This is a genomic window from Halorubrum rubrum (assembly GCF_024494685.1).
Classification (GTDB): domain Archaea; phylum Halobacteriota; class Halobacteria; order Halobacteriales; family Haloferacaceae; genus Halorubrum; species Halorubrum rubrum.
Genome location: NZ_JANHDM010000010.1, coordinates 55332 through 142357 on the forward strand (window position 1 = coordinate 55332; position 87026 = coordinate 142357).

Annotated in this window: 88 protein-coding genes and 1 pseudogene (1 of these 89 only partly in view); 49 read left to right on the top strand and 40 right to left on the bottom strand. The window is 70.5% G+C overall.

Annotated elements, in window-relative coordinates; genetic code table 11:
• Window positions 1–860 carry the start of a V-type ATP synthase subunit I gene (locus NO889_RS11700; RefSeq protein ID WP_256412511.1) on the bottom strand. 1396 nt of this gene lie to the left of the window's left edge, so the window shows 860 of its 2256 coding nt (coding positions 1–860); the start codon lies at window positions 858–860; the stop codon falls past the left edge of the window.
• Window positions 861–881: 21 nt separating this feature from the next.
• Window positions 882–1223, bottom strand: coding sequence for an ATP synthase archaeal subunit H (ahaH, locus tag NO889_RS11705; RefSeq protein ID WP_256412429.1), 342 nt, complete (start codon window positions 1221–1223; stop codon window positions 882–884).
• 148 nt (window positions 1224–1371) lie between these two features.
• Between ahaH and NO889_RS11710 the strand changes: the two genes are divergently transcribed.
• Window positions 1372–2859, top strand: a complete 1488-nt coding sequence (locus NO889_RS11710) for a nucleotide-binding protein (protein WP_256412430.1) — start codon at window positions 1372–1374, stop codon at window positions 2857–2859.
• A 24-nt stretch (window positions 2860–2883) separates the two neighbouring features.
• Here NO889_RS11710 and NO889_RS11715 read toward each other — a convergent pair whose 3' ends face one another.
• Window positions 2884–3855: a transcriptional regulator gene (locus NO889_RS11715; RefSeq protein WP_256412431.1), complete on the bottom strand. Its 972-nt coding sequence runs from the start codon at window positions 3853–3855 to the stop codon at window positions 2884–2886.
• A 227-nt stretch (window positions 3856–4082) separates the two neighbouring features.
• On the opposite strand from NO889_RS11715, the gene NO889_RS11720 reads away from it, so the two are divergent.
• Together NO889_RS11720 and NO889_RS11725 are read left to right on the top strand one after the other, a co-directional pair.
• Window positions 4083–5462 (top strand): tRNA(Ile)(2)-agmatinylcytidine synthase, encoded by a 1380-nt coding sequence (locus NO889_RS11720; RefSeq protein ID WP_256412432.1) that lies wholly within the window; start codon window positions 4083–4085, stop codon window positions 5460–5462.
• Between the two features lie 107 nt (window positions 5463–5569).
• Window positions 5570–5920, top strand: coding sequence for a VOC family protein (locus NO889_RS11725; RefSeq protein WP_256412433.1), 351 nt, complete (start codon window positions 5570–5572; stop codon window positions 5918–5920).
• A 21-nt stretch (window positions 5921–5941) separates the two neighbouring features.
• Here the strand turns inward: NO889_RS11725 and NO889_RS11730 are convergent, their stop codons facing one another.
• Both NO889_RS11730 and NO889_RS11735 read right to left on the bottom strand, forming a co-directional pair.
• Window positions 5942–6169, bottom strand: a complete 228-nt coding sequence (locus NO889_RS11730) for a DUF7543 family protein (RefSeq protein WP_256412434.1) — start codon at window positions 6167–6169, stop codon at window positions 5942–5944.
• Window positions 6170–6217: 48 nt separating this feature from the next.
• The gene (locus NO889_RS11735) at window positions 6218–6415 is read right to left on the bottom strand and encodes a hypothetical protein (RefSeq protein WP_256412435.1); all 198 of its coding nucleotides are present in this window, start codon (window positions 6413–6415) and stop codon (window positions 6218–6220) included.
• A 97-nt stretch (window positions 6416–6512) separates the two neighbouring features.
• Here NO889_RS11735 and NO889_RS11740 point away from each other — a divergent pair, with 97 nt between their 5' ends.
• The 3 genes from NO889_RS11740 to NO889_RS11750 all read left to right on the top strand — a co-directional run bounded on the left by NO889_RS11740 (window position 6513) and on the right by NO889_RS11750 (window position 8538).
• Window positions 6513–7622, top strand: coding sequence for a M24 family metallopeptidase (locus NO889_RS11740; protein ID WP_256412436.1), 1110 nt, complete (start codon window positions 6513–6515; stop codon window positions 7620–7622).
• An 85-nt stretch (window positions 7623–7707) separates the two neighbouring features.
• The gene (locus tag NO889_RS11745) at window positions 7708–8010 is read left to right on the top strand and encodes a DUF5789 family protein (RefSeq protein ID WP_256412437.1); all 303 of its coding nucleotides are present in this window, start codon (window positions 7708–7710) and stop codon (window positions 8008–8010) included.
• 81 nt (window positions 8011–8091) lie between these two features.
• Complete coding sequence (locus NO889_RS11750) at window positions 8092–8538, top strand: DUF302 domain-containing protein (RefSeq protein WP_256412438.1); 447 nt, start codon at window positions 8092–8094, stop codon at window positions 8536–8538.
• A 13-nt stretch (window positions 8539–8551) separates the two neighbouring features.
• Here the strand turns inward: NO889_RS11750 and NO889_RS11755 are convergent, their stop codons facing one another.
• The 3 genes from NO889_RS11755 to NO889_RS11765 form a co-directional block, all read right to left on the bottom strand.
• Window positions 8552–8764 carry a preprotein translocase subunit TatA gene (locus tag NO889_RS11755; RefSeq protein WP_256412439.1) on the bottom strand — a complete coding sequence of 71 codons (213 nt, stop codon included), beginning with the start codon at window positions 8762–8764 and terminating at the stop codon, window positions 8552–8554.
• 83 nt (window positions 8765–8847) lie between these two features.
• The gene (gene nreA, locus NO889_RS11760) at window positions 8848–10146 is read right to left on the bottom strand and encodes a DNA repair protein NreA (RefSeq protein WP_256412440.1); all 1299 of its coding nucleotides are present in this window, start codon (window positions 10144–10146) and stop codon (window positions 8848–8850) included.
• 331 nt (window positions 10147–10477) lie between these two features.
• The gene (locus NO889_RS11765; protein ID WP_256412441.1) at window positions 10478–11479 is read right to left on the bottom strand and encodes a transcription initiation factor IIB; all 1002 of its coding nucleotides are present in this window, start codon (window positions 11477–11479) and stop codon (window positions 10478–10480) included.
• Between the two features lie 202 nt (window positions 11480–11681).
• Between NO889_RS11765 and rnhA the strand changes: the two genes are divergently transcribed.
• Window positions 11682–12278 carry a ribonuclease HI gene (gene rnhA, locus NO889_RS11770; protein ID WP_256412442.1) on the top strand — a complete coding sequence of 199 codons (597 nt, stop codon included), beginning with the start codon at window positions 11682–11684 and terminating at the stop codon, window positions 12276–12278.
• Window positions 12265–12948, top strand: coding sequence for a DUF7108 domain-containing protein (locus NO889_RS11775; protein ID WP_256412443.1), 684 nt, complete (start codon window positions 12265–12267; stop codon window positions 12946–12948). Before rnhA ends, NO889_RS11775 begins: the two co-directional genes overlap by 14 nt.
• Window positions 12949–13031: 83 nt before the next feature.
• Here NO889_RS11775 and NO889_RS11780 read toward each other — a convergent pair whose 3' ends face one another.
• Window positions 13032–13385, bottom strand: a complete 354-nt coding sequence (locus tag NO889_RS11780; protein ID WP_256412444.1) for a PadR family transcriptional regulator — start codon at window positions 13383–13385, stop codon at window positions 13032–13034.
• 465 nt (window positions 13386–13850) lie between these two features.
• Between NO889_RS11780 and NO889_RS11785 the strand changes: the two genes are divergently transcribed.
• Together NO889_RS11785 and NO889_RS11790 are read left to right on the top strand one after the other, a co-directional pair.
• A complete protein-coding gene (locus NO889_RS11785; protein ID WP_256412445.1) occupies window positions 13851–14387 on the top strand; it encodes an inorganic diphosphatase in 537 nt (178 codons plus the stop codon).
• Between the two features lie 164 nt (window positions 14388–14551).
• Entirely contained in the window at window positions 14552–14677 is a 126-nt protein-coding gene (locus NO889_RS11790) for a hypothetical protein (protein ID WP_256412446.1), read from the top strand.
• A 37-nt stretch (window positions 14678–14714) separates the two neighbouring features.
• Here NO889_RS11790 and NO889_RS11795 read toward each other — a convergent pair whose 3' ends face one another.
• Window positions 14715–15527, bottom strand: a complete 813-nt coding sequence (locus NO889_RS11795; protein ID WP_256412447.1) for a helix-turn-helix transcriptional regulator — start codon at window positions 15525–15527, stop codon at window positions 14715–14717.
• A 222-nt stretch (window positions 15528–15749) separates the two neighbouring features.
• Between NO889_RS11795 and NO889_RS11800 the strand changes: the two genes are divergently transcribed.
• Window positions 15750–15881 carry a DUF7503 family protein gene (locus NO889_RS11800; RefSeq protein ID WP_256412448.1) on the top strand — a complete coding sequence of 44 codons (132 nt, stop codon included), beginning with the start codon at window positions 15750–15752 and terminating at the stop codon, window positions 15879–15881.
• 13 nt (window positions 15882–15894) lie between these two features.
• Here NO889_RS11800 and NO889_RS11805 read toward each other — a convergent pair whose 3' ends face one another.
• The gene (locus NO889_RS11805; RefSeq protein WP_256412449.1) at window positions 15895–18045 is read right to left on the bottom strand and encodes a caspase family protein; all 2151 of its coding nucleotides are present in this window, start codon (window positions 18043–18045) and stop codon (window positions 15895–15897) included.
• A gap of 200 nt (window positions 18046–18245) precedes the next feature.
• Here NO889_RS11805 and NO889_RS11810 point away from each other — a divergent pair, with 200 nt between their 5' ends.
• The 3 genes from NO889_RS11810 (at window position 18246) to NO889_RS11820 (ending at window position 21371) form a co-directional block, all read left to right on the top strand.
• On the top strand, window positions 18246–19202 hold the full coding sequence (locus NO889_RS11810; RefSeq protein WP_256412450.1) for a succinylglutamate desuccinylase/aspartoacylase family protein: 957 nt from the start codon (window positions 18246–18248) through the stop codon (window positions 19200–19202).
• Entirely contained in the window at window positions 19202–20407 is a 1206-nt protein-coding gene (locus tag NO889_RS11815) for a pyridoxal-phosphate dependent enzyme (protein ID WP_256412451.1), read from the top strand. The genes NO889_RS11810 and NO889_RS11815 overlap by 1 nt, the downstream gene beginning before the upstream one ends.
• Window positions 20408–20468: 61 nt before the next feature.
• Window positions 20469–21371, top strand: a complete 903-nt coding sequence (locus NO889_RS11820; protein WP_256412452.1) for a ketopantoate reductase family protein — start codon at window positions 20469–20471, stop codon at window positions 21369–21371.
• Between the two features lie 36 nt (window positions 21372–21407).
• Here the strand turns inward: NO889_RS11820 and NO889_RS11825 are convergent, their stop codons facing one another.
• Window positions 21408–21629 carry a DUF7556 family protein gene (locus tag NO889_RS11825; RefSeq protein ID WP_066412146.1) on the bottom strand — a complete coding sequence of 74 codons (222 nt, stop codon included), beginning with the start codon at window positions 21627–21629 and terminating at the stop codon, window positions 21408–21410.
• Between the two features lie 297 nt (window positions 21630–21926).
• On the opposite strand from NO889_RS11825, the gene NO889_RS11830 reads away from it, so the two are divergent.
• The 4 genes from NO889_RS11830 (at window position 21927) to NO889_RS11845 (ending at window position 26745) form a co-directional block, all read left to right on the top strand.
• On the top strand, window positions 21927–22775 hold the full coding sequence (locus tag NO889_RS11830; protein WP_256412453.1) for a CBS domain-containing protein: 849 nt from the start codon (window positions 21927–21929) through the stop codon (window positions 22773–22775).
• Window positions 22775–24595: a glycine--tRNA ligase gene (glyS, locus tag NO889_RS11835; RefSeq protein WP_256412454.1), complete on the top strand. Its 1821-nt coding sequence runs from the start codon at window positions 22775–22777 to the stop codon at window positions 24593–24595. Before NO889_RS11830 ends, glyS begins: the two co-directional genes overlap by 1 nt.
• Before the next feature lie 2 nt (window positions 24596–24597).
• Window positions 24598–25230 (top strand): dolichol kinase, encoded by a 633-nt coding sequence (locus NO889_RS11840; protein ID WP_256412455.1) that lies wholly within the window; start codon window positions 24598–24600, stop codon window positions 25228–25230.
• 96 nt (window positions 25231–25326) lie between these two features.
• Window positions 25327–26745: an amidohydrolase gene (locus tag NO889_RS11845; protein WP_256412456.1), complete on the top strand. Its 1419-nt coding sequence runs from the start codon at window positions 25327–25329 to the stop codon at window positions 26743–26745.
• Between the two features lie 35 nt (window positions 26746–26780).
• On the opposite strand, the gene NO889_RS11850 is transcribed toward NO889_RS11845, so the two are convergent.
• Both NO889_RS11850 and NO889_RS11855 read right to left on the bottom strand, forming a co-directional pair.
• On the bottom strand, window positions 26781–28022 hold the full coding sequence (locus NO889_RS11850; RefSeq protein WP_256412457.1) for a cation:proton antiporter: 1242 nt from the start codon (window positions 28020–28022) through the stop codon (window positions 26781–26783).
• A 67-nt stretch (window positions 28023–28089) separates the two neighbouring features.
• On the bottom strand, window positions 28090–28569 hold the full coding sequence (locus tag NO889_RS11855; protein ID WP_256412458.1) for a cation:proton antiporter regulatory subunit: 480 nt from the start codon (window positions 28567–28569) through the stop codon (window positions 28090–28092).
• A gap of 154 nt (window positions 28570–28723) precedes the next feature.
• On the opposite strand from NO889_RS11855, the gene NO889_RS11860 reads away from it, so the two are divergent.
• Together NO889_RS11860 and NO889_RS11865 are read left to right on the top strand one after the other, a co-directional pair.
• A complete protein-coding gene (locus tag NO889_RS11860) occupies window positions 28724–29020 on the top strand; it encodes a DUF7562 family protein (RefSeq protein ID WP_066412172.1) in 297 nt (98 codons plus the stop codon).
• A 125-nt stretch (window positions 29021–29145) separates the two neighbouring features.
• Window positions 29146–30447, top strand: coding sequence for an RNB domain-containing ribonuclease (locus NO889_RS11865; RefSeq protein ID WP_256412459.1), 1302 nt, complete (start codon window positions 29146–29148; stop codon window positions 30445–30447).
• Window positions 30448–30962: 515 nt separating this feature from the next.
• On the opposite strand, the gene NO889_RS11870 is transcribed toward NO889_RS11865, so the two are convergent.
• Entirely contained in the window at window positions 30963–32129 is a 1167-nt protein-coding gene (locus NO889_RS11870) for a sensor histidine kinase (RefSeq protein ID WP_256412460.1), read from the bottom strand.
• Between the two features lie 125 nt (window positions 32130–32254).
• Between NO889_RS11870 and NO889_RS11875 the strand changes: the two genes are divergently transcribed.
• Complete coding sequence (locus NO889_RS11875) at window positions 32255–34582, top strand: hypothetical protein (RefSeq protein ID WP_256412461.1); 2328 nt, start codon at window positions 32255–32257, stop codon at window positions 34580–34582.
• A gap of 88 nt (window positions 34583–34670) precedes the next feature.
• On the opposite strand, the gene glmS is transcribed toward NO889_RS11875, so the two are convergent.
• The gene (glmS, locus tag NO889_RS11880) at window positions 34671–36491 is read right to left on the bottom strand and encodes a glutamine--fructose-6-phosphate transaminase (isomerizing) (protein WP_256412462.1); all 1821 of its coding nucleotides are present in this window, start codon (window positions 36489–36491) and stop codon (window positions 34671–34673) included.
• 1 nt (window position 36492) lies between these two features.
• The gene (locus NO889_RS11885; protein ID WP_256412463.1) at window positions 36493–37671 is read right to left on the bottom strand and encodes a sugar phosphate nucleotidyltransferase; all 1179 of its coding nucleotides are present in this window, start codon (window positions 37669–37671) and stop codon (window positions 36493–36495) included.
• A 106-nt stretch (window positions 37672–37777) separates the two neighbouring features.
• On the opposite strand from NO889_RS11885, the gene folP reads away from it, so the two are divergent.
• The 3 genes from folP (at window position 37778) to NO889_RS11900 (ending at window position 43219) form a co-directional block, all read left to right on the top strand.
• Entirely contained in the window at window positions 37778–40387 is a 2610-nt protein-coding gene (gene folP, locus NO889_RS11890) for a dihydropteroate synthase (RefSeq protein ID WP_256412464.1), read from the top strand.
• 100 nt (window positions 40388–40487) lie between these two features.
• A complete protein-coding gene (locus NO889_RS11895) occupies window positions 40488–42047 on the top strand; it encodes a DHH family phosphoesterase (protein ID WP_256412465.1) in 1560 nt (519 codons plus the stop codon).
• Window positions 42048–42148: 101 nt separating this feature from the next.
• Window positions 42149–43219, top strand: coding sequence for an NAD(P)/FAD-dependent oxidoreductase (locus NO889_RS11900; protein ID WP_256412466.1), 1071 nt, complete (start codon window positions 42149–42151; stop codon window positions 43217–43219).
• 55 nt (window positions 43220–43274) lie between these two features.
• Here the strand turns inward: NO889_RS11900 and ilvA are convergent, their stop codons facing one another.
• On the bottom strand, window positions 43275–44486 hold the full coding sequence (gene ilvA, locus NO889_RS11905) for a threonine ammonia-lyase (RefSeq protein ID WP_256412467.1): 1212 nt from the start codon (window positions 44484–44486) through the stop codon (window positions 43275–43277).
• Between the two features lie 236 nt (window positions 44487–44722).
• Complete coding sequence (locus NO889_RS11910; RefSeq protein ID WP_256412468.1) at window positions 44723–45130, bottom strand: gamma-glutamylcyclotransferase family protein; 408 nt, start codon at window positions 45128–45130, stop codon at window positions 44723–44725.
• Window positions 45131–45306: 176 nt separating this feature from the next.
• Here NO889_RS11910 and NO889_RS11915 point away from each other — a divergent pair, with 176 nt between their 5' ends.
• Both NO889_RS11915 and NO889_RS11920 read left to right on the top strand, forming a co-directional pair.
• Window positions 45307–46446, top strand: a complete 1140-nt coding sequence (locus NO889_RS11915; RefSeq protein WP_256412469.1) for an ATP-binding protein — start codon at window positions 45307–45309, stop codon at window positions 46444–46446.
• Between the two features lie 120 nt (window positions 46447–46566).
• Complete coding sequence (locus NO889_RS11920) at window positions 46567–47973, top strand: MATE family efflux transporter (RefSeq protein ID WP_256412470.1); 1407 nt, start codon at window positions 46567–46569, stop codon at window positions 47971–47973.
• Between the two features lie 97 nt (window positions 47974–48070).
• Here the strand turns inward: NO889_RS11920 and NO889_RS11925 are convergent, their stop codons facing one another.
• Complete coding sequence (locus tag NO889_RS11925) at window positions 48071–48220, bottom strand: 50S ribosomal protein L40e (protein ID WP_066412216.1); 150 nt, start codon at window positions 48218–48220, stop codon at window positions 48071–48073.
• Between the two features lie 77 nt (window positions 48221–48297).
• Complete coding sequence (gene trxA / locus NO889_RS11930; protein WP_256412471.1) at window positions 48298–48567, bottom strand: thioredoxin; 270 nt, start codon at window positions 48565–48567, stop codon at window positions 48298–48300.
• 179 nt (window positions 48568–48746) lie between these two features.
• Between trxA and NO889_RS11935 the strand changes: the two genes are divergently transcribed.
• The 6 genes from NO889_RS11935 (at window position 48747) to hisE (ending at window position 51941) form a co-directional block, all read left to right on the top strand.
• Window positions 48747–48911 carry a preprotein translocase subunit Sec61beta gene (locus NO889_RS11935; protein WP_256412472.1) on the top strand — a complete coding sequence of 55 codons (165 nt, stop codon included), beginning with the start codon at window positions 48747–48749 and terminating at the stop codon, window positions 48909–48911.
• A gap of 86 nt (window positions 48912–48997) precedes the next feature.
• Window positions 48998–49681, top strand: a complete 684-nt coding sequence (locus NO889_RS11940; protein ID WP_256412473.1) for an SCO family protein — start codon at window positions 48998–49000, stop codon at window positions 49679–49681.
• A gap of 1 nt (window position 49682) precedes the next feature.
• The gene (locus NO889_RS11945; protein WP_256412474.1) at window positions 49683–50225 is read left to right on the top strand and encodes a TlpA family protein disulfide reductase; all 543 of its coding nucleotides are present in this window, start codon (window positions 49683–49685) and stop codon (window positions 50223–50225) included.
• Window positions 50226–50261: 36 nt separating this feature from the next.
• Window positions 50262–50927 (top strand): cytochrome c biogenesis protein CcdA, encoded by a 666-nt coding sequence (locus NO889_RS11950; protein WP_256412475.1) that lies wholly within the window; start codon window positions 50262–50264, stop codon window positions 50925–50927.
• Window positions 50928–51009: 82 nt separating this feature from the next.
• Window positions 51010–51603, top strand: a complete 594-nt coding sequence (pdxT, locus tag NO889_RS11955; protein ID WP_256412476.1) for a pyridoxal 5'-phosphate synthase glutaminase subunit PdxT — start codon at window positions 51010–51012, stop codon at window positions 51601–51603.
• Complete coding sequence (hisE, locus tag NO889_RS11960) at window positions 51600–51941, top strand: phosphoribosyl-ATP diphosphatase (protein ID WP_321169286.1); 342 nt, start codon at window positions 51600–51602, stop codon at window positions 51939–51941. Before pdxT ends, hisE begins: the two co-directional genes overlap by 4 nt.
• 497 nt (window positions 51942–52438) lie before the next feature.
• Here the strand turns inward: hisE and hisH are convergent, their stop codons facing one another.
• From hisH to NO889_RS11990, 6 genes are all read right to left on the bottom strand, one after another.
• Window positions 52439–53152: an imidazole glycerol phosphate synthase subunit HisH gene (hisH, locus tag NO889_RS11965; protein ID WP_256412477.1), complete on the bottom strand. Its 714-nt coding sequence runs from the start codon at window positions 53150–53152 to the stop codon at window positions 52439–52441.
• A gap of 100 nt (window positions 53153–53252) precedes the next feature.
• A complete protein-coding gene (phnE, locus tag NO889_RS11970) occupies window positions 53253–54221 on the bottom strand; it encodes a phosphonate ABC transporter, permease protein PhnE (RefSeq protein ID WP_256412478.1) in 969 nt (322 codons plus the stop codon).
• A complete protein-coding gene (locus NO889_RS11975; protein ID WP_256412479.1) occupies window positions 54218–55048 on the bottom strand; it encodes a phosphonate ABC transporter ATP-binding protein in 831 nt (276 codons plus the stop codon). Before NO889_RS11975 ends, phnE begins: the two co-directional genes overlap by 4 nt.
• A gap of 24 nt (window positions 55049–55072) precedes the next feature.
• The gene (locus NO889_RS11980) at window positions 55073–56137 is read right to left on the bottom strand and encodes a PhnD/SsuA/transferrin family substrate-binding protein (protein ID WP_256412480.1); all 1065 of its coding nucleotides are present in this window, start codon (window positions 56135–56137) and stop codon (window positions 55073–55075) included.
• Between the two features lie 223 nt (window positions 56138–56360).
• Window positions 56361–57008 carry a uracil-DNA glycosylase gene (locus NO889_RS11985; RefSeq protein WP_256412481.1) on the bottom strand — a complete coding sequence of 216 codons (648 nt, stop codon included), beginning with the start codon at window positions 57006–57008 and terminating at the stop codon, window positions 56361–56363.
• Between the two features lie 79 nt (window positions 57009–57087).
• Window positions 57088–58695: a glycerate kinase type-2 family protein gene (locus NO889_RS11990; protein ID WP_256412482.1), complete on the bottom strand. Its 1608-nt coding sequence runs from the start codon at window positions 58693–58695 to the stop codon at window positions 57088–57090.
• Window positions 58696–58877: 182 nt separating this feature from the next.
• Between NO889_RS11990 and NO889_RS11995 the strand changes: the two genes are divergently transcribed.
• Entirely contained in the window at window positions 58878–60485 is a 1608-nt protein-coding gene (locus NO889_RS11995) for a molybdopterin-dependent oxidoreductase (RefSeq protein ID WP_256412483.1), read from the top strand.
• Here the strand turns inward: NO889_RS11995 and NO889_RS12000 are convergent.
• Both NO889_RS12000 and NO889_RS12005 read right to left on the bottom strand, forming a co-directional pair.
• Window positions 60474–61061, bottom strand: coding sequence for an endonuclease dU (locus NO889_RS12000; RefSeq protein WP_256412484.1), 588 nt, complete (start codon window positions 61059–61061; stop codon window positions 60474–60476). The genes NO889_RS11995 and NO889_RS12000 overlap by 12 nt on opposite strands.
• A 25-nt stretch (window positions 61062–61086) precedes the next feature.
• A complete protein-coding gene (locus NO889_RS12005) occupies window positions 61087–61269 on the bottom strand; it encodes a DUF5786 family protein (RefSeq protein WP_066411739.1) in 183 nt (60 codons plus the stop codon).
• A gap of 130 nt (window positions 61270–61399) precedes the next feature.
• On the opposite strand from NO889_RS12005, the gene NO889_RS12010 reads away from it, so the two are divergent.
• From NO889_RS12010 to NO889_RS12040, 7 genes are all read left to right on the top strand, one after another.
• The gene (locus NO889_RS12010; protein WP_256412485.1) at window positions 61400–62026 is read left to right on the top strand and encodes an MBL fold metallo-hydrolase; all 627 of its coding nucleotides are present in this window, start codon (window positions 61400–61402) and stop codon (window positions 62024–62026) included.
• A 90-nt stretch (window positions 62027–62116) separates the two neighbouring features.
• A complete protein-coding gene (locus NO889_RS12015; RefSeq protein ID WP_256412486.1) occupies window positions 62117–63628 on the top strand; it encodes a stage II sporulation protein M in 1512 nt (503 codons plus the stop codon).
• A gap of 117 nt (window positions 63629–63745) precedes the next feature.
• Window positions 63746–64216, top strand: a complete 471-nt coding sequence (locus NO889_RS12020; protein WP_256412487.1) for an Hsp20/alpha crystallin family protein — start codon at window positions 63746–63748, stop codon at window positions 64214–64216.
• A gap of 110 nt (window positions 64217–64326) precedes the next feature.
• On the top strand, window positions 64327–64752 hold the full coding sequence (locus NO889_RS12025) for an Hsp20/alpha crystallin family protein (protein ID WP_256412488.1): 426 nt from the start codon (window positions 64327–64329) through the stop codon (window positions 64750–64752).
• A gap of 558 nt (window positions 64753–65310) precedes the next feature.
• Window positions 65311–65997, top strand: coding sequence for a TVP38/TMEM64 family protein (locus NO889_RS12030; protein WP_256412489.1), 687 nt, complete (start codon window positions 65311–65313; stop codon window positions 65995–65997).
• A gap of 51 nt (window positions 65998–66048) precedes the next feature.
• Entirely contained in the window at window positions 66049–66648 is a 600-nt protein-coding gene (locus NO889_RS12035; protein ID WP_256412490.1) for a helix-turn-helix domain-containing protein, read from the top strand.
• 63 nt (window positions 66649–66711) lie between these two features.
• Window positions 66712–67992 carry an HD domain-containing protein gene (locus NO889_RS12040; protein WP_256412491.1) on the top strand — a complete coding sequence of 427 codons (1281 nt, stop codon included), beginning with the start codon at window positions 66712–66714 and terminating at the stop codon, window positions 67990–67992.
• 30 nt (window positions 67993–68022) lie between these two features.
• On the opposite strand, the gene NO889_RS12045 is transcribed toward NO889_RS12040, so the two are convergent.
• Window positions 68023–68424 (bottom strand): universal stress protein, encoded by a 402-nt coding sequence (locus NO889_RS12045; protein ID WP_256412492.1) that lies wholly within the window; start codon window positions 68422–68424, stop codon window positions 68023–68025.
• Window positions 68425–68539: 115 nt separating this feature from the next.
• On the opposite strand from NO889_RS12045, the gene NO889_RS12050 reads away from it, so the two are divergent.
• The 3 genes from NO889_RS12050 (at window position 68540) to NO889_RS12060 (ending at window position 71704) form a co-directional block, all read left to right on the top strand.
• Window positions 68540–69817 carry an HD domain-containing protein gene (locus NO889_RS12050; RefSeq protein ID WP_256412493.1) on the top strand — a complete coding sequence of 426 codons (1278 nt, stop codon included), beginning with the start codon at window positions 68540–68542 and terminating at the stop codon, window positions 69815–69817.
• A gap of 84 nt (window positions 69818–69901) precedes the next feature.
• On the top strand, window positions 69902–70960 hold the full coding sequence (locus NO889_RS12055) for an amidohydrolase family protein (RefSeq protein ID WP_256412494.1): 1059 nt from the start codon (window positions 69902–69904) through the stop codon (window positions 70958–70960).
• Between the two features lie 84 nt (window positions 70961–71044).
• Complete coding sequence (locus NO889_RS12060; protein WP_256412495.1) at window positions 71045–71704, top strand: thymidine kinase; 660 nt, start codon at window positions 71045–71047, stop codon at window positions 71702–71704.
• A 39-nt stretch (window positions 71705–71743) separates the two neighbouring features.
• Here NO889_RS12060 and NO889_RS12065 read toward each other — a convergent pair whose 3' ends face one another.
• The 4 genes from NO889_RS12065 to NO889_RS12080 are packed head-to-tail and all read right to left on the bottom strand — an operon-like array spanning window position 71744 to window position 76581.
• On the bottom strand, window positions 71744–74683 hold the full coding sequence (locus NO889_RS12065) for an RtcB family protein (protein WP_256412496.1): 2940 nt from the start codon (window positions 74681–74683) through the stop codon (window positions 71744–71746).
• Between the two features lie 57 nt (window positions 74684–74740).
• Complete coding sequence (locus tag NO889_RS12070) at window positions 74741–75262, bottom strand: hypothetical protein (protein WP_256412497.1); 522 nt, start codon at window positions 75260–75262, stop codon at window positions 74741–74743.
• A 60-nt stretch (window positions 75263–75322) separates the two neighbouring features.
• Window positions 75323–75775, bottom strand: coding sequence for an archease (locus NO889_RS12075; protein ID WP_256412498.1), 453 nt, complete (start codon window positions 75773–75775; stop codon window positions 75323–75325).
• Window positions 75772–76581, bottom strand: a complete 810-nt coding sequence (locus tag NO889_RS12080) for a DUF502 domain-containing protein (RefSeq protein WP_256412499.1) — start codon at window positions 76579–76581, stop codon at window positions 75772–75774. The genes NO889_RS12075 and NO889_RS12080 overlap by 4 nt, the downstream gene beginning before the upstream one ends.
• Window positions 76582–76701: 120 nt before the next feature.
• Here NO889_RS12080 and NO889_RS12085 point away from each other — a divergent pair, with 120 nt between their 5' ends.
• Together NO889_RS12085 and hmgA are read left to right on the top strand one after the other, a co-directional pair.
• Window positions 76702–77175, top strand: coding sequence for a GNAT family N-acetyltransferase (locus NO889_RS12085; protein ID WP_256412500.1), 474 nt, complete (start codon window positions 76702–76704; stop codon window positions 77173–77175).
• Between the two features lie 71 nt (window positions 77176–77246).
• The gene (hmgA, locus tag NO889_RS12090) at window positions 77247–78467 is read left to right on the top strand and encodes a hydroxymethylglutaryl-CoA reductase (NADPH) (protein ID WP_256412501.1); all 1221 of its coding nucleotides are present in this window, start codon (window positions 77247–77249) and stop codon (window positions 78465–78467) included.
• A gap of 30 nt (window positions 78468–78497) precedes the next feature.
• Here hmgA and NO889_RS12095 read toward each other — a convergent pair whose 3' ends face one another.
• A complete protein-coding gene (locus NO889_RS12095; protein WP_256412502.1) occupies window positions 78498–79301 on the bottom strand; it encodes an inositol monophosphatase family protein in 804 nt (267 codons plus the stop codon).
• Between the two features lie 125 nt (window positions 79302–79426).
• On the opposite strand from NO889_RS12095, the gene NO889_RS12100 reads away from it, so the two are divergent.
• Window positions 79427–79684: a hypothetical protein gene (locus tag NO889_RS12100; RefSeq protein WP_256412503.1), complete on the top strand. Its 258-nt coding sequence runs from the start codon at window positions 79427–79429 to the stop codon at window positions 79682–79684.
• A 115-nt stretch (window positions 79685–79799) separates the two neighbouring features.
• Here NO889_RS12100 and NO889_RS12105 read toward each other — a convergent pair whose 3' ends face one another.
• The 3 genes from NO889_RS12105 to NO889_RS12115 form a co-directional block, all read right to left on the bottom strand.
• The gene (locus NO889_RS12105; RefSeq protein ID WP_256412504.1) at window positions 79800–81536 is read right to left on the bottom strand and encodes a hypothetical protein; all 1737 of its coding nucleotides are present in this window, start codon (window positions 81534–81536) and stop codon (window positions 79800–79802) included.
• Between the two features lie 280 nt (window positions 81537–81816).
• On the bottom strand, window positions 81817–82467 hold the full coding sequence (locus NO889_RS12110) for a hypothetical protein (protein WP_256412505.1): 651 nt from the start codon (window positions 82465–82467) through the stop codon (window positions 81817–81819).
• A 24-nt stretch (window positions 82468–82491) separates the two neighbouring features.
• Window positions 82492–83217 carry a hypothetical protein gene (locus NO889_RS12115; protein ID WP_256412506.1) on the bottom strand — a complete coding sequence of 242 codons (726 nt, stop codon included), beginning with the start codon at window positions 83215–83217 and terminating at the stop codon, window positions 82492–82494.
• Between the two features lie 452 nt (window positions 83218–83669).
• Here NO889_RS12115 and NO889_RS12120 point away from each other — a divergent pair, with 452 nt between their 5' ends.
• Window positions 83670–84254, top strand: coding sequence for a helix-turn-helix domain-containing protein (locus NO889_RS12120; RefSeq protein ID WP_256412507.1), 585 nt, complete (start codon window positions 83670–83672; stop codon window positions 84252–84254).
• Between the two features lie 12 nt (window positions 84255–84266).
• Complete coding sequence (locus NO889_RS12125; protein WP_256412508.1) at window positions 84267–84731, top strand: hypothetical protein; 465 nt, start codon at window positions 84267–84269, stop codon at window positions 84729–84731.
• A 146-nt stretch (window positions 84732–84877) separates the two neighbouring features.
• Here NO889_RS12125 and NO889_RS12130 read toward each other — a convergent pair whose 3' ends face one another.
• Window positions 84878–86128 carry an MBL fold metallo-hydrolase gene (locus tag NO889_RS12130; protein ID WP_256412509.1) on the bottom strand — a complete coding sequence of 417 codons (1251 nt, stop codon included), beginning with the start codon at window positions 86126–86128 and terminating at the stop codon, window positions 84878–84880.
• A gap of 23 nt (window positions 86129–86151) precedes the next feature.
• Window positions 86152–86802, bottom strand: a complete 651-nt coding sequence (locus NO889_RS12135) for a DUF998 domain-containing protein (protein WP_256412510.1) — start codon at window positions 86800–86802, stop codon at window positions 86152–86154.
• Between the two features lie 92 nt (window positions 86803–86894).
• Here NO889_RS12135 and NO889_RS12140 point away from each other — a divergent pair.
• A pseudogene (locus tag NO889_RS12140) lies at window positions 86895–87026 on the top strand (IS6 family transposase); the annotation flags it as partial.

Below are 87026 nucleotides of genomic sequence, written 5' to 3' on the forward strand. Positions count from 1 at the left end.
ATGACCGCCTCGAAGTCGGCGACCGTCGCGGTCGGGATCCACCCCTCCGCGATGAACGCGTTCTCGGTGGTCGCAAACGAGAGGGGCGCCTGCTTCTTTTGTGCCTCGATGGTGAGCTGCTCTTCGGCGCGCAGGAGGAACCCCGCGGCATCCGTTTTCACGTCCTCGAGCTCGGCGTCGACCGCCTCGAGCTCCTCCTCGAGGTCCGCCTTCTCGCCCTCGAGCTCGGCGACGTACTCGGCCGGGCTCGCGCTCGCGTCGGGCACCTCGAGGAACGCGATGTCGACGCCGACGAGCGCGTCCTGGAGGACGCCCTCCTCGGCTCCGTCGGCGGGCGCGGCGAACGCCGCAACGACGTTCCCGCCGGAGAAGACCTCGAAGGCGTCGACGCCGTCGGCCGCCCCGAGCGCCTCCTCGACCGCGCCGGGTTTCGCCTCGCCGACGACGACCTCGAGCGAGTCGTACCCGCCGAGGAGGTCGAGCTCGATGCCGAGCTCGGCGAACGGCTCCATCCGGTCGATCTCCTCCTGACGGTCGCGGATCTCCGCGCGGAGGTCGTCGCGCTGGTCGTTGAGCTCGTTGACGCGCTCACGGATCTCCTCGAGTTCGGCCGTGAGGGCGTCGTCGTCGAGCTTCCCCGGCCCGTCGGCGTCCTCGGCGGTGACGTCGAGGATGCTCTCGAGCGAGCGGACCGTGACGAGCCGCTCGTTGACGTCCTCGGCCCCCTCGAGGGAGGTGCCGGGTTCGAAGCCCTCGTAGCGGTCGTCGTAGTCGCTGACGTGGAGGGAGTGGTGGTCGTACGCCGCCTCGATCACGTCGTCGATGACGCGCTTCGAGCCCGTCACCGACACCTTGCTCATCTGCTCCGGTCTAAGCGCCATTCATTCCCCCGTCGTCCGGCCCTTGACCGCCTCCTCGAACCGATCGACCGCGTAGTCGACGGCGTCGTCGACCCGCTCGCGGGCGGTCGATTCGAGCGCTTCGCGGTCCGCGCGCCCCTCGGCGAGGATATCCTCGCGGCGTTCCTCGAGCTCCTCGTGGGCGGACTCCAGCCGGGCCTCGGCCTCGGCCGTCGCCTCCTCCTCGGCCTCGGCGCGGATCTCGTCCGCGCGCGATCTGGCCTCGGCGAGGCGCTCGTCGGCGTCCGATTCCGCCTCCGCGATGATCTCGTCCGCCTCCGTTTCAGCCTCCTTGATCCGGTCGAGCACCTCTGGTCTCGCCATTCTACTGATCGCGTGAACGTCCACGAGCGACGTATAAGGTGTTTGCGGAACCGCTCGGCGAGCCGGCGGAGAACGGCGAGCGCGGTGGAACGCGAGATCCGCCGGCTCGCCGCCTACATTTAAGTAGGAGTCGCCGGACCCTGACGGTATGGCAACGGTGTATGCGGTCGCGTCGGCGAAGGGTGGCGTCGGGAAGACCACCACGACCGCGGCGATAGCGACGATCCTGGCGGAGGCCGGGGCCGACGTCGTCGCGATCGACGCCGACGTGGGCATGGCGAACCTCGCCGACGCGCTGGGGATGGTCCCCGGCGAGACGACGGTCCACGACGTGCTCGCCGGGCGCGCGGACCCGACCGAGGCCGTCCACGACGGGCCCGCCGGACTGCGCGTCGTGCCGGGCGACCCCGACCTCGACGCGTACGCGGCCGCCGACCCGACCGAACTCGGCGGGGTGATCGAGGCGTTCGCGGACGCCGACTGGGTGTTCCTCGATTCGGGCGCGGGGCTCTCACACGACTCGACGCTGCCGATCGGGCTGGCCGACGAGACGCTTCTCGTCTCCACGCCCGACCGGAGCGCGCTCGGCGACACGGAGAAGACACGACAGCTCGCCGAGCGCATCGGCGGCCGCGTCGCGGGCGCGGCGATCACCCGCGTCGGCGGCGACGAGGACGAGTCGACGCGTCGGAGCGATCCCGACGGAGCGGCCGACGCGGGGGACCCGACGGTCGACATCGTCGAGGAGATCCTCGCGACGGAGGTGCTCGCGCGGGTCCCCGAGGATCCGACGGTCGCCCGAGCGAGCTCGGCCGGAGAGCCGCTCACGACCTTCGATCCGGATGCCCCGGCGAGCCGTGCGTACCGCGAACTGGCCCGGACGCTGACCGACGTCGACGTCGAGGAGCCGGAGCCGATGGCGGCGGACCCGGTGGCTGATACGGACGAGGACGACGCGGCCGACGAGGACGCCGAGATCGACGAGCGCCTCGAGGACGACGTGGGCGACGAGGTCGTGAACCCCGCGGACGAGGACGACGCGGCCGACGACGCCGTCGCGGGGGCGGAAGACGCGCTCATCGCTGACGCCGAAGATGCGGACGACGGGGACGACGGCGTCACCGACGCGGACGCGACCATCGCTGACACCGAGGACGCGGACGACGGGGACGACGGCGTCACCGACGCGGACGCGACCATCGCTGACACCGAGGACGCGGACGACGACGAGGCGGCCGGCGTCGACGAGCCGACGGAGGATTCCGGGGACGCGAACGGCCCGGATCTCATCGAGGAGGCCGAGCCGTCGCCGGGGGGATCGGCGGAGACGAACGTCGACGACGACTCCGAGCGGTCCCAGACGGACGCTGACCCCGCCGCCGGCGACCACGACGTGGACGACGAGGACGCCGAAGACGACCTCGCGGGAAGCGTCCCGTTCCGCGACGACGACACCGGGACGATGGAGACCGCGCTCACCGGCGCGGACGACCCGGATCGAGACGCGAACGACGACGATACGGGGGATGACGATCGAGGGAAGGACGATCGAGCGGAGAACGGTCCGGAGGGGGACGACGAGGGCGACGGGAAGGACGGCGACGGCGGGTTCTTCAGCCGGTTGCTCGGCCGGTGAGCCGACCGGAACCGTGGTTTCGAACTACGCTTCCGAGGGCGCTTCCGCGCGGTCGCGGATCAGTTCGCGGATCGCCTCGGGATCGTCGACATCGGCGAGCTCCGCACAGGAGACGATGGCGGTGCCGTCGACGGATTCTCGGTTCTCCTCTTCCTCCGTGAAGTACACCGACCGGGTGTGAGCCACCTCGCCGATGGAGGACATGATCCGCGCGCGCTTCTTCGCGGCCGGCGTGAACGCCGAGTGGCCGGTGAGCAGCCGCGTCACGGGGTCGTCCTCGTCCTCCGAGACGGCCTTGAACGGCGCGCGCGCGGTCGGGTGGACGGTGAAGCCCGCGCTGGTGAGCACGTGGACGACGTGTTCGTCGTCCGGGTCGGCGTCCGGCGCGGAGGGGGTCGGGTCCGCGTCGCGGACGTCGTCGGCGCCCTCCAGTACGTCCACGGGGCTGGAGAACGGCTCGTCGAACAGCTCCTCGAGCTGGACTGCGACCTCGATCGAGGCGTTCATCCCGTCCTCGTACTTCGAGACGGTCCGCCGGGAGACGCCGAGCTCGGTCGCGAGCCGGCCGAGCGACCAGCCGCGCTCCTCGCGCTCGTCGGCCAACAGATCGCCGTCGAGGCTGACGTAGAGCCCGCCGGGAGCCGCGTAGATGAGCGGCGGCATCCCCTCGATGAACAGCTCGTAGGCGGTGTCCGGGTTGATCACCGGAACGCCGTGTCTGAAGTAGACGACGCCGGGCTTCAGCTCCTCGTCGCGGGTCCGGATCCCGATCACCATCGGCGTCGCCTCCAGGTACTCGCCGAGCCGTCGCATCTCCGCGCCGGTCGCCGCGTCGAGCGCGTCCACGTTGCCGAGGATCTTGAGGAGCAACAGGTCCTCGTCGCGCCGGGTGGCCACGTCGAAGCTCTTGGGCCGGACCGCACACCGATCGCTGACGAGGAACCCCGCGTCCTCCAGCATCGCGGTGACGTTCTCGATCAGCGCAGTCCGGGACATACCCGAGATAAGCGTCTCGGGGCATATATACGTTGTGTCGGCGGGATCCGGCGATACCCCCGCCACCTTGCGTTTTTCGCGGATCGATCGGACGACACGATTATATAGGTGGTCTCGACGCGTCGGACGGCGCTGGCGGGCGACCGTCTCGGGACGCCGGGCGGTCGAAATCGGCTCGACCGTCGAAGGGTCGAAACCGCCTTGTCCGCCGGCGCGAAACCTCGGCCATGCCGATCGTCGCCGTCGACGACACCGACTCGCGGGACCGCGGCATGTGTACGACGTACGTCGGGGTCCGACTCGGAGAGCGGCTCGAGGCGGCCGGGGGGCGGGTGTCACGGCGGCTGCTCGTGCGACTGAATCCGGCGGTGAAACACAAGACGCGCGGAAACGCCGCGGTCGCCCTCCACGTCGAGGGCGTCGACGTCGACGAGTCGTTCCGGCTCGCCGGAGAGACCGTTCGGGAGTTCGCGGCCGCCGAGGACCCGCGGACCTCGCCGGGCGTCGTGGTCGCCGACGCTGCCGTCACGGCCGCCGCCGACACGGGGCTCGTCGACGGCGTGGACGACCTCGCGGAGCGGATCCCCGACGACGTCGGGTCGTTCGCCCGCCGGGCGCTTCGCGAGCACCTGGAACTCGACGAGGCCGTCGCGCTCGCGGACCGACACGGGTTCCGCCACGCCGGGTTCGGCACCGGCGGCGCGGGGGGAGACGAGACGCCGGGTCGCGGGCGGATCGGCGCGCTCGCCGCGGTCGGCGCGCCCGCTTCCCACGACGAGTGGACGTTCGAGCGGATCTCCTACCGCGACCTCGACCGGTGCGGAACGCCCCGTGGGGTCGACGCCGAGAGCGTCTTCGCCGCCGCCGACGAGGAATACCCGACCGTGTGGGACACCGTGGACCGCGGCACCGGCGAGGTCGTCTGCGTCCCGAACGCGCCGGGGCCGATCCTCCACGGCATCCGCGGGGACGACCCGGACGCGTGCCGGCGGGTCGCCGACGCGATCGCGAGCGAGCCGGTCGAGCGCGCCGCGACGTTCCTGACGAACCAGGGCACCGACGCCCACCTCGCGGACGGAACCCTCGACGACCTCCGCGACGCCGCGGGCTATCGCGTGACGGGCGTCGTCGCGGACGATCCGGAGACGAAACGCGGGGGACGCGTCCACGTCGCGGTCGCCGCGGCCCCCGATGCCAGCCCGAAACTGCGAGCGGTCGCGTTCGCGCCGACCGGGAGGTTTCGCGACCGCGTGCGCGCGCTCCGTCCGGGCGATCGCGTGACGCTGTGTGGCGAACACGAGATCCGCGAGGGCGAACCGGGGCCGAAAGGGACCCTGAAACTCGAGAAGTTCGCGGTCCGCGACCTCGTGCGCACGGAGCGGACCACCCCGACCTGTCCGGAGTGCGGGCGGCGGATGTCGTCGGCGGGGCGGGACCAGGGCTACCGTTGTCGCGACTGCGACACCGCCGCGCCCGGAACGGTCGAGGCGGCGGTCGATCGAGACCTCGAGCCGGGGTGGTACGAGGTCCCGCCGAGCGCCCGCAGACACGTGGCGAAGCCGCTCGTTCGCGGCGGGTTCGACGCGCCGGTCCACCCGGAGCGGTAGGGCGGTCGCGACCGGCGGTCCCGTCCCATCGACGGTCCCCGCCCCGCCGCCGCTCGGTCGCGTTAATCGGGAGAGGAGTTAAGTCGCGCCGCCACGCCCGCCTCGATATGTCCGGGATCGTCTTCTACGCGACGGAGAACCGCGACGCGGTCGTCGAGTTCTACCGCGAACGGCTGGAGATGGAGACCTGGCTTGAACAGCCGGACTGTACGATACTCCGCCACGAGAACCTCCTCGTCGGCTTCTGCGACCGGGATCGGACCGACGACTGCGGGATCGTGACGGTCGTGTATCCGGATCGCGCGGGAGTCGACGAGGCCCACGACCGCCTCGGTGACGCCGCGGAGGAGGAGCCACACGAGAACGAGACGTACGACATCTACCAGTTCTTCGCCGCCGACCCCGACGGCCGGACCGTCGAGTGTCAGGCGTTCCTCGACGACGTGGAGCTGCCCTGAATGGCTGGAGACCCCGGAGACTCAGTCGAGGTCGTGTTCCTCGCGCCACGCGGCGGCCCGCTCCTCGGCCGCGTCGCGCTCGTCGAAGACGATCCGATCGTACGCGCGGTCGTCGACCGCCTGCTCCATCACGTCGAGGCGCACGACGAACCGGCCGTCGCCGCGCTCGCGGAGCCGGACCGTGGCGTACCCGTCCGAGCGTTCCCACTCCGTGACCGTCGCGTCCTCCCGCCCGAGAGACCAGCCCATGCGGGAGAGTAGGATCGAGCGTCGGGTAAAACGCGGCGGTTCCGCTCTTCAGGCGTCGATCCCGTGCTCGCGGGCGGTCTCTCCCGTCTCGGGTCCGGCCGTGTACGAACACTCGGGACACACCGCGTAGCCGAGGGCGTCGTACGGCACCGACGTCGACGGCACGGTGGTCGCACAGTCGGGACAGCGGAACGTCGAGGGGTCGGTCTCGCCGAAGTCGAACGGCGTGGAGTGATCGGTCGCCATGATCGACCACACGGCGGATACCCCGATAGTTACGACCCGCTTGATGCGGCGGTAATCACACCCTGATTTATATACCCATCCCGGCCGGAGCGCCCGTATGACCGACGACGCGTACGCAACCCGCCGCGAGCGGGCGGGAGCACGGCTCCGGGCGATCGGGGCCGACGCGCTGATCTGTTTCCCGAGCCGGAACCTCCAGTACCTCACCGGGTTCGCCGCGGAGCCGGCCGAGCGACACTTCCTGCTCGTCGTCCCCGCCGAGGGAGAGCCGGGCCTGCTCGTCCCGGCGCTGTACGGGACCCAGGTTCGCGAGGAGACGGGCGTCCCCGACGTGCGGACCTGGGCGGACGGGGACGACCCACGGGTCGCGATCCGGGAGCTCCTCGAGGCGCGCGGTCTCCGCGGAGGGCGGCTCCTCGTCGACGACACGATGTGGGCGCGGTTCACCCAGGACCTCCGGGCGGTCGCGCCGGACGCGGAGTGGGGGCTCGCGAGCGAGGCGCTCGCCGCCCTCCGGGTCCGCAAGGACGAGACGGAGCTCGCCGCGTTGCGGGCGGCGGCCGCGGCCGCGGACGCGACCGTCGAGGACCTCCGGGAACTCGGAGCCGACGCGGTCGGGACGACCGAGCGCGACCTCGCCGGATGGATCGCCGACCGGCTGGCCGCCCACGGCGGCGAGGGGACCTCCTTCGAGACCATCGTGGGCGCGGGCGAGAACGGCGCGAAGCCGCACCACGGCCACGGCGACCGCGAGATCCGCGCCGGCGACCCGGTCGTCCTCGACTTCGGGACGCGGGTCGACGGCTACCCGTCGGACCAGACGCGAACGCTCGTGTTCGACGGCGATCCGCCGACGGAGTACGAGGCGGTCCACGAGGTCGTGAGAGAGGCGCAGGCGGCCGCGGTCGACGCCGTCGAGCCGGGCGCGACCGCGGCGGCGGTCGACCGGGCCGCCCGAGACGCGATCGAGGGGGCGGGGTACGGCGACGCGTTCGTCCACCGGACCGGCCACGGGGTCGGGCTCGACGTCCACGAGGAGCCGTATATCGTGGCGGGCAACGACCGGGAGTTGGAGCCGGGGATGGTCTTCTCCGTCGAGCCGGGGATCTACCTCGAGGGGCGGTTCGGCTGTCGGATCGAGGACCTCGTCGTCGTCACGGACGACGGCGCGGAGCGGTTGAACGTGACCGACCGTGGGTGGCGGTGAGAAACGGGTGGGCGCGGCGAAAGCGGTCGTACCGAAGACGGTTCGTACCGAAACCGTTACCACCGACCGAGCGGAACCGCGACGCATGAGCGACACCGACGAGGAGGACACGGAGGCCGAAGAGGACGCCGAGCCCGCCGTCGAACTCGGCGACGGTCCCGACGTCGCGGGCGAGCCGATCGCCCGCGTCGCCTCCCGGCTCACGTGGCCCGCGACCCGAAGCGACGTGCGCGCCCAGGAGGGCGACGCCACCGTCCGAACCCCCGAGGGGGCGGCGAGCCTGGACGAGGTCCTCGAGGAGTCGGCGGTCCCCCTCTACGAGAGCCGGGGCGAGTTCGTCGGGGCGGTCGAGGACGTGGTCGGGAGCGGCCCGGTCGCAACCGAGTGACCGCTCTCACGAAACGCCTCGCCGCGCCGAGATTGACCGACACGCAACACCCTTTTGTCCGTACCGGACGCACCGCTTCCCATGACGCTCCCGTTCGATCCGGACGACCTGGACGGCGACGACTTCGGCGAGAAGCGTGCGACCCTCGAGATGGACCACGAGGCCGCGATCGAGCGCGTCCGCGAGGTGTGTGCGGACGCGGGGTTCGGCTTCCCCGTCGAGTTCTCCGCCTCGGAGATGCTGAACGAGAAGGTCGACGCCGACCGCGACCCGTACTACGTCCTCGGCGCGTGTAACCCCGCCGTGGCCGACCGCGCGCTCGACGCCACCGACGGCCGGATCGGCTCGCTGTTCCCGTGTAACATGGTCATCGAGCAGGTCGAACCGGGCACGCAGGTCGTCCATCACGTCTCGATCATGAAGATCGCGCGGCTGCTCGGCCTCCCGAGCGATGACGCGGAGATGGACGCGATAATCGAGGACACCGGCGAGATGGTCGGCGAGGTCTTCGAGCGGCTCGAGGAGTAACCGACCCCGAGACTCACTCCTCGTCGTCGAGGCGGTCGCGGAGCCGTTCGACCTCCGCCTCCAGCTCCGCGATCCGTTCGTCGCGGTCCGAGCGGCCGCGGAACAGCAGAACCGCCGCAGCCGCGACGGCCACGACGGGAACGCCCAGAAGCAGCAACACCAGCAGAATGATCAGGAGCTCCGGGCCGCCAGGGACGCCGAACTGCGCGAGGAGGGCTGTGAGCATGTCGACATCCTCGCCCGGACGGAGCAAAAACCCTCGGGACGGCGTTCGGTCGCCCGTCCGGGGTCGTCATCCGTTTCGGGCCGTCAGCCGTCGCGACCGGCGAAGTCGGCGAGGTTCGCCTGGAGCCCCGCCGCCATCGTCGACTTCCGGCGGAGGCGGCCGAGCGAGATCGGGAGGTGGTCGGCGACGCCCCGGACCGCCTCGCCGAACGTCTCGGCGGTCCCGCGTTCGCCCTCGAAGGCGTTCCGGACGGCCTCGCGCACCTGCCAGACGCCGACGGGGCCCCAGTAGTCGTCGGAGACGTGCCGGCAGACGAGGACCTTCGCCTGTCGCCCGCGCTCGTTGAGGTGTTCTAAGACGCCGAGGCGGGCGGCGTAGTACGCGCCCGCGGTCTCCTCGACGTAGCCCGTCCGCCCCTCGCGGCCCTCGCTCGCGGCCGCGAGGTAGATCCCGGCGTCGGGGTCGGGGTTCCAGATCGAGCCGGGGGCTTTCAGCTCGACGAGCTCGTACTCCCAGTTGCCGGGGACGAGGACGACCCAGAAGGCGTTGCCGAGGTACTCGTTGCGGTGGACCTCGATCCGGTCGATCGAGGGAGCGTCGCGGATCGACCCGCGGAGGAACTTCCCGACCGTGTCGTCGACGGCGGTGATCGACCAGCGCGTCGGCACGAGCCGGCGGTTCCGCCCGCGCCCGAGCGCGCCCGCGGAGAGGATCGTGTTGATCTCGTACACGTCGAACCCGCGGCGGTAGAGGTACGTCATCGCGCCCTCCGCGCGCCAGTCGTCGTCCTCCAGCGTCTTCTTCACCGGCCGCGGGACGTGCGGGTTCTCGTCGAGCGCCGCCTCCCGCGCCGCCGCCCGCGGGCCGGTGGGCGTCTTCACGTCCTCGAGACCCACCTCGAAGTCGAGGTCGGGGGTGCCGTCGAGGCCGATCTCGACGTCGACCGGGCGGTCCGCGATCGCGACCTCGCGTTGGACGCCGAGCCAGCCGTCCCACGCGTCGTGGACGGTGTCGTTCCCACCCGTTCCCGCGTCGGTCACGTCGACGCCGCGGTTGGCGTTGAGCAGGCTGGTCCGACGCTCGAAGACGTCCGCGATCGAGACGCCCTCGTCGTACCACGCGCCGGAGGTCCGGAAGCTGTCGGCACGCTCCTCGCGGCCGACCGGCGAGAGCAGCCCGGTCGAGACGTTGGGGTAGTCGGAGCGGCCGACGAAGATCGACGGGGAGACGCTGCCGACGACGGCGTCGTCGGACACCTCCGCGTCGAACCGCCGCTCGAAGGAGTCGAGGTGGTCGATGATCCCGTAGTCCTTCTCGCGGGCGAGCCGCCGGCGCTCGGCGCGCTCGTTCGCCTCGAACTCGAGGTACTCGTCGAGCCGCATTCGTCCGCCGTTGGGCGCGGGCGGGCTTCAACGTTGCTTCGCTCACGCTCACTGAGTCACGATTCGCGAGGATCCGCAGTCGGCGCGCCTGCGAGCGCCCGGCAGGGCGCGAGCAGACCGCGAGGGAGCCCGCGGCCGCCGGCGGCGGCCGCGGCGAGGCTGGGGAGGCGTGAGGTGCGGGGCTGTGCGGGACTGGGGCTTTGGCGGCGTTCATCGCGGAAGCAACGATCGATAGCCGATCGGCTGGGGCTTTGGAGACGGTCACCGCGCCGACAACGACCGAAAACCGATCGACCGGGGAGTGGAAAGTTCTCACCGCATCGACAACGACCTACGCGTGGATCCCCATCGCTTCGATCTGCTCCTGATAGCGGTTTCGGATGGTGACCTCGGTGACCTGGGCGACGTCGGCGACCTCGCGCTGGGTCTTCTTCTCGTTACACAGAAGCGAGGCGGCGTAGATGGCGGCGGCGGCGTAGCCGGTCGGCGATTTCCCCGAGAGCAGCCCCTGCTCGGCGGTGGTCTCGATGATCTCGTTGGCCTTCGACTGGACCTCCTCGCTGAGCCCCAGCTCCGAGGAGAAGCGCGGGACGTACTTCTGGGGATCGACGGGGCGCATCTCCAACCCGAGCTCCTGAGAGATGTAGCGGTAGGTCCGGCCGATCTCCTTGCGGTCGACCCGCGAGACGTCGGAGATCTCCTCGAGCGAGCGAGGGATCCCCTCCTTGCGGCAGGCGGCGTAGAGCGCGGCGGTGGAGACGCCCTCGATCGACCGCCCGCGGATGAGGTCCTCGTTGAGCGCGCGGCGGTAGATGACGGAGGCCACCTCGCGCACCGATCGGGGCACGCCGAGCGCCGAGGCCATGCGGTCGATCTCCGAGAGCGCGAACTGGAGGTTCCGCTCGCCCGCGTCCTTCGTCCGGATCCGCTCTTGCCACTTCCGTAGCCGATGCATCTGCGAGCGCTTCTTCGAGGAGATGGAGCGCCCGTACGCGTCCTTGTCCTTCCAGTCGATCGTCGTCGTCAATCCCTTGTCGTGCATCGTCTTCGTCGTCGGCGCGCCGACGCGGGACTTCGACTGCCGCTCGGAGTGGTTGAACGCCCGCCACTCCGGACCGGGGTCGATCTGCTCCTCCTCGATGATGATCCCGGTCTCCTCGTGTATCAGTTCGCCGTCGGCCGTCCGGGTCAGCTCCGCCGGGTCGAGGTCGTCGGGGTCCAGCTCGGCGGGATCCACCTCCTCGACGTCCACCTCGTCGGTCTCGGATCCCTCCGCGCCCTCGTCCCGCACGCGCTGCCGGTCGTGATCCCGTTGCCGGGTGGGCCGTGTCATCGCATTTATATACTACGCCGACCGACTGACTTAAAAGTTCGTGAGCGATCGGATCCGGGGGACGGCGCGGCGATGACGTGACGGCGCCACGGCGACGCCATCGTGGCCACACGAGACGGCATCGTGGCGGTGCGGCGACGGCACGCCGCCGGGGACCCGTGGACGGACAACGCTTTGGGCCGCCGGCACCGACCCCCGAGGAATGCCGACGATCGAGTGTGACCCGGCCGACGCGCGGGCCCGCCTGGAGGACGCCGGCGTCCGGGTCGCGGACGGGAACACCGCCCACGAGCGGTGGCGCGCGGAGCGGGACGGAGCGGTCGCCGTCGCCTACGACGACAAGGTGGTCGTCCAGGGGAACGACCCTGCTCGATTGACGAACCTCCTCTCGGCGGGCGGCGGGCGCGCGCACGTCTACTTCGACGGCGCGTCCAGGGGGAATCCCGGTCCCGGCGCGGTCGGCTGGTGTCTCGTCACTGCCGACGGCGTCGTCGCCGAGGGGAGCGAGCGGATCGGTCGCGTCACCAACAACCAGGCGGAGTACGCCGCGCTGATCCGCGCGCTGGAGGCGGCCGACGAGTATGGCTTCGACGAGATCGACGTCCGGGGCGACTCCGAGCTGATCGTGAGACAGGTTCGCGGCGAGTGGAACGCGAACGATCCGGAACTGCGCGAGCGGCGGGTCCGGGCCCGCGAGCTGTTGGACCGGTTCGATCGGTGGTCGCTCGCGCACGTTCCGCGGGAGATAAACGCGCGCGCCGACGATCTGGCGAACGAGGCACTCGATGACGCGAACTGACGACGAGCCACCGGAGTGGGCGAGAGAACGGGCGCGGGAGCTGATGGCGGCCGAAGACGACGCGGACGGAGCCGATCCGGACGACGACCGGACCGACCGGGACGACGGAGCAGAACGGGTTCCGGACGTCCCGGCGGAGGTCGTCGAGGAGGCCGAACGCCTCACGCGGCTCGCGCGGGAGGCGATCGACCCCGCGGCCGCGGAGGGGTACCGCGACCGTCGGGACGAGCTGGTGACCGAGCACGAGTACACCCCGCGGCTCCGCGAGGAGGACGACACGCTCGTGTTGTACCCCGAGGAGTGGATGGAGTCGGGGACGGTCCGATTGGATCGGATCGAGGACACCGACCGGGCGGTGGAGGTGTCGCTCTCGGGTCCCGGCGACGCGGATCGCTACCGCGAGGTCGCCGCCTACAACGACGCGGTCGTCGAGGCCGTCGCCGAGCGAGCGAACGACGTCCACGCCGAGACCGCCGAGTCGTTCGCGGCGTTCATGAGCAACCACTACGTGCGCGGGGTCGACGACGCGACCCCGGAGATGCGCGCGGAGTTCCGCGAGGAGTTCTTCCCGCGGAACGGCTGGCCGACCGACGAACAGCGGGCGGCTCTCGAGGAGTCACTCGAGACCATCGACCGCGTCGCCGCCGAACTCGACGAGCCGGAACGGTAGCGGCGTCGCGCTCGGCGCATGAGCCGCGCGACCGAGGCCGCGGCTCGCCGGATCGAATCAGTTCGACCTCTCGGGGAGGGGGCCTACTCCTCGATGAGCGCCCGTACCTCTGCCGCGCGGGCCTCGTCGGTGACGAAGCGGTCGAGAACCCACTCGAGCTGACCAAGAACGACGTCGTGCCCGGCGTCGGTGAGCGCGTACTGGTTCGTGCGCTTGTCGAGCTCGCTCTTCTCGATGAAGCCGTCCTCGACGAGATCGTCGAGGTTCGGGTAGAGCCGACCGTGGTTCACTTCCGAACCGTAGTACGCCTCGAGCTCACGTTTGACGGCGAGCCCGTACATCGGCTCCTCGGCGAGGATCGTCAGGATGTTCTGTTGGAACGCGGTCAGGTCGTGTGCGGTCGTCGATGCTCCAGAAACCGATCGTGCCTCTGACATGCCGGATAGGAAGGTTCCCTAACTTATAACCTTTCTCAACGTTCATCGGATTTAGGACCTCTCAACGGCATCGATCCCGACGAACGGGCGTTTCGGGCGATCGATCCGACATTTCTGGGCGATGACCCGATGAGGAGCGAGAAACGATCCGTCGGGCTCAGCGGCGTATACATCTACTGTAGACAACGAAACCGGTTATACGGTGACGGATCCACGATCGACGATCGTCCCGGACGGGTCCGGATCGGCCCTGATCGCCCCGAGTCATCCTGAGAGAATATCTGACGCCTCCCGAGCGAATATGACTGGCGTCCCAGGTCGGTTCCCTCGGTACACCCGTGGACGGGAACGCCGGCTTCGCTGACGCGGTCGGTACTCGTCCGGTGACGCTCATCGAGGCGGACGTGTGGTCGGCTTGGACCGTCCCGAAAGGATTTTCCACGCGTTCGTCGCAGTGTTCGACACATGGTAAACCTCTGGGAGGACCTCGAGACGGGACCGGACGCCCCCGACGAGATCTACGCGATCGTGGAGTGCCTCAAGGGCGAGCGCAACAAGTACGAGTACGACAAGGACGTTCCGGGCGTCGTCTTGGATCGGGTGCTCCACTCGAACGTCCACTACCCGTACGACTACGGCTTCATCCCGCAGTCGTACTACGACGACGAGGACCCCTTCGACGTGATGGTGCTCGTCGAGGACCAAACGTTCCCCGGCTGCGTGATCGAGGCCCGTCCCGTCGCGTTGATGAAGATGGACGACGACGGCGAGCAGGACGACAAGGTGATCGCGGTGCCGACCAAGGACCCGAGATTCGACCACGTTCAGGACCTCGAGGACATCCCTCAACAGATCCGCGACGAGATAGACGAGTTCTTCTCGACGTACAAGAACCTGGAGGAAGGAAAGGAGGTCGAGACGCTGGGGTGGGAGGACAGCTCGGCGGCGAAAGACGCCATCGAGCACGCTCAAGACCTCTACGACGAGGAGTTTGCGGCCTGACGGCTCGAGATCCGAATCTCGGGGACGGAGCGTCCGGAACGGGCCCTGGACGCCGACCCGAACCCCGACGGCGTGATAACCGGTGGGTATGGTGCCCCGCTCTCCGATGTGTTATGCGCATGGGTAATTTTTAGGGAAACGAGCCGGTAGTATCGGGTAGAACCATGACGGCCACCCCCTCGTCGTTCGGCATCGATCATCCGACGGTCGTGCCGGTCAACTTCGATCCGGAGCGGCGCGACGAGACGGACGATCGCGAGTCGAGCGCCACCGGCGAGACCGATCGCTGATACCCTCCGGCGAACGGGCCAGGGAGACTGTCTTCGATCACTCCCGAGTCGCTGACGACTCCTGAACCACCGCAGAGAGCGGAACGGCTTGCTCCGTGAGCGTTTCGAATCGCTCGTCGACCCACTGGACGACCGTCTCGTCCGTGGATTCGAACACGCAGCGCGGGTTGTTGTGCTCGTCGTAGGCGACCACGCAGGCGACGTCGTCGTATCGGAAGAGCCCGTACTCGATGGGGTCGGAAGAGACGGACACCGTCGTGTTCCCGTCGGACAGGGCTCGATCGGTCGCGGGTCCGAACTCCGCGAGCGACGTCTCCAACACCTCCCGATCGATGATCAACTCGATCTCCGCGCCCGCGTCGAGCGCGGCCCCGGCCGCCTCGTTGTACTGGCTCGTGACGATCGGCGAAACGGCCCTAACGTCGGATCCGCGCCACGTCCGGATCAGTTCCACGACCCGGTCGAGCGCGGCAAGCGGGTCGCGGTCGGTCGCCGCGGTGAGATCGCCCGTTTCGAGCCCGGCGGCGGGGAAGTCCGCGCCCGCTCGCTCCAGATCGGCCGCGAATCGCCCGTACCGGTCGGCGCGGTCGATCTCGGAGAGCAGGTCCTCGTAGGCGCCGTGGACGCGCTCGCCCGTCGGCGTCACGTGGTAGGCACCGTCGCGTTTGACGACCCACCGCCGCTCGCGGAATCCCGCCAGGATGCGCTGGACGGTGGTCCTGGTCGCGTCGACCGCGTCGGTCAGGGCGGCCGGACGCCGCGGTTTCCGGTCGAGCGCCCGGAGGATCGCGATCCGTACCGTCGATCCGGCGAGGTACTGCGCGTCATCGTGCCCGCTATCGGACGCCATCGTCTTCGTGGACGTATGGCCACCCGCGTCATAACCGTGTCGTCGGGACGGACCCGTCGCCGTCGCGATCCGAACCGCGACTCCGGCGGGAAGGCCTCGGGCGGCCGGGGCTCCGCAGGAGCGGTCCGACCTATTTGTTTCAACTAATATTCAATTCAAACATCCGGAACGTACCACTTCGCATAAGACTAGAACTTAATCTCACGCGCATTCTGGTGTAATATGCCCGAAAGTGTTGCGGCATACCTGGCAGAGCACCCGAAGATGACCGGCGTCCTGTTCACCGCCATGCTGCTGTTGACGCAGGCGGCCCCCGCAGCGGCGAACGTGGCACAGGCCAACCCCGGCCCGTAAGCGGAGAGACGGCTCAAAGCGGAAGCAGTTCGTCGCTCCAGTGGAGTTCACCGTCGTAGAACACGGGGACCGTTTCGAGCTGAAGCAGACTGGTTAGTTGCTCGGAGTCGATCCCCTCTATTCTCGCGTCGGTCGGAACGGCATAGTTATCCGAAACGTCCTCGATCGTCGGGCTGTACATCGTACCCACCCCGTACGGCCCGTTCGGGTACGCCGACATCGTGAAGTCCAACGCGGAGCCGTTCGACTCGATGTCGATGACGGCCGCGATCCCGCTCCGGCTCTGGCAGATCGTGGTCGCGCCGTCGCCGACGACGATGTACTGGTGGCCGGTGAGCAGCTCCCGTTTCGCGACGTGGAGGGCGGTCCGGAGGTTGAATCCGCTGTTCATCAGCCGGGCGACGATCCGGCCGAGCTTCGTCGCCGGGGAGTTCGCGACGTCGCTGAGCGTGACGATCCCGCCGCGGCTCCCGCGGTGGATCAGCGCCTCACCCTGCTCGTATGACTGACAGGCGTTGAGGAGGAACGCGCTGACGCTGACTCGGAGGTCCTCCTGGGTGAGATCCAGGTAGTCGTCGGTACACTGCATCCCTCGGTCGTCGACGTGGCCGATGTAGTGGAGGAAGTCCACGTCCGAGGCGAGCGCCTCCCGCATCTCCGCGCGGGAGAGGTCGTGGCGCACCTCGATGTCGAACTGGACCATGTCGCGGAGCCCGTAGAGGTCCGAGACCTTCCCCTCCTCGCGCATCTGCTCGTCGTTACAGACGACGAGCACCGAGATGCGCGACTGCTCGACGCTCCCCGTCTCCAGCCGCCGGCGGTAGGCGTCGAGCGTCGCCTTGTTGGCGTCGAGGGGGACCCCGTCGCCGACCCAGGCGTGCTCGACCGTCTCGACCGGCTCGGGCCGAACGAAGTCGGCGGACCCGAGCGCGGCTCCGGGCTCGCTCGGGGCGTCCGTTCCGCGGGGGTCCGCGCCGCGAGGATCGGAGACGCCTGGGGCGTCCGCGGTTCCGGCGGCCGCCCCGTCGACGCCCGTCCCGCCGCGGACGAGCGTCCCCGGCTCCGGCTCCGGCGCGCGGAGGAACCCGATCCCGCCGCCGGGGCCGGTGTCGGCCGGCGTGGCCGTCTCCGGCGACCGGACGATCGAGAGCTCCCCGGCCACGAAGGGGAGCGACTCGACGTTTCCCGGATCCGGCCGTACGTCGGTGGTGAGCGTCCACTGCGGAAGCTCCGGTTCGACCCGTTCGAACGGCACCTCGAGGTACGTCCCGAGCCGCTCGGCGAGCGGGGCCTGATAGAGCGCGGCCCAGTCGAGGTCGGCCGCCGTCGTCTCCCGCTCGTACAGGTCGACCGGGTAGAACCCCTCCGTCCGGGCGATACAGTCGAAGTGGAACGACTGCCGGAGCGCCTCCGCGGCCCGCCGTTCCACGTCCGGCTCGAGCGAGTGCTCCCAGCCGTCCCCCTCGATCCGCGCGGCGGAACCCGGAACGACCTCGGCCGCGAAGTAGTACGCGAGCGGGACGACGGGGTAGAGCGCCCGGTAGGTCGGCGGGACAACGATCCGCACGCCGCTTCCGGGACGGTCGATCCGGTCGGGAACGCGGAGCTCCTCGCCCGGTTCGATGAGGGGCGGGTGCCCGCGAAGCGTCGGAAACGAGCGCTCCGGGCTCGTCGTCTGGAGCGCCGACCCCAGAAGCGAGACCGCTCGCATCAGCGACTCGGGTTCCGTCGGCGTCGTGATCGTTCCCGCCGGGCGCTGGTGGAGCGACCGGAACCCGAGCGTCACGTCCGTCGACCCCTGGAGGTCGATCCGAGTGGTTCGATCCGTCGTCGTGACCGTGAAGCCGGACTCGAAGTACAGATACAGCTTCGTCGGTGCGGGGTTGACCCCGAGGTGGTACTCCTCGGCCGGCATCTCGAGGTCGTCCCCGCGGGCGAGAAGGGTCCCGTCGCTGGATCGAGTCTCGACCACCGCGATCCGCGGGACCTCGATCGAGCCGGTCTCGACGGTCACGCTCGCGTCGACCGGGAAGTAGTGGTTCTCGACCGCGGAGGGGCGTGGATCGACCTGCCGATCGGTGTAGAGTTCGAACTGGGTGTTCTCGATGTGGTCCGTGACCGTGAGACCGGGCGCGTCACACAGCGGGTCGATGTCGATGCTCATGCGGGGGAAACCGCGGTCGGCCGTCGAGACGGCGCTGGCTACGGGCCGTTCGACGGAAGCGAGTGTAAACCTTGTGTCGCATCGTCCGACGGGTTCGACCGCGCGATGTCCCGTCGAATTCCCTGCCGTCGACCGCTTCCGGCGGGCGGAAACCGCCGCCGACCGAACGGATAAAGGGGTCGCCGACCCACGTCCGCGTAATGATCACGCTGGGTACGGCGCGAGCGTCCCCTGGCGAGACGGACACCGGCCGTCTCGAGGTGGGCGAGACGCGGGACGGGAGCCCGGTCCGGCTTCCCGTCGCCGTCATCAACGGATCGGCGGAGGGGAAGACCCTCTACGTACAGGCGGTGAGCGACGGCGACGAACTCAACGGATTGGGGGTGGTGAACCGCTTCGTTCCCCGCGTCGATCCGGCGGAGCTGTCGGGCGCGATCCTCGTCGTCGGGGTCGTCAACTACTTCGCGTTCCAGGTGGCCGAACACCGGAACCCGATCGACGATCGGAAGATGAACCGCGGTTATCCCGGCGACGCGGACGGCACGACGAGCGAGCGGATCGCCCACGCCACCTTCGAGGAGGCGCAACGCGCCGACCTGATCGTCGACCTCCACCAGGGGTCGACGAGCCGCATGATAAACGAGACGCGGGTCCGGTGCGGGATCAGACACCACCTCCACGGGGACTGTCTCGAGCTCGCGAAGGTGTTCGGCTGTGGGCACGTCCTCGACATCAAGGGCCCCGACGGCCAGCTCGCGCGCGCCGGCCCCGACCAGGGGATCCCGACGATAGACCCCGAACTCGGCGGCTGCGTCGGGTGGGACGAGGAGTCGATCCGGTACGGCGTCGACGGCGTGTTCAACGTGCTCCGGCACTACGGCTTCCTCGACGGGGACGTCGAGATCGAACCGCAGGTCAGAGCCAGGGGATTCGACCAGTACGGCTCGCCGGCCGGCGGGCTCGTCCGGTTCGAGGCCGAACTCGGCGATCGGGTGTCGGCGGGCGAGGCGCTCTTCGAGGTGACCGACACGTTCGGCGAGCGGAAGGGGCGCGTGACCGCCGACGCGGACGGCGTGTTCTGGCGGACCCGGCGGCTCCCGCAGGTCGCCGCCGGCGAGTACGTCTGTTCGGTCGGCACCAACGTCGACCGGTACTGATGGCGGGTCCGAACACATCGGCCGACGGCCCACGACGGCTCGCGTGTCCCGACTGCGGGGCGACGTTCGCCGATCGCTGGCGCTGTACCTGTGGGAACCCCCTCGAGTTCGCGGCGCCGCCGGTTCCGGACCGCGGCCTTCCGGTTCCGGAACGGATGCCGCCGGATCCCGACGCGTTCGACGCGCGGTCCGGTCTGTGGGCCTTCGATGCGTTCCTCGCGGTCGGCAGCGATCCGGCCGACCGCGTGACTCTCGGAGAGGGATCGACGCCGCTCGTCGACGCGGACGGGGCGGCGGGCGACGCGTCCGACGACCCCTGGAACGCCGAGTTCAAACTCGAGTACGTCTTCCCGACGGGATCGTTCAAGGACCGCGGCGCGACGACGACGCTCACGCGCGCCCGCGAACTCGACGTCGACCGCGTCGTCGAGGACTCCTCGGGCAACGCCGGGGCCGCGATCGCGACGTACGCCGCTCGCGCGGGGATCGACGCCGAGGTGTACGTCCCCGCCGACGTGAAGGAGGCGAAGCTCCGGGCGATCCGCCGGGCCGGCGCGACGCCGGTCCGGGTGGAGGGGTCGCGGGCGGACGTGACGGACGCGTGCGTCGCGGCCGTCGAGGGCGGGGGCGACCCCGACGGCTCCGGAACCGACCCCGCCTGGTACGCGAGCCATGCCTGGAACCCCGCCTTCTTCGAGGGGACCGCCACCGTCGCCTACGAGATCGCCCGCCAGCGCGACTGGGACGCCCCCGACGCGGTCGTGACCCCGCTCGGCCACGGCACCCTCTTTCTCGGCGCGTACCGCGGATTCAGCCGGCTCCTGGAGGCCGGGTGGATAGACGAGATGCCGCGGCTCTACGGCGCGCAGGCGGCGGGGACCGCGCCGATCGTCCGGGAGCTTCACGGCCCCGGAGCGGCCGATCCCGACGGGAAACGCAACGAGGCCGCGGACGGGATCCGGATCGCGGAGCCGGTTCGGCGCGAGGAGATCCTCGAGGCGATCCGGGAGACCGGCGGCGACGCGGTCGCGGTCACCGGGGCGGCCGGCGAGCGAGAGCTCGACCGGCTCCACGCCGCCGGCTTCTACACCGAGCCGACGTGCGCGGTCGCGCCGGCCGCCCTTCGCGACCTCCGCGCCCGCGGGGCCGTCGACGACGACGAGGACGTCGTCGTCCCCCTGACCGGGAGCGGGCTGAAGGGCTGACCCGGAGCGGGACGCTCACGCCACCGACACCCCTTTTCGCCGGCGGGCCGTTCGGTCGCGCATGGAGGTCCTCGTCCACGGCGCTGGCGCGCTGGGCAGCCTCGTCGGCGGGCTGTTGGCGCCCGCGCACGACGTGACGCTCGTCGGGCGGAACCCGCACATGCGGCGGGTCCGAGAGGAGGGGCTACGGATCGAGGGCGCGGTCGAGGCGCGCGTCCGGCCGCGAGCGGTGACCGACGGCCGGCACCGTTCGGCGGACCTCGCGCTCGTGACGACGAAGGCGTACGACACCGACGCGGCGGCGCGGGCGCTCGCGACCGGCGAGTACGGCGCGGTCTGTTCGCTCCAGAACGGGCTCACGGAGGAGCGACTCGTCGCGGCGCTCGAGCCACCCGTCCTCGCGGGAACGGCGAGCTACGGCGCGCGCCTCCTCGGCCCCGGCCGCGTGCGGTGTACCGGCGTCGGCAAGGTCGCCGTCGGGGCGCTCGCCGGAGGAGAGAGCCCGCTCGCCGACCGGGTCGCGCGGGCGTTCGACGACGCCGGGATCGAGGTGGGCGCCGCCGCGGACATGCCCCGGCGGCGGTACGAGAAGCTCGCGGTCAACGCCGGTATCAACGGCCCCTCGGCGCTCGCACGGGTCACGAACGGCGAGGTGCTCGAGGGACCCGCGCGGGGGATCGCCCGCGAGGCGGCGCGCGAGGTCGGCCGAGTCGCGGCGGCTGCGGGAGCGGATCTGACGCCAGACGAGGCGAGCGACGCGCTCGAGCGCGTCGCCCGCGACACGGCCCCGAACCGCTCGTCGATGTGCGAGGACGTCGCGGCCGGCCGGCGGACCGAGGTCGAGGCGATCTACGGGGCCGTCCTCGAGCGCGCCGACGAGCGGGGCGTCGCGGTTCCGACGTGCCGGACGCTCGGGTCGGTTATTCGGGCGTGGGAGGCGGGGCGGGAGCTCCGCGAGAAGTGAACGGACGAGCCGTCGGAAGGGAGCGCGTCGTCGCCGTCAGCACCACTCCTCGAGGACGGTCGCGTTCTGCTCGTCGACGGAGAGCCACGCGTTCTCGCGGGAGACGTCGGCGATCACGAGTTCCGGTCGCGACGACGAGGAATCGATCGACGCCATCACGTCGGTCGAGGAGGGGGCCGTCGCCTCCGCGTCCGTCGGCAGCGCGGTCCGCCGACGGTCGGGGTCCGGGTCGTCCCAGGGAGTGGAACTCCGTGACATGATTGTGATTAGTTCACAGACAGTTAAAAGGGTTGCGAACCGGCAGGTGAGATTCGCCGGAAAACGCGAGGATTCGTGCCGGGATCGACGACGCAGTCGACCGATCGCCGTCGATCCGTCGGGGCGGGCGGGCGAGAGGGGGGACGGGCGTGGTATGACGTGGCGTGACGCGGATCGCCGGCGGGGCTCGGCGGCCGCCGAACGGCGACGTCCCGGCGGGAGGCGGTGCGTCGCCGTCGATCCGGGCTGCGGCCGCCCTTCGGGGGATACAAGAGGAGCGACGCTGAAAGACGGGGCATGAACGTAGCAGACGCCATGACGCCGCGGGCGGACCTCGTCGTCGTCGAGATCCCCGGCAGCCGGAACGACGTGTTGGAGTACCTCCAGGAGTACGGTTTCTCCTCGGTCCCCGTCGTCAAGGACGTCGACGGCGAGGAGGTGTACCGCGGGCTCGTCTCCCGCGACGACCTCATCGACCAGCCGGACGAGGACCAGCTCGCGCTGTTGATGCGCGAGGTGCCGGCGACGAGCGCGGAGGCGACGATCGAGGCGGCGGCCGAGACGATGGTCGCCGAGCGCTCCCGCCGGCTGCCGGTCGTCGACGGCGACGAGCTGGTCGGGATACTGACCGTCACCGACGTGGTACGGGCGATCGCCCGCGGCGAGGTCGAGGGCGACCGCGCGGTCCGCGAGCTCGCCACCCGCGAGGTCAACGCCACCCACGTGGAGACGCCGCTGCCGGTCGCGGAACGCGAGATCGGCCTCGCGGGCGTCCCGTACGCGGTCGTCCTCGACGACGACGCGGAGATGGCGGGGATCCTCACCGAGGTCGACGTGCTCGAGGTTGCGCGCGTCGTCGAGGGCGAGGCGAGCACGGGCGACTCGATCGCCGAGCAGGACTCCGAGTGGTCCTGGGAGGGGATCAAGGCGACCGGCGCGCGCTACCTCCCGACCCGGAACGTCGAGATCCCGGCGGGCGCGACGCGGCACTTCATGACGAACGAGGTCGTCACCGTCAGCGGCACGCGGACCGCGAGGGAGGTCGCGAAGGAGCTGATCTCCAACGACGTCGAGCAGGTCCCGCTCGTCAACGGGACGGAGCTGTCCGGCGTCGTCCGGGACATCGACCTGTTGGAGGGTATCTGATGGCCGGCGCGGACCTCGTCGAGCTCGCGAAGCGTCGCGGGTTCTTTTTCGGCGCGAACGGCGCGTACGGCGGCACCGCGGGATTCTACACGTTCGGCCCGCAGGGCGCGGCGCTCAAACGCAACCTCGAGGACGCCTGGCGCGACCGGTTCACGCTCCGGGAGGGGAACCGCGAGATCGAGGCTCCGACCGTGATGCCCGAGGCGGTCTTCGAGGCGTCGGGCCACCTCGAGGGGTTCGACGACATGCTCGTCGAGTGCGGCGAGTGCGGCGAGTCCCACCGCGCGGACCACCTCGTCGAGGACGCGACCGATATCGAGGACGCCGAGGCCCTGTCGGGCGAGGAGGTGGAGGGTCTGATCCGCGATCACGACGTCGCCTGCCCCTCCTGTGGCTCGCCGCTCGCGGGGCGCGACGTCGAGGACTTCAACCTCATGTTCGCGACCGCGATCGGGCCGGGCGACGGCCAGCCCGGCTACCTCCGCCCGGAGACCGCCCAGGGGATCTTCGTCGAGTTCCCCCGGCTGAAGGAGTACGCCCGCGGCAGCCTCCCCTTCGGGATCACCCAGATCGGCCCCGCCTACCGCAACGAGATCTCGCCTCGGGGCGGCCTCCTGCGTCTGCGGGAGTTCACGCAGGCGGAGCTGGAGCAGTTCATCGATCCCGAGGCGGACGAGCCCCCCCTCGAACGGGTCGCGGACGTCGAGGTTCGGCTGTACCCCGCCGCGGAACAGGAGACGGCCGACGACGACTACCTCGACACCACGGTCGGCGAGGCCGTTTCGGAGGGAACCATCGGATCGCCGTGGGTCGGCTACTATCTCGGGGTCGCCCAGGAGTGGTACGAGCGGGTCGGCGTCGACATGGACCGGTTCCGCTTCCGGCAACACCTCGCGGGCGAGCGCGCCCACTACGCCGCCGACTGCTGGGACGCTGAGAGCGAGGTCGACGGCGACTGGATCGAGATCGCCGGCTTCGCCTACCGCGGCGACTACGACCTCTCGAAACACGACGAGTACGGCGACGACTCCTTCACCGTCTTCAAACGCTACGACGAGCCGAGAACGGTCGAGCGCGCGACCGTCGACCCCGACATGTCGGTGCTGGGTCCCGAGTTCGGCGGCGACGCCGCCGCGGTCGCGGAGGCGCTCGAGACGCTCGCCGGCCGCGATCCCGACGCCTTCGGGGGCGACACCGTGACCGTCGAGATCGGCGACGGTGGCGAGGACGGTAGCGGCGGCGGGACCCGCGAGGTCGAGGTCGACGCGGACGTGGCGAACTTCTCGGTCGAGGAGGTCACCGAGAACGGCGAACACGTCACGCCGCACGTCGTCGAGCCCTCCTTCGGCGTCGGTCGGACGGTCCAGACGCTTCTAGCGCACGCCTACGAGACCGACGAGGTCGACGGCGAGGAGCGGACGTACCTCTCTCTGGTCCCCGAGATCGCCCCGCGGGACGCCGCCGTCTTCCCGCTCGTGACGAACGACGACCGGCTCACCGCCCTCGCCGACCGCGTCGCCGCCGACCTCCGTGCGGCGGGGCTCGCGGTCGCGTACGACGACTCCGGCTCGATCGGACGGCGATACCGCCGACAGGACGAGGTCGGTACCCCGTTCTGTGTCACCGTCGACCGCGACGGCGTCGAGGGTGACGGTCCGGAGACCGTTACGGTCCGCGAGCGCGACTCGGCGGCCCAGATCCGGGTTCCGGTCGGGGATCTGGCCGACGAGCTGGCGGCGCTCCGGTCCGGCGGGGCGTTCGCGGATCTCCTCGACCGGTACGAGGCCGTCGAGACGGCCGTCGAGACGACAGAGAACTGACCGTGACGCTCCCGGCGGCGGCGTGGCGCGATCGCGTGGAGTTCGAGCGGCGGCTGGTCCACGCGAGCGGCACCCTCTACCCCGTCCCCTACCTGCTCGGGTGGATCTCGTGGACGGAGACCGCCGCGCTGCTCGTCGCCAGCGTCGTCGTCGTCGCGATCCTGGAGTTCCTCCGGATCGTCGTCGGACTCGACCACGCGGTGTACCGCGCGTTGACCCGCGAGTACGAGGCGGAGGCGGTCGGCGGCTACGCGCTCTACCAGGTCAGCACCGCCGCGGTCGCGCTCGTCGCGACCACGCCGGTCGCGACGCCGACGCTCGCGGTTCCGACGATGTGGATGCTCTCCGTCGGCGACCCGATAAGCGGCGCGCTCGGCGAGAACGGCCCGCGGGAGCCGAAGCGTCCCCTCGTGTGGGCCGTGATGTTCGCCGTCTGTCTCGCGGTGACGCTCCCGTTCACGGTGCCCGCGTTCGGCCCGACGGTCGGGGTCGCCGTCGCCGTCGCGGGCGCGGTGCCCGCCACGGTCGCCGACGGCATCCCGCCGATCGTCTACGGGGTCGTCCTCGACGACAACCTCACGATCCCGCCCGCCGCGCTCGCCGGGATGGCGGTCGCCGCGGCGGTACTGGGCTGATCGGGGTCGGTCCGCTCCGACGGCTCGCTTCGTCCTTCCCCTCCCGTGTACGGGGGTAGATTCAATGACTCCGCCCGTGTTGGGCGAGTCACCACGATGACCGCGAAGACGGTGTACGAGACGGTCGAATCGGAGCGGGAGCTGCTGTACGACCTCGCCGAGCGGCTCTGGGAGACCCCCGAGCTGGGCCTCCACGAACACGAGTCGGCGGAGGCGCTCGCGACGACGCTGCGCGAGGAGGGGTTCGACGTGGAGACGGGTATCGCCGGGATGCCGACCGCGTTCGTCGCGACCTACGGCGAGGGCGACCCGACGATCGGAATCTTAGGCGAGTACGACGCGCTCCCCGGACTCTCACAGGAGGTGAAAGCCGAACGCTCGCCGGTGGAGCGGGGCGGGCCGGGTCACGGCTGCGGCCACAACCTCTTCGGGACCGCGACGCTCGGAGCCGCGGTCGCGGTGAAGCGAGCGATCGAGGACGGAGAGCTCGAGGGGACGATCCGCTACTACGGCTGTCCGGCCGAGGAGACGCTCGTCGGGAAGACGTACATGGCCCGCGCGGGCGTCTTCGACGACCTCGACGCCGCGTTGACCTGGCATCCCGGCGACCTGAACACGCCGCGGGTCGGGAGTTCGAACGCGCTCAACTCGCTCCTCTTCGAGTTCGAGGGCGAGGCCGCCCATGCGGGTGGTTCACCCGAATCCGGGCGGAGCGCGCTCGACGCAGTCGAACTCACCAACGTCGGCGTCGAGTTCATGCGCGAGCACGTCTCCGACGACGCCCGGCTCCACTACTCGATCCCGGACGGCGGCGACGCCCCGAACGTCGTGCCCGCCGAGGCGTCGGTGTGGTACTTCGTTCGCGCGCCGAGCCGCGAGGAGGTCGAGCGCAACACCGACTGGCTGCGCGACATCGCGCGGGGCGCGGCGACGATGACCCAGACGACGGTCTCGGAGCGGTTCCTCTCCGGCTGTCACGACTACATCGCCAACGGCTCGGTCACGGACGCCATCTGGGAGAACATGCAGGAAGTGGGACCGATCGAGTACGACGAGGCCGACCGCGAGTTCGCCCGCGAGCTGCTCGAGACGGTCTCCGAGAGCAATCGGGCGTCCCGGCTCGAGGAGCTTCCCAAGGACCTCCGCGAGACGGTCGAGCCGCACGCGCTGTACCCGGATCCGGTTCCGCCGTTCAACGAGGACGTGACCTCCGGGGGGTCGACCGAGGTCGGCGACGTGAGCTACATCGCGCCCACCGGGCAGTTCAACGCGGCGACCTGGCCGGTCGGCGCGCCGGGGCACTCGTGGCAGGTCGTCGCCGCCAACGGCGACTTCGGGAGGAAGGGGATGCTGTTCGCCGCGAAGGTGCTGGCCGGGACGGCCCACGACCTCATGACCGACCCGGAGACGCTGGCGGCCGCACGCGAGGAGTTCGAGGCGGCGACCGGCGGCGAGCCGTACGAGACGCCGCTGCCGCCGGAGGCGGAGCCGCCGTTCGACATGACCGCCGAGTGAGGCCCCAGTGGAGTCCGACCGAGGCGGCCCCGCGATCACTCGCCGGGCTTCGGACCCTCCCCGGTCGACGTCCCCCCGCCGAGCCACGAGACGGCCGCCCGCTCGAACGGCTCCGAGTGGCCCATCAGCGTGGTTCCGAGTATCGCCATCACGAGGACGTAGCCGACGGCGAAGGCGTTGAGCGTCGCGGCCACCGCCGGGTCGAACGTGCCGGCCGTGGCCCCGCTGGCGGCGACCGTCGCGATGATGAGCGAGAACTCCCCGCGGGTGGTCATCCCGAGGCCGACCCGCGTCGACCGGCGGACGTCGAGGTCGAACGCGCGCCCGGCGAAGTAGCCCGTGACGAGCTTCGTCGGCGCCGTCACGACCACCGCGAGCGCGACGAGCGCGGCGACGCCCCCGAACAGCGCCGGGTCGGTGACGAGCCCGATCCAGAAGAAGAAGACCCCGGCGAAGGTGTCGCGGACGGGCTCCAACAGCGTCTCGACCTCGTGGACGTAGTCCGTCGCGGAGAAGGCCATCCCGATGAAGAAGGCGGCGACCGCTTCGCTGACGCCGAGCGTGAGCGCCGCGCCCGCGACCAACACGACGGCCGCGATCGATCGGAGTGCGACGAACTCCTTGTTGTCGGTCGCCACCAGCCGGTCGAACGCCGGTGTCCCGAACCGGACGAGCCCCAACAGCACGGCGATGAACCCGATCGCGATCCCGACGTCCGTCGCCGCCGCGGCGACGTCGCCGCCGCCGAGCACCAGCGCGGACGCGACCGCGAGGTAGACGGCGATGAACAGGTCCTCGTACACCAGGGTGCCGAGGAGCGGCTCCGCCTCGTCGTTGGCGATCCAGCCGAGGTCGATGAGCGACTTCGTGATCACCGCCGACGAGGAGATGTAGACGATCCCCGCGAGCAGGAACGCCGGCAGGAACGCGCCGAAGACGAGCCAGCCGAGGACGAGTCCCACGCCGAAGTTCGCGAGGTCGATCGTCCCGGCCGTGCCGATCTCCGAGCGTCGAGCGAGCAGGCGGTCGAGGTTGAACTCCAGCCCCAGAAAGAAGAGGAGGAAGACGATCCCGAGCTCCGCGCCGAGCGCGATGAACTCCGTCTCCGGGACGTAGACGGTGCCGAAGCCGGGGAGGGCGAACCGGCCGAGGACGTGCTCGCCGAGCGCCATCCCGACGACGATGTAGAAGGGGATCACCGACTGGCCGAGGCGGTTCGCGGCCGCGCCGGCGACCGCGATCGCGGCGAACATGACGCCGACGTCGAGCAGCGCCACTACCGGCCACCTCCGCCGGCGTGCGCGCGACGGCCGCCGGCGTGCGTCTGACGGTGGGTCGCGTCCGTCATCCCGTCAGGAGCTCCTCGAAGGCCTCGCAGTCCTCGCGGGTGCCGACCCCGATCACGGTGTCGCCCTCCCGGAGGACCGTGCCGGCGTCGGGGCTGTCGATGACCTCGTCGCCGCGCTGGATGGCGACGACCGCGAGCCCGGTCCGGTTGCCGATGTCGGCGCTCTCCAGCGTCTCGCCGACGAGCGGGGAGCCCGGCGGGAGCTCGTACCACTCCAGAAGGATGCCGCCCGGCAGGGTGGTCTCCTGGGTCGCCGGCTCGATCGGCTGGAAGTGCGCGCCCTCGATGATCGACCCGATGGTGCGGGCCAGGTCGTCGCCGAACTCGAACGCCTTCTCGCTGTCGGCGCTCGGCTCCGGACGGTAGAAGAGCTCCCGTTTGCCCGTGTTGTGGATGACGACGATCATCTCGCCGTCGTCGAGTTCGATCTCGAACTTCTTTCCGACCCCCGGAAGGTCGGATTCGGTGATCGTCATACGGAACGTACGATCCGCCCCGGTAATAGTCCTGTATACCGCGTCGGGGTCGGGAGCGGGACGCCCTCGTGGGCGGCGGGAACGGAACGCTCCGTCCGACGGGCGTCTGCCGGCGGCACCAAACGCTAAGTAGACCGGGTTCGAGGAGACACCCATGTGGCGCTCCCCGAGGAGCCGGGACCGTCGGACCGTGGTCTGCATCGCGTGTGGGGAGTCGGTGTTGCGCGAGGACGCGCGCGAGTACGACAAGGAGGGGAACCGCTGGGACCGGCGGGACAAGGAGTTCGAGCACCTCTGTGTCGACTGCGACGACGAGCTCTGTCACCAGCCGCGGGACGGCCTCGAGTCGCTCGTCCTCTCCATCGAGTCCGACGGCCTCTCACAGGAGGAGTTCCTCGACCGGTACACCGACGCCGTCACCGACTCCGCGACGCGACGCGACGACGGGTGAGGCGGCGAGCGATCGAACGCGACGAGCCGGCACCGTAGCGGCGTCTCAGCTCGGCGGCGACGCGGCGCGATCCCCCGTCGATCCGCCCCGACAGGCCTTTCTAACGGACCCGCGTTGGTTCGCGTATGTCAGACGACGAGCCGAAACAGGGCTCCGCCGAGGACCAGGGTCCCGTGACGGTCACCGAGGCGTTGGCCGAGCGGCTGGCCGAGAAGCGGGCGGAGCTGTTCGAGGAGTTCGGCATTCGCGACGAGTTCCCGCCGGAGGTCCTCCGAGAGGCCGAGGCCCGAACGGAGGGCGTCGACGGGGAGATCCAAACCGAGATCGACGAGCGACGGGATCTCCGTGATCTCACCACCTGGACGACCGACCCGGTCGACGCCCAGGACTTCGACGACGCCATCTCGATCCAGCGCGAGGCGGACGCCTACCGGCTGTGGGTCCACATCGCCGACGTGACCCACTACGTCACGCCCGACACCGCGATGTGGGAGGAGGCGGTCGAGCGCGCGAACACGGTCTACCTGCCCGACTACACGATCCACATGCTGCCGCCGGTGCTCGCCGAGACCGTCTGCTCGCTCGTCCCCGAGGAGGACCGGCTCGCTCACACGGTGGAGATGGAGATCGACGACGAGACGCTCTCGTTCGAGGACGTCGAGATCTACAAGTCCGTCATCAACTCCGACGAGCGGCTCACCTACAAACAGTGTGAGAACCGACTCGAGGACCCCTCCTTGCCCCTCGGCGAGGAGAACGCGCTCGCGTTCGAGCTCGCGGACCGGATGCACGAACAGCGCAAGGAGGACGGCTCGCTCGTCCTCAATCCGCGGCGCGACCGCGCACACACCATCATCGAGGAGTCGATGCTGAAAGCGAACAAGGCGGTGACGCACACCCTGATGTGGGACCGCGGCGTCGAGGCGATGTATCGCGTCCACCCGCAGCCGACCCCCGACCAGTGGAGCGAGGCGCTCAAGGAGATCCAGGAGCTCGACGGCGTCTCGATCCCCGGCTCGGCGTGGGGCGACGACCCGCGGAAGGCCGTCAACGCGGCCTTAGAGGAGTCGCCCGACCGCCAGCTCAACAAGATCCAGCGGGCCGTGCTGAAGGTGATGCCGCGCGCGAAGTACATGAACGACCCCTTCGGCGGCCACCACGCGCTCAACTTCGACATCTACGGCCACTTCACCTCGCCCATCCGCCGGCTCTCCGACACCATCAACCACTGGATCGTCCACGAGAACGACGTGCCCGAGAACCTGATCGAGCTCTGTGACCACGCAAGCGACAAACAGAAGGACGGCGAGACCGCCGAACGGCTCTACAAGCAGTTCCTTCAAGAGCAGGGGCTCGATCCCTACGCCGTGAACAACCGCGGGCTGGAGGTCGTCGAGAACGCCGAGGAGGCGAAACACACGGCCTGAGAGGGGAGTCCCGAAGTGGAAGAGTGAACGCGGGCGTTTCGACATCCGTTCCGTTCGGGTGAACAGGCTCGAATTCCGTCCGTTCGGGCGAACAGACTCGAATCCGTGGCCAGATCGAGCGTGCTAGTGGTACGAGTGTTTCGGTGGGAGATCGGATGGGCAGGACGGGATCGTTGCTGTCGCGGTGACCGCGTCCAAAGCTCCAGTCGCTCGATCGAACGAAGTGAGACGACCGACTGCGGAGCCCACCGCCAACGCCCCGGCCGCTCGGCTCACGGCACTGCCGTTCGCTAGTCGAGGGCTCCCTTCGGTCGCCCTCGCACGGCTCGCTCCGCTCGCGGTTTCACCGCTCGCTACCGGGGTGCGAGTGAAACGAGCACCTCGCTCGCCGCGTCCCTCGTGTTCCGGTCGCGGGCCGGAGGCCCGCTTCCGGGCGCGCCACCGCAACGACGCCTCTCACGCACCTAGTGCTCGGTCTCTCGGTCTCTCGAGCCGTTCTCAAGCGTTCGGGCGGCCTAGTCGTCCAACTCCTCGTGGACCGGCTCCGCGGCGTTGAGGTCGCTCACGCGGAACGCGGTCCCGTCGGCCGAGGTGTCGACAGCGAGGTCCCAGCTGTGCCCCGAGACGACCCGGAGGACGACCAACAGCCCGAGCCCGAACGACTTGACGTTCTCCGCGTCGGCGTCGGCGAGCGCGGCCTCGACCGCCGGGGGCAGTCCGGGACCGTCGTCGGCGACGACGAACCCGTGGTCGTCGCCCGAGACGGTCACCGAGACGTCCGAGCCGCCGTGTTCGACGCTGTTGCGGAACAGGTTCTCGAGGAGTCGCTGGAGCCGCTCCGCGTCGGCGAGGACGGTCGTTCCGGGATCGACGTCGACCGACAGCGTCGCGTTCCGAGTTCGGACCGTCTCCCAGGCGTCGCGGACGAGCGCCTCCAGATCGACCTCGTCGCGTTCGCCCACGTCCGCGCCCTCCTTCGCCAGTATCAGACACTCGGCGATCATCGTCTCCATGCGGCCGAGCGCGCTCCGAACCCGCGAGAGGAACGCCGCCGTCTCGCCCGTCGTCCCCTCCTGTGCCAGCTCCGTGAACCCGATCGCGCCCGCGAGCGGGTTCCGGAGGTCGTGGGCGATTATCCCGGTGAACTCGTCGAGCCGGTCGTTCTGCGCGCGCAGCTCGGCGTAGTGTTTCCCGCGCTCGAGTTCGTGGCCGACCCAGTCGGCGAGCACCGAGACGAAGTCGCGCTCCTCGTCGGCGATCGGGTCCGCGCGGGGCTCCGGATCGGAGAAACACAGCGTCCCATACGTCTCGCCGTCGATCTCGACGGGCGCGCCGACGTAACAGCGCAGGCCGGTCGCCTCCCGCGCGCGGTCGTCGCGGTACGGGCCCTCCGCGGCGTCGGCGAACCCGATCGTCCCGCCGCCGTCGGCGACGTGGCGACACCACGTCGCGTCGAGCTCGACGACCCCGCCCTCGGCGTACGGCCCGGACTCGATGTTCGTGGCGATCACCTCGTAGCGCCCCTCGGCGGTGTACGAGAGGACGCCGTTGGCGACGCCGAGGTACCCGCGACCGACGTCGATCGCCTCCCGGATCCGTTCTTCGGGGGTCAGATTCGCGTCGCTCAACCGGACGAGGCGCTCGAACGGTCGGGAGTGGTCGGGATCGCCGGAGGGGGTCATCGGTGGATCGTCGTCGGGTTTCGGAGGGACCCTGATAAAACCGGAAGTCGTCCCCGCTCCCGTCCGGTCGCGCGGCCGGCGCTCGTCGGGGGCAAGACTTTATCTCGACGGCGACAGGGAACGCCGTGCACAGACGCGCGTTCCTCGGGAAGGTGGGTGCCGCCGGCGCGGTCGGGACCGCCGGCTGCGGGTTCCGCGCAGAGACGGACGGCGACGGGCGCGGAACCGACGCGGGCGGTGAGAGCGCCCCCGGTGACGAGGCTGACGACGAGGACGGTGACGGCGAGGGGGCCGACGACGCCCGGTCGGAGGGCTCCGACCGGCGCTTCCGCGTCGGCGACGACGGCTTCGCGGTCTCCGTCGACGGCGGCCCGTTCGAGGCGGTCGTCCCCCGCGGGGTGAACCTCGGGATGGCCAAGCCCGGCCGCTTCCCCGGCGAGGCGGCGATCACCCGCGCGGAGTACGACCGCTGGCTCGCGTGGATGGGGGAGTTGAACGTCAACGTCGTGCGGGTGTACACGGTCCACCCGCCGGCGTTCTACCGCGCGCTCGCCGCGTACAACCGGGCGCACCCGGACCCGATCTACCTCCTCCACGGCAACTGGATCGGCGAGGAGCACCTGATCGAGGCCGGCGACGCGTTCGCGCTCGCCGAGGAGTTCGACCGGTCGCTTCGCCGGGTCGTCGACGTCGTCCACGGCGCGACGACGATCGACCCCGAACCCGGCCACGCCAGCGGGACGTACGACGCCGACGTGAGCGACGCCGTCCTCGGCTACGTCGCCGGGATCGAGTGGCCGCCGACGGTCGTCGCCGAGACGAACCGCGCGAACGACCCCGGCCCGTACGACGGCGAGTACCTCTCCTCGACGGTCGACCGGCCGTTCGAGCGCTGGCTCGCCGAGCGGATCGACCGGGCGGTGGCCCACGAGGTCGACGCGTACGGGAACCAGCGTCCCGCGGCGTTCACCAACTGGGTGACGACCGACCCGCTTTCGCACCCCTACGAGCCGTTCGAGATGGAGGACGCGGTCACCGTCGACTCCGACGCCGTCGTCGCGACCGACGCCTACGACGCGGGCACGTTCGCGGCCTACCACGTCTACCCGTACTACCCGCCGCTTCTCAACGAGACGCCGGAGTACGCGAACTACGTCGACCACCGGGGGGAACGAAACGGCTACGCCGGCTACCTGAACGACCTCGTCGGCGCGACCGACCACCCGCTCGTGGTCGCCGAGTTCGGCGTCCCCTCCTCGCGGGGGATCGCCCAGCGACACGTCCACGGCCGCGACCAGGGCCGCCACACGGAGACCGAGCAGGGGGAGATCCTCGCGGCGATGTACGAGGACGTCCGCGAGGTCGGCGCGGCCGGCGGCCTCGTCTTCAGCTGGCACGACGAGTGGTTCAAGCGGACGTGGAACCTCGCCGCGCTCTCGGACCCGAACCGCCGGCCGAAATGGTCGAACGTCCAGACGCCCGAACAGCGGTTCGGCCTGCTCGCGTTCGACCCGGCGGACGCGGTCCCGCTCGACGGCTCCGCAGACGCGTGGACCGACGCGACTGCGGCGACGCCGGCGGGACGGCCCGCGCGATTCGACGACGACACGGGCGGCGCGCACGAACTGACCGCGCTCCGGGTCACGAGCGACGTCGCGTACCTCTCGATCCGCCTCGAGTTCGCCGACCTGGCCGACCTCGACTGGGACCGCGTCAACTACCTCCTCACGCTCGGCCTGACCGGTCGGAGCGGGGTGGCACTTCCCCACGGCGTCGACGCGGCCTCGGCGTCGACCGACTTCGTCGTCCGCCTCGGCGGCCCCGGCGACTCGCGGGTGGCGGTCCACCCGCGATACGACGCGTTCGCGTACCTGTACGGCGCGGAGGCGGGCCTCGACCTCTCGCGGTACCGCGATCCCGACCCCGGCGCGTTCGCGCCGATCCGGACGACGATCGGTCGCGGGTACACGGTGCCGCCGACCGGCGAGCGGGTCCCGTTCCAGTCGGTCGAGACGGGGACGCTCCGCTACGGGAACGGCACCCCCGACGCCGCCGAGTACGACTCGCTCGCGGACGTTCACGTCTCGCCGTCGACGGACGCGATCGAGATCCGGCTCCCCTGGCTGCTCCTCAACGTCGCCGACCCGAGCCGACGCCGCCGGCTCGGCGACCTCCGGACCGGCGGGCTCGACGAGTACGAGCCGTTCGAGGCGATCGACGTCGCCGCCGCCTCCTACGTGCCGGCCGGGGACGACGGCGACGACGGCGGGTCCGGGTCCGCCGCCCCGATCGACTCGCGGTCGACGAACCTCGCACACGCGGTCCCCGGGATCGAGGACGGCCGGCTCCGCACGCTCGAGTACGTCCCGCCGACGTGGGACGAGCCGGCGTACGCGGAGCGGCTCAAGGAGTCGGCGGAGTACCTTCGAGAGACCTTCGGTCGGTACGACTGAGGCGGGGACTGCGGGCGGGGCGCAGACGGAGGGAGGATCGGAGGGAAACGGGAGAGGCCGCAGGCGGAGGGGAGGAGCGCGCTCCGCACTACTCGACCGTGACGCTCTTCGCGAGGTTGCGCGGCCGGTCGATCGGCCGGCCCTTCTCGTCGGCGACGTGGTAGGCGAACAGCTGCCAGTACACGTTCGCGACGAGCGGCTCCAGCGCGCCGGTGGCGGGGACGGGCAACTCGACGTCGAGGTACGCCGAGTCGGTCGCTCGCCCGTCGCCGTCGGCGGTCGTCGCGCCGATCACCGGCGCGCCGCGCGCCTCGACCTCCTTGACGTTGTTCAGCGTCTCGTCCGGCCTGGAGCCGTCGGTCAGAAGCGCCAGCACGGGCGTCTCCTCGGTGACGAGCGCGAGCGGGCCGTGTTTCAACTCGCCGGCGGGGAACCCCTCGGCGTGGTCGTAGGAGATCTCCTTCAGCTTCAACGCGCCCTCGAGCGCCACGGGGTGACCGAGCTTTCGCCCGACGAAGAAGAACGCGTCGCTGTCGGCGTACTCGCGGGCGACCTCGCGAACCCGGTCCTCGCGGTCGAGGACGCCCTGGACCGCGTTCGGGAGCCGCCGGACCGACTCCAGCAGCTCGCGCGCCCGCCCGTACGACAGCGACCCGCGGGCGCGGCCGATACGGACCGCGAGCAGCGTCAGCGTCGCCACCTGCGAGGCGAACGTCTTCGTCGCCGCCACGCCGATCTCCGGGCCCGCGCGGATGAACACGCTGTCGTCGGTCTCGCGGACGACCGTGCTCCCGAGCGTGTTGGTGACCGCGAGCGTGCGCGCGCCGGCGCGTTTCGCCCGGCGGATCGCGGAGAGCGTGTCCGCGGTCTCGCCGCTCTGGGTCACCGCGACCACGAGCGTCCGCCAGGGGTCGCGGCCGCCGTCGAACTCGTACTCGCTCGCGACCTCCACGGTCGCCCGGACGTCGACGATCGACTCCAGCAGCTCCGCGGCGTACCGCCCCGCGTAGTTGGAGGTGCCGCAGGCGACGATCTGGATCTCCTCGATCGAGTCGACGTACTCGCTCGGGAGGTCGACGTCGATGTCGGCGGTCCCGTCGTCCGTGTCGATCCGCCCGGAGATCGTCTGTCTGAGCGCCCGCGGCTGCTCGTGGATCTCCTTCAGCATGTAGTGGTCGTAGCCGCTCTTCTCGGCGGCGTCGGCCTCGTACTCGAGCCGCTCGACCGCCGGCTCGACCGCCTCCCCGTCGCGGTACAGCGAGAGGCCGTCGTCGCCGATGACGGCGAAGTCGCCGTCCTCGACGTAGGTCACCTCGCGGGTGTGCTCGAGGAAGGCGGTCACGTCGCTGGCGAGGAAGGTCCCGTCCTCGGCGTGGCCGACGACGAGCGGGCTGTCGCGGCGGGTCGCGTACACCTCGTCGACGCCGGCGATCGTCACGACCACCGCGTAGGTACCCTCGAGCCGGTCGACGGCGGCCTCGACCGCCGCCCGCGGCTCCGCGCCCGCGTCGAGCGCCTCCTCGATCAGGTGCGGGACGACCTCGGTGTCGGTGTCGCTCGTGAACTCGTGGTCGGCGAGCTCCTCGCGGAGCGCGTCGTAGTTCTCGATGATCCCGTTGTGGACGACCGCGACCCGGCCGGTACAGTCCGTGTGGGGGTGCGCGTTCTCGTCCGTCGGCGGCCCGTGGGTGCTCCACCGTGTGTGGCCGATCCCCCGCGTGTGGTCGGTCGACTCGGGGAGGATCCCCTGAAGCTCGCCCACCTCGCCTGACTTCTTGTACACGGAGAGCGCGTCGTTCGTGAGCGCGACGCCCGCGGAGTCGTACCCGCGGTACTCGAGGTTCGAGAGTCCGGCCGAGAGGATCGGGAGCGCTGGGCGGTCGCCGACGTAGCCGATGATCCCGCACATGTTACCCCCTCCGTACCGTCACGCCGTCCTCGATCCGCCCGCTCACCGACGCGCCGTCGCCGACGACGGCGTCGTTGCCGAGGACGGTCCCCGGCGAGAGCGCCGCCGCGCCGCCGACGGCCGCGTCGTCGCCGACGACCGCGCCGAGACGGACTCCCTCGTACAGCTCGCCGGCGACGGCGACGGTCGCGGTCCCGCCCCGAACGGTGGCGTTCGCGCCCACGGTCGCGCCCGCGCCGACGATACAGTCGCGGAGCACCGCGCCGGCCTCGACCGTCGCGTCCGGGAGGACGACGGAGCGCTCGACTGTCGCGTTGGGCTCGATCCGCGCGTTCTCGCCGACGGTCGTCCCCGCGGCGACGACCGCGCTCCGGCCCACCGAGGCGGTGGGGGCGACGACGCAGCGGTCGTCGACGCCCGCGCCGGGCGCGAGCGTTCCCTCGACTGCCCCGCCGTCTCGATCGAGCACGTCGTCGGTGACCGCGAGCAGGTCCCAGAGGTACGAGACGTCGTGCCAGCCGCCGCCGTACCTGACGGCGCGGACGCCGCCGTCGCCGATGAGCCGGGCGACGGTGTCGGGCAGCTCGTACTCGCCCTCGTCGGACGGTTCGGTGTCGCGGATCGCGTCGAACACCGCGGGCGTGAACGCGTACACGCCCGCGTTGATCACCTCGGAGTCCGCCTCCCGACGGGGCTTCTCGACGATCGTTTCCACGCGCTCGTCGCGGACGGTCACGACCCCGTAGGCCCGCGGCCGGTCGCTCCGGGTCACCGCCATCGCGGCCGCGGCGTCGCCGTCGGCCAGCGCGTCGCGGACGTCCGCGACCGCGGCGGGCTCGACGATCCGGTCGCCGTTCAACACGAGGAACGACCCCTCGACGCGGGACTCGGCCCGCGAGACCGCGTGGGCGGTGCCGAGCCGCTTCTCCTGAACGACGTACCGGATCGAGACGTCCCAGTCGTCGCCGTCGCCGAAGTGGGTCTGGATCCGCTCGCGCTCGTAGCCCACGACGAGGACGAACTCGTCGACGCCGGCCGCGCTCGCGGCCTCGATCACGTACTCGAGGAGGGGCTTGTTGGCGACCGGGACCATCGGCTTCGGCCGCCGGTTCGTCAACGGACTCAGCCGTCGCCCCGCGCCGGCGGCGAGGACGACGGCCGTCGTCGGTCGATCGGACATGCCGGATCCGAACCGTCCGACCGACTTGAAGGGTGGTGGTCCCCGCGCGCTCGCGGACTCGCCCCGGTCCGGTACGCCTAAACGACCCGGAGACGACCCACGGCGTATGTACTACCACGAGGCGGCGAACTTCCTGTTCGACCTCCGTCGCTTCTCGGTCAAGCCCGGCACCGAGCGGATCGAGGCGCTGCTCGACCGGCTGGGGAACCCCGAAGCCGATCTCCCCTGCGTCCAGATCGCGGGCTCGAACGGCAAGGGGAGCACGGCCCGGATGGTCGAGTCGGTCCTGCGGGAGTCGGGGCTCTCGGTCGGGCTCTACACCTCGCCGCACCTCGCCGCGCTCACGGAGCGGGTCCGCGTCGACGGCCGGCCCATGACCGACGCGGTGGTCGTCGACTTCGTCGAGGAGGTGAAGCCGTGGCTCGTCGAGCGGGCCGCGGGCGGCGAGCCGCTCACGTTCTTCGAGGTGATCACGGCCATGGCGCTCCACGACTTCGCGCGCCGCGACGTCGACGTGGTCGTCCTCGAGGTCGGCCTCGGCGGCGAGTACGACGCGACCAGCGCCGTCGACCCCGTCGCGACCGCGGTAACGAACGTCTCGCTCGAACACACTGCCGTCCTCGGCGACACGATCGGGGAGATCGCCCGCACCAAGTCGCGGATCGCCCGCCCCGACGCCTCGATGGTCACGGCCTGCTCGGGCGAGGCCCTGCGGGTCGTGCGCGAGGTCGCCGGGGAGGCGGGCGCGCCGGTAACGCGGGTCACGGGTCCCGGCGTCGACGACGCGGGGGGCGACGCCGGCGAGAACGCCCACGTCGACGCCCCCGATCCCGCGATCGCCGCGAGCTACGGGGGGCGCGTGAGCGCGACGGACGCCGAGGTGACCTTCGCCGGCGAGTCGGCCGGGTCCTACCGGATCCCGCTCGTCGGGGCCCACCAGGCGACGAACGCGGCGGTCGCGGCGGCGCTGGCGCGCAGAACGCTCGACGCGCTCGACGGGACGGACGACGCGGAGGGCGGAGAGGCTGTTGCCCCCTTCGAGCGCTCGCTCGCGGACGGGCTCGCGCGGGCGACGTGGCCCGGCCGGTTCGAGGTCGTCGACACGGGGCCGCTGACCGTCCTCGACGGCGCGCACAATCCCGCGGCCTGCGCGACGCTCGCGGAGACGCTCGCGGAGTACGAGTACGCGGACCTCCACCTCGTGTACGCCGCGATGCACGACAAGGACCACGCCGGCGCGGTCGGCGCGCTCCCGGCCGCCGCGACCGCGGTCGCCTGCCGACCCGCGCTCGACCGCGCGGAGGACCCGGCGGTGCTCGCGGCGGCGCTCCGGTCGGCGGGCGTCGACGACGTGACCGAGGGCGACGACGTCGCCGACGCGGTCGCGGCGGCGGTCGGGCGCGCCGGCGAGGACGACTGCGTGCTCGTCGTCGGCTCGCTGTTCGCTGTCGCGGAGGCGCGCGCGGCGCTGTACCGAACGGTGACCCCGAAATCGGTCGACGGCCCGGCGGACGCCGCCCGCGCGCTCGAACGCGGCGGGGTCCCGCCGGCGGACGCCGAGCGCGCCCGCGACGGCGTCGACCACCGGACCTGCTCGCTCCGGCTCCGCGGCGACCGCGCCCGCCGGGTCGCGGCCACGCTCCGGACGGTCGGCGGCGAGGCGGCCGTCGGCGGGGTCGGCGCGGAGGGACGCGGCAGCGAGGTCGACGGCGGCGGCTCCGCGGGCGGCGAGCTCTCTCCGGTCACGCTCGCCGGCTCGGTCGCCGAGTTCCGCGAGCTCTGTGACCGGCTCGAGGGTGCGGGCGGCGGCGGTCTCGCGGGCGTCGCGGCCGACCTCCGGGAGCGACTCGGGATCGACGAGGATACGAGCGAAACGACGGCCCCCGACTACCCTTGGTCCGACGGCACCGCGGTGATGGGCGTGCTCAACGTGACGCCCGACTCCTTCCACGACGGCGGCCGACACGAGGGGCTCGCGGACGCGGTCGCGGGGGCGGAGCGCATGGTCGCGGCCGGCGTCGACGTGATCGACGTCGGCGGCGAGTCCACCCGACCGGGCGCGGAGACGGTGCCGGTCGACGAGGAGATCGACCGCGTCGTCCCGGCGATCGAGGCGGTCCGGGAGGTCCCCGCGGTCGCCGACGGCGACGTGCTCGTCTCCGTGGACACCCGGAAGCCGGCGGTCGCGGAGGCGGCCCTCGCGGCGGGCGCGGACGTGATAAACGACGTGACCGGGCTGGAGGACCCCCGGATGCGGGAGGTCGTCGCCGACGCCGGGTGCCCGGTGGTCGTGATGCACAGCGTCGACGCCCCGGTCGACCCCGACGCCGACCCGGAGTACGACGACGTGGTCGCGGACGTGATCGCCGACCTCCGCGAGCGGCTCGCACTGGCCGACGTGGCGGGGATCGACCGCGATCGGGTGATCGTCGACCCCGGACTCGGGTTCGGCAAGTCGGCCGCCGAGAACTTCGAGCTGCTCGGTCGGGTCGACGAGTTCGCGGCGCTCGGCTGTCCGGTGCTGGTCGGCCACTCGTACAAGTCGCTGTACGACGCGATCGGCCTCGGGTCGGACGACCGCGAACACGCGACGGTCGCCGCGACCGCGCTCGCGGCCGACCGCGGGGCCGACCTCGTCCGCGTCCACGACGTCGCCGAGAACCGCGCCGCGGTGGACGTCGTCGCGGCCGCGACCGACCCGGAGCGGCTCGAGTGAGTCCGGAGACGCGGGAGTCCGGCGGCGCGGGAGTGACGACGCGGGAGTCCGGCGGCGCGGACGGCAGCGTTTTGCGTCGCCGTCCCCTCGGCGGAGACACATGGTCCGGCGTCTGTTGCTCGGTTGTAGCGCGGTCGGCGGCGCCCTCGTCGATGCCGTCGCCGAGGGGTCAGAGGAGTTCCTCGCGGTGACCGACGACGCCGGCTGGGCCTCGACGCTGCGCGACCGCAACGTGGCGACCGTGGAGGCCGACCCGACCGACCCGTCCGCGTACCCCGAGCGCGCCGCGGTCGTGCTGGTCGCGGGCGACGACCCGACCCGGAACGTCGCCGCCGCGTCCGCGGCCCGCGAGCGCTACCCCGACGCGATGATCGTCGCGCACGTCGGCACCGCCCCGACCGCGGCGCAGGTCGACGCCCTGGAGTCGGTCGCGGACCGCGTCGTCGACCCGGTCGAGGCGGTGGCGACCCGGATCCGCGACGCGGTCGGTCTCGACGAGCCCGCGTCCGACTCCGGATCCGTCCCCGAGTCCGTCGACGATGCCGCCACGGAGGGGTCGTCCGAACCGACGGAGCGGCCGCCCGGCTCGACGAGGTGGCCGCTCGACTCGACCGAGCGCCCGCCGCGGCTGATCCGCACGATACGGGGCCTCGACGGGCCGCTTCTCGTCGTCGCCCACGACAACCCCGACCCCGACGCCATCGCGAGCGCGGTCGGGCTGGCGCGGATCGCCGAGGCGGTCGGCGTCCCCGCGGAGCCCTGCTACGGCGGGGAGATCGCCCACCAGGAGAACCGCGCGATGGTGAACCTCCTCGACCTCTCGCTCTCGACGGTCGACGGGACCGACCTCGAGGCGTACGACGGGATCGCGCTCGTCGACCACTCGCGGGCGGGGATCAACGACTCGCTGCCCGAGGGGACGTCGGTCGACGTCGTGATCGACCACCACCCGCCGCGCGGCCCGGTCGAGGGCTCCTTCGTCGACGTTCGGCCTGACGCGGGGGCGACGAGCACCCTGATCGCGGAGTACCTCTCGCGACTGGGGATCGAGCCGGACCGCGCACTCGCGACCGCGCTGCTGTACGGGATCCGGATCGACACGCGGGATTTCACCCGCGAGGTGTCGATCCCCGACTTCGAGGCCGCCGCGTCGCTGACGCCGCACGTCGACGAGTCGACGCTCGACCGCGTCGAGAGCCCGAGCGTGAGCGCGGAGACGCTCCGCGTGCTCGCGACCGCGATCGACCGGCGCGACGTCCGCGGCTCGTCGGTCGCGTCCTGCGTCGGCGAGATCACGGACCGCGACGCGCTCGCGCAGGCGGCCGACAGGCTGCTCGACCTCGAGGGGATCGCCGTGACGTTCGTGTACGGCTACATGGACGGCGTGATCTACGGATCGGCCCGCACCCGCGGGACCGACCTCGACGTGGGCGAACTGCTCCGCGACGCGCTCGCGCAGGCGGGATCCGCGGGCGGTCACGCCAACATGGCCGGCGCGCAGGTCCCGCTCGGAATCTTGGAGGCCGTCGCCGAGGACGAGTCGCTCGCGGACGTCGTCGAGGAGTTCGTCGCCGAGCGGTTCTTCGAGGCGCTCTCCTCGCCGCCGACGCCGCCGGCCGGGACGCCGCAGTCGGCGGTCGACGCGGAGTTCCCGGACTGAGCCGGATCCCTCCCTCCTTCCGTCTCCTCCCCGAACCGCCGGTTCCTCCGCCCCGAACCGCGGGCGCAACCTACATATCCCGCCGCCACGAACAGTATAGTATGAGCGATGAAATACTCGAGCACCGACGGCTCCTCGTCGCCGGAAGCGGGATCGCCGCGCTCAGCGCGGCGATCTACGCCGCCCGGTCGAACAACGACCCGCTGTTGATCGAGGGCGACGAGCCCGGCGGCCAGCTCACGCTCACGACCGACGTGGAGAACTATCCGGGCTTCCCCGAGGGGATCTCCGGGCCGGAGCTCATCAACGAGATGCGCGAGCAGGCGGAGAAGTTCGGGTCCGAGCTCCGGAGCGGGATCGTCGCCGACGTACGGAAGGAGCCCGCGGGACACTTCCGGGTCGAGCTCACGAACGGCGACGTCTACACCGCGGACGCCGTGATCGCCGCCTCCGGGGCCAGCGCCCGGACGCTCGGCGTCCCCGGCGAGGACGAGCTGATGGGGTACGGGCTCTCGACGTGTGCGACGTGTGACGGCGCGTTCTTCCGCGGCGAGGACATGCTCGTCGTCGGCGGCGGCGACGCCGCCATGGAGGAGGCCAACTTCCTCACGAAGTTCGCCGACACCGTCTACATCGCGCACCGCCGCGAGGAGTTCCGCGCGGAGGACGTCTGGATCGAGCGCGTGATGGACAAGGTCGACGACGGCGAGATCGAGATCCTGAAGAACACGGAGCTCACCGAGATCCACGGCAGCGCGGAGGAGGGGATCACGGGCGTCACGCTCGTCGAGCATCCCGAGGGCCACCCCACGGAGAAGCTCGCGGACCCGGCGACCGCCGAGGAGGTCGAGGAGTACGACTTCGACGTGGGCGCGGTGTTCTACGCCATCGGCCACACCCCGAACACGGCGTACCTGGAGGAGACCGGCGTCGAGCTCGACGACGCCGGCTACCTCCTGACGCGGGGCGGCCGCGACGGGAACCAGACCGCGACCGCGGTCGAGGGGATCTTCGGTGCGGGCGACGTGGTCGACCACCACTACCAGCAGGCGGTGACCGCCGGCGGGATGGGCGTGAAGGCCGCGCTCGACGCCGACGACTACCTCTCCGACCGCGAGCGCGCCGGCGAGCTCCGCGAGCCCGCGCCCGTCGCCGCCGAGGGCGACGACTGAGCGGGGAGCGACCGAGCGATCCCGTAACGTGCGGTCCGATCGATCCTGAACCCCGTCAGGAGAGCACCTCCACCTCGTAGCCGTCGGCCTCCAGCTCCTCGACGATGCTCGCGGCGTGTTCGGCGTCGTCGGTCTCGAGCTCGAGTTCGAGCTCCGCCGCGTTGACCGCGACGTCCCGCGAGGTGCGGTCGTGGTGGACCGCGTACACGTTCGCGCCGGCACGCGCGACGATGCTCGAGACGCGCTCGAGCTCGCCCGGTCGGTCCTTCAGGTCGACGGTGAGCTTGAGGTACCGACCCATCTGGACGAGCCCGCGGCGGATCACCGTCCCGAGCCGGTTGAGGTCGATGTTGCCGCCACACAACGCGGCGACGATCGTCTCGTCGTCCTCGTAGTCGAACGCCTCCGAGAGCGTCGCCGCCAGCGCGACCGCGCCGGCCCCCTCGACGAGGGTCTTCGAGCGCTCCAAAAGCAACGTGAGCGCTAAGGCGATCTCCCGGTCGTCGACGGTCACCACCTCGTCGACGTACTCGCGCATGACCGCGAAGGGCTCCTCGCCGATCGAGCGGGTGGCGATCCCGTCGGCGATGGTGTCGACGCCCTTGATCTCGCGGATCTCGCCCGCCGAGAGCGACGCGGCCGCCGAGGCCGCGCCCTCCGCTTGGACCCCCACGACCCGGACGTCGTCGAGCCGCTCCTTGACCGCGACGGCGACGCCCGAGATCAGCCCGCCGCCGCCGATCGGGACGACGACGGTGTCGAGGTCGGGGCAGTCGTCGGCGATCTCCAGCCCGAGGGTGCCCTGCCCGGCCATCACGGCTGGATCGTCGAAGGCGTGGACGTACGTCAACCCCTGTTCGCGCTCCAGCTGGTGGGCGACCGCCTGCGCCTCGTCGTAGTCGACGCCCTCCAGTCGGACGCTCGCGCCGTAGCCGCGGGTGGCTTTCACCTTCGAGACGGGCGCGAACTTCGGCATTACGACGGTGGCGTCGACGCCGGCGCGCTCGGCCGCCAGCGCGACCCCCTGTGCGTGGTTGCCGGCGCTGGCCGTGACGACGCCGGCCTCGCGGGCCTCGGCCGGGAGCGTCGCGATCCGGTTCGTCGCCCCGCGGATCTTGAACGCGCCGGTGCGCTGGAAGTTCTCGAGTTTGAGGTGGACGTCCGCGCCGGTCATCTCCGAGAACGTCCGCGACCGTTCGAGCGGCGTGCGGCGGGCGACGCCGTCGACCCGTTCGCGGGCGGCCTCGATGTCGGCCAACGAGATCATACGCCCCGTGGCGACGCCGCGGGCTAATCGGTTCCGGTCGTCGCCCGTTCCGGTCGTCCGAGCGGTTCGCGGGATCCTCGCCGCGTCGCTCGCGATGGAACGCGTGAAAGGAAGGGGGAATGCACGCGTGTGACGTGCGACTGAAGACAGTGGACGGCGATACAAAAAGGTCCGGCAGGCGGAGTGAAAGTGAAACTGTGGGACTGCGTCGACATCGATCGGTCGTCGGACCGGCGTCAGACGGTCGATCCCTGATCGAGACGGACGGCGACGTCGGTTCGATCGAGGTGCCGCTCCACCCGCTCGCGGAACTCGCCGTCGCCCGGCCACGTCGCGTCCGCGTCGAGCCGATCGGGGTCGCCGACGTAGACGATCGCCTCCTCGGGGTAGCCGTCGGGCGCGTCGAGCGGTACCGTGACCCGGAGGTAGAGCCCGTCGTCGACGCCCTCGTACGCGTCGAGCGTCTCGATCTCGTCGGTCCGGAGGAGCCGCCCCGCCGTCTCCTCGCCGGGTGCGAGCGTCGGGTAGCGCCCCTCGACGAGATGGAGTCCGGAGAGGGTCGCCGATCCGACGAAGACGAACGAGTCGAGCAGCGCTCCCACGCGATCGGGCTCGGTGAGGGTTCCGTAGACGAAGGCGTCCATGGCCCGTCTGGGTCGTTCGGGCGTTTGAACGTTCGGGCAGCCGTCCGGTCGGTTGCCGCCGCCCGCCGGTCGTCTTCCGTCCGCCAACTCACCCACCGTCCCCCTCCGTCGATCGCGCGCTACCCGCTCTCGACACGCAACGGTTTTTGTTCGAAGCCGCGAAAGACGACCACATCGTGTGGAGACCACGAGGATCCGCCGTCGTCGTCGGGATCGGCTGTAGCCTCCTGCTCGTCGCGACGGTTCACCACGGGACGGAGATCGAAACCGTCGGGGGGACGCTCGGTCCCGCGCTCGCGCTCGCGCTCGACGGCGGGATCGCCCTCGGCGTCGTCTATGCGGGGGTCCGGGTCCGAGAAGCCGGCTTCACCCGCCTCGAGGAGGGACGCGTCGCTCGGTGGACCGCGGTAGGAACGCTCCTCGCGGCAGGAGCCATCGGCGCGACGCTTCTCGTCCGGGCAGTCGAGGGACGTCCCCTCATCGAACCCGTTTTTCCGCTTCTGGTCGCCGCCGGTTCGGGGGCGCTCGGCGGCGCGATCTCGGGATACCTCGCCGTTCGACAGGAGGCGGAGGCTCGCCGTGCGCACGACGCCACGCGGGCGGTTTCGTTCGTGAACCACCTGCTTCGTCACGACCTCCGGAACGACCTCTCGACGATCCGGGGATACGCGGACCTCGCCGAAGCGACCAGCCACGGCGATGGGATCGCCGCCGCCGAGCCCGGATCCGACGACGGGAACGGCCCCGACGGCCGCGACGCCGCGGCCGTGATCGCGACCAAGGCCGACGAGGGGCTCGATCGACTCGAGACGACGAGCGCCGTCACCGACGCGCTCGTCGGCGACGCCGATCTCTATCGGGTTGATCTCGCGGCGGTCACGCGAGAGATACTCGAGGGGATCACGGACCGGTCCGACGTGACACTCGATGCCTATCTGACGGAGACGGCCCCGGTCACGGCGAACGACGGGCTCCGCTCCGTCGTCGACAACCTCGTCGAGAACGCCGTCGAGCACGCGGGCGGCGACGCCACCCTCCGGGTCGCCATCACCGAGGGCGACGAAACGGTCACGCTGTCGATCGACGACGACGGCCCCGGAATCCCGCCCGAGCGGCGGGCCACGCTGTTTCCAAACGGCGGCGGGGACGGCGCGACAGCCGGCGGATCCGGTGACCGCCACGGCGACTCCGAGGGCGGCGGGCTGTTCATCGTCGACAGCCTCGTCGAGGAGTACGGCGGCACGGTCGCGGTCGGGGAGGCCGACCTCGGCGGCGCCCGGTTCGAGGTGACGCTCCCCCGAGCGGACGAGGACTGATTCGATCCTTCGAAGTCCGCCACGAGTTCTCGCGTTCGCGACCCCCAGCCGCCGGCCGGCTTCCGACCCGTTCACCGCCTCCGATAGCTAGAACCCGACGGAGTCCCTCCACGGTGACGCATGGACCTCCCGCGCGTCCGGCGCGTCTGGAAGCGCGTGTTCGCGCTCGCGTGGCCGGTGATGGCCGAACAGACGTTCCGGACCGCGATGCGGACGACGGACGTCGTCGTCAGCGCGCTCTTCTCGCCGGCCGCGGTGGTCGCGATCGGGCTCGCTGACCTGTACGCGCGGTTCCCGCTCCGGATCGGGCTCGGGCTCGGCGGCGGCGCGATCGCGCTCTCCTCACAGGACACCGGCGCGGGCGAGACGGCGACCCGCGACGAGGCGATCACGCAGGCGATCCTGCTCGGCGCGCTCGCGGGGGTCCCGTTCGTCCTCTTCGGGCTGTTCCTCGGCGAGGCCGCGATCGACGTGTTCGGCCGGCTGATCGGCCGGGAGACCCCGCCGGAGGTCGTCTCGCTCGGCTCGGCGTACCTCGCCATCGTCTTCGCGACGGCCCCGGCGAGACACGTCTCGCTCGTGGCCGCGCGGGCGCTTCAGGGTACCGGCGACACCAGAACGCCGATGTACGTGAACGTCCTCGCGAACTCCCTCAACGTCGTCGGGTCGGTCCTCCTCGGGCTCGGTCTGCTCGGGCTTCCCCGTCTGGAGATCGTCGGCGTCGGGCTCGCGACCGGGGCCGCGAACGTCCTCACGGCGGTCCTGCTCTGTGCGGCGATCCGGGGGTCGTGGACCGACGCCGAGTTCGTTCGACCGCGGAATCCGACGATCGCGGGACAGCTGCTCCGCGTGAGCGCGCCGCGGGTGGCCGAGGGGTTCAGCTCCGAGGCCGCGGAGTTCCCCTTCAACGCCCTGCTCCTCGGCTTCGGCGAGGCGGTCAACGCCGGCTTCCAGATCGGCCGCCGGGTCTACCAGCAGGTCACCGGCCCGCTCTCGCGCGGGTACAACGTCGCGGCCTCGGTGTTGGTCGGGCAGGCGCTCGGCGCGGGCGAGCCGGACGACGCCCGGTTCGACGGGTGGGCCGTCGCGGCGCTCGGGCTCCTCTCGGTCGGGGGCGTCGGGCTCGGGCTCGTCGCGCTCGCGCCGCGCGTCGTCCGGCTCTTCACGTCCGACCCGGCGACCGTCGAGTACGCGGTCGACTTCGCGCGGGTGTACGGCCTCGCGGGCGGCGCACTCGCCTGTTTCACGTCGCTGTCGGGCGCGCTCCAGGGCGCGAGCGAGACCCGGATCCCCCTCGCGGCGCGGCTCACGGGGATGTTCGGGCTGTTCCTCGGTGCCTCCTGGGTGTTGAGCCGAACCGCGGGGGTCGGCCCGCCCGGCGCGTACGCCGGGGTGTTCCTCGCGTACTGTTGGATGGCGCTCGTCGTCGCCGTCGGCTTCCGACACGCGGAGTGGGCGACGCGAGCCGCGACGATGATGGCGGAACGCGGCAGCGGCGGGGACGCGGTCGCGGGTGACGGCGACTAGAACGGCGGCTCGGCGCGGTGGGCGTCGGGAGAACGGGCGGTGGGCCGGACGGCGGGAGCCGTCCCGGTCGGAACGGGTCGACCCGAGTCGGACCGGCTCAGGCCGCGCGGCGTTCCTTCGCCTTCGGGCGGAGCTTGGTGTAGCCGCACTTGCGGCAGCGCCCGGCGTCGGGCGCGTTGCGGGCGTTACAGCGCATACAGATCTGTCGGTCGAGGTTGCGGCGTTCCGCAGCGTCGAAGCTGGCCATACTCTCCGTGAGCACGCGGGCGCTGTAAAAGGTTGCGAGACGCGTCGGTGCGGGGATCCGTCGTTCCTATGTGCCGACTACGCGCCGGCTTTCGATATCGCGGCCGTGATGTCCTCCTTCTGGGTGACCCCGACGAACCGGTCGACGACGCCGTCGTCGTTCTCGACGATCAGCGTGGGCAGCGACCGGACCTGGTACTGGTTGGCGACGTCCTGCTCCTGGTCGACGTCGACCTTCTGTAGCTCGAAGGCGTCGCCGAGTTCCTCCTGGACCTCCTCCAGTATCGGGTCCTGCGTCTTACACGGGCCGCACCAGTCGGCGTAGAAATCCAGCACTCGAACGGTCATGGTTCGCCGACACGTAGCGTCGGCTCGCCGATAAGGGTTTCTCACGCGGCGGGGAGGTGGGGTGACCGATGACGGGCGGCGGTCGGAGTCCGCCCGAACGGCCGCGTTCCGGACGAGCGTTCCCGGCGGTCGAGCCCCGAGACGAAACGCTTAGGCCTGCGGACGGAGAACGGTCGAACATGAGCAGCGGCAGCAACTCCGGCGGACTGATGTCCAGCGCGGGGCTCGTCCGGTACTTCGACTCGCAGGACCGAAACGCCATCGCGCTCAACCCCAAGACCGTCCTCGCGTTCTGTATCCTCTTCGGCGTCTCCGTCCAGGTCCTCTCGCTGACGGTCGCGTAAGGACGCTCCCACCTCCCCTCAGTCACCCTCCGTCAGTCGTCGGGACCGGACGAAACCGACTTATTCGCGAGGCCCCGGATTCCGGTATGGACCGTCGCCACTATCTGCGGTCGCTCGCCGTTCCCGCCGTCGCCGGGAGCGCCGGCTGTCTCGGCGTCTTGGGGAGTTCCGGAGCCGAAGGGACGGTACTCGATCCACCGGAGCAGGACCTGAGCGAGGCCTCTCACCCGAGTTACGGCGACGAGATGCCGCACGTCTCCGTCCCGGACCCGATCACCGGCGAGACGGTGTCGACCGAAGACCTGGAGGGCGAGCGGGCCGTCCTGTGGACCTCCTTTTACACCAACTGCCCGGACGGTGTCTGTCCCGCGCTCATCCTCCGGCTCCGGCGCGCACAGGCGGTCGCCACCGAGGAGGGGTACGACGACGAGGCGGCGTTCCTCGCGCTCACGTTCGACCCCGAGCGCGACACCGCCGACGTCCTCCGCGAGTACGCCGACCAGCAGGGCGTCGACCTCGACGCCGGCAACTGGCACTTCCTCCGCCCGGAGAGCTACGAGCGTGGTCAGGAGCTGTTGGACGAGCACTTCGGGCTCGTGATCGAGAAGGCCGACGCGGACGACTACGAGAACCTGGAGTACCAGTTCCCCCACTACGGGCTCATCCTCCTCGCGAACAAGGAGGGGATCGTCGAGCGGGCGTACCCGCGAGGGCCGCAGACGGACATCGAACGGCTCGTCGACGACTTCGAACGGGTGGTGAACGCGTAGGATGGAGCGCCGCCACCTCCTCGCCGGGATCGCGAGCGCCGGCGTGTTGGGCGCGGGCGGCGTCGTCGCGACGGGGAACGTCCCGGCCGCGCTCGGCGGGTCGTCCGCGGAGCCCGTGGAGCCGATAACGCTCGACACGATCGAGGCCCCCGGCAGCCGAGACGGAGAGGTGACGATCCCCGCCCCCGACCGACCGACATTCATCGACTTCTTCGGGACGTACTGTGACCCCTGTTGGGACCAGATGCCGGCGCTCGCCGAAGCGAACGATCGGACCGGCGACAGCGTGCTGTTCGTCTCGGTGACGACCGAGGACATCGGCGGCTTAGTCTCGGAGTCTCGAGTCGTCGAGATGTGGGAAGAGACCGGCGGCGACTGGCTTGCCGCGGCGGATCGATCCGCCGAGCTCGCGGCCAAGCTGGATGTCGGCGGCTATCCGACCGCGGTCGTCCTCGATTCGACCGGCCGGATCCGCTGGTCCGACTCCGGCGTCCACACCGCCGACACGCTCGTCGAGCGGATCGAGAGCGTGCTCGACCGATGACGCGAGGCTACGGTCGATGACCCGGAACCTCCTCCGATGACCGGGACGGCACTCGCGACCGACCTCTCCTTCGCGGTCGCCTCCGGCGTGGCGACGTTCTTCTCGCCGTGCGCGTACCCGCTTCTCCCCGGCTACGTCGGATTCTACGTGAACCAGACCGACGGGGAGGAGGTCTCCATCGCAGGCGCGGGAACCCGCGGGATCGCGGCCGGGGTCGGCGTGTTGGCGACCTTCGCCGTCCTCGCGGGCGCGACCGTCCGAATCGGGCACTCGACGCTCTCGAACATCACCGTCTTCGAGTCGCTCGTCGGCGGGCTGCTCGTCGTCTTCGGGCTGCTCGTCGTCGCCGGGCGGACGCCGTCGATATCGGTCCCGCTCCCCAAGCGCCGCGCGAGCGTCTTCGGGTTCGGGGTCTTCGGCGCGGGGTACGCGCTGGCGGGTGCGGGCTGTGTCGCGCCGATCTTCCTCGCCGTGGTCGCCCGCGCGATCGCGCTCCCGACCGAGGCCGCGCTGGTGCTCCTCGGCACCTACGCGGGCGTCGTCGCCGCGCTGATGGTCGCGACCACCGTGGCGACCGGGATGGGGCTGCTCACGAACGCCGGCCGGATCATGGCGCACTCGGGGACGCTGAAGCGCGTCGCCGGCGCGGTGATGGTGCTCGCGGGCGTCGGCCAGCTCTACCTCGCGCTCGTCGTCTACTGATCGGGTCTCTCCCGTACTGATCGGGTCGTCGCACGGATCGCCGTAGCGCGCCCTTTTTGGACGTGCCCCGCCGAGCGGTGGTATGAAAGCTGGCGTCATCGCCGTCCAGGGCGACGTGGCCGAACACGCGGAGGCGGTCCGCCGCGCCGCGACCGCACACGGCGAGTCCGCCGAGGTCGTCGAGGTCCGGGATTCGGGGATCGTTCCCGACTGCGACGTCCTCCTGATGCCGGGCGGGGAGTCGACGACCATCTCGCGGCTGATCCACCGCGAGGGGATCGCGGCGGAGATCCGCGAACACGTCGCGGCCGACAAGCCCGTGCTCGCGACCTGCGCCGGGCTCATCGTGTGCTCGCGGGACGCGAAGGACGACCGGGTCGACGCGCTCGGGCTCGTCGACGTCTCCGTCGACCGCAACGCGTTCGGCAGACAGAAGGACTCCTTCGAGGCGAAGGTCCCCGTCGAGGGGCTCTCGGAGCCGTTTCACGCGGTCTTCATCCGCGCGCCCGCCATCGACGAGGTCGGCGAGGGCGTCGAGACGCTCGCGACGGTCGACGGCCGGCCGGTCGCGGTACGCGACGGTCCCGTACTCGCCACCTCCTTCCACCCCGAACTCACCGCGGACTCCCGGATCCACGATCTCGCCTTCTTCCCCGACAGCGAGGTGGAGGCGTGAGCGACGACGGGGCGGAACCCGAGGGCGCGGACGCTCCCGACGGAGCCACCGCCGACGACGCGGTCCTCGACGAGCTGTTCGCGACGATCGAATCGCGCAAGCGAGAGCTTCCCGACGGCTCCTACACCGCCTCGCTTTTCACCCACGAGAAGGGCGAGAACGCGGTGTTGGAGAAGATCGGCGAGGAGTCGACGGAGGCGATCCTGGCGGCGAAAGACGACGATCTCGATGAGCTCACCTACGAGAGCGCCGACTTAGTCTACCACCTATTGGTGTTGCTCTCGATGAAGGACCTCGACCTCGAGGACCTCCGTGGAGAGCTTCGCGACCGGTTCTAGCACGTCGGGCAGGGAGTCATCGAAGGAGCCTCACCACCAGAACCGGTTCGCTTAGTACAGGTGAAGAAGCGGGAGATTCGCGGTGTGGTGGCGCGCCCGGGAGCGGGCCGGAGGCCCGCGACCGGAACGCGAGGGAGTTGCGAGCGCGAACGCGCGAGCAACGAGGTTGGGGAGGCGTGAGGTGCGGGGCGGTAGCGGTCGGGTGGGACTCAAAGGGGCAGTCGTGAGGACGAAGCACGGCGCAGCAAGGACCGAAAGGAGTGAGCGGAGCGAACGACTGAGGACCGCAGCAAGCCGCGCGAGTTCTCACGACTGGGGCTTTGGAGACGTTCTCCGCACCAGCAACGACACCGTTCTCATCACCTTGTTCTCTCACGAAACATCCGTTTTATAAGCACGGCCGTTCTGCTAGGTGATTCGGATAGAGACGGAGGAAAACGACACGTCGTGAACCGTTCCATGACGCCCTCGGGACTGTAGCCGAGGGGGTCGTCTGACTACCGCTCGGCGCAGTACTCCACGAAGTTCCGCAGGATCCGGAGCCCCGTCTCCCCGCTCTTTTCGGGGTGGAACTGCGTGCCGAAGACGTTGCCCGCCTCGTTGGCGACGACCGCCGGGAAGTCGACGCCGTAGTCGGCGGTCGCGACGACGGCGTCCGGATCGTCGGGCTCGGCGTAGTAGGAGTGAACGAAGTAGGCGTACTCGCCGTCGACGGACCAGCCCGTGGGTCCGTCTGCCTGCGGGGTCTCCGACCCCGCCCTGTTCACGCCCGTGACGATCGGGTGGTCGCGCTCGACCGACAGCTCGTTCCAGCCCATGTGCGGCACCTTGCGGTCGACGTCGAACCGGACGTTGGTTCCGGGGACCAGATCGAGGCCGGTCACCTCGCCTTCGCCCTCGTGGTCGGCCTCCTCGCTCGAGGTGAGGAGCATCTGCATCCCGAGGCAGATCCCGAAGAGCGGCCGGCCGGCCGCGGCGTGGTCGGTCAGCGCCTCCCGCAGCGGGCCGGCGTTCTCCATTCCCTCGCGGAACGCGCCGACGCCGGGGAGGACGACGCCGTCGGCGGCGGCGAACGCCTCGGGATCGTCGGTGATCTCGACCGACGCGCCCGCGCGCTCCAGTCCGCGGGTGGCCGAGCGCAGGTTCCCGAGGCCGTAGTCGACGAGGACGACGTCCGCCAGCGTCTCCGCGGGCGGTTCGAAGGTGCTCATACCTCCCCTCGGAGCGGCACGGAAAAGTCGGTTTCCCTTGGGGCAGCCGCCTTCGGCCGTCAGCGCGAGGACCGAACCCGAATCGCCGGGAGCCGCCCGGTCACTTCAGCGCCGCCTCGGCCATCCGCTGCGGGAAGCCGAGAAGCAACGCCACGATCCCCTGGGCCTCGTCGCCGTCGCGGAGCGCGGAGCGGATCCGTTGAGAGAAGATCTCCACGGAGATGATCAACACGAGGATGACGAGGATCGTCGCCATCATGTTGGTGAACGCGAACAGGCCCTGCTGGACGGAGAGCACGTTCCCGAGCCCGCCGCCGCCGATGATACCGAGCGAGACGGCGATCCGGACGTTGATCTCGAAGATGTACAGCGTCCACGCGATGAACGGCGTGGTCACCTGCGAGAGCATGCCGAAGGTGATCGTCTGCGGCTTGTTCGCGCCGGTCGTCTCCATCGCCTCGATCGGGCCGTCCTCGATCTCCTCGAGCTCGTCCGTGAACAGCCGACCGAGGTTCCCGATCGTGTCGGTGGCGATCGCGAGGGTCGCGGTGACCGGCCCGATCCCGCCGAGCGGGATGTAGATGAGCCCCCACACGAGCGCCGGGATGGCGCGGATGGAGGACATGATCCCGCGGAAGATGAAGTTGAACGGGAAGGGGGTGACGCGACCGGAGCCTAAGATCCCGAACAGCAGCGCGAGCGGGAACCCCATCACGGTGCCGGCGAACCCCATCGCGAGCGTGATCCCCGCCTCGCCGAGCAGCGGAACGTCGCCGCCGAGGCCGCCCCAGATCAGGTTCCGCTCCTGGATGAACGCCCAGTACGCGAGGAACCCGCTCGGGTCGATGAAGGGGAACGAGGGCGCGAGGAACGGGAAGAAGTCGCGTAAGGCGTTGAGGAAGTTCGGGAGGTAGTCCGGGATGTTCGCCTCGAAGAAGCCGACGGAGATCAGCGCGTAGTAGAAGACGCCGGCGAGAGCGATGACCCCGGCGATCAGGACGAGTGCGCGGACCCGCCGCGCGAGGACGATCTCCTCGTAACGGTCGCGGACGCGGTCGCTGTAGCTCACTGGCCCGTCCCCCCGTCGGTGGCTCGTGTGGTCGACGCGTCGTCGGACCCGCCCGTCGACGGATCGGGACCGTCGGCCGCCTCGCCCTCGGGCGCGAACATGCCCTCCGTGTCGATGTCGCCGTAGATCCGGTCTATCACGTCCATGTCGAACTCGTCGCGGTAGCCGTCGAACACCTTCTCGCCCTCGCGCAGGCCGATGAACCGCTCGCCGAACTTCCGCGCGAGGTTCACCTGGTGGAGGCTGATGACCGCCGAGAGGTCGCGCTCGCGAGCGGCGGTCCGGAGGTATCCCATCACCTGCTGTGAGGAGCCCGGATCGAGGCTCGCGACCGGCTCGTCCGCGAGCAGGATCGTCGGGTCCTGAACCAGCGCCCGGGCGATCCCGACGCGCTGTTGTTGGCCGCCGGACATGCGCTGTGCGCTCTGTTGGGCCTGATCGAGCAGTCCGACCGTCTCGAGGGCGTCGAGCGCCTGCAGCTTGTCCGCCTCGCCCTGCCGCTGGAGAAGCGAGTCGAGGAACGTGTTCCTGTTGAGCGACCCGGTGAGCGCGTTGGAGTACGCGCTCATCTGGTCGATGATGTTGTGCTGTTGGAAGATCATCGCGACGTCGTCGCGGGGACTCGTGACCGGCGTCTCGTCGATCCGTATCTCGCCCTCGGTCGGCGTTTCGAGGGCGTTCATACACCGCAGCAGGGTGGATTTTCCCGATCCGGAGACGCCGAGCACGATGGCGAACTCGCCCTGCGGGATCTCGAAGGAGACGTCGTCGAGCGCGACCGTCTCGCCGAACCGCTTCGTGAGTCCGTCGACTGTGATGCGACTCATGAGAAGTGTAGTGACGGGGAACCGTTACGCGAGGTCCTCGAACTCGAGTCCGAGCTCGTCGAGCACGTTCGCGATCATCTCGTAGTCCTCCAGGGAACCCTCCTGGACGCCGGTGAACCAGAGCGGCTCGCCGTCGTAGTCCTCGCCGTGGCTGAGGTCGTCCTCGGAGACGTTCAGGATCGCCTCCTCGATCTCGCCTTTGACGGAGTTCTCCCAGTTGGATCGCGTCACGAGCGGAGCGCGCGGGATGGGGTCGGAGACGGCGAGCAGCTGGAGTTCGGTTCCGGACTCCTCGATCTGGTCGCCGGCCCCCTCGTACTCCGACGAGATGTCGACGAAGTCCTGAGACATCTCCTCGAACTGTTCCTGCGGGACGTACGGCGCGGAGGAGAACGCGCCGGTCGTCGCCGCCATCACGTCGTCCCGCTGGACCATCTGCTCGCGGGCGGTCGTGTGGTCGGAGTACTCCGCGTCGAAGTCCTCCGCGTCGCCGTCCGGCGCGCTCCCGATGTCGAGGCCCGCGTCCTGGAGGACCGTGAGCGGGACGAGCGTCCCCGACACCGAGAGGATGTCGCCCATGTAGATCAGTTCGCCCTCGATGTCGGTCAGCGACTCGATGCCGCTGTCGGGCGTCGTCGTGACCGTCGAGAAGTACTGGGCCGCACCGTAGGCGATCCGGAGGCCGACGATGTCCAGGATGTCCTCGCCCGCGATGACCGCCGACGGCGAGATGTCGGCGATCTCGCCCTGGTCGTTGCGCATCGCCTGGAGGGTCGCGGTGTAGCTCTCCGCGCGGTCCGGTTCGATCTCGACGTCGACCTCGGACTCGAGGTACTCGAACATCGGCTGGTACTGCCGTTCGATCTCGACGTCCGCCTCCGCCGGGTTCAGGATGAACTGCGCCGTGGGCGTGGAGTCGGTGTCGCCCGCCGTTCCCCCCTCGGAACCGTCGTCGCCGGAGCCGTCGTCGCCGGAGCCGTCGTCGCCGGAGCCGCCGCCGCCGGTACACCCGGCGAGGCCGACGACGCCGGTCGCCCCTGCCGTTTTGACAAACGTCCGCCGATTCGCCGACCACCTGTTGTCGGACATACACCTACGCATCCGGACGACGGGACTAATCGTTTTCTATGTTCACTAGGGAGCGATTCCCTGAAAACGGTACTCACGCCAGGGAGGTTCGGAGATCGAACGGATCGAGCGGACGTTTCGGAGTGAACGGACCGTCGGCACCGTTCGAACTGTCCGGGCTTTCGAATCCTTCGAACTGTCCGGACCGTCCGGATCGCCCGAACCGTCTCGACCGAGATCCGTCTCAGAACTCGCCGAGGCGCGACTGACCGCCGGAGCCGCCGTTCCCGCCCGCGGCGACTCCGCTCAGCTCGCCCGAGCGGGCGATCGTCTCGAGAAAGCCCTCGCGCTGGCTCCGGTCGTACAGCGTCGCCGCCGGGTGGACCGAGAGCAACACGCGCCGGGACTCCCCGCCGATCCGGGCGTCGACCACGTCGCCGGCCTCGGCGGTGATCCGCACCGAGCGACCGAGGAGGTGCTCGCTCGGGACCTTCCCCAGGGTGACGATCAGTTTCGGGTCGAGCCCGGCGATCTCCGCCTCGAGGTGGCCGTGGCAGTTGGCCAGCTCCTCGATCGTCGGGTCGCGGTTATCGGGGGGACGACACCGCACGCAGTTCGTGATTCGAACGTCGGCGCGTGCGAACCCCGCGTCCCGAAGCGCCTCGTCGAGCACGTCGCCCGACCGGCCCACGAACGGCTCGCCCTCCTCGTCCTCGGTGGCTCCGGGACCTTCGCCGACGAACAGCAGGTCGGCGTCCGTCGGCCCGACGCCCTCGACGATCCGGCTCCGCGACTCGACCAGCGCCGGACACCGCCGACAGGTTCCCACGCGCAGGTCGGAATCGAGCGCGCCGTTCCCGACCGCGCCGTCATCCGCTCCGTCCTCGCTCATGTCACCGACTGCGGGGGCCGGAGACATAAGTCCGGACGATCGACGGAGCACCGCCGGTGACGACCGGTCGAGCCCGCGATCACTCCGCTCTCTCCGCGCCGTCCATCTCCGCACTCCCCGCTCTCTTTGCGCCGTCCACCATCTCCGTGCTCTCCACCATCTCCGTGCTCTCCACCATCTCCGTGCCCTCCACCATCTCCGCTGCCTTCGCTCTCTCCCCGTCCTCCGTGACGACGACAGCCCGGAGGTCGTTCACGTTCGTTCCCGTCGGGCCGGTCCGAAGAAGGGCGTCGGCCTCGGCCAGGATCGGGGCCACGTCGTGGCGGTCGAGCGCGTCCCGCGCGGTCGAGGAATTGAGCGTCGTCGCGTCGACGATCCCGCCCGCGGCGTCGCTCGCCCCGTCGATCCCGTCGGTGTCGACGCTCGCGACGACGACGCCCTCGCGATCGAGTTCGATCCCCGCGCTCGCGACGAACTCGGCGTTCGGCCCGCCGGATCCGGGGTCGGCGTCGTTGCCGTCATCGTCGCCGGATCCCCCGTCGTCGGTCGCGCCGCCGGAGAGCGTCACGGTCGTCTCGCCGCCCGTGAGCAACGCCGCGGGCGGGGAGACCGGCACCCCGTCCGCGGCGCACGTCTCGGCGAGCGCGACGTGCTCCCGGCCCGCGTCGCGCGCCTCGCCCGCGACGTCGTCGGCGACGACGACCCCCTCGTACCCTCGGTCGACGGCGGCGGTCGCGGCGGCGTCGAGCGCGGTCCGCGCGTTGCCGATAACGAACGTCCGGGCGCGCTCGAACGCGGGGTCGTCGGGCCCCGGCGTCTCGGGACGCTCCCCGGCGGCCCCCGCGTGGAGGTGCTCTCGGACGGCGACGGGGAGGTCGAGCCCGTACCGCTCGACCGTCGAGAGCGCGTCGGCGTAGGTCGACGGGTCCGGGACGGTCGGGCCGCTGCCGATCACGGCGAGGTCGTCGCCGACCACGTCGCTCACGGCGAGCGTGACGACCGTCGCGGGTGCCGCCGTCCGGGCGAGCAGCCCGCCCTTGACCGCCGAGCAGTGTTTCCTGACCGCGTTGATCTCGTCGATCGACGCGCCGCAGGCGAGCAGGGCGTCGGTGACCACGCGTAAGTCGTCGACGCCGATCGGGTCGGCCGGGGCGGCGAGGAGCGCGCTCGCGCCGCCCGTGACGACCGCGATCACGAGGTCGTCCGGGCCGGCGGCCGCCGCGGCGTCGACGACCCGCCGGGCGTTCTCGACGCCGCGCTCGGTCGGGAGCGGGTGGTCGCCGGCGAGGACCGCGAACGGACGGTCCGCTCCCGGTCCGTCCGGCCCCTCCGACTTCCTCGATCTCCCCGACGCCTCCGATCCTTCCGGCTCGTCGGTGATCACCGATCCGCCGGCGAACCGGTCGCCGAGGGGGCCGACCAGCCGGTCGGCGACCGCCGCCGCCGTCCCGTCGGCCGCCTTCCCGGCCCCGACGATCCGAACCGTCTCGTACGCGCCGAGGTCGTACTCGCCCGTCTCCCCGTCGACCGCCTCGATCCGGAGGGTTCCCTCCGAGACCGCGACCGCCTCGGCGACGACGTTCGCCGGGAGCGCCGCCTCGATCCCCGCGGCGAGACAGTCGAGTGCGACGCCGTGTTCGGGGGTGTCGACGATCCGCTCGCGGTCGCGGAAGGTGATGCCGCTCATGGCGGGGCGGTGGGCCGCGGGGGACAAATAGCCGGCCCCTCGACCCGATACGTTATGTGTGAACAGCCCAACAGGGAGTAGATGCAACTCACGCGATACGCGCGCCCCGGAGCGACGGCCGCCGACTCGTCCCGAACCGATCCCGGCTCGTCCCGAACCGACGACGTCGGGTGATGCTCGTCATGGGATCCGACGCGTCGGATGGCGAGGGGGTCGACGGTGGGGCGGCCGCCCGCGAGGAGATCGGCCGCGAGACGGCCGTCCGCCGGGCGCTCGGCGGGGGCGTCGTCGGCGCGGCGTGGGTCGCCGGGCTGTTCGCGGCCGCGCCGCTCGTCGGCGGGTTCGGGGTCGAACCCGTCGCGGAGGCGATCATCGCGATCTCGCCCGGCTGGCTCTCGACGCTCGCGATCGATCTCCTCGGGTTCTACGCGACGCCGACGCTCGTGGCCGCCGTGGTCGTCGGCGTCGTCGTCGCGGCCGCGGCCTGCGGGGTTCTCGTTCCATCCGCGATCGAGCGGACGGGAAGCCACTCGATCGGGGAGACGCTCCGGTCGCGGACGGGCACCGCGGTCGCGGCGGTCGTCGTCGCCGCGACCCTCCCGCTGTTTCTCGCCGTCGGCGCGGGGCCCTCCCTCGCGCTCGTCGTCGGCGTGGCCGTCGCCGTCGCGCCGCCCGCGCTCGTCGCCCGCCGGCTTCCGGGCACCGACCGGCTGCGGGGTCGCCGAGGGTTCCTCCGGCGCGTCGGCGGCCTCGCGGTCGCGGGGAGCCTCCCGCTCGCCGGGCTCCGGTTCCTGTTCGGTCGCCTCGGGGGTCCGGAGGAGAGCGAGCGGGTCGGCGAGCCGCTCGAGCGGTCGGTCTCGCCGCCGAGCGGGGACCCCGACTTCGACTTCGGCGGGATGCCGCCCGCGGTCACCCCGCCGGCGGACCACTACGTCGTCGACGTCAACGTGAACCCGCCGGTGGTCGACCCCGAGGCGTGGAGCCTGGACGTCGACGGCGCGGTCGCGGAGCCGTACTCGCTCGCGTACGACGACCTGGTGGGCCACGAGGAGCGTCTCGAGCAGACGACGACGATGGTGTGTATCTCCAACGAGGTCGGCGGCGACCTGATCGGCACGGCCCACTGGACCGGAGTCCAGCTGTCCGACCTCGTCGCGGCCGCGGGACCGGCGGAGGGCGCGGTCGACGTGGTCACGCACGCCACCGACGGCTACAGCGAGGCGATCCCGATGGAGATCGTCGAGCGCGACGACGTCCTGATCGTCTACGGGATGGGCGATCGGACCCTGGAGACCGAACACGGGTTCCCGGCCAGACTGCTCGTCCCCGGCCGGTACGGCATGAAGATGACGAAGTGGATCGAGCGGATCGAGGTCTCCGGCGTCGACCACGAGGCGTACTGGGAGGAGCGCGGCTGGGACGAGGAGGCGGTCGCCAACACGATGTCGTACGTGCGGGCCGGCGTCCGCGAGGGCGACCGGGTCGTCGTCGGCGGGGTCGCCTTCGGCGGGCTGGAGACCGGCCTCGAGGAGCTGGCGGGCGTCGAGGTCAGCGTCGACGGCGGGGAGACGTGGAACGAGGGGGAGCTGGAGCCGCAGGTCGCCCCGCACGCGTGGCGGCGCTGGCGGTACGCGTTCGACGCGCCCGACCGGACCGCGTTCGACGTCGTCGTCCGCGCGGTCCGACGCGACGGGACGGTCCAGACCGAGGAGCGGACGGGACCGCGGCCGGGCGGGTCGACCGGGTGGCACCGGGAGACCCTCGAGGTCGCGCCGAACTCAGGGGGGTAACGGGGCGTCGGGAACCGCCTCCCGGTGGGCGCTCGCCGCGATCGACGCGACCCGGAGCGGCTCGGGACGGCGGAACCCGTCGCGGACGAGCGACCGAACGATCGCGGCGGCGCGGTCGTCCGCGAGGCCGACCGCGCGAACGAAGAGCGGGCCCGCCGGGTTCGACTCCCCGAGCGCGACCCGCCGCCGGGGCGGTAGCGACCGGTAGACGGCCAGTCGCTCGGCGAGGTCGTCGCCGTCGAACGCCTCGCGGAGCGCGGGTTCGAGGCCGGGGCTCGCCTCGTAGCTCACCGCGGCGACGGGGCGGTCGAGCTCCTCGCGGATCCGGCGCAGGTCGAGGAGGTTGAACCACGCGGGCGCGATCCCGGCGACGCAGACGTGGCGAACGTCCGCTCGGTCGAGGTCGACAGCGAGGTCGACGACCGCGTCGGTGGCGTCGGTGCCGCCGACGGTACACGCGCCGTAGGCCAACCCGTCGAAGGTGCCGTCGGCTCTGAGGACCGCGCCGGCGACCCGGCTCACGCGGTCCCCGTCGGAGAAGGCGATGCCGAGCGTTCGGCTCGGCGGCTCACTCACGAGTTCGGGGTCCCCTCACGATACGTCACGTCCCCTCGGATTTGATCTCCTGAAGCCGGTCGAGCAGTTCGTCGTTCGACGCGCCGGGCTCGTACTCGACGGATCCGTCGTGGGTTTCCTGGGCCGCTCGGACGCCGTCGTCGTCGTCGAAGTCCGCATCCAGGTCCTGGTTCTCCTGTTCGGATTCGTCGTAGCTTCCGAAGCCCATGTGTACCCGAAAGTAGTGGACCGTAGCGTATAAATCCCGTGGCAGATCAGTAGTTCGGTGGTTTCGTCGGCGGCTCGCGACCGCGCCGCCGTCACACACGTTTTTGTCCGGCGGGACGGCTAGTGCGTACATGGAGCCGATCACCGTCACCGCCGACGCCGAGGCGTTCACGTGTAACGCGTACCTGGTTCCCGGCGAGGCGACCACCCTCGTCGATGCCGGAACGATGCCGGGGGTCGCTGACGTCGTCGCCGAGCACGTCGATGACTTGGACCGGGTCGTCCTCACCCACCAACACCACGACCACGTCGGCGAGCTCGACGCGGTCCTCGACCGGTTCGAGCCCCGGCTGCTGGCGGCCGCCGACCACCCGCGCCGGGACGTGGCGATCCGCGACGGCGACGAGGTGCTCGTCGGCAGCGAACCGTGTACGGTCGTGGAGACGCCCGGCCACGCCGACGACCACGTCTCGCTCGTGGGCGAGGAACGCGTCTACACCGGCGACGTCGTCGTCTACAACGACGGCGCGTTCGACGACGGCTCCTTCGGCCGGACCGACATGGCGGGGCAGTCGCGGGAGCGCCTGATCGAGAGCCTCCACGACCTCCTCGAGCGCCTCCCCGACACGGTCGAGGCGATGTACCCCGGCCACGGCGACGTCTACCGGGCCAGCGAAGGGGACGACACCGTCCGAGAGGTGATCGAGCGCGCGACCGAGCGGGCCGAGCGCCGGGAGCCGAAGTATCCCGAGGAGTGAACCGGCGGGCTCTTCCCGGCACCCTTCGTCGCGCCGTGCGGTTCCCCGGCGACATGCGTTCTTAAGTGTCACACGGCCGAACCGGGAGGCATGGACCTGTCGACGGCCGTCACGGCCACCGTTTCGACCCTCCGACGGCGACCGGCGGACCTCCTCCCGTTCTACTTCCTCGGGACCGCCGTCCCCGTGATCGCCCGCACCGTGCTCCTCGTCGCGCTCGCGGGCGCGTACCTCCACGCCGAACTCACCGGGCGGCTCGACGCCGTCGGCGACGCGCTCGCGGGAACCGACCTGACGCCACCGGACGCGGAGGACCCGGAGGCGGTCCAGCGGTGGACCGAGGCGATAGCGCCCGCCCTCGAGCCGCTCGTCTCGCCGACGGCGGTCGCGCTCGTCACCGCCGGGAGCGCCGCCGCCGCCCTCCTCGCAGTCCTGACGTACTCGGCCGTCTCCGCGGGCCAGATGAGTGCCGTGATCGCCCGGTTGCGTGGAGAGCGGGGGTTGACCGCGGGCATCGCCGGCGTCCGCGGTCGCTGGCTCACGTTCCTCGGCCTCTACGTCGCGGAGACGCTGTTGTGGCTCGGCGTGATCCTGCTCGCGGGCGTCGTCGTGGGCGTCGCGTCGATCGCCGGGGGGCCGCTGGTCGGCGCGCTCGTCGGGCTCGTCGCGTTCGTCGTCGGGGGGATCGGGTTGCTCCTCGTGCGGATCGTCTTCGCGTTCGCCCCCGCGGCGATCGTCGTCGACGACGCGGGCGTGATCGAGGCGGTCGAGGGGGCGGGCGGGTTCGTCCGCGCGAACCCGGTCGACGCCATCGCCTACCTCGTCGTCGCCGTCGGCGTCCTCGTCGCGATCTCCTCGGCCGCGTCCGCGCTGGCGTTCCTCGGCGGCGGCGCGCTCGTCGCGCTCGCCAGCGCGGTCGTCGCCGCGCCGGCCCTGGATCTCCTCAAGACCGTCCTCTACGGCGACCACCGGGGCTCGGTCGATCCCGTCGATCCGCCGGAGGCGAGCGTCCGCGCGCAGTTCACCGGCGGCGTCCGTCGCGGCGTGGCCGAGACGCTCGCGTTCGCCCGGCGGACGCCCGGCACGCACCTCCTCGTCGCCGCCGTCGGCGTCGGGGGCGGGATCGCGGGTTGGACGCTGGTCGAGCCGTTCGTCGGGATCGTTCCCACCTCGATCGAGGCGCGGCTCGAGGGACACCTCCCGCCGGCCGCGGCCGTCGGGTTCTTCGGGAACAACTGGACGGTGACGATCGCCACGGCGTTCGGTGGCGTCGCGCTCGTCCTCCCCGCGCTCTCGTCGGTCGCGTTCAACGGGGTCGCCCTCGGCGCGATCGCCGCGCTGGAGGAGAACCTGCCGGCGCTCGTCGCGTTCGTGATCCCGCACGGGTTCCTCGAGATCCCGGCGATCGTCGTCTCGGGCGCGCTCGGGGTCCGGCTGGGCGTCGTTGCCTGGCGTACGTTCCGGGGACGGCTGAGCCGCGTCGGGTTCGCCGACGCGGTCGAGAACGCGTTCTGGGTGGCCGCCGGGATCGGCGTCTTCCTCGCGGTCGCCGCCCTCATCGAGGGCTTCTTCAGCCCGTACTACTGGCGGCCGTTCCTCTGAGAGCGACGACGACTCCCCGTCGACTCTGACCGCCTCGTTTCCGACCACCTCGTTTCCGACCACCTCGTTCTCGGCCGCCCACACGTTCAAGTCGATCCGGTCCGAATCCTGACCCGTATGACCCGACGCGATCCCCTCCGCGAGATCGAGGAACTGTTCGAGCGCATGGACCGCGAACTCGAGAAGATCGGCTCGGGCCTCGACCTGCCCACCGACTCGAGCGTCGCCGTCGACGTGATCGACGGCGACGAGACGGTGACCGTGATCGCCGATCTGCCGGGGTTCGCCGAGGAGGAGATCAGCGTGGAACTCAGAGACGAGACGCTCACCGTCGGGGCGACGCCGAGCGGCGAGGGCGACGCGGCCGGCGAGGACGCGAGCGGCGTGAGCGACACGGACGACGCGGGCGACGAGGAACGCTACCGTCTCCGCGAGCGGCGTCGAGGATCGGTCTCCCGGCGGATCCCGTTACCGGCGGCGGTCGAGCCGGACGCGGCGAGCGCGACGTACGACGCCGGCGTGCTGACGGTCACCCTGCCGAAGCGGTCCGCCGCCGACGAGAGCGGGCACCGGATCGACGTCAACTGATCGCGGGACTCCGGCCGGTTTCGACCGGGACCGACGCGTAGCGCGGCGTCAGTTAGCAACCGTCCATCTCTATTTAATACCCTAGCGAACCTTCGTACGGGTGAACAGTCATGAACAGATCGAACCCCTTCGAGGAGATAGAGCAGTTCTTCGGACGAAGCCCCTTCGGCGAGGGGTTGACGGGCGGTCGCGGCCTCCGGACCGCCGACGTCGACGTGGCCGAGTACGACGACGAGATCGTCGTGATGGCGGACCTGCCCGGATACGACCGGGAGGACATCGACGTCCGCGTCGACGACGATCGGCTCGTGATCCGCGCCGAGCGCGACGCGGAGCGCGAGACGGGCGACGGGGACGGCGGGCACCGGTACCTCCGTCGCGAGCGGCGTCACGAGTCGGTGACCCGGACGATCGACCTCCCGGCCGGCGTGGAAGCGGAGGGCGCGGAGGCGACGTACCGGAACGGCGTCCTCACCGTCACCCTGCCCAGCAGGCGGGACGACCACGCGGACGGCCGTCGGATCGACATCGAATAACGCACCCGTCCGCGAACGAGGAGTGGTGCGGACCGGTATCCGGACCTCGCCGAACGATTCGCCGATCGCTCAGTACAGGTGAAGAAGCGGGAGATTCGCGGTGTGGTGGCGCGCCCGGGAGCGGGCCGGAGGCCCGCGACCGGAACGCGAGGGAGTTGCGAGCGCGAACGCGCGAGCAACGAGGTTGGGGAGGCGTGAGGTGCGGGGCGGTAGCGGTCGGGTGGGACTCAAAGGGGCAGTCGTGAGGACGAAGCACGGCGCAGCAAGGACCGAAAGGAGTGAGCGGAGCGAACGACTGAGGACCGCAGCAAGCCGCGCGAGTTCTCACGACTGGGGCTTTGGAGACGTTCTCCGCACCAGCAACGACACCGTTCTCATCACCTTGTTCTCTCACGAAACATCCGTTTTATAAGCACTCGAGATAGAACGGCCGTTTCAGAGATGAGATCCTGAAGAGAAGCGTGGTGACCGAGCAGCTTCGTCGAGATCCGGCGATCTCCGACCCGACGACCGTCGGTTTGATGACGAGCCGAGCGAATCCTCCGACCACGCGTCCCCATGCGAGTGTTCAGATCGCCCGAGAGTCGCCGACGGACGATCCTCGTCGGCGTCGGCCTGCTCGTCGCCGTCGTCGGTCTCTACGTGCTCGTGCGCGAGTACGCCCCGTTCCTCACCGACAGCGCCGAACTGCGGGCGTTCATCGCGGGGTACGGGCCGCTCGCGCCGCTCGTCTTCATCGCGATCCAGGCCGCGCAGGTGGTCGTGGCACCCATTCCCGGACAGGTGATCGGGTTCGCTGGCGGCTACCTGTTCGGCGCGCTCCTCGGGACCGTCTACAGCCTGACCGGCGTCGTGGTCGGGAGCTCGCTCGCGTTCTGGCTGTCGCGTCGGTACGGTCGTCCGTTCGTCGAGGCGGTCGTCCGGACGGACGCCATGGAGCGTTTCGACGCGTTCGTCGCCGAGGCCGGACTGCCGAGCATGTTCGTCGCGTTCCTGATCCCCGGACTCCCCGACGACCTGCTCTGTTTCGCGGGCGGACTGACGGACATCAGGCTCCGGAGGCTCGTCGTCGTCATGGTCGTCGGTCGAACGCCGGCGTACGTCGTCGTCACCCTGTCGGGGTCGAGTCTCGCGGACGGCGACCTCCGGCTGTCGCTCGTCCTGCTCGCGGTGCTCGTCGGGTCCGCGGTCGTGGGCTACCGCCGCCGCGAACGGATCCTGTCCGCGCTCGAGCGACTCGGGTGAGCCAGAGGCCGGCCCGCCAGGTTTTACCGCGCCGGGGGTGCTACGTGGGGTATGCCAAAGTACTCGACGGGCGGCGGAGGCGGCGACGACGACGGCGGCGCCTGCGAGCTCTGCGGACGCGAGACGGCGAACCTCCAGCGGGCGAACGTCGCGGGCGCGCGCCTGCTCGTCTGTTCGAACTGCCGCCCGCACGACGACTCGCGGCGAGGGTCGGGCGGAGGCGGCGGGGGATCCGGAGGTGGCGGCGGGGGATCCGGAGGTGGCGGCGGACGCGGCGGAAGCGGCACCGGCGGCTCCGGCAGCGCCGGCGGCGCGGACGGAAGTGACGGCCCGCGCAGCCGCAAACAGGAGATCGCCAACAAGCAGGCGAAGATGTACGACGCCGCCACCGGCGACTCCTCCCACTGGGAGGAGGAGGGGACGAACTACGAGGAGGACCGGCTCCCGTACCTCGTCTCGGGGTACGGCGACGTGACGACCGAGGCGCGTCGGGAGGCGGGCCTCACCGTCGAGGAGCTGGCCGCGGAGCTCGGGATCGACGAGGACGACCTGCTGGCGATCGAGGACGGGCGGGCGGCGACCGCCGGCGTCGGCGGCTCCGTCGTTCGCGCGGTCGCGGAGCGTCTCGACGTGACCCTCGTCGACGAATGACGCCCGCCGACGGGCGAATGGAGGGACGAATGAACGCGAGCGTCGAACGAAGATGAGCGACGAATGAACGCGATCAAGGACAGCGTCCACGGCCACGTCCGGCTGGACCCGGTCGCGACCGAGCTGATCGACACGCCGGCGTTCCAGCGGCTGCGCCACATCAAACAGCTGTCCACGGTGCGGCTCGTCTACCCCTCCGCGAACCACACCCGCTTCGAGCACAGCCTCGGCGTCTACCACCTCGCCCGACGGGCGCTCGACGGACTCGATCTGGACCCCGACACCGCCGCGCACGTCCGGGCGGCCGCGCTGCTCCACGACGCCGGACACGGCCCGTACGGCCACCAGACCGAGGGGATCATCCGGCGGCGGACGGGCCGCGACCACGACGACGTCGAGTGGCTCCTGACCGACCCCGACCGGGAGGTCACCCGCGTCCTCGAGCGCAACGGCCTCGACCCGAAGCGGGTGGCGGGGCTGATCGCGGGCGAGGGCGGCGTGGGCGCGCTCGTCTCGGGGGAGCTGGACGTCGACCGCATGGACTACCTCGTGCGCGACGCCCACCACACGGGCGTCCCCTACGGCACCGTCGACACCGGGCGGCTGGTGAACGAACTCCGGCTCGTCGGGGACGGGAGCGGACGGGACGGCGGAGGAAACGGACGGGACGGCGGAGGAAACGGACGGGACGGCGGAGGAAACGGACCGGACGGCGGGGGGAGCGACACCGACCCCGCGAGCGCCGACCTCGTGCTCGCCGAGGGGAACGTCGCCACCGCCGAGAGCCTGCTTTTAGCCCGCTCTCTGATGAACGCCGTCGTCTACCGCCACCACGTCTCCCGCGTCGCCGGCGCGATGCTCGAGCGGGCCTGCGAGCGCTATCTGGACCGGACGGGGACGGGCGTCGAGACCTTCCGGCGGATGGCCGACCACGACCTGCTCGTCGCCCTCCGCGAGCACGTTCCGGACCTCGGCCGGCGGATCGAGCGGCGCGACCTGTACAAGCGGGCGGTTTGGGCCGGGCTCGGCGAGGTTCCGGCGGGCACCGTCGACGCCGATCACGGGGCGGCGCTCGCGGCCGAACGCGAGATCGCCGAGCGGGCCGGCGTTGCCCCCGAAAGCGTCGTGGTCGACGTCCCGTCGCGACCGGGGCTCAAGGAGTCCGGCTCCGCCGTCGTCGTCGACGGGATCACCCAGCGGCTGTCGGACGCCTCGGAGCTCGTCGCCGGGATCCGGGCGGCCGAACGCAGCCGCTGGCGGCTCGGCGTGTACTGTCCCGCCGGGCACGTCGACGCGGTCCGCGAGGCCGCCCGCGACGTGTTGGGTCTCCGGATCCCCAGGTGACCGGAGATCGACCGGTTCCGCTCGCGACGCTCACTCGGGCGTCGGCTTCGGGACCGCGAACACGGGGAGGTCACTCGAGAGTATCACGTCTTGAGTGACGCTTCCGAAGACGGCCTTCCCGCTCGGCCGGCGCTTCCGGCCGGAGACGCAGATCGCGTCGGCGTCGACGTCGGCGGCGGCGTCGACGATCTCGGGGCCGGGATCCCCGCTCGCCTCGTGGTGGGCGACGGCGACGCCCGCCGCCTCGAGCGCCTCGCGGGCGCGCCTGACCGCCGCGAGCTGGTTGACCGACGCACCCTCGGGGTTGTCGGTGAACACGTGACAGAGGTGTGCGGTCAGCCCCGCTTCCGCGCCGGGGAGGTCCGCGACCGCGCGCGCCTGGGCGGTCGCTCGCGCCTCGTCGTCGTCGATGGCGATGAGCACGTCGTACATATCGAACGGTCGATCGGGTGGGATAATAAACGGTGGCACCCTCGGGACGAGACGCGCCACCGGACGGGCGCATCCGGACGCCCGCGTTTTTAACCGATCCCGACGAAGGGTCCGCATGACCACGGTCAAGGACACCGTCCACGACCACATCGAGATCGACGGCGTCGCCGCCGCCCTCCTCGACACGCCCGCCGTCCAGCGGCTGCGTCACGTCAAACAGCTCGGCACCGTCCAACTCGTCTACCCCTCCGCGAACCACACCCGCTTCGAGCACAGCCTCGGCGTCTACCACCTCGCCCGACAGGCGCTCGACGGCCTCGGGATCGAGGGGCGGCAGGCCGACCGGATCGAGGCGGCCGCGATGCTCCACGACGTCGGCCACGGCCCGTTCAGCCACAACCTCGAGTCGCTCACCCACCGCCGGACCGGGAAGTACCACGACGACGTCGCGGAGCTGCTCGAGGGCGGCGAGGTGGGGGAGGTCCTCCGCGAGCACGACCTCGACCCCGCTCGGGTGGCCGGCGTCGTCGCCGGCGAGGGCAAGTACGCCGGGCTCGTCTCGGGGGAGCTGGACGTCGACCGCATGGACTACCTCGTGCGCGACGCCTACCACACGGGCGTCCCCTACGGCACCATCGACACCGAGCGGTTCGTCCGGGAGCTCACCTTCGTCGAGGGGATCGGCGGCGACGCCGAGCGCGCGAGCGACGCCGACCGCGCCGACGGCGCGGGCTCGCCCGCGCTCGTCCTCGACGAGGGGAACGTCCAGACGGCGGAGAGCCTGCTTCTCGCGCGGGCGCTGATGAACCCGGTCGTGTACACCCACCACGTCGCGCGGATCTCGAAGGCGACGTTGCGCCGGGCGGCCGCGGGGCTGCTCGACGCGACGGCGACGACCGCGGCCGAGCTCCGTCGGATGGACGACCACGACTTCCTGGCGGCGATCCGCGGCTGTTCGGCGACCGCGGAGCTCTCGCGGCGGTACGACGAGCGCGACCTCTACAAGCGGGCGGTGTGGGCGGAGCACGGCGACGTCCCCGAGCGCGTCCACGACGCCGACCACGCGACGGAGCTGGCCCTCGAACGGGAGATCGCCGAGGAGGCCGACGTCGCCCGCGAGGACGTGATACTCGACGTTCCCCCGGAGCCGTCGATGCGCGAGTCGACCGCACGCGTGACGGTCAACGGGGAGGTGCGGCGGCTGGAACGGCAGTCGCCGCTCGTCTCCGCGTTGCGGGTCGCCCAGCGGAACCAGTGGCGGCTCGGCGTCTACGCGCCCGACTCGGCGACCGATCGGGTCGGACGGGCGGCCGCCGAGGTGCTCGGGCTCGACCCCGACGCGCTCGTGATCGAGGTGCGGAAGGCTATCTCGACGACGCTCGACGAGTTCTGAAGCGGCGTCGCGGCGGGACGGGTCGCCCCGCCGACCGCCGATCCGTCTCGGCACGTTTTATGTCCGTGACGGAGACGCCGGCGTATGGAGATCGAAGGGACCGTCCTCCGCGGCCCCGACTTCGAGCCCGTCGAGGGGCGCGTCGTCGTCGAGGGAGCGGAGATCGTCGACGTCGAGGAGCGGACGACCGAGAGCGACGCCGTGATCCTCCCGGCGTTCGTGAACGCGCACACCCACATCGGCGATTCCATCGCCAAGGAGGCCGGTGCGGGGCTCTCGCTCGACGAGCTCGTCGCCCCGCCGAACGGACTGAAACACCGCCTGCTGCGGTCCGCGAGCCACGAGGAGAAGGTGGCGGCGATGGCGCGGACGCTCCGGTACATGGAGTCGACGGGCACCGGAACCTTCCTCGAGTTCCGCGAGGGCGGCGTCGACGGGGTCCGCGCGCTTCGGGACGCGCTCGCCGGCGACGGCGTCGAGTTCGCGGAGCGGGACCTCGAGGCGGTGGTCCTCGGTCGCGACGACTCCGAGGTGCTCTCGGTCGCCGACGGCTACGGGGCGTCCGGCGCGCGCGACGACGACTTCGACTCGGTGCGGACCGCGACCCGCGAGGCGGGCAAGCTGTTCGGGATCCACGCGGGCGAGCGCGACGCCGACGACGTCAACGCCGCGATGGACCTCGACCCGGACTTCCTCGTCCACATGGTCCACGCCGAACCGATCCACCTCGACCGGCTCGTCGACCGGGGGACGCCCGTCGTCGTCTGCCCGCGGTCGAACCTCGTGACGAACGTCGGCGTGCCGCCGATCCGCGAACTCGCGGAGCGGACGACCGTCGCGCTCGGCACCGACAACGTGATGTTGGACTCGCCGTCGATGTTCCGCGAGATGGAGTTCGCGGCGAAGCTGTCGGACCTCCCCGCCCGCGAGGTGCTCCGGATGGCGACGCTGAACGGGGCGAGGATAGCGGGGCTCGACCGCGGCGCCATCGAGCCGGGTCGGCGGGCCGACCTGCTCGTGCTCGACGGCGACTCCGACAACCTCGCGGGGGCACGGGACCTCGTCCGGGCGGTCGTGCACCGCGCCGGGAGCGCCGACGTCTCGCGGGTCGTGCTCGGCGGCGAGACGGTCCGTCGGGCGTGACGTCGGCGTCTCCCGGTTGGGTCACGGAGCGGAGAGCGCGCCCGGAGAGAAATCGTTTAGTCGCTGTATCCACCCGGTGGGTTCATGCACGCGATCACCCAGTCGGGGTGGGTCGAGGTCATCTCCGGCTCGATGTTCTCGGGAAAGACCGAGGAGCTCCTCCGTCGGCTGCGGCGCGCGGAGATCGCCGGCCAGTCGGTCGCCGTCTACAAGCCCGCCGTCGACGACCGCTACGGCGAGACCACGATCGGCACCCACAACGGCCGGCAGTGGGACGCGACCGTGGTCGACAACGAGGGGGACGGGCCGCTCGGGATACTGGATCGTCCCGCCGCCGAGGTCGTCGCGATCGACGAGGCCAACTTCTTCTCGGACGCGCTCCTCGAGGTCTGTAACGCGCTCGCCGACCGCGGTTCGCGGGTGATCGTCTCGGGCACGGACCAGACGTTCCGTGGCGAGCCCTTCGAGCCGCTGCCGCAACTCATGGCGACCGCCGAGTACGTCGACAAGCTCCGGGCGATCTGTACGGTGTGTGGCGAGCCCGCGACTCGGAACCAGCGGCTCATCGAGGGCGAGCCGGCCCACACGGCCGACCCGACCATCCTCGTCGGCGCGGAGGAGTCCTACGAGGCGCGGTGTCGCGACTGCCACGTGCTCCGGACCGGCGATCGGAACGAACGGGCGGGTCAGAAGGCGCGACCGGCAGCCGAGGCCGACCGCGCGGGCGACGCGGACGGCGACTGAGCCGGTTCGTCCCCGTCCGTTCGCCGTTGTACCGTCCGCCTATCCCTTGATGTTACACACCGGGAACGTGCGGGCGACCGTGTCGCCGATGCCCAGTTCGTCGCTGACGCGGACCACCTCGTCGACGTCCTTGTACACGCCGGGGGCCTCCTCGGCGACGGTCGCGCCCGACTGCGCTTTCACGTAGATCGCCTGCTCGCGCTCGAGGTCGTCCCGTACGTCGCCGCCCCAGAACTCCTGTTTCGCCTGCGTCCGGCTCATCAGCCGGCCGGCCCCGTGGGCCGTGGAGCCGAACGAGACCGACATCGACTCCGACCCGCCGCGGAGCACGTACGAGCCCGCGCCCATGCTTCCAGGGATGATCACGGGCTGGCCGACGGAGCGGTACGCCTCGGGGACCTCCTCGCGGCCCGCGGGGAACGCCCGCGTCGCCCCCTTGCGGTGGACGTACAGCTCGCGGTCGGCGCGATCGACCGCCTCCTCCGTGGTGGCGGGACGACCGTCGGGGCCGACGGGGACCTCGTGGGTCTCCTTCTTCCCGATGTTGTGGGCCACGTCGTACAGAAGCTCCATCCCGAGGTCGTCGATCGGGTCGGCGTCGAAGACGTCGCCGAACACCTCGCGGGCCCGGTGTGTGATCAGTTGGCGGTTCACCCACGCGAAGTTGATACACGCGCCCATCGCGCCGTAGTACTCCTCGGCCAGCTCGGATCCCGCGGGCGCGGCCGCGAGCTCCTTGTCCGGCAGCGACTCGAGGAGGTCGGCGTGGTCCCGCTCGATCCGTCGGAGGTAGTCGTTACACGTCTGGTGGCCGAGCCCGCGGCTCCCGCAGTGGATCAGGACGACGATCTGTCCCTCGGAAAGTCGGTACGCCTCGGCGACCTCCTCGCGGAAGACGTCCGTGACGCGCTGGACCTCGAGGAAGTGGTTGCCGGAGCCGAGCGAGCCCATCTGGTTGCGCCCCCGATCCGTGGCCTTCCGGGAGACGTACTCCGGTCTGGCGTCCGGTCGTCGCCCCTCGTCCTCGCAGTGCGTGAGGTCGCTCTCGATCCCGTATCCCTCCGAAACCGCCCACTCGACGCCCCGTTCGAGCGCGCCCTCGATCGCGTCGGCGTCGCCGTCGATCACGCCGCCGCCGCCGAGTCCCGACGGGATCGCCTCGAAGAGCGCGTCGACGAGCTCGGCCTCGCAGCCGCGGACGTCGTCGTAGGTCAGCGAGGTGCGGACCATCCTGACGCCGCAGTTAGAGACGACGAATCCGTTGGCGACGAAATTGTGCGCGTCGTGTGTGACACCGATGTCGAAGACGTCCATCTTCCCGCGCTCGGTTATCGACGTGACTTCGGACGAGATCGTGAGGTTGTTGCGAACCGTCGTCTGCTCGCGGAACTGCTCGAAATCGGGAAAGTCAGCGGGCGGTCGTGGCCGTCCTTTCCGTCCACCGTAGAGGCTGCGCTCGATGAACCGATCGTTTACCTGATCGAATCGGTCCTTGATCGCACGTGTCGCCATCCCACCGTCGGCGAGCGCACGTGCCTCCTCCGCGACACGAGCGCGCTCGTTGATGACCTGTTCTTTCCGCTTCAGGTACTGTGCGACGAGGAGGCCGCGTCGCTGTTTCTCGTGAGCGTACCGATAGCCGATTTGCGTAAAAAAGCGAATGAGGTTATCCGAATCAGTGCTGATACCGAACCGGAGACGTACCGTCTCACCGGCGGTGGTCTCGGTACGCTCCACCTCTTCGAGGGCGTTGGTACGGATCCCGAGCTCGTTCAGGTGACGCATGAGATCGCGCATGAACGTCTCACCGTCCACACGGTGGTCGGCGACGCGGTTGTGGGATACGCTGGGCGCATAGGAATTCTTCGGCGCAACCGTGTCAGGTCTACTCATCTCCGCACCGAAGAACGCGGAGAGGTAGAGCGCGCGCTGCCAGTCGGTGAGTCGATGGAGATAGTCCGGAACGGTGAATTCCGATTCGACTTTCCGTCCTTCGGGCGCACCGAGCCGTATCAAGAGCTGTTTGAACGCGTTCGATCCCGAGTTGATGCTGTACTCCGTTCGAGTGAATTCGTTGCCATCGATGTCGTGATCGCGTTCCCGATCGTAGATCTTCGATGGAGTCAGTCCGATGGCCTCGATGTCGTGCTGGATCGCCTCGAGATCCGCAGGATCGCCGTAGAAACACGTATGACTCCTGCTGAACGACCCGTCTCCCGTGTGGTACCCGACGAGCTTCAGCAGACGGTGGAACGCATCGTCCGTCGAGCGTAACGGGAGGAGATCACGCTCCTTTAGCACCCGGACGAGCTGTGGGTCCTCGTCGGCGAAGTCGTCCTCGTCGAGGACGACGAACTCCGGCGGTTCGTCGTCCGGGAACCCTTTGAATGGATGGAGGAATACGTCGTCCTCGGTCGCGAGATCGTCGACCTCGGTCATCCCGTTCGACGTCTGGAAAGGATGATCGCCGGTCGCAGTAACCGTATCTCCAGTTTCAGTCTCGATCTCGTACACCGTCCGGTCGTCGGTCATCGAGAACAGTTGAATGTCCGAGTCGAAGATACCGTCGGCTGCCGCGACTCGTGCGCGTTCATCCTCGAAACGACCGAACAGGTTCTCGATCCGCCGACGCCTCCCGTGCGACAGAAGTACCTCCGAATCGCCGGAAAGGCAGTTGATGTCGTACCCGATGGCTCCGGGCGAGATACAGCCGGTGCGGGCGTCGATCGCGCCGACGCCGCCGACCGGGAACCCGTACCCCTGGTGGCCGTCGGGCATACACAGCGCGGGCTCGACCATTCCGGGGAGATGCGTGGCGTTCTTCAGCTGGCGGAGCGTGTCGTCCTCGCCGATCTCCTCGAGGAGCGTCTCGCTGGCGAGCACCCGTGCCGGGACGTTCATCTCGCCCTCGCGCGGGATCTCCCAGACGTGCTCTCGAAGCTTCTCGAGGCGGATCCCGTCGAACTCGCGCGTAGTCATACGCGGAGGTTCGACGCCGGGGGGGAAGGGCGTTACGTGTGGTCGGCGCGCCGTCGGCTACCCGTCCGCGGGGTCGCTAGGGAGCCGCGCGGCGTCGTCGTCCGCGAGGGCGAGCCCGGCGAAGACGCGGCCCAACACCACCCCGTACAGCAGGTGGGCGACCGCGATGATCGCGCCGAACTCGAAGCCCGCGGTGACGCCGGGCAGCGGGAGGGTGGGGATCGGAAGCGATGTCGCGCCGGCGAGCGCGATCGAGGCGGGCAACAACAGCCCGCCGGTGAGAACGCCGAGCGCGGCCGAGTGAGCGACGCCGAGCGCGACGCACCCGCCGACGTCGTTCCGGAGGTCGTCGAAGAAGGGGCGGTCGAAGACGGCGGCGAACAGGACGCCGAACGCCGTGCTGTTGAGGAGGTGGACCGCCCAGCCGGCCGCGACGGTCTCGACGCCGACGAGCGCGCCGATCGTGGGCATCAAGCCCAGGACGCCGTGTAACACGAGGCCCATCGCGACCCCCGCGACGAGCCCGGCAGTCGCGCCCGCCCGCCACGCACGCCGCTCGTCGGGATCCGTATGTGACATACGGTAACAATAATCACGAAAGATCATAACGGTTTCGGTCGCTCGGCGGTTTCGCCCGCCTCAGACGTCGAAGACGACGTAGGCGTACCATCCGTCGTCGCGCCGTTCGAGCGTCATTTCCGAGTAAGTGACCGCCTTGATTTCCCTGGCGGCCACCGCGTCGAGCGGGACCGCGCGGGCGCTGGCCTCGACGATCCACTCGGGCGCGTCGGCGTCGGCGGGCGCGTCACCTTCGTCGTTCCCGCCGGGCGGAACCACCCGGCACTCGTGGTCCGCGGGCAGGACGAGACGCACGTCGCGCTCGTAGATCAGGCGGTCGAGGTAGTCGAAGAGCAGCGCCTCGCGGCCCTCGGCTGTCTCGCGGACGGTGAACCGCTCGCCGCCCTCCGCGGGGACCGACTCACAGCTCGCGGCCGTCAGCCCGTCCGCGACCGCCGCGAACAGCGCCGAGAGGGTCGATGCGGTCGCCTCGACGGCGACGTCCGCCGTGTGGTCGCGGAGTTCGTACGTCACGGTTCGTCGCTTCGGGTCGGGTCGGTTTCGGCGTTGTCATCGTCGTCGGCCGCGGAGTCGAGCCAGCCGTCCAGCCGGTCAGGGATCGGCGGATGCCGGAGCTCCTCGTCGGAGAACCCCCCGACGCCGTCCGCCGCTCCCTCGAGGGCGACCCCGCTCGTCACGAGCGCGCGGATCCCCTCTTCGACCGTCAGATCGATCTCGACGACCCGACTCTCGGGGACGAAGACGACGTGTCCGCCCATCACCGGGTTGGGAGCCATCGGCATGAAGAGGGTCCGCATCCCCTCGTCGGCGGTGGCGTCAGTCGGGGCGGCGACCGCGTCGGGCGTCTCGCTCGTGACGAACGCCAGCGTGTACGTGCCCTCGGTGGGGAACTCGACGAGCACGACCTCCCGGAAGTTCCCGCCGTCCGACTCCAGCATGGCGTCGCTCATCTGTCTGAACCCCTCGTAGACGGAGCCGATTCCGGGGACCTGCTCCATCGCGAGGTCGACGTAGTCGACGGCGAGCCCTCCATACCGCGTGGACTCGACGGCCAGACCGATGAGGAGGATCAGGGCGACGAAGACGACCGGCGTCGCGATCTCGATCAACGGCTCGCGTCCAACCCGTCCGACGACCGGCAGGACGAACTCCGGAGAGACGACCACGAGCGCCGAGGAGAACGCGTCGAGGTAGTCGTACACCGCGTTGAACGCGATCGTGAGCACCACGAGCGTGATGACGAGCGGGACGATCACCGCGACGCCCGTGAGGAACGCTCCCCTGAGTCGCCCGCGATCCGATATCGGTTCGCCGGCCATGGCGGAGACACGGCGGAGTCCGTCAAAACGCTTCGGTACGTTCGGTCAGTCGACCGAAACGGCGTGAGACTGGCGCGCGGCCGGTGGAGTTATATTCCACAGACGTGTTACGTCTTCCCAGTGAGCGTCAACGTGGAGCGACGGACGGATCCGCCCGGCGATTCCGAGCACGTCCGTGAGGCGTGGGAACTCAAAGAGCGGATCCACCGGGTCGACGGCGTACTCCGTCAGCGACGCGGCTTCTTCACCGACGCGTACCGTCGATCCACGACGCATCTCATACTGGAGGACGACGAGGTGGTCGCGTTCGCCTCGGTCCGACGGGACGGCTACGTGCTCTTTCTCGCCGTGGACCCGGACCACCGGGGACGCGGGCTGGCCGAGCGACTGATCGCCGACGTGGCCGACGAGTACCAGTCCGTCTCCTGTCACGCCCGGACCACGAACGAGCGGGCGCTCGGCTTCTACGAACACATCGGCTTCGAGGTGAAACGCCGGATCGACGGCTACTACGAGGACGGCGGGGACGCCTACTACCTCACGCTGGGGCCGAACAGCCTCCGCGAGCGGCTCTCGGAGTTCGTCCGCGGCTAGGGTTCCGGCGTAGATCACCCCTAAGCACCCGAACCGACACGCATTAGCACCCGCCGCGAGGAGACGCGGGCATGACCGATCCCACAGTCGAGGACCTCCTCGAGCGCGTCCGCGACGGCGACGTGCGGCTCCACGAACTGGACGACCACGTCGACGCCGACGCGGCCGCGACCGTCCGCCGCCGGCTGGTCGCCGACGAGTCCGGAGCCGACCTCGACGCGGTCGGCGAGTACGCCTTCGACGCGGCCGACGCCGACCCGAACATCGACAACATGATCGGCGGGGTCCAGGTCCCGCTCGGCGTCGCCGGACCGGTGGCCGTCGACGGCGGCGCGTTCGACGGCGACCGCTACCTCCCGATGGCGACCACCGAGGGGGCCTTGGTCGCCTCGGTCAACCGCGGCTGCTCCGCCATCGACGCGGCGGGGGGCGCGACCGCCCGCGTCACGAAGAGCGGGATGACCCGTGCGCCCGTCTTCCGCGTGGCCGACGTGGCCGAGGCGGAGGCGCTCGTCGAGTGGGTCCGCGACAACGAGCCGGCCCTGCGGGAGGCCGCCGAGTCGACGACGAGCCACGGCGAACTGCTCGGCGTCACCCCCTACGTCGTCGGCAACAACGTCTACCTCCGGTTCCGCTTCGACACGAAGGACGCGATGGGGATGAACATGGTCACCATCGCGACGGGCGAGGCCTGCGACGTCGTCGAGGCGGCGACCGACGCCGAGCTCGTCGCGCTCTCGGGGAACCTCTGTTCGGACAAGAAGCCCGCCGCGGTCAACGCGGTCGAGGGGCGGGGGCGGTCGGTGACCGCCGACGTCGAGATCCCCCGCGAGGTCGTCGAGGAGCGGCTCCACACGACGCCCGAGGCGATGGCCGAGATCAACACGCGCAAGAACCACGTCGGCTCCGCGAAGGCGGGCTCGCTCGGCTTCAACGCCCACGTCGCCAACGCGGTCGCCGCGATGTTCCTCGCGACCGGCCAGGACGCGGCGCAGGTCGTCGAGGGGTCGAACGCGATCACCACGGCGGAGGCGACCGCCGCCGGCGACCTCTACGTCTCGGTGTCGATCGCGAGCCTCGAGGTCGGCACGGTCGGGGGCGGGACGAAACTCCCGACGCAGGCGGCCGGCCTCGACGTGCTCGGCGTCCGCGGCGGCGGCGACCCCGCCGGCAGCAACGCCGACGCGCTCGCGGAGGCGATCGCGGTCGGCGCGCTCGCGGGCGAGCTCTCGCTTCTCGCCGCGCTCGGATCGCGACACCTGGCGTCGGCGCACGCGGACCTGGGACGGTAGTCGGGCGGTAGGGTCAGTCCGTTCAGTTCTTCAGCCCTCGTCGCCGCCCTCGATCGCCCGCGCCGCGGCCAGCACCTCCTCGTGGAGGTGCCCGTTGGAGGCGACGAGCCCGACCGAGTCGTGTCGCCAGCGGTTCCCCTCGAGATCCGTCACCCGTCCGCCGGCCTGCCGGATCATGAAGACGCCCGCGACGGAGTCCCAGGGGTTCGCCCGGAGGTTCGAGATCGTCCCCTCGAGTCCGCCCGCCGCGACCGTCGGGAGGACGACCTGTGCCGCGCCGAGCCGGCGCATGTCGCCGAAGCGGGTCACGATCGCCTCGCAGGCGTTCGCGTACTCCGCTCTGGAGTCGTAGTCCCACCAGAGCGTCGGGTCGACGGTCCCGCGTCGGGGATCCGTTACGTCGCTGACGGACAGCCGCGCGCCGTTTCGATACGCCCCGTCGGTGTCGGTGGTGTAGACGTCCTCGAGCGCGGGACAGACCGTGGCGGCCGCGACCGGCTCGCCGTCGACGACGGCCGCCACCGCGGTCCCCCACACCCGGATCCCGCGGACGAAGTTGTGCGTGCCGTCGATCGGATCGATCACCCAGGCGGCCCCCTCGTCGGGCACGCGCTTTCGGGCGTCCTCCTCCTCGCCGACGACCGCGTCGTTCGGGAACGACTCGCGGATCGTCTCGATGGCGGCGCGCTGGGCGGCCCGGTCGGCCTCGGTCACCACGTCGTCCTCGCCTTTCGCCTCCACGGCGACGTCGGTGCGGAAGGCGTCGCTCGCGACGCGGGCACCCGCTCGCGCGGCCCGTTCGGCGAGGGCCGCGCGCTCGTCTGCGTCGGTCATGCGCCCGAGTCCGGCTCCCGCACGCGTATAAACGTCGATCCGGCGACGGCAGCGGCGGCCGCGACAGTATTAACTCAGTTCCGAATCCGAGTATACTTAAGTACGTAGAGGGTGGATGAACGCGTATGAGACCCGAGGAAGCGGTCCGCCAGCTCGAGTACGCCATCGACGCCTCGCTCGACGAGATCGGCCAGCGCGCCGCCGCCGGCTACCGGCCGATGTTCGAGCGCGTCGCCGAGCGCGCCGACGGCGCGGCCGTCTACACGCTGGCCGGCGAGCTCGCGGACGCGGTCGACTGTGGCGACTGCCCGACCCCCGCCGAGGCGAACGAGACGGCCGAGCGCGTGCTCGCCGACCGCGCCTACACCGACGGCGGCGAGTAGCCGCCGAAGCCGTCCCGCGGCCACCCGTTTCTCCGATCGCCTCCCGTCCCGACTCTTCTCCGAGCCGGCGCTCCGCTCCGTTCTCGACTCGGGCCCCGGTCGCGTCTCCGCCCGGTCACCGTGGGGCGCGCCGCACCAGGAACAGCGTGGCGAGCACGATGGCGACGAGCACCGCGAGTCCGACGAAGTCCGCGGGGTCGAACGTGGCCGGCTCCGTTCGTTCCTCCTCCGACTCGTCCGAGGACCCGGCGTCGTCGGCGCTCGCGCCCCCGTCGGACGCTGACTCCTCGCCGTCGGATCCCGTCCCGCGGGTCGGATCCGGAGCGGAGCCGTCGTCCGGATCGGCGTCCGTCGAGCCGGGAGCCGACTCCCCCGGATCGGGCTCGGGCTCCCGCACGGCGAGCGAGGCGACCGTCGCGGAGCCGTCGAGCCGGTCGCCGTCGACGACGAGGTCGTACGCGCCCGGCTCGTCGAGGCGCACGGTCGCGTTCCGGGTGACCGTCTCGCCCGGCGGAACGTCCACCGAGAGGGGGCCGTCCGCGAGCGCGTCGACCGCCTCCCCGTCGGCGTCGACGGCCCGGACCGCGACCGCCTCGTCGCTGGCGGGGGCCGGCCCGCGGTTCGCGAGCGTCACCTCGAGGGTCGTCGCCTCGCCGGGCTCGACGCGGTCGGTCGGGACCGCGGCGTCGACCGCCTCGAGCGCCGGGCGCTGCGCCGCGAGCGCGAACGCGGAGAAGCCGTCGGACTCGATCGCGAGCCGGACCGTCTCGTCGGTCTCGTCGGTCACCCGCAGTTCCGTTCTCTCCCAGCCGTCGTCGGCGCTCCCGTTTTCGCCCTCGTCGCCGGCGTCATCGTCGTCGCCGTCGTCACCCCCGCCCTCGCGGTCGTCCCCGTCGGTCTCGTGGTAGGCGGCGAGGTTCGCGGGGTCGACGCCGGCCTCCCGGAGGCGGTCGCGGTCCACGACCACCTCCGCGGTCGCCGACGCGATCGGCTGGTCGGGCTCGGCGAAGGCGACCGCGTAGTAGCCGAGCGGGTCGACGCCCGGCCGGTCCACGGGGTCGGTCCCCTCGGGGGCCTCGCCGCTCCCGTCGACCGAGAACTCGACGTCGCCGCCGCGCTCCCGCACGAACGACAGGCGGTCGAGCCGGACCGCGGGGCCGCCGACGCGGAGGCCCTCCAGGTCGACCGCGGTCTCCTCCTCCGCCGCGACCGAGTACACCTCGACCTCGCGGGCGTCGGGCTCCGGCGAGTCGACGAGGGCGGTGGGGCCGGAGTCGTCGTCATCGTCGTCGTCGTCCTCATCTCCATCGTCGTCGTCGCCGTCCCCATTGCCTCCGTCACCCTCCTGCGTGATCGCCTCCGGCTCGGCGGGTCGCACGTGGACCGAGATCTCCTCGATGATCCGGTCGCCGGGCATCAGGTCGGCGACGCGGGTGTCGACCCGGACGCCGACCGGGACGCGCTCGTCCTCGGACGTCAGGAGTGCGGGATCCTCGCCGCTCTCGGCCGGCTGCCCCTCGATCACGAAGGTCACCGCCTGCGAGTCGTGTTCGATCCAGACCTCGGCGGGGTCGCTCCCGTTGTAGACGACGTAGAAGAGGTCGTCCTCGACCGTGAGCGCGTCGACGTTGACACCCCCGGAATCGAGGTTCGGGTTGTCCCCGGTGGCGTCGACGACGAGTTCGCCCTCCTCGTCGAGGTAGGTGTACGGGTTGTCGCCGGGCTGGAGGGCGACCTCGTCGTTGAGAGGATCGGTGGGGCCGTCGACGAAGGCGGCACCGGTGGAGAAGATCAGGGCGGTCGCTCCGAGGACGACGAGGACCAGCAGCGTCGTCGACCCGCGGGGCGACATTACAAAAAAGAACGCGCTACGGGTACCAAAGTAATCGGTCCTCGATGGAGCAACGAGGAATGCTCGCGGTGATTCGTAGCAAGTGCCGTCTCGAGATCCGTAGATCTCGCGTCGTCGGTGTGGTAGTTATGGCGACGATCGTCGGCACGATCGTCCGGACCGTGATCGTGTTCGTCGAGGAGTCAGTAATCGTCTCGGGGGCGGGACTTTGACGGCTACTGACGCCTCTGAGAACGAGTGAATTTCGAAGACGGGGTTCGATTAAAATAAAACGCGTCTGTTAGACGGCGGTCGCGGAGAGACTCAGGCTCCCCGAGATCTCGTCCGCCGTCGTGCCTTCCAGCGCGTTGACGATGAAGGACAATCCGATCGACTCACCGGTAGCCAGTTCCGTATCGAGCTGACCGGTTATCGGACTCGTCGCGATCCCCTCTCGTGTACCGTCTCCACCTTGGGAAGATTGGAGCTCGAAGGCGTACTCGGTCTTGCCGTCGATGTCGTCGTTCAGTTCGAAGTCGATCGTGACAGAGAGATCTTCCGCGGATTGGTTCACGACGGCGAGTGCGGATTCGAGGGAATCCTGGCCGTCACTCATATCGGCAGGATCGTCGTCCGTGACCACGGAGAACGTGTCTCCCGTGATATCCTCTACGTCGTCGTCACTGACGAACGCCCCGAACTGATAGACTGAACTAACGTTCACGCCGGGGTCGTCGTCACCGATCGAGATCGTGAGCTCGCCGCCTTCGGTCATTCGAACGCCCGAAATCGCTTCGTTCGCGACCAATCCGATCAGCCCGTCACTGTCGTCGACGACTTCGATCTGCGCCTGCCGGGAGACCTCCGCGGCGCTGAACGCGCCGGTGCCGGAAGCGAACGCTCCCGTTCCGACCAGCGCTCCCAGCCCGACTACCACGTCACGTCGGTTCATGATTGAATCCCTGTGGTGGAGTTACTAATCCTGATCAGCGGTGCTGAAGTCGTCGTGACTCCCCGCGCGAACAACAATATTACCACCCAGATCGTCGCCCGTATCCGCGTCGTCGACGACGACGAGGAGGCTGACCTTGACGTCTTTCCCCGAATCGACGTCCGTCGAGTATTCGGTGTCGTCGGAGTAGATGATACTCGCCTCCCGGTCATCGGGCGTCGCCGACGCGATAAGCGAACTCGTCTGCTCCGAGTCACCGCTCCCCTCCGCGTACTGAGAGACCATGTACACTTCAGCTTCCGACGGGAAGTCCGAGTTGGCCTCGTACTCCACTTCGATCGCTTGGTCCGACCCGGACTGGTTCATCAGTCTGAACGCGAAGTAGTCCTCGATATCGCTGTCCGTGTCGATCGCGACGTCCTCGACGGTGGTGTCCAGCGTCGGGTTTCCGGGGACTTCGTCGAGATTTCCGATTCCCCCGAGTCCGCCGACTTGGTACTTCGAGTTCGTATTGACGCCCGTTCCGTCCGCGTCGTCGGGGTCGAAATCGATGACGAGCTCGCCGCCGTCATTCGAGACGAGTTCGGTTTCGCCTGCTTCGAGACCGATCAGCCCGTTCGTGTCATCCACGACCTCGATGTTCGCTTCCCGACCATCGAGTTCCGCGGCGGTGAACGCCCCGGTACCCATCGCGGCCGCGCTTCCTGAAGCCAATGCACCCAGTCCGATCACGAATTTGCGACGTTCCATGTCGTATCTCACCTGTGTTCACACACCCCCGCGCCCGGACGGCCGGGCCGGAAGTGTTGGCTATCCCATGCGGGGGGAGGTACTTCGTTATGAGATCCTCGACATGTTCCCGAGACGGCCTCGTCGGATCTCAGGGGGCGGCTCGATGCGACACGAGCGCCCCTCGTCGCCGCCGACGATCCGAGCCTGAACGGTTCAGACCCTCCTCTCGGACCTCACAGGCCGGTTCTCGATCGAATCGGGCACGTCCTGAAGATCCGTAAGGGGTCGTTATACACGGACGTATGTTCTCCCGGAAACCGACGAGGGATCCCTTCTCCTCTCAAGTCAACCGTATTAACAGATTAAGTATCCAACTGCTTTATGTCATTACCTCGCACACAAAACAAGCGAAACCTGCCGGATACCGGACGGGGGAGCGCCGGTCGCCGGTCACGGAGGGTCCCGAACACATGCTATCCGCCATCGCGACACGAGGGGAATGGAATTCGGACGGGGGTGAACTGTCTCAAGACGAAGTATTCGACGTGCTCTCGAACCGACGCCGACGGTTCGTCATCCACGCGCTCAAGCGCAGCGAGGACCCGATCGAGGTGTCGGAACTCTCCACGCACGTCACCGCGTGGGAGCTCGACGTCGACCCGGAGGAGGTCGAGTACGAGGACCGGCGCAACGTGTACAGCACGCTCCAGCGCACCCACCTGCCGAAACTGGAGGAGAAGGACATCGTCACCGTCGACGACGAGAACCTCGTCAGGGCCACGCCCGCCCTGCGAAACCTCGACATCTACGTCGAAGTCCTCGGAAGCAGGGAGATCCCGTGGAGCCTCTACTACGTCGGGCTCGCGGGCGTCGCCGCCGCGCTGCTGCTCGCGGTCGCGACCGGCACGCCGGGGTTCGCCGCGTTCACGCCGCTCGACGTCGGGGTGTTCACCGCCACCGCCTTCGGCGTCTCGTCGGTCGTCCACCACGTCGTCGGCCGCCGCGCCCGCCTCGGCAACACGGAGAAGCCGCCCGAACTCCGGAAGGTCGAGTGACTCGCCCCACGAATGAGCACCACCACCCGAACGCCGCCGGCCCGCGTGAGCGCGCTGCGTACCCTGAGCATCGTGCTCGCGTTCGCGGCGGCGGTCGGGCTGGTGTTCGGCACCGCCGGCTTCTCGGCGATGGAGGCCGACCGCGGGCTCGCCGTCAACGTGACCGACGACGAGAGCGCGTACCTCGGCTACGAGATGACCGCCGAGACCGAAACGGCCAACAACTCCACTACCGCCACCGCCGAGGCGGCGTACCACAATCAGTTCAGCGGCGAACTCACGCTCGACGTCACGGTCGAGGTCGACGGACAGGATCGTGAGAACGCGAGCGTCACGCTCACGCAGGGAGAGGCAGAACGGATCGGGGTCACGGAGTCCTGTTCGTCCGGCGAGACGGTCCATTTCACGTTCGTGGCGACCGGAAACGGCTCGGGGGTCAACGTCTCGCTGGAACGCGCCCACTCCGTGACCTGTTAGTACTGAACGATTCCGTGAACTCGCCCGCTGTGAACGACACCGCATCCGTCGACGCGAGCGGATCCACGGTCACGGCGTGAGGCTCGTCGCTTCTCGAACCGCTCTCGTCTCCGAATCCGCCGGCGGCGACTATCCTCCTCCGACACTCAGAGTTCGATCCGCGCCCCCAACGCCGGCGCGCTCGCGTCGAACCCCTCCTCCCGCAGGTCCTCGGAGAACGCTACACACCGGTCGCCGTGGTTCACGAGCACCCGCGCGTCGCGATAGTCGTCCAGAAACGACTCCAATCCCTCGCGGTCCGCGTGCGCGGAGAAGTCGAAGGAGTCCACCCGCGCGCTCACCGGGCGGACCCGCCCGTTCAGCTCCATCCGGCCGCGCTCCTGTAGCTCCCGGCCGGGCGTCCCCTCGACCTGGTAGCCCGTCAGCGTCACCGCGTTCGTCGGGTTCGTCCGGATCGCCGGGAGGTACGAGCGGACCGGCCCGCCGGCGAGCATCCCGCTCGTGGTGATCACGAGGGCGTTGTCGGCGGCGATCCGCTCACGCTGGCCGTCCCGCCCCGTCACGAACCGCGCCGCCCCCTTCGCCCGCCGGAGCGCCTCGGGATCGCGGAGGAACTCCGGGTGCCGCCGGAGCAGCCGCGTCACCTCCGTGCCCATCCCGTCGACGTACGGCGTCAGGTCGTTCGCGGCGGCGACGAGCATGAGCTCCTGGGTCCGGCCGATCGCGAACGCGGGCGCGACGACGGTGCCCCCCTCCCAGATCGTCGTCCGCACGCGGTCCGCCCAGCGCGCCTCGACCGCGGCGCGCTCCTCGTGGCTCACGTCGGCGTAGGTCGACTCGCAGATCACGATATCGGCGTCGGGTCGCGCCGTCGTCCCCGACACCAGCCGCTGGTCGTCGGTGTGGAAGTCGCCGGTGTACAGAAGCCGGGTGTCGCCGTCGTCGACGAGCACGTGCGCCGATCCGGGGACGTGACCCGCGTTGCGAAGCGTCACTTCGTATCCGCCGCCGTCGACCCCGCCCGCGACCGGGAACGACTCGCCGTAGCCGTGGCGCACCTCCGCCTCGCCGAGGCGGGCGACGTGCTCCTCGGAGAACGGACACAGCGGACTGTTCCCGTGGAGCTTCAGCGTGTCGCGCGCGAGGACCCGCGCGAGGTCGGCGGTCGGCGGCGTCCAGTGGATCGGCGGCCGCCGGTCGCCCTTCAGAAGCGCCGGCACCGCGCCGACGTGGTCGAGGTGGCCGTGCGAGACCACGACCGCGTCGGGCTCGGGGTCGCGGACCGGGTACCGCGGCGGGTCGGCCGTCAACAGACCGTAGTCGAGAAGCAGCGAGCCGTCGACGAGGACCGCGCTCCGGCCGACCTCGCGGGCCCCGCCGAGGAACTCGACGTCCATGGCCACCGTAGCCCGCGACCGGCTTAGTGTCCGTCGGTCCCGTCGCCGCGATCTCGGACGGAGAGCCGGCGGACCACCGGCAGGGGGCCGACGAGCCACACCCACGCCGCGAGCATGAGCGCGCCCGACAGCTCCGGCAGCGCGAGCCCCGTCACCGGCCAGACCCCCGCGAGGAACGTCGCCCAGACGGCGACGTGGACCGGGACGAACGAGAGCGCGGTCCGGCCGGTTCGGCCGTCCCGCCGCGTCACCCCGTCGATCCCGAAGACGACCGTGACGAGCAGGTAGAACCCGACCGCCGCGGGCGCATGGAGCGGGTGCGTGAGGTCGAAGACGCCGACGCCGGCCATCGCGACCATCGCGAACGCGAAGACGATCGCCCGAAGTCGGCCCACGGCGCTCGACGCGCTCTCCCGCCCGCGGACCCACAGCCCGGCGGCGTAGCCGAGTCCAGCGAGCCCGCCGAGGATCAGCCCGCCGTTGAAGGCCGGGGCACTCCGGTCGCGGACGCCCAGGTCCGAGAGCGCGTCCGCCGTCCACGAGAACGTCGGATCGAGGAGGACCGCGAGGAGGATCCCGCCGAGCGCGGCGAGCGTCGCGACCGCGCCGAGGAGGCGCGCGGCGGTCGGGGACGGGCCCTCGACCGACTCGCCCGTCCGCCGATCGTCGTCCATGGTCGAACTCCGGTCGACGGCATGTTAAAACTCGGTGCGGGGACGCGCGCGGTGTTAAGTTAAGAAAGAGGCGGTCGGTAGTTCGAATGTCCATGTTCGAATCCAACCGCCTCAGCGAGTCTACCGAGTGGATCGACTTGGAATTTGTGGAGCGAGAGCGGACACCCCGCGAGATCATTGAAAAGGGTATTCGCCACCATCTTGCCGGTCTATCACTTTCGAAT

Excerpts from the sequence above, each read along its gene's own strand:
- glyS (WP_256412454.1), top strand. The coding sequence starts at position 22,775 with ATGGCCGGCGCGGACCTCGTCGAGCTCGCGAAGCGTCGCGGGTTCTTT.
- NO889_RS11745 (WP_256412437.1), top strand. The coding sequence starts at position 7,708 with ATGAGCGACACCGACGAGGAGGACACGGAGGCCGAAGAGGACGCCGAG.
- NO889_RS11715 (WP_256412431.1), bottom strand. The coding sequence starts at position 3,855 with ATGTCCCGGACTGCGCTGATCGAGAACGTCACCGCGATGCTGGAGGAC.
- NO889_RS12115 (WP_256412506.1), bottom strand. The coding sequence starts at position 83,217 with ATGGAACGTCGCAAATTCGTGATCGGACTGGGTGCATTGGCTTCAGGA.
- NO889_RS12120 (WP_256412507.1), top strand. The coding sequence starts at position 83,670 with ATGCTATCCGCCATCGCGACACGAGGGGAATGGAATTCGGACGGGGGT.
- NO889_RS11950 (WP_256412475.1), top strand. The coding sequence starts at position 50,262 with ATGACCGGGACGGCACTCGCGACCGACCTCTCCTTCGCGGTCGCCTCC.
- NO889_RS12040 (WP_256412491.1), top strand. The coding sequence starts at position 66,712 with ATGAACGCGATCAAGGACAGCGTCCACGGCCACGTCCGGCTGGACCCG.
- NO889_RS11920 (WP_256412470.1), top strand. The coding sequence starts at position 46,567 with ATGGACCTCCCGCGCGTCCGGCGCGTCTGGAAGCGCGTGTTCGCGCTC.
- nreA (WP_256412440.1), bottom strand. The coding sequence starts at position 10,146 with ATGCGGCTCGACGAGTACCTCGAGTTCGAGGCGAACGAGCGCGCCGAG.
- hisH (WP_256412477.1), bottom strand. The coding sequence starts at position 53,152 with ATGAGCACCTTCGAACCGCCCGCGGAGACGCTGGCGGACGTCGTCCTC.
- NO889_RS12065 (WP_256412496.1), bottom strand. The coding sequence starts at position 74,683 with ATGACTACGCGCGAGTTCGACGGGATCCGCCTCGAGAAGCTTCGAGAG.
- NO889_RS11795 (WP_256412447.1), bottom strand. The coding sequence starts at position 15,527 with ATGGCGTCCGATAGCGGGCACGATGACGCGCAGTACCTCGCCGGATCG.
- NO889_RS11710 (WP_256412430.1), top strand. The coding sequence starts at position 1,372 with ATGGCAACGGTGTATGCGGTCGCGTCGGCGAAGGGTGGCGTCGGGAAG.
- NO889_RS12055 (WP_256412494.1), top strand. The coding sequence starts at position 69,902 with ATGGAGATCGAAGGGACCGTCCTCCGCGGCCCCGACTTCGAGCCCGTC.
- NO889_RS11825 (WP_066412146.1), bottom strand. The coding sequence starts at position 21,629 with ATGTCACGGAGTTCCACTCCCTGGGACGACCCGGACCCCGACCGTCGG.
- NO889_RS11885 (WP_256412463.1), bottom strand. The coding sequence starts at position 37,671 with ATGTCCGATCGACCGACGACGGCCGTCGTCCTCGCCGCCGGCGCGGGG.
- NO889_RS12060 (WP_256412495.1), top strand. The coding sequence starts at position 71,045 with ATGCACGCGATCACCCAGTCGGGGTGGGTCGAGGTCATCTCCGGCTCG.
- NO889_RS11925 (WP_066412216.1), bottom strand. The coding sequence starts at position 48,220 with ATGGCCAGCTTCGACGCTGCGGAACGCCGCAACCTCGACCGACAGATC.
- NO889_RS11800 (WP_256412448.1), top strand. The coding sequence starts at position 15,750 with ATGCCCGAAAGTGTTGCGGCATACCTGGCAGAGCACCCGAAGATGACC.
- NO889_RS11845 (WP_256412456.1), top strand. The coding sequence starts at position 25,327 with ATGACCGCGAAGACGGTGTACGAGACGGTCGAATCGGAGCGGGAGCTG.
- NO889_RS12050 (WP_256412493.1), top strand. The coding sequence starts at position 68,540 with ATGACCACGGTCAAGGACACCGTCCACGACCACATCGAGATCGACGGC.
- NO889_RS12125 (WP_256412508.1), top strand. The coding sequence starts at position 84,267 with ATGAGCACCACCACCCGAACGCCGCCGGCCCGCGTGAGCGCGCTGCGT.
- trxA (WP_256412471.1), bottom strand. The coding sequence starts at position 48,567 with ATGACCGTTCGAGTGCTGGATTTCTACGCCGACTGGTGCGGCCCGTGT.
- NO889_RS12105 (WP_256412504.1), bottom strand. The coding sequence starts at position 81,536 with ATGTCGCCCCGCGGGTCGACGACGCTGCTGGTCCTCGTCGTCCTCGGA.
- NO889_RS11870 (WP_256412460.1), bottom strand. The coding sequence starts at position 32,129 with ATGACCCCCTCCGGCGATCCCGACCACTCCCGACCGTTCGAGCGCCTC.
- NO889_RS12095 (WP_256412502.1), bottom strand. The coding sequence starts at position 79,301 with ATGACCGACGCAGACGAGCGCGCGGCCCTCGCCGAACGGGCCGCGCGA.
- NO889_RS11815 (WP_256412451.1), top strand. The coding sequence starts at position 19,202 with ATGGCGGGTCCGAACACATCGGCCGACGGCCCACGACGGCTCGCGTGT.
- NO889_RS12035 (WP_256412490.1), top strand. The coding sequence starts at position 66,049 with ATGCCAAAGTACTCGACGGGCGGCGGAGGCGGCGACGACGACGGCGGC.
- NO889_RS11740 (WP_256412436.1), top strand. The coding sequence starts at position 6,513 with ATGACCGACGACGCGTACGCAACCCGCCGCGAGCGGGCGGGAGCACGG.
- NO889_RS11765 (WP_256412441.1), bottom strand. The coding sequence starts at position 11,479 with ATGACACGGCCCACCCGGCAACGGGATCACGACCGGCAGCGCGTGCGG.
- NO889_RS11895 (WP_256412465.1), top strand. The coding sequence starts at position 40,488 with ATGGTCCGGCGTCTGTTGCTCGGTTGTAGCGCGGTCGGCGGCGCCCTC.
- rnhA (WP_256412442.1), top strand. The coding sequence starts at position 11,682 with ATGCCGACGATCGAGTGTGACCCGGCCGACGCGCGGGCCCGCCTGGAG.
- NO889_RS11730 (WP_256412434.1), bottom strand. The coding sequence starts at position 6,169 with ATGGGCTGGTCTCTCGGGCGGGAGGACGCGACGGTCACGGAGTGGGAA.
- NO889_RS11775 (WP_256412443.1), top strand. The coding sequence starts at position 12,265 with ATGACGCGAACTGACGACGAGCCACCGGAGTGGGCGAGAGAACGGGCG.
- NO889_RS11900 (WP_256412466.1), top strand. The coding sequence starts at position 42,149 with ATGAGCGATGAAATACTCGAGCACCGACGGCTCCTCGTCGCCGGAAGC.
- NO889_RS11975 (WP_256412479.1), bottom strand. The coding sequence starts at position 55,048 with ATGAGTCGCATCACAGTCGACGGACTCACGAAGCGGTTCGGCGAGACG.
- NO889_RS11995 (WP_256412483.1), top strand. The coding sequence starts at position 58,878 with ATGGGATCCGACGCGTCGGATGGCGAGGGGGTCGACGGTGGGGCGGCC.
- folP (WP_256412464.1), top strand. The coding sequence starts at position 37,778 with ATGTACTACCACGAGGCGGCGAACTTCCTGTTCGACCTCCGTCGCTTC.
- NO889_RS11755 (WP_256412439.1), bottom strand. The coding sequence starts at position 8,764 with ATGCTCACAGCCCTCCTCGCGCAGTTCGGCGTCCCTGGCGGCCCGGAG.
- NO889_RS11940 (WP_256412473.1), top strand. The coding sequence starts at position 48,998 with ATGGACCGTCGCCACTATCTGCGGTCGCTCGCCGTTCCCGCCGTCGCC.
- pdxT (WP_256412476.1), top strand. The coding sequence starts at position 51,010 with ATGAAAGCTGGCGTCATCGCCGTCCAGGGCGACGTGGCCGAACACGCG.
- NO889_RS11910 (WP_256412468.1), bottom strand. The coding sequence starts at position 45,130 with ATGGACGCCTTCGTCTACGGAACCCTCACCGAGCCCGATCGCGTGGGA.
- NO889_RS11935 (WP_256412472.1), top strand. The coding sequence starts at position 48,747 with ATGAGCAGCGGCAGCAACTCCGGCGGACTGATGTCCAGCGCGGGGCTC.
- NO889_RS12045 (WP_256412492.1), bottom strand. The coding sequence starts at position 68,424 with ATGTACGACGTGCTCATCGCCATCGACGACGACGAGGCGCGAGCGACC.
- ilvA (WP_256412467.1), bottom strand. The coding sequence starts at position 44,486 with ATGATCTCGTTGGCCGACATCGAGGCCGCCCGCGAACGGGTCGACGGC.
- NO889_RS11720 (WP_256412432.1), top strand. The coding sequence starts at position 4,083 with ATGCCGATCGTCGCCGTCGACGACACCGACTCGCGGGACCGCGGCATG.
- NO889_RS11780 (WP_256412444.1), bottom strand. The coding sequence starts at position 13,385 with ATGTCAGAGGCACGATCGGTTTCTGGAGCATCGACGACCGCACACGAC.
- hmgA (WP_256412501.1), top strand. The coding sequence starts at position 77,247 with ATGACCGATCCCACAGTCGAGGACCTCCTCGAGCGCGTCCGCGACGGC.
- NO889_RS12015 (WP_256412486.1), top strand. The coding sequence starts at position 62,117 with ATGGACCTGTCGACGGCCGTCACGGCCACCGTTTCGACCCTCCGACGG.
- NO889_RS11860 (WP_066412172.1), top strand. The coding sequence starts at position 28,724 with ATGTGGCGCTCCCCGAGGAGCCGGGACCGTCGGACCGTGGTCTGCATC.
- NO889_RS12030 (WP_256412489.1), top strand. The coding sequence starts at position 65,311 with ATGCGAGTGTTCAGATCGCCCGAGAGTCGCCGACGGACGATCCTCGTC.
- NO889_RS11785 (WP_256412445.1), top strand. The coding sequence starts at position 13,851 with ATGGTAAACCTCTGGGAGGACCTCGAGACGGGACCGGACGCCCCCGAC.
- NO889_RS12110 (WP_256412505.1), bottom strand. The coding sequence starts at position 82,467 with ATGAACCGACGTGACGTGGTAGTCGGGCTGGGAGCGCTGGTCGGAACG.
- NO889_RS11865 (WP_256412459.1), top strand. The coding sequence starts at position 29,146 with ATGTCAGACGACGAGCCGAAACAGGGCTCCGCCGAGGACCAGGGTCCC.
- NO889_RS11790 (WP_256412446.1), top strand. The coding sequence starts at position 14,552 with ATGACGGCCACCCCCTCGTCGTTCGGCATCGATCATCCGACGGTCGTG.
- NO889_RS11805 (WP_256412449.1), bottom strand. The coding sequence starts at position 18,045 with ATGAGCATCGACATCGACCCGCTGTGTGACGCGCCCGGTCTCACGGTC.
- NO889_RS12005 (WP_066411739.1), bottom strand. The coding sequence starts at position 61,269 with ATGGGCTTCGGAAGCTACGACGAATCCGAACAGGAGAACCAGGACCTG.
- glmS (WP_256412462.1), bottom strand. The coding sequence starts at position 36,491 with ATGTGCGGGATCATCGGCTACGTCGGCGACCGCCCAGCGCTCCCGATC.
- NO889_RS11735 (WP_256412435.1), bottom strand. The coding sequence starts at position 6,415 with ATGGCGACCGATCACTCCACGCCGTTCGACTTCGGCGAGACCGACCCC.
- NO889_RS11855 (WP_256412458.1), bottom strand. The coding sequence starts at position 28,569 with ATGACGATCACCGAATCCGACCTTCCGGGGGTCGGAAAGAAGTTCGAG.
- ahaH (WP_256412429.1), bottom strand. The coding sequence starts at position 1,223 with ATGGCGAGACCAGAGGTGCTCGACCGGATCAAGGAGGCTGAAACGGAG.
- NO889_RS11990 (WP_256412482.1), bottom strand. The coding sequence starts at position 58,695 with ATGAGCGGCATCACCTTCCGCGACCGCGAGCGGATCGTCGACACCCCC.
- NO889_RS12025 (WP_256412488.1), top strand. The coding sequence starts at position 64,327 with ATGAACAGATCGAACCCCTTCGAGGAGATAGAGCAGTTCTTCGGACGA.
- NO889_RS12130 (WP_256412509.1), bottom strand. The coding sequence starts at position 86,128 with ATGGACGTCGAGTTCCTCGGCGGGGCCCGCGAGGTCGGCCGGAGCGCG.
- NO889_RS12020 (WP_256412487.1), top strand. The coding sequence starts at position 63,746 with ATGACCCGACGCGATCCCCTCCGCGAGATCGAGGAACTGTTCGAGCGC.
- NO889_RS12010 (WP_256412485.1), top strand. The coding sequence starts at position 61,400 with ATGGAGCCGATCACCGTCACCGCCGACGCCGAGGCGTTCACGTGTAAC.
- NO889_RS12070 (WP_256412497.1), bottom strand. The coding sequence starts at position 75,262 with ATGTCACATACGGATCCCGACGAGCGGCGTGCGTGGCGGGCGGGCGCG.
- NO889_RS12080 (WP_256412499.1), bottom strand. The coding sequence starts at position 76,581 with ATGGCCGGCGAACCGATATCGGATCGCGGGCGACTCAGGGGAGCGTTC.
- NO889_RS11750 (WP_256412438.1), top strand. The coding sequence starts at position 8,092 with ATGACGCTCCCGTTCGATCCGGACGACCTGGACGGCGACGACTTCGGC.
- NO889_RS11820 (WP_256412452.1), top strand. The coding sequence starts at position 20,469 with ATGGAGGTCCTCGTCCACGGCGCTGGCGCGCTGGGCAGCCTCGTCGGC.
- NO889_RS11980 (WP_256412480.1), bottom strand. The coding sequence starts at position 56,137 with ATGTCCGACAACAGGTGGTCGGCGAATCGGCGGACGTTTGTCAAAACG.
- NO889_RS12100 (WP_256412503.1), top strand. The coding sequence starts at position 79,427 with ATGAGACCCGAGGAAGCGGTCCGCCAGCTCGAGTACGCCATCGACGCC.
- NO889_RS11725 (WP_256412433.1), top strand. The coding sequence starts at position 5,570 with ATGTCCGGGATCGTCTTCTACGCGACGGAGAACCGCGACGCGGTCGTC.
- NO889_RS11985 (WP_256412481.1), bottom strand. The coding sequence starts at position 57,008 with ATGAGCGAGGACGGAGCGGATGACGGCGCGGTCGGGAACGGCGCGCTC.
- NO889_RS11810 (WP_256412450.1), top strand. The coding sequence starts at position 18,246 with ATGATCACGCTGGGTACGGCGCGAGCGTCCCCTGGCGAGACGGACACC.
- NO889_RS11945 (WP_256412474.1), top strand. The coding sequence starts at position 49,683 with ATGGAGCGCCGCCACCTCCTCGCCGGGATCGCGAGCGCCGGCGTGTTG.
- NO889_RS11830 (WP_256412453.1), top strand. The coding sequence starts at position 21,927 with ATGAACGTAGCAGACGCCATGACGCCGCGGGCGGACCTCGTCGTCGTC.
- NO889_RS12135 (WP_256412510.1), bottom strand. The coding sequence starts at position 86,802 with ATGGACGACGATCGGCGGACGGGCGAGTCGGTCGAGGGCCCGTCCCCG.